The 87,157-nt window shown below is 68.8% G+C and carries 76 protein-coding genes and 2 tRNA genes; 50 read left to right on the top strand and 28 right to left on the bottom strand.

Translation table 11 applies throughout. The features are described from left to right. The 4 genes from FMQ63_RS16260 to FMQ63_RS16245 form a co-directional block, all read left to right on the top strand. On the top strand, positions 1 to 351 hold a 351-nt coding region (locus FMQ63_RS16260), incomplete at its 5' end, for a hypothetical protein (protein ID WP_228556434.1). Between the two features lie 12 nt (positions 352 to 363). Next, positions 364 to 1,674 carry an adenylosuccinate synthase gene (locus FMQ63_RS16255; protein WP_011552688.1) on the top strand — a complete coding sequence of 437 codons (1,311 nt, stop codon included), beginning with the start codon at positions 364 to 366 and terminating at the stop codon, positions 1,672 to 1,674. 92 nt (positions 1,675 to 1,766) lie between these two features. Next, positions 1,767 to 3,083 (top strand): tetratricopeptide repeat protein, encoded by a 1,317-nt coding sequence (locus tag FMQ63_RS16250; RefSeq protein WP_044277744.1) that lies wholly within the window; start codon positions 1,767 to 1,769, stop codon positions 3,081 to 3,083. A gap of 62 nt (positions 3,084 to 3,145) precedes the next feature. After that, positions 3,146 to 3,580, top strand: coding sequence for a hypothetical protein (locus tag FMQ63_RS16245; protein WP_011552690.1), 435 nt, complete (start codon positions 3,146 to 3,148; stop codon positions 3,578 to 3,580). An 8-nt stretch (positions 3,581 to 3,588) separates the two neighbouring features. Here FMQ63_RS16245 and FMQ63_RS16240 read toward each other — a convergent pair whose 3' ends face one another. The 3 genes from FMQ63_RS16240 to FMQ63_RS16230 form a co-directional block, all read right to left on the bottom strand. Further along, positions 3,589 to 4,449, bottom strand: coding sequence for an FHA domain-containing protein (locus tag FMQ63_RS16240; RefSeq protein WP_026113969.1), 861 nt, complete (start codon positions 4,447 to 4,449; stop codon positions 3,589 to 3,591). A 132-nt stretch (positions 4,450 to 4,581) separates the two neighbouring features. Continuing rightward, positions 4,582 to 5,352 carry a YqjF family protein gene (locus FMQ63_RS16235; protein WP_011552692.1) on the bottom strand — a complete coding sequence of 257 codons (771 nt, stop codon included), beginning with the start codon at positions 5,350 to 5,352 and terminating at the stop codon, positions 4,582 to 4,584. A 162-nt stretch (positions 5,353 to 5,514) separates the two neighbouring features. Further along, entirely contained in the window at positions 5,515 to 6,138 is a 624-nt protein-coding gene (locus FMQ63_RS16230) for a hypothetical protein (protein WP_225909932.1), read from the bottom strand. Between the two features lie 167 nt (positions 6,139 to 6,305). On the opposite strand from FMQ63_RS16230, the gene FMQ63_RS16225 reads away from it, so the two are divergent. Continuing rightward, positions 6,306 to 7,508 (top strand): carbohydrate-binding family 9-like protein, encoded by a 1,203-nt coding sequence (locus FMQ63_RS16225; protein ID WP_011552694.1) that lies wholly within the window; start codon positions 6,306 to 6,308, stop codon positions 7,506 to 7,508. 13 nt (positions 7,509 to 7,521) lie between these two features. On the opposite strand, the gene FMQ63_RS16220 is transcribed toward FMQ63_RS16225, so the two are convergent. Both FMQ63_RS16220 and FMQ63_RS16215 read right to left on the bottom strand, forming a co-directional pair. Beyond that, the gene (locus FMQ63_RS16220) at positions 7,522 to 7,776 is read right to left on the bottom strand and encodes a hypothetical protein (RefSeq protein ID WP_026113968.1); all 255 of its coding nucleotides are present in this window, start codon (positions 7,774 to 7,776) and stop codon (positions 7,522 to 7,524) included. Then, entirely contained in the window at positions 7,773 to 10,241 is a 2,469-nt protein-coding gene (locus FMQ63_RS16215; RefSeq protein WP_011552696.1) for a DNA internalization-related competence protein ComEC/Rec2, read from the bottom strand. The genes FMQ63_RS16220 and FMQ63_RS16215 overlap by 4 nt, the downstream gene beginning before the upstream one ends. A gap of 183 nt (positions 10,242 to 10,424) precedes the next feature. Between FMQ63_RS16215 and FMQ63_RS16210 the strand changes: the two genes are divergently transcribed. Continuing rightward, complete coding sequence (locus FMQ63_RS16210; RefSeq protein ID WP_011552697.1) at positions 10,425 to 10,919, top strand: CarD family transcriptional regulator; 495 nt, start codon at positions 10,425 to 10,427, stop codon at positions 10,917 to 10,919. Positions 10,920 to 11,010: 91 nt separating this feature from the next. After that, positions 11,011 to 11,658: a hypothetical protein gene (locus FMQ63_RS16205; protein ID WP_011552698.1), complete on the top strand. Its 648-nt coding sequence runs from the start codon at positions 11,011 to 11,013 to the stop codon at positions 11,656 to 11,658. On the opposite strand, the gene FMQ63_RS16200 is transcribed toward FMQ63_RS16205, so the two are convergent. Beyond that, a complete protein-coding gene (locus FMQ63_RS16200; protein ID WP_081436819.1) occupies positions 11,636 to 13,105 on the bottom strand; it encodes an FHA domain-containing protein in 1,470 nt (489 codons plus the stop codon). The genes FMQ63_RS16205 and FMQ63_RS16200 overlap by 23 nt on opposite strands. A 98-nt stretch (positions 13,106 to 13,203) precedes the next feature. Between FMQ63_RS16200 and cysS the strand changes: the two genes are divergently transcribed. From cysS to FMQ63_RS16170, 6 genes are all read left to right on the top strand, one after another. After that, positions 13,204 to 14,697, top strand: coding sequence for a cysteine--tRNA ligase (gene cysS, locus FMQ63_RS16195; RefSeq protein WP_044273592.1), 1,494 nt, complete (start codon positions 13,204 to 13,206; stop codon positions 14,695 to 14,697). Next, on the top strand, positions 14,697 to 16,424 hold the full coding sequence (locus tag FMQ63_RS16190; RefSeq protein WP_011552701.1) for a M28 family metallopeptidase: 1,728 nt from the start codon (positions 14,697 to 14,699) through the stop codon (positions 16,422 to 16,424). Before cysS ends, FMQ63_RS16190 begins: the two co-directional genes overlap by 1 nt. Positions 16,425 to 16,477: 53 nt before the next feature. Further along, positions 16,478 to 18,592, top strand: a complete 2,115-nt coding sequence (uvrB, locus tag FMQ63_RS16185; protein WP_011552702.1) for an excinuclease ABC subunit UvrB — start codon at positions 16,478 to 16,480, stop codon at positions 18,590 to 18,592. Positions 18,593 to 18,604: 12 nt separating this feature from the next. Then, positions 18,605 to 20,545: an excinuclease ABC subunit UvrC gene (uvrC, locus tag FMQ63_RS16180; protein ID WP_011552703.1), complete on the top strand. Its 1,941-nt coding sequence runs from the start codon at positions 18,605 to 18,607 to the stop codon at positions 20,543 to 20,545. A gap of 137 nt (positions 20,546 to 20,682) precedes the next feature. After that, positions 20,683 to 21,201, top strand: a complete 519-nt coding sequence (locus tag FMQ63_RS16175; RefSeq protein WP_011552704.1) for a DUF507 family protein — start codon at positions 20,683 to 20,685, stop codon at positions 21,199 to 21,201. 67 nt (positions 21,202 to 21,268) lie between these two features. Continuing rightward, positions 21,269 to 22,699 (top strand): hypothetical protein, encoded by a 1,431-nt coding sequence (locus tag FMQ63_RS16170; protein WP_011552705.1) that lies wholly within the window; start codon positions 21,269 to 21,271, stop codon positions 22,697 to 22,699. A 181-nt stretch (positions 22,700 to 22,880) separates the two neighbouring features. Here FMQ63_RS16170 and FMQ63_RS16165 read toward each other — a convergent pair whose 3' ends face one another. The 4 genes from FMQ63_RS16165 to FMQ63_RS16145 all read right to left on the bottom strand — a co-directional run bounded on the left by FMQ63_RS16165 (position 22,881) and on the right by FMQ63_RS16145 (position 26,912). Further along, positions 22,881 to 23,252, bottom strand: a complete 372-nt coding sequence (locus FMQ63_RS16165; RefSeq protein ID WP_171452246.1) for a hypothetical protein — start codon at positions 23,250 to 23,252, stop codon at positions 22,881 to 22,883. A gap of 230 nt (positions 23,253 to 23,482) precedes the next feature. Continuing rightward, positions 23,483 to 24,379, bottom strand: a complete 897-nt coding sequence (locus tag FMQ63_RS16155) for a DUF3108 domain-containing protein (RefSeq protein WP_011552707.1) — start codon at positions 24,377 to 24,379, stop codon at positions 23,483 to 23,485. Positions 24,380 to 24,396: 17 nt separating this feature from the next. Beyond that, positions 24,397 to 26,082 (bottom strand): DUF4091 domain-containing protein, encoded by a 1,686-nt coding sequence (locus tag FMQ63_RS16150; protein WP_011552708.1) that lies wholly within the window; start codon positions 26,080 to 26,082, stop codon positions 24,397 to 24,399. 26 nt (positions 26,083 to 26,108) lie between these two features. After that, positions 26,109 to 26,912, bottom strand: coding sequence for a DUF3108 domain-containing protein (locus tag FMQ63_RS16145; RefSeq protein ID WP_020477647.1), 804 nt, complete (start codon positions 26,910 to 26,912; stop codon positions 26,109 to 26,111). A gap of 306 nt (positions 26,913 to 27,218) precedes the next feature. Here FMQ63_RS16145 and FMQ63_RS16140 point away from each other — a divergent pair, with 306 nt between their 5' ends. Beyond that, entirely contained in the window at positions 27,219 to 27,440 is a 222-nt protein-coding gene (locus FMQ63_RS16140; protein WP_020477648.1) for a hypothetical protein, read from the top strand. Here FMQ63_RS16140 and FMQ63_RS16135 read toward each other — a convergent pair. After that, positions 27,427 to 28,110 (bottom strand): YggS family pyridoxal phosphate-dependent enzyme, encoded by a 684-nt coding sequence (locus tag FMQ63_RS16135; RefSeq protein WP_011552711.1) that lies wholly within the window; start codon positions 28,108 to 28,110, stop codon positions 27,427 to 27,429. The two genes, FMQ63_RS16140 and FMQ63_RS16135, sit on opposite strands and share 14 nt — an antisense overlap. Next, positions 28,107 to 28,703, bottom strand: coding sequence for a nucleoside triphosphate pyrophosphatase (locus FMQ63_RS16130; RefSeq protein WP_020477649.1), 597 nt, complete (start codon positions 28,701 to 28,703; stop codon positions 28,107 to 28,109). The genes FMQ63_RS16135 and FMQ63_RS16130 overlap by 4 nt, the downstream gene beginning before the upstream one ends. Before the next feature lie 53 nt (positions 28,704 to 28,756). Here FMQ63_RS16130 and FMQ63_RS16125 point away from each other — a divergent pair, with 53 nt between their 5' ends. After that, the gene (locus FMQ63_RS16125) at positions 28,757 to 29,851 is read left to right on the top strand and encodes a sensor domain-containing diguanylate cyclase (RefSeq protein WP_011552713.1); all 1,095 of its coding nucleotides are present in this window, start codon (positions 28,757 to 28,759) and stop codon (positions 29,849 to 29,851) included. Positions 29,852 to 29,956: 105 nt separating this feature from the next. Here FMQ63_RS16125 and FMQ63_RS16120 read toward each other — a convergent pair whose 3' ends face one another. Further along, positions 29,957 to 31,522, bottom strand: a complete 1,566-nt coding sequence (locus tag FMQ63_RS16120; RefSeq protein ID WP_026113966.1) for a peptidylprolyl isomerase — start codon at positions 31,520 to 31,522, stop codon at positions 29,957 to 29,959. A gap of 211 nt (positions 31,523 to 31,733) precedes the next feature. Between FMQ63_RS16120 and mreC the strand changes: the two genes are divergently transcribed. The 5 genes from mreC (at position 31,734) to FMQ63_RS16095 (ending at position 37,078) form a co-directional block, all read left to right on the top strand. Next, positions 31,734 to 32,594: a rod shape-determining protein MreC gene (gene mreC, locus FMQ63_RS16115; protein WP_011552715.1), complete on the top strand. Its 861-nt coding sequence runs from the start codon at positions 31,734 to 31,736 to the stop codon at positions 32,592 to 32,594. Next, complete coding sequence (locus tag FMQ63_RS16110) at positions 32,591 to 33,091, top strand: hypothetical protein (protein WP_011552716.1); 501 nt, start codon at positions 32,591 to 32,593, stop codon at positions 33,089 to 33,091. Before mreC ends, FMQ63_RS16110 begins: the two co-directional genes overlap by 4 nt. Further along, complete coding sequence (gene mrdA / locus FMQ63_RS16105; protein ID WP_011552717.1) at positions 33,088 to 35,127, top strand: penicillin-binding protein 2; 2,040 nt, start codon at positions 33,088 to 33,090, stop codon at positions 35,125 to 35,127. The genes FMQ63_RS16110 and mrdA overlap by 4 nt, the downstream gene beginning before the upstream one ends. A gap of 7 nt (positions 35,128 to 35,134) precedes the next feature. After that, positions 35,135 to 36,262 (top strand): rod shape-determining protein RodA, encoded by a 1,128-nt coding sequence (gene rodA, locus FMQ63_RS16100; protein WP_011552718.1) that lies wholly within the window; start codon positions 35,135 to 35,137, stop codon positions 36,260 to 36,262. Positions 36,263 to 36,388: 126 nt separating this feature from the next. Beyond that, on the top strand, positions 36,389 to 37,078 hold the full coding sequence (locus FMQ63_RS16095; protein ID WP_011552719.1) for a PilZ domain-containing protein: 690 nt from the start codon (positions 36,389 to 36,391) through the stop codon (positions 37,076 to 37,078). 55 nt (positions 37,079 to 37,133) lie between these two features. Here FMQ63_RS16095 and FMQ63_RS16090 read toward each other — a convergent pair whose 3' ends face one another. Continuing rightward, the gene (locus FMQ63_RS16090; RefSeq protein WP_011552720.1) at positions 37,134 to 37,469 is read right to left on the bottom strand and encodes a hypothetical protein; all 336 of its coding nucleotides are present in this window, start codon (positions 37,467 to 37,469) and stop codon (positions 37,134 to 37,136) included. A 177-nt stretch (positions 37,470 to 37,646) separates the two neighbouring features. Between FMQ63_RS16090 and FMQ63_RS16085 the strand changes: the two genes are divergently transcribed. Beyond that, positions 37,647 to 38,348: a polyphosphate kinase 2 family protein gene (locus FMQ63_RS16085; protein ID WP_225888805.1), complete on the top strand. Its 702-nt coding sequence runs from the start codon at positions 37,647 to 37,649 to the stop codon at positions 38,346 to 38,348. A gap of 79 nt (positions 38,349 to 38,427) precedes the next feature. Here the strand turns inward: FMQ63_RS16085 and trxA are convergent, their stop codons facing one another. Next, complete coding sequence (gene trxA / locus FMQ63_RS16080; protein WP_011552722.1) at positions 38,428 to 38,760, bottom strand: thioredoxin; 333 nt, start codon at positions 38,758 to 38,760, stop codon at positions 38,428 to 38,430. Between the two features lie 100 nt (positions 38,761 to 38,860). Between trxA and FMQ63_RS16075 the strand changes: the two genes are divergently transcribed. The 6 genes from FMQ63_RS16075 to FMQ63_RS16050 all read left to right on the top strand — a co-directional run bounded on the left by FMQ63_RS16075 (position 38,861) and on the right by FMQ63_RS16050 (position 45,252). Beyond that, positions 38,861 to 39,322, top strand: coding sequence for a hypothetical protein (locus FMQ63_RS16075; protein WP_011552723.1), 462 nt, complete (start codon positions 38,861 to 38,863; stop codon positions 39,320 to 39,322). A gap of 34 nt (positions 39,323 to 39,356) precedes the next feature. Beyond that, positions 39,357 to 40,172 (top strand): inner membrane protein YpjD, encoded by an 816-nt coding sequence (locus tag FMQ63_RS16070; protein WP_011552724.1) that lies wholly within the window; start codon positions 39,357 to 39,359, stop codon positions 40,170 to 40,172. Positions 40,173 to 40,174: 2 nt separating this feature from the next. Beyond that, a complete protein-coding gene (gene hemA, locus FMQ63_RS16065; protein ID WP_011552725.1) occupies positions 40,175 to 41,500 on the top strand; it encodes a glutamyl-tRNA reductase in 1,326 nt (441 codons plus the stop codon). Then, complete coding sequence (gene hemC / locus FMQ63_RS16060; RefSeq protein WP_011552726.1) at positions 41,497 to 42,441, top strand: hydroxymethylbilane synthase; 945 nt, start codon at positions 41,497 to 41,499, stop codon at positions 42,439 to 42,441. The genes hemA and hemC overlap by 4 nt, the downstream gene beginning before the upstream one ends. Before the next feature lie 12 nt (positions 42,442 to 42,453). After that, entirely contained in the window at positions 42,454 to 43,224 is a 771-nt protein-coding gene (locus FMQ63_RS16055) for a uroporphyrinogen-III synthase (RefSeq protein ID WP_011552727.1), read from the top strand. Between the two features lie 180 nt (positions 43,225 to 43,404). Beyond that, positions 43,405 to 45,252, top strand: a complete 1,848-nt coding sequence (locus FMQ63_RS16050; RefSeq protein WP_011552728.1) for a GspE/PulE family protein — start codon at positions 43,405 to 43,407, stop codon at positions 45,250 to 45,252. Between the two features lie 80 nt (positions 45,253 to 45,332). On the opposite strand, the gene FMQ63_RS16045 is transcribed toward FMQ63_RS16050, so the two are convergent. The 3 genes from FMQ63_RS16045 to FMQ63_RS16035 all read right to left on the bottom strand — a co-directional run bounded on the left by FMQ63_RS16045 (position 45,333) and on the right by FMQ63_RS16035 (position 51,301). Then, positions 45,333 to 46,868 carry a hypothetical protein gene (locus FMQ63_RS16045; RefSeq protein ID WP_011552729.1) on the bottom strand — a complete coding sequence of 512 codons (1,536 nt, stop codon included), beginning with the start codon at positions 46,866 to 46,868 and terminating at the stop codon, positions 45,333 to 45,335. 77 nt (positions 46,869 to 46,945) lie between these two features. After that, positions 46,946 to 48,916, bottom strand: a complete 1,971-nt coding sequence (locus tag FMQ63_RS16040; protein ID WP_011552730.1) for a hypothetical protein — start codon at positions 48,914 to 48,916, stop codon at positions 46,946 to 46,948. Continuing rightward, positions 48,917 to 51,301, bottom strand: a complete 2,385-nt coding sequence (locus FMQ63_RS16035; protein WP_011552731.1) for a bifunctional UDP-sugar hydrolase/5'-nucleotidase — start codon at positions 51,299 to 51,301, stop codon at positions 48,917 to 48,919. It abuts the gene before it with no gap. 143 nt (positions 51,302 to 51,444) lie between these two features. Between FMQ63_RS16035 and FMQ63_RS16030 the strand changes: the two genes are divergently transcribed. The 7 genes from FMQ63_RS16030 (at position 51,445) to FMQ63_RS16000 (ending at position 60,039) form a co-directional block, all read left to right on the top strand. After that, entirely contained in the window at positions 51,445 to 52,125 is a 681-nt protein-coding gene (locus FMQ63_RS16030) for an NUDIX hydrolase (RefSeq protein WP_011552732.1), read from the top strand. A 79-nt stretch (positions 52,126 to 52,204) separates the two neighbouring features. Next, a complete protein-coding gene (locus FMQ63_RS16025; protein ID WP_011552733.1) occupies positions 52,205 to 53,668 on the top strand; it encodes an MFS transporter in 1,464 nt (487 codons plus the stop codon). Positions 53,669 to 53,742: 74 nt separating this feature from the next. Next, positions 53,743 to 55,308: a hypothetical protein gene (locus FMQ63_RS16020; protein ID WP_011552734.1), complete on the top strand. Its 1,566-nt coding sequence runs from the start codon at positions 53,743 to 53,745 to the stop codon at positions 55,306 to 55,308. Between the two features lie 96 nt (positions 55,309 to 55,404). Then, entirely contained in the window at positions 55,405 to 56,151 is a 747-nt protein-coding gene (locus FMQ63_RS16015) for a hypothetical protein (protein ID WP_011552735.1), read from the top strand. Positions 56,152 to 56,287: 136 nt separating this feature from the next. Then, the gene (pdhA, locus tag FMQ63_RS16010; RefSeq protein WP_026113962.1) at positions 56,288 to 57,409 is read left to right on the top strand and encodes a pyruvate dehydrogenase (acetyl-transferring) E1 component subunit alpha; all 1,122 of its coding nucleotides are present in this window, start codon (positions 56,288 to 56,290) and stop codon (positions 57,407 to 57,409) included. A 53-nt stretch (positions 57,410 to 57,462) separates the two neighbouring features. After that, positions 57,463 to 58,449 carry a pyruvate dehydrogenase complex E1 component subunit beta gene (locus FMQ63_RS16005; protein ID WP_011552737.1) on the top strand — a complete coding sequence of 329 codons (987 nt, stop codon included), beginning with the start codon at positions 57,463 to 57,465 and terminating at the stop codon, positions 58,447 to 58,449. Positions 58,450 to 58,455: 6 nt separating this feature from the next. Beyond that, positions 58,456 to 60,039, top strand: a complete 1,584-nt coding sequence (locus tag FMQ63_RS16000; RefSeq protein WP_011552738.1) for a pyruvate dehydrogenase complex dihydrolipoamide acetyltransferase — start codon at positions 58,456 to 58,458, stop codon at positions 60,037 to 60,039. 74 nt (positions 60,040 to 60,113) lie between these two features. Here FMQ63_RS16000 and FMQ63_RS15995 read toward each other — a convergent pair whose 3' ends face one another. Next, positions 60,114 to 60,362, bottom strand: coding sequence for a hypothetical protein (locus FMQ63_RS15995; protein ID WP_020477650.1), 249 nt, complete (start codon positions 60,360 to 60,362; stop codon positions 60,114 to 60,116). 183 nt (positions 60,363 to 60,545) lie between these two features. Between FMQ63_RS15995 and FMQ63_RS15990 the strand changes: the two genes are divergently transcribed. Together FMQ63_RS15990 and FMQ63_RS15985 are read left to right on the top strand one after the other, a co-directional pair. Further along, positions 60,546 to 60,830, top strand: coding sequence for a DUF2795 domain-containing protein (locus tag FMQ63_RS15990; RefSeq protein ID WP_020477651.1), 285 nt, complete (start codon positions 60,546 to 60,548; stop codon positions 60,828 to 60,830). Between the two features lie 165 nt (positions 60,831 to 60,995). Then, positions 60,996 to 62,153, top strand: a complete 1,158-nt coding sequence (locus FMQ63_RS15985; protein ID WP_011552740.1) for a sensor histidine kinase — start codon at positions 60,996 to 60,998, stop codon at positions 62,151 to 62,153. Here FMQ63_RS15985 and FMQ63_RS15980 read toward each other — a convergent pair. Continuing rightward, positions 62,125 to 62,709, bottom strand: coding sequence for a hypothetical protein (locus tag FMQ63_RS15980; protein WP_020480715.1), 585 nt, complete (start codon positions 62,707 to 62,709; stop codon positions 62,125 to 62,127). The genes FMQ63_RS15985 and FMQ63_RS15980 overlap by 29 nt on opposite strands. A 69-nt stretch (positions 62,710 to 62,778) precedes the next feature. Between FMQ63_RS15980 and FMQ63_RS15975 the strand changes: the two genes are divergently transcribed. Further along, on the top strand, positions 62,779 to 63,750 hold the full coding sequence (locus tag FMQ63_RS15975) for a response regulator (RefSeq protein ID WP_216608785.1): 972 nt from the start codon (positions 62,779 to 62,781) through the stop codon (positions 63,748 to 63,750). 146 nt (positions 63,751 to 63,896) lie between these two features. Here the strand turns inward: FMQ63_RS15975 and FMQ63_RS15970 are convergent. The 4 genes from FMQ63_RS15970 to gltX all read right to left on the bottom strand — a co-directional run bounded on the left by FMQ63_RS15970 (position 63,897) and on the right by gltX (position 66,143). Beyond that, positions 63,897 to 63,968 (bottom strand) — tRNA-Glu (locus FMQ63_RS15970). A gap of 129 nt (positions 63,969 to 64,097) precedes the next feature. Next, positions 64,098 to 64,168 (bottom strand) — tRNA-Gln (locus tag FMQ63_RS15965). 69 nt (positions 64,169 to 64,237) lie between these two features. After that, on the bottom strand, positions 64,238 to 64,645 hold the full coding sequence (locus FMQ63_RS15960) for a hypothetical protein (RefSeq protein WP_011552742.1): 408 nt from the start codon (positions 64,643 to 64,645) through the stop codon (positions 64,238 to 64,240). A 58-nt stretch (positions 64,646 to 64,703) separates the two neighbouring features. Continuing rightward, on the bottom strand, positions 64,704 to 66,143 hold the full coding sequence (gltX, locus tag FMQ63_RS15955; RefSeq protein WP_011552743.1) for a glutamate--tRNA ligase: 1,440 nt from the start codon (positions 66,141 to 66,143) through the stop codon (positions 64,704 to 64,706). Between the two features lie 87 nt (positions 66,144 to 66,230). Here gltX and FMQ63_RS15950 point away from each other — a divergent pair, with 87 nt between their 5' ends. The 4 genes from FMQ63_RS15950 to FMQ63_RS15935 are packed head-to-tail and all read left to right on the top strand — an operon-like array spanning position 66,231 to position 69,340. Continuing rightward, a complete protein-coding gene (locus tag FMQ63_RS15950) occupies positions 66,231 to 66,785 on the top strand; it encodes a hypothetical protein (RefSeq protein ID WP_011552744.1) in 555 nt (184 codons plus the stop codon). Further along, entirely contained in the window at positions 66,782 to 67,669 is an 888-nt protein-coding gene (locus FMQ63_RS15945; protein ID WP_011552745.1) for a myxosortase-dependent metalloprotease, MXAN_2677/MXAN_2678 family, read from the top strand. Before FMQ63_RS15950 ends, FMQ63_RS15945 begins: the two co-directional genes overlap by 4 nt. Further along, on the top strand, positions 67,627 to 68,610 hold the full coding sequence (locus tag FMQ63_RS15940; RefSeq protein ID WP_011552746.1) for a myxosortase-dependent metalloprotease, MXAN_2677/MXAN_2678 family: 984 nt from the start codon (positions 67,627 to 67,629) through the stop codon (positions 68,608 to 68,610). The genes FMQ63_RS15945 and FMQ63_RS15940 overlap by 43 nt, the downstream gene beginning before the upstream one ends. A 10-nt stretch (positions 68,611 to 68,620) precedes the next feature. After that, positions 68,621 to 69,340 (top strand): HAD family phosphatase, encoded by a 720-nt coding sequence (locus FMQ63_RS15935; RefSeq protein ID WP_020477653.1) that lies wholly within the window; start codon positions 68,621 to 68,623, stop codon positions 69,338 to 69,340. A 39-nt stretch (positions 69,341 to 69,379) separates the two neighbouring features. Here the strand turns inward: FMQ63_RS15935 and FMQ63_RS15930 are convergent, their stop codons facing one another. Next, the gene (locus FMQ63_RS15930) at positions 69,380 to 71,437 is read right to left on the bottom strand and encodes a TonB family protein (RefSeq protein ID WP_011552748.1); all 2,058 of its coding nucleotides are present in this window, start codon (positions 71,435 to 71,437) and stop codon (positions 69,380 to 69,382) included. A 244-nt stretch (positions 71,438 to 71,681) separates the two neighbouring features. Between FMQ63_RS15930 and FMQ63_RS15925 the strand changes: the two genes are divergently transcribed. Genes FMQ63_RS15925 through FMQ63_RS15900 form a run of 6 tightly spaced genes read left to right on the top strand, consistent with a single transcriptional unit; the run spans position 71,682 to position 78,865 of the window. After that, positions 71,682 to 72,248: a chemotaxis protein CheW gene (locus FMQ63_RS15925; protein WP_011552749.1), complete on the top strand. Its 567-nt coding sequence runs from the start codon at positions 71,682 to 71,684 to the stop codon at positions 72,246 to 72,248. After that, the gene (locus tag FMQ63_RS15920) at positions 72,245 to 73,702 is read left to right on the top strand and encodes a protein-glutamate O-methyltransferase CheR (RefSeq protein ID WP_011552750.1); all 1,458 of its coding nucleotides are present in this window, start codon (positions 72,245 to 72,247) and stop codon (positions 73,700 to 73,702) included. Before FMQ63_RS15925 ends, FMQ63_RS15920 begins: the two co-directional genes overlap by 4 nt. 21 nt (positions 73,703 to 73,723) lie before the next feature. Further along, the gene (locus FMQ63_RS15915) at positions 73,724 to 75,340 is read left to right on the top strand and encodes a methyl-accepting chemotaxis protein (protein ID WP_011552751.1); all 1,617 of its coding nucleotides are present in this window, start codon (positions 73,724 to 73,726) and stop codon (positions 75,338 to 75,340) included. Next, on the top strand, positions 75,337 to 75,720 hold the full coding sequence (locus FMQ63_RS15910) for a PleD family two-component system response regulator (RefSeq protein ID WP_011552752.1): 384 nt from the start codon (positions 75,337 to 75,339) through the stop codon (positions 75,718 to 75,720). The genes FMQ63_RS15915 and FMQ63_RS15910 overlap by 4 nt, the downstream gene beginning before the upstream one ends. Positions 75,721 to 75,724: 4 nt before the next feature. Beyond that, positions 75,725 to 76,309, top strand: a complete 585-nt coding sequence (locus FMQ63_RS15905) for a chemotaxis protein CheW (protein WP_011552753.1) — start codon at positions 75,725 to 75,727, stop codon at positions 76,307 to 76,309. 9 nt (positions 76,310 to 76,318) lie between these two features. Continuing rightward, on the top strand, positions 76,319 to 78,865 hold the full coding sequence (locus tag FMQ63_RS15900) for a response regulator (RefSeq protein ID WP_011552754.1): 2,547 nt from the start codon (positions 76,319 to 76,321) through the stop codon (positions 78,863 to 78,865). Between the two features lie 12 nt (positions 78,866 to 78,877). On the opposite strand, the gene FMQ63_RS15895 is transcribed toward FMQ63_RS15900, so the two are convergent. After that, entirely contained in the window at positions 78,878 to 79,894 is a 1,017-nt protein-coding gene (locus FMQ63_RS15895) for a histidine kinase dimerization/phospho-acceptor domain-containing protein (RefSeq protein WP_228556432.1), read from the bottom strand. Between the two features lie 305 nt (positions 79,895 to 80,199). Here FMQ63_RS15895 and FMQ63_RS15890 point away from each other — a divergent pair, with 305 nt between their 5' ends. The 3 genes from FMQ63_RS15890 to FMQ63_RS15880 all read left to right on the top strand — a co-directional run bounded on the left by FMQ63_RS15890 (position 80,200) and on the right by FMQ63_RS15880 (position 85,433). Next, a complete protein-coding gene (locus FMQ63_RS15890) occupies positions 80,200 to 82,191 on the top strand; it encodes an alginate lyase family protein (RefSeq protein ID WP_020477655.1) in 1,992 nt (663 codons plus the stop codon). A gap of 67 nt (positions 82,192 to 82,258) precedes the next feature. Then, complete coding sequence (locus tag FMQ63_RS15885) at positions 82,259 to 83,578, top strand: nucleotide sugar dehydrogenase (RefSeq protein ID WP_011552757.1); 1,320 nt, start codon at positions 82,259 to 82,261, stop codon at positions 83,576 to 83,578. A gap of 79 nt (positions 83,579 to 83,657) precedes the next feature. Further along, positions 83,658 to 85,433: a TldD/PmbA family protein gene (locus FMQ63_RS15880; protein WP_011552758.1), complete on the top strand. Its 1,776-nt coding sequence runs from the start codon at positions 83,658 to 83,660 to the stop codon at positions 85,431 to 85,433. A 28-nt stretch (positions 85,434 to 85,461) separates the two neighbouring features. Here FMQ63_RS15880 and FMQ63_RS15875 read toward each other — a convergent pair whose 3' ends face one another. Continuing rightward, positions 85,462 to 86,367, bottom strand: a complete 906-nt coding sequence (locus FMQ63_RS15875; RefSeq protein ID WP_011552759.1) for a DUF6055 domain-containing protein — start codon at positions 86,365 to 86,367, stop codon at positions 85,462 to 85,464. Next, the coding region (locus tag FMQ63_RS15870; protein WP_141276657.1) for a metalloenzyme at positions 86,364 to 87,157 on the bottom strand (794 nt) is incomplete at its 5' end. The genes FMQ63_RS15870 and FMQ63_RS15875, both read right to left, overlap by 4 nt.

Below are 87,157 nucleotides of genomic sequence, written 5' to 3'. Positions count from 1 at the left end.
CCCCAAGGGGAGGCCGTGGTGGTGGCCTTCAAACACGGCGGGCGTCATCCGCTGGGAGCGGCCGCGTACACCTACGAGCTGGCGGCCCTGGGGCTGGTGGCCCGGCGGATGGTGCGAGAAGGGGTGCCGGTGCGGGTGGGAGTCGTCTTCCTGAAAGAGTCCCAGCCAGAGCCTGAGTGGCTGTCCGGGCCCAGGGGCCTGGAGGAGGCCGCCGGGCGGCTCGCGGGGGCAGCACGGGCAGTGGCACGCGGCGAAGCGAGGGGTGAATGGGATGGGAGGGAGAAGGCAGCCTGCCAAGCCCTGCATTGTGGCTTCGCGGAACACTGTCACCCGGCCCCCCGCGCGTGCTAAGCGGCGAGCACCATGCCGAACGTCGTCGTCATCGGAGCGCAGTGGGGAGATGAGGGGAAGGGCAAGGTCGTTGACCTGCTCACCGAGCACGCCCAGGTCGTCGTCCGCTTCCAGGGCGGCAACAACGCGGGCCACACGCTGGTGGTGGGTGGGCAGAAGACAGTCCTCCACCTGATTCCCTCGGGTATCCTCCACCCTGGGAAGACGTGTGTGATTGGCAACGGAGTGGTGGTGGATCCTGCCGTCCTCGTCGGGGAGATTGACGCGCTGAAGGTGCGCGGCTTCCTCAAGGACGACGCGCAGCTCCTCATCTCCGACAATGCCCACGTCATCTTCCCGTGGCACAAGCTGCTGGACAGCTTCCGCGAGAAGGCGCGCGGCGGCAGCGCCATTGGCACCACGGGCCGGGGCATTGGCCCCGCGTACGAGGACAAGGTGGCCCGTCGCGGCATCCGCGTGCGGGACCTGCTCAACGCGGACCGGCTGCGCACGCGCATCGAGGCCCGGCTGCCGGCGGCGCTGGACGAGCTGAAGGACCTGTGCGCGCAGGCGGGCGACCCGGTGCCGCAGCTCGAGGTGCCGCAGATACTGGCGGAGTTCACCGGCCTGGGCGAGCGGCTCAAGCCCTTCGTCCACGACGCCTCGCTCTATCTGTCCGGTCAGGTGCGCCGCGGCGCCCGCATCCTCTTCGAGGGCGCGCAGGGCACGCTGCTGGACGTGGACCACGGCACCTATCCCTTCGTGACGTCCTCCAACTGCGTGGCGGGCAACGCGGCGGTGGGCTCGGGCCTGGGGCCCACGGCCATCGACAAGGTGATGGGCATCAGCAAGGCCTACACCACGCGCGTGGGCGGCGGTCCGTTCCCCACGGAGCTGCACGACGCCATCGGCGACCAGTTGCGCAAGATGGGCGACGAGTTCGGCACGACCACGGGTCGGCCCCGTCGCTGCGGGTGGCTGGACGGCGTGGTGCTGCGCTACGCCTCGCGCGTCAATGGCCTGTGGGGCATGGCCCTCACCAAGCTGGACGTGCTCAGCGGCCTCAAGACGCTGCAGATCTGCACCGCGTACGAGCTGGACGGCCAGAAGGTGATGGAGCTGCCCGGCGACTACGAGGACCTGGCGCGCGTCAAGCCCATCTACGAGACGCTCCAGGGCTGGGACGAGCAGATCGCCGGCGTGCGGACCTTCGACGAGCTGCCGGAGAACGCCAAGCGCTACGTGCGCCGGGTGGAGGAGGTCAGCGGCGTCCCCGTGGTGTGCGTCTCCGTGGGCGCTGACCGCGGTGAGACGGTGCTGCTCCAGAACCCGTTCCGGAGCTGAGCGGAGGCGAAGGGCTGGCGTCGCTCGCGGGCGTGCTGACGCGGCCCTGGTTTTTCTGCTACGGCTTCCGGATCGATACCCCGGGAGCCGTCATGGTCGTCTTGCGCAGCTTCGTCATCGCGCTGTCCGCGGCAATGCTGCTGGGGGCTGCGGAGCCATCCGCCGCGGCCCGGGCCGCCTTCGTGCGCGGGGAGTCGGCGCTGGCACGTGGCCGCTGGGATGACGCGGCCACCGCCTACCGCGAGGCCCTGGCCGACACGCCCGGCTATCCCTCCGCCCTCAATGGCCTGGGCAGCGTGCTCTTCCGCAAGGGGCAGGTGCAGGAGGCGCTCACGCTCTTTCGTGACGCCGCGAAGGCCGACCCCGGCTTCAAGATGGCCTGGTTCAACCTGGGCTATGCCGCGCGGAAGACGGGGGATGCGGCCACCGCGGCACAGGCCTACGAGCGCTACACCGAGCTCGAGCCCGGCGACGCGGACGGGTTCTACGGGTTGGGGGAGAGTTACCGGCAGCTCGGCCAGAAGGACAAGGCGATTCCCGCGTACCAGGCGTACATCGCCCGTGAGCAGCGCAAGGGGGAGCAGGTCTGGGTCCGCAAGGCGACCGAGCACCTGAAGGCCATGGGTGCCGAGCCGCTCGCGGTGGCCACCGCGCCGGCCTCTGCGACGCCCTCGGCGGCGCCCGCCGCGGAATCCGTGACGTCCAATCCGGCGCTGGCGGCGTCGCGCATCCGTGACGGCGACGCCTTGATGAAGGAGCGCCGCTACCGCGAGGCGGCCTTCGCCTTCCTGGATGCGTCCCACGCGGATGGGGGCCATGTGGAGGCCTTGTTCAAGCTGGGCAACGCCTTGGCGGTGCTGGGCTATTACGGACAGGCGGTGGCGCAGTGGGAGCGGGCCACCGCGCTCACGAAGGACGCGGCCATCCAGCAGAGCGCGAAGGAGAACATCGACCGCGCGCGGGCGAAGATGGTGCAGGCGGGCGTTTCTCCCCAGGCCGCGGGACAGGCACCGGGCTCCGGCCCCGTGGCCGACACGACGCGCGCGTTGGCGCGCCGGGCGTATGAGCAGGGCGTACAGCGCATCGCCAGCAAGGACTTCAGTGGCGCGCTGACCAGCCTCACCCAGTCCATCCAACTCGAGCCCATGCTGACCGTGGCCTTCGTCGCGCGAGGCAGCGCCAACATCGGCCTGCGTCGCTACGCGGAAGCCGCGGCGGACTATCAGTACGCCTTGGAGCTGGAGCCCGGCTCGGCGTCTCCGCTTTACGGACTGGCCGAATCTTTCCGCGCCATGGGCCGCACGCTGGAGGCACGCGACCTCTACGAGCGCTATGCTGCCTCCTCCTCCGCGGACGTCCGCCCCCAGCTCCAGGAGGAATCCCGACAGAAGGCGGCGCGCCTGCGTTGACCGGCAGGCAGGAAGCCTGCGGGTCGGTGGACCGTGTCAGCCCCAAGCATTAGCTTCCATGAATGACCGGGCGCGACGCGGAACCGAACGGACGGCAGGTCTTCAGACCCCGACGGGTCCTCGCAGCGGCCATGGCCGCCGCGGGTCTCCTCTGGGTTGCCGTGCTGGTGTACCTCCTCCGATTCTTCGATGAGGTCCCGCTCAAGACCTTCCTCTCAGCGGGCTTTTTCGTCCTCTTCTTCGCCGTGTCGCTCATGTACTACGGGCGCACGCACATCGTCGTGGATGCCCGGGGCTTGACCTACCGAGGCATGGTGCGGACGCGGCGCTTCACCTTCGCGGACATCCGCAAGCTCGATGTCCTGCCCGGACCGGTGACTGTCTACGCCATCCGGGGCAAGGCGGGCCTCGTCCACTTCACCAGCTTCTTCATGCACCATCAGCAGCTCGCGCGGCTCCTCGTGGAGCGCGCGGGGCTGGGGCCCATTCCAGGCTGAGCCTCGCGTCAGCTTCCCGTCGCGAGCAGCCACGTGACGGCCACGCCCACGGAGGCCGCCACCGCGCCCAGTCCAATCAGCCACCATTCGCCGCGAGGCTTGGGCACGCTGGGAGGTGCCTCGGGCGTGGGCTCCAGCGTGACCTCGGTGGAAGCGGGGCTGACCGCGCCAGAGGGCGGTTCCTGCTCGCCAGCAGGCGAGGCGGGGGGCGGGGGCTCTTCCACGGCGGCCTGGAAGCGGAGCAGTGAACGGCCCATTTCAATGACGTCGCCATCCGCCAACGGAACCCGGGAGTCGACGCGCTGGCCGTTGAGGAAGACGCCGTTGGGGCTGCCCAGGTCCTCCAGGGAGAATCCTCCCTCGCCGTGGAGGACGCGCGCATGCGTCCTGGACACGGCCCGGTCTCTCAGCCGCATCGCCACGTCGCTGCCTCGGCCGATGTCCGTCTGTTCCTCGGCGAGCGCATGGACGCGCCCGACATCCAGTCCCGTGAGGCAGGTGAGGGTGGCCGCGCGCGATGGGGCCGGTTCATCCGTTCCCGTCAGCAATCCCTTGAGGAGCGCCACGGTGCCCAGCCCGCGCTCACTGACGGCCTCTTGAAGCACGCGCAGTCCCATGTCGTCGGGCAGGCCGAGCGCCTCTCCGGGAATCACCAGCCTCGGGACACCCGGAGGGACCAGCACGCCATTGACGGAGAAGGTGCGCGCGGCCTCGACCATGAGCCGCTGTGCCTCGATGCGCAGGCTGAGAAGGCTCGGGGGCAGGCCCTCCAGTCGGATGTGGTCATCCGGGCCGCCTCCCAGGAGGTGGATGCCATCGGAGAGCTCGAAGGGGGTGGTGGAGCCCAGGTGTTCGAATTCGAAGCGCATGAGACAGCCCGGAAGCAACGGGCCGGCCGTCCCAGGAGGCCAGGGTTCCGCGGACTTGCCGTCCATGTGCGTCCCGGTGGCGATGGGGCCGTCCGAAGCGCGAGACACCCGCGGAGGCAACGCGGAGCTTGCTCAGGCGGCGCGCGGCTTCTCGGAGGCTGGCGACTGGCTGGCACCGGAGCCCGTTCGCGTGCCGGGATACACGGCCACGGCCGAGCCGTCCGCGACGAAGGCGGAGCTGGGCTTGCCGCGCAGGAAGGGGACGAACCTCGCGCCGTACATGCCTTCCACGTCAATCTCGAGCGCGGTGGTGTCCACCTGCCACACGGACCAGCGGGGATGCTCCACGCGGTACTCCGCGCAGCCGCCGTCCCGTTGCGCGGTGTAGCCCCAGTAGTGCTCGGTGATGAACTCCGCCGCCGAGCCAGGCTCGCTGGCCTGCGGCGGACCGAGCGTCGTCGCCGCCAGGTGCTGCCACTTTCCCCCCGCCTTCCACGCATATTCGACGCGGCCAGGGGCGCCGGTGTGCGCGCCTTCCATCTCCACGACGTGCCGCATGGGCAGCGCGACATACGGCTCGTTGTAGAGCACGCGCGCCACGGTGGCGATGGCTTGTCGCGGGACGATTTCCTTCACGAACACCACGCCTCGCCGCCAGCCTTCAGGGCCGAGGTGGCGCACGTAGAAGCGCAGGTTCACCTCATCGAAGTTGCGGTGGAACGGCACGGGCAGTCCCCGCACGCGCGTGTCGAGGAATCGGAAGCCCACCATGCTGGCGAAGGTCCGGCCCTGCCAGGTGTCCAGCTCCGTGTCACGAGGGACGAGGGGGCGCAGTACCTCCGGGTCCACCTCGTAGTTGAGCATGACGAGATACCGCCACTCCGCCGTGAGGAAAGGGCGCATGCCTCGTCCTAATGCAGGGGCGTCTCCCGACGCTACTCCGTCTGACGGTGGGCGTGCGTCGCGCTCACCCCTCGCAGAAGCCGGTGTTCTGCGACGGGGGCGCGCTCGGTGGAGGCCAGGTGTCCGGGCTCGCTTCATGCTCAGGCACAGGTGGCCGCGTCGCTACCAGGTCGCGCCGATGTTGACGGTGCCCGCGTAGCTGCCGCCGCTGCTGAAGTTCCGGTCGCCAATCGTGACGTCGCCGGGCGGGGCGTTCGCCGCGAACTGCTGGTCCAGGAGGAAGCTGTACTGGAGCCGGGCATCGGCGGTGAAGTTGCCCATGTGGACGCGCAGGCCGCCGCCCAACGGGATGTTGCCCGCCGTGTCATCCGCGAAGGCGACCGTGGGTGCCCGCACGTTGTACCGGCTGATGCCCACGCCGCCCAGGACGTAGGGCTGCACGGGCGCGGCACCCAGGCCCAGCGTGGCCACCACGTGCGCGCCGTTTCGTACCAGGTCCGGGCCGCTTCGGGCGCCCGTCACCACGCGCTGGTCGAACTCGTTGAGGGCACCCGAGTAGCCCAGCTCGATGCCCAGCACCTTCGTGGGCTTGATGGCCACCGTCACGCCGTAGCCAAGGCCCGGGTTGATGTCGGAGCCCAGTGCGCTCGTGTAGCCCTCGACACCGCCGCCCACCAGGAACGTCAGTCCGCGCATGTCCGCGGAGGACTCCAGCCGCTCCTGTGCCATGGCGCTCCCTGCTCCCAGGACACCCACCACCGCACCCACCTTGAGTAGAGTTTTCATTCGCGCCTCCCTTGGGCCTGAACCGCTGGTTGAGGCGAGAAGATGGGAGCCACCGCTCGGCATGACAATTGCCGGGACTTCAAGGCGAGAGGAGCTCGATGGTTGCCTGCTCGCCCACCTCGTGGTGAACCCATTGGACGCGAAGCCCGCTAGGATGCGCGGCCCCGATGCGTCTCCCGTCCTCCGTCCTCGCTCCGCTGCTGGCCGTCACCTGTCTTGCCACCGCCTGTCGTGATGAGCATGCCGGGCCGCGTCAGCAGACGCCCCGCATTCCCGCGCCCACGCAGCTCCGCACCCTGGACGCGGCGCCCGCGGACCTCACGTTCCGCAGCGGCGCGACGTTCGCCGGTGGCGCGGTGGTGTACCTGGGCTCCAAGGTGTCACCGGAGAAGGCCGCGCCCGGAACGCAGGTGAGGTTGGCCCATTACTTCCGAGCGGTTCGTCCGCCGCCGCAGGGCTTCGCCTTCTTCGTCCACGTCGTGGACCCGGCCAGTGGCGGCATGCTCACGAACGCGGACCATGAGGTACAGGGGGGCGCCGCGCCGCTGGCGTCATGGCCGGTGGGCAAGGTCATCGAGGACGTCCACTCGGTGCCCATGCCGGGCACGCCCGCGCGCGTGATGCTCGGCTTCTGGCGGGGAGGCTCCCGGCTGCCCGTGGACGACGCCAATGCGCATGACGGCTCGCAGCGGATGTTGGGGCCTCAGTTGGGCGGGGCCGCGCAGGAGCTGCCCGAGTACTCCGTCCCACGCGTGAGCCAGCCGCCCACCATCGACGGCGTGCTCGATGACGCGGCGTGGAAGCAGTCCAAACCGGTGGTGCTGCGCCGGAGCTTCGACGGGAGCGCCGCGCGCCAGCGCACCGAGGCGCGGCTCGTCCATGACGGCAAGTTCCTCTACGTGGCCTTCGACCTGGATGACCCGGACGTGTGGGGCACGCTGCGCAAGCGCGATGACCCCATCTACGAGGAGGAGGTGGTGGAAATCTTCCTCGACGCGAACGCGGATGGCCGCACATACAACGAACTCCAGGTGTCTCCGCACAACGTCATCTTCGACGCGTACTTCCCCGCCCGTCGGCAGGGCATGGACCGCTCCTGGGATTCAGGGATGACGTCCGCCGTGAAGGTGCGGGGCACGTTGGATGATGACTCGGACCGTGACGAGGGCTGGTCGGTGGAGATGCAGATTCCCTTCGACCGGCTGGCCGAAGTCCCGCACATTCCGCCCCAGCCGGGTGACCGCTGGCGCTTCAACCTCTACCGGTTGGAGCACCATGACCGCCGCACGGTGGAGGGGCAGTCCTTCTCGCCCCTCTTCGTCGGCGATTTCCATGCGCTGCCGCGCTTCGGTTGGCTCGTGTTCGAATAGGGGGCGCCCGTGCTCACGCGTGGGGGCTGATGTCCCAGTGCGCTTCCGCGACGGACCGCTCGGTGGGGTCCCCCAGGAAGCGGAGGAAGCCGCGAGTCTCCATCGTGTCGATGAGCTCCTCCGCCTCCAACTGCGAGAAGCCGCGCATGTCCACGAGCAGGTTGCGCATCACGGACTTGCCACGGAGGTACCCGATGGGTTCTCCCGGGCCGAGCGCGTTCTTCAGGTCGGCGGTGAGCTGCTGGAGGTCGATATCCTCTGGAATCATCGGCCCCAATCTGGTGATGGGTCCCCAGCCCGCGCAACCGGTGTGGCCCGGGGAGAGGGCTCGTGGGGCAGGAAGGTGAGCAGGCGGACGTCCTGGCCGTCGCTTTCCACGGTGATGGCGCCATGCTGGTCAGTTCTCCAGCACTCGCTTCCCAGCGCCCGGTATCGCGCCTCCACGTCGTCGTGGGGGAACCCGTACCGGTTGCGCCGGCCCACGCAGAAGACGACGTGCCGTGGGCGTGTGCGTGCCAGCAGGGCTTCCGTGGAGGACGTCCGTGAGCCGTGGTGAGGGGCCTTCATCACCGTCACCGGACCCAACAGTTCCGCCAGGGACTCCTCGCCATCCGCCTCCACGTCGCCCGTGAGCAGCACGGTGACGTCGCCGTGGCGCACAAGGAGCACCACGCTTCGGTCGTTCGCGCCTTCCAGCAGGTCGCGTGTCTCCAACGCTGGTGGCCCGAGCACTTCGATGGTCGCCTCGCCCAGGCGCAGGGGTGGATGGCCCACCTCGACTTCCTCCACGAGCGCCGTCCCCGCCGCAGCCACCACCTGCCGCGAGAGCGGGCCGTCTCCGTCGCCCGCGGGCATCCACAGTCGCTGGGTGGGAATCTGTTTCAACGCGGATGCCAGCCCGAGCGCATGGTCCGGATGCGGATGTGACAGCACGGCGAGGTCCAACTGGGAGATGCCCGCGTGCTTCAGGTACGGGAGGATGAAGCGTTCCGCGGTGTCCATGCCGCCTGGAACGCCGCCGCCATCCACGAGCATGTGCTCACCACCGGAGCTGACGACCACGCCGTCGCCCTGACCCACGTAGAGAAAGGTGACGCGGAGCCCGGGCTGCGGCGTGAGCACCGGTGCCAGGATGGCGGCGACGACGGCCGCGGGAGCCAACAAACCACCCAGCCGCCAGCGCCCCGTGCCGAGCGCCCACGTCAGCAGTCCCGCCGCGTAGAGCGCCGACAGGAAGCCCAGTGACGGCACCTCGACCGAGGCCAGCGGCGCCGCCGCGAAGAGCCGGGTGATGACCAGCAGCAGCTCGGACGCCCAAGCGCCGGCCCACAGCACCGGTGTCGCCAGCACGGGGGCGACGACGAAGAGCGCGGCGCCACCCGCGGCCAGGCCCGTGAGCAGCCCGCACAAGGGCAGGGCGACCACGTTCGAGATGAGCCCCGCGATACTCACCCGTCCGAAGGTCGCCGCGACGATGGGGAGTCCCGACAGCGTCGCGGCCGCGCTCGCGCACAGCGTCTGAGCCACCGTCTCCTGCGCCTGTCCCCACCAGCGCCGGACGCGGTGGGGTTCGGACGGGTCGGGCTCGGCCAGGGGCAGCGCCTGCCGCAGCGGCGGTGACAGCAGCACCAGTCCCAGTACGGCGAGGAACGACAGCCGCAGCGACAGGTCGGCCACGCTGGAGGGCGCCCAGGCCACCAGCACCACGGCCGCGGCGGCCAGTCCGTTGAGCCCGTCCGCGCGCCGCCACAGCGCGAGCCCCAGCAGCACCACCGTGGCCATCACCGCGGAGCGCACCGCGGGCGGCTGGTTGTCAGTGAACACGACGTAGGCCCAGACGAAGGGCACCGCCGCGGGGGCCGCCACCTGCCGAGCATCCAGCATCCGCCACCGCTCGCCGGTGCGCACCACCAGCCGCCGCAGCACCGCGAGCGTCATCAGCGCCAACGCCGCCACGTGCAGCCCGCTGACACTCAACACGTGGGCCAGTCCTGCGCGAGAGAAGGCCTCTTCCCACGAGTCATCCAGCGCCGCGCGTTGCCCCGCCGCCAGGGTGAGGAAGAGCGCCGCCGCATCCGTCGAAGGCGACACCGCATGGACCGCCGCCGCCAGCCGCGTGCGCGTGTCCTCCAATGACACCCGCCACGCCGGGGCAGGGGAGAGCACCATCAGGCGCCGCGCGTCCATGCCACCGGTGAAGGCCACGCCCTGTCGCCGTCGCGCTGCTCCGAAATCCTTCTCGCCTGGGTTTGATGGGGGCGCGTCTGGCTGCAGCTTCGTCTCTGCCCGGACACGTTGCCCGGGCAGGAGCGGCGGTGGATCGCCGCGCAGCGACAGGTTCATCCGGAACCGTACGGGCGCGAGCGGCCCGGGAGAGACGCCCGCCCGCGCGACGGCCAATCGGACACGCGTCGTCCCGTCGAAGCGGTCCACCCGCTCCGTTTCCCCCTCGATGACGATGGTGTTGCCTTGGGTCAACTCCGCCGGCACATCCACCTGGGATTCCCAGCGCGCCAGCCCCGCGCCCGCCGCCCAGAGCGACGCCAGCACGGCGAGATGCGCACTAGGCAGCCGGGCAAGCGTCAGCCCGAGCGCTCCCAGTAAAAGCCCACAAACGAGAAATGGCTCGGCGTACGCGCTTGTTACCGGGGCGCAGAGGGCTCCGAGTGACAGGCTCAGGGCGGGAAAGAAGAGAGGACGCGCGCCCAGGTCGCGCCAAGCATGACGTTCCACCTTCCGACCCCCACCCGCCGCCCGTCACGCTGGTGCACACATCTGCCGACACCGCGTGTAGAAACCGACAACGTAGTCGGGAGCGTCCTGGGTGGTCAAGGCGTTATCGTTGCCCGTGGATGTGGTTTGTGGTAGTAGTGCCCGGCTGAAAGGCCGGGAACGAGTCTTTCAAGGAGGCAGTGAGTGCAGACCAGCTTCAAGACTGGTGACAAGGCGGTCTACCCGGGCCAGGGCGTCGGTGAAGTGATGGGTATCGAACACACCGAGGTGGCCGGGCAGCGCCAGTCCTTCTACGTGCTGCGCATCCTGGAGAACGGAATGCGGATCATGATCCCGATCAACAAGGTCGGGTCGGTCGGTCTCCGGGAGATCATCAGCGAGGAGGACGTCAAGCAGGTCTACTCCATCCTCAAGGAGAAGGACATCTCCGTTGACTCCACGACGTGGAACCGTCGTTACCGGGAGTACATGGAGAAGATCAAGACGGGCTCGGTGTTCGAAATCGCCGAAGTGCTCCGCGACCTGTACCTCCTGAAGGGCGACAAGGACCTCTCCTTCGGCGAGCGGAAGATGCTGGATACCGCGCGCTCGCTGCTCATCAAGGAGCTGTCGCTGGCCAAGGACTGCTCCGAGGACGAAATCGAGTCGGACCTGAAGAAGATCTTCAATCTGGCCTGAGCCGTCCAGCTGCCGTCCAAGACTCGTCGCCCCGGGTTCCCCAGTCAGGGAGCTCGGGGTTTCGTCTTTCCACGCCACATCATGTCCGCCCATGAGTGAGCAGCTGCCGCAGTCCCCCTCGGAAGAGGCGCGAGCGCGCCGCATCGCGGAGCTCGAGTTCCGGTTGTCACGCCGCCGCGTGGGCGTACGTCCCATGGCCGCGGTCATGGCCATCGCCGTGGGCCTGGTGCTGCTCGGCATGCAGTGGAAGGACTTGTCGTATTTCCTGTCCCCAAGCGTGCCGCTGACGTTGGGGGCGGAAGGGGCGTACCGCTTCGAGGCGCTCGTTTCCAACCGATACGCCCAGGTGCATGGCGTGCCCACGGTCCGGGGCGCCTATGAGCGCGCGGACGGCGCGCTGTATGTCCTCGTGGGGCTGCGGGACTCGCCCTTCGTGGTGCGCCGGCCAGCGCTCCCGGGGGAGCAGTGGACGGATGGCCGTCCGCCGCCGCAGCCCGACCAGCGTCCCTTCGCCGTGCGAGGACGGCTGCTGGCGCAAGCGGATGCCCGTCGCTACCGCGATGCGCTGGCCCTGATGGAGCGCATGGGCGAGCTCCAACCGCGGGACGGCCGGTTGTGGCTGCTCATCGAAGGCGAGCGGCCCGGCACGGACAGGGGGTTGCTGCTCGTGTGCCTGGCGCTGGTCACCTTCGTGGTGCTCAACGCGATGCTGCTGGTCAGGGGGCTGAAGCGCCGGTGAGCCGGCCGAGTTGCTCGCGGGCCTCGCGGTTGCCAGTGTCGTGCTTCAGGGCCTGTTCGAAGGCGGCGCGCGCCTCGCTCACCCGGCCCGCGGCGGCATGCTCCGTGCCGACCTGGACATGGAGTCGCGACAACTGCTTGCGCAGGGGCGGTCCGTGTTTGCTCCAGCCATGTGCCAGGGCATCGTCCACGGAAATGGCGAGCGTCAGTTGGGCAATGGCCTCCGGGAAGTCCCGCTGCGCCAGGGCCTTCTTCGCCTGCGCCTCGGCGGTCTCGAAACGGATGAGCTGCCCGTGCAGCGCGGTGAGCTTCTCCGCCTGGGCCAGGTCCCGGGCCGCCGCCAAATCTCCCGCTTCGTAGCGGCGCAGGACCTCGGCCTCCTTCGCGGAGGTGGCGTCGGATGGCGCCGCCGCCGAATCGCGCGCCCCAGCCGCCCGCTTGTTCGAGGGGGCCACGGCCACGGGACGCACCTGCTTCGTGGTGCCCCGAGCCACGTTCAGGGCGCTGATGCCCGTGGCCTTGGGCGTCAGGGGCGCGTTCTCCGCTTCGGGAGGTGGATTCTCCGTGGTGGCCGTCGCGGCTCCAACCGCCGTGTCGCCTGTTTTCTCGGCGCTGCCGGCCGCGGGCACTTCCATGTCGAGCCGCGTCGGCGCACCCGACGCGACCACGGTCGGCGAAGCGGCGGCCGCATGCTGGGGGGCCGCCGGTGGCGGGACGGGAGAGGTGTGCTCCGCGCCGCCGGCCATCCGCATGGAAAGCAGCGCGATGAGCGCGGCCACACCCGAACCCAGCGCCGCGGCGCCCAGGGCCACACCCACCGTGCTCAAGGCCCCGCGCGAAGGCGGCTTTTCGTCGTGGGAGACGGCGGGCACACCCAGGGCAGGGGTTCCACCGGGGCCGCGCAGGCGCAGCAGGGCGTTGCCGAGGGACACCTCGTCCCCCGGCATCAGCTCGACCTCCGAGGTGATGCGATGGCGGTTGAGGAAGGTGCCGTTCTGGCTGCTGAGGTCCTTCAGGAAGAAGCGCTCGCCGCGGCGGGTCAGGTGCGCATGCCGGCGGCTGATGGACGGGTGCTGCAGGCGGAGGTCGGACGAGGAGGACCGCCCGATGACCAGCGCCCCTTGTTTGACGGGCACCAACTGCCCGGCGCCGGGGCCTCGCTCGACGTACAGGAAGGCAGGCGCGTACCCGGGGTCCGAGTACTCATTCGCGGTGTCGAAGCGGGAGGCGAGCTCGCGGTCGCTGTTGGCGCGCCCTCCAGGGCCCTGGCGCCGGCTGCGGCGGGAGCCGGCGGGAAACTGGGGGACCCGCTGGGGACGTGGGTCGTCAGCCTGGAGCGGATCCACCTCGTCGTCATCGAAGGGCAGCTCCACGTCTGAATCCTGGGGCGCCTGCGTACCGGGCGGGCGGGGCGGCCGAGGGGGCCGCTTTGGGTTCGGTGGAGCCATGATGCCCATTCTCCCAGATTGGGGGCGGCGACGAACCCCTTGCGAATACTGGCCTGTCCGCGACCCAAGACTCTAGAGTGCGGGACACACCCACGCCTATGGACCCGAGAGGATTGCCGCACGTGACCCCGCCCGCCATTCGGCTCTTCAACACGATGACCATGCAGAAGGAGCTGCTGCAGCCCGCCATTCCTGGCGAGGTGGGGGTCTACGTCTGTGGTCCTACCGTCTACAGCTACATCCATATCGGGAATGCCCGCACCTTCACCTCCTTCGACGTGGTGGTCCGCTACCTCCGTCACCGGGGCCTGAAGGTCCGGTACGTCCGCAACTTCACGGACGTGGACGACAAGATCATCAAGGCGGCCGCGGAGACGGGGGAGGCCCCCGTGGAGCTGGCGGCGCGCTACGTGGAGATTTTCCGGGAGGACACCCGGGCGCTCCACCTGCTGGAGCCGGACTTCTCGCCGCGGGTGAGCGACCACCTCCCCGAAATCATCGCCATCATCCAGAAGCTCGTGGACAAGGGCCACGCGTACGCCTCCCAGGGCGACGTGTACTTCTCCGTGAGCAGCGACGAGGACTACGCGAAGCTGTCCAAGCGCAACCTGGACGAGCTGTGCGTGGGCGAGCGCGTGCAGCCGGGTGAGCAGAAGCGCGAGCCGCTCGACTTCGCCCTGTGGAAGGCGGCCAAGCCGGGAGAGCCCGCATGGGAGAGCCCCTGGGGCCCCGGCCGTCCGGGCTGGCACATCGAGTGCTCCGCCATGAGCGCGAAGTACCTGGGTGAGACGTTCGACATCCACGGCGGCGCGCTGGACCTCATCTTCCCCCACCACGAGAACGAAATCGCTCAGAGCGAGTCCGCCAACGGGGTGACGTTCGCCCGGTATTGGATGCACTGCGGCTTCCTGGACCTGGAAGGCGCGAAGATGTCCAAGTCGCTGGGCAACGTGGTGCGCCTGCGCGACGCGCTGACCAAGGTGGACCCGGAAGCGCTGCGCTTCTTCTTCCTCGCCACGCACTACCGTCACCCGCTGTCGTTCTCCGACAAGGCGCTGGCGGATGCGGAGACGCGCATGGAGTACTTCTACGAGACGCTCCGCAAGGTGGACGAGCGAATCTCGGGGAAGGACTTCGGCAAGGGGCCCCTGCATGGCGACCCGCAGCGCTTCTTCACCGAGTTCGAGTCCGCCATGGACGACGACTTCAATACCGCGGGCGGTCTGGGCTCGCTGTCGGGGCTCTTCGGGATGATGAACGAGCTGACCGACAAGCCGCCCGTGAAGGACAAGGCCCTGGTGGGCCGCACACTGCACGCGCTGCGTGAGGATGTGCGCAGGGTGTCCAGCGTCCTGGGCCTCTTCGAGGACGCGCCCGATGCGTGGCTGCTGCGCCGCCGCGAGCGCGCTGTGCGCGAGCGGGGCATCGACGTGGCGGAGGTGGAGCGCCTGCTGGGCGAGCGCACCGCTGCCCGCGCGGCGAAAGACTTCGCCGCCGCAGACCGGGTGCGAAGCGAGCTGAAGGAGAAGGGCGTGGAAATCATGGACACGCCCGCTGGCACGACGTGGAAGGTGGCGCCGCTCCAGGGCTGATGCAGTGCTTCGGGTGTCCCGGGCTTCATGTTAGGGCTCGGGACACCATGATGCGCTCGCTGCCCCTGCTTCTCGCCCTCTGCTCCGCTCCGGCGCTCGCGCAGCGCGTGCAGTTGACGACGCCCGCGGAGAAGTCCGCGTCCGGTGTCATCGCTCCGGAGGTGCTGCGTGCGCACGTGCGCTTCCTCGCGAATGACCTGCTGGAGGGCCGTGGTCCCGGCACACGAGGGGACGCGCTCGCGCAGGCGTACATCGCTTCGCAGTTCGAGGCGCTCGGGTTGCAGCCGTTGGGCACGGACGGCTCGTACCTGCAGCCTTTTGACCTGGTGGGCGTCACCAGCAGCCCCAAGGAATTGTCGTTCCAGGCGCCCCAGGGCGCGGTGCACCTGGACTTCCACACGGACTTCATCGCCGTGTCCGGCGTGCAGTCCCCCGAGTCGAAGCTGGCGGCGTCCGAGCTCGTCTTCGTGGGCTACGGCATCCAGGCCCCCGAGTACAAGTGGGACGATTTCAAGGGGATGGACCTGCGCGGCAAGACGCTGCTCATCCTCAACAGCGACCCGGAGGATGACCCGCAGCTCTTCGCGGGGAAGACGCGGCTCTGGTACGGCCGCTGGGATTACAAGTACGAGCAGGCCGCGAAGATGGGCGCGGCGGGCGCCATCATCATCCACACCACGCCGAGCGCGGGCTACCCGTGGCAGGTGGTGCAGACGTCGTGGACGGGTGAGCAGTTCGAGTTGCCCGCGGCGGAGGGGCCCCGCCTCCAGGTGAAGGCCTGGACGACCGAGCAGGCCACGCGCCGGGTGTTGCAACTGGCGGGCAAGGACCTGGGCGCGCTGTGGGCCGCCGCGCAGAAGCGCGACTTCCAGCCCGTGCCACTCGGGGTGACGGTGTCGTCGCGCCTCACCAACACGGTGCGCCGCAGTCCCACCGCCAACGTGTTGGCGCTGCTGCCCGGAAGTGACCCGAAGCTGTCCCAGGAGGTGGTGCTCTACACCGCGCACCATGACCACCTGGGCCGCAAGGAAGGCGGCAAGCCGGGCGAGGACACCATCTACAACGGCGCGCTCGACAACGCGTCCGGTGTGTCGGCGATGCTCAACATCGCCAAGGCGTTCAAGGCCCTTCCCAAGGCGCCGCGCCGCTCCATCCTCTTCGCCGCCGTGGCCGCCGAGGAGCAGGGGCTGCTGGGCTCGCAGTACCTGGCCGAGCACCCGCCCGTGCCCCACGGCCGGGTCGCCGCCAACATCAACATCGACGGCGCCAACATCCATGGCCGCACCCGCGACCTCACCGTCATTGGCCTGGGCAAATCCAACCTGGACGCCACACTGGTCGCCCTGGCGAAGACGCAGGGCCGGGTGGTGAAGGCGGACCAGCTGTCGGACCGCGGCTTCTTCTACCGGTCGGACCAGTTCAACTTCGCCAAGCGGGGCATTCCCGCCGCGTACTTCGGCAGTGGGATGGACTTCATCGGCAAGCCGGAGGGCTGGGGCAAGCAGCAGCGGGAAGTCTGGGAGTCGAAGCACTACCACCAGCCGTCGGACGAGCTGCGTCCGGATTGGGACTTTTCCGGCGCGGTGGAGGACATCCGCCTGTTCTTCCTGCTGGGGGCCCACGTTGCCCGGCAACCGGAGCTGCCGCGCTGGAACAAGGGGGATGAGTTCGAGGCTGCCCGGCTGCAATCCCTGGAAGCGCTGAAGCGACAGGACACTTCGAAGTAGCGCGGTGACGAACATCCGGCCTTCCCTCCCGCGCGGTGTTAAGTCTCGCGGCTATGTCGGACTTCCAGCTCGTCAGCGAACACAGTCCCGGAGGCGACCAGCCGAGGGCCATTGGCGAACTCACGCAGGGCCTTCTGCGGGGTGACCGCTACCAAACCCTCCTGGGCGTCACCGGGTCAGGCAAGACGTTCACGATGGCGAACATCATCGCCAACGTGCAGCGGCCCACGCTGGTGATGGCCCATAACAAGACGCTGGCCGCGCAGCTCTACGGCGAATTCAAGGCGCTCTTTCCGCACAACGCCGTCGAGTACTTCGTCTCGTACTACGACTACTACCAGCCCGAGGCCTACGTTCCGTCGACGGACACCTTCATCGAGAAGGACTCGTCCATCAACGACAACATCGAACGGATGCGCCACTCGGCCACCCATTCGCTGCGCACGCGGGACGACGTCATCATCGTCGCCAGCGTGTCCTGCATCTACGGCCTGGGCGCGGCCCGCAGCTACGTGGAGTTGGCGGTGCGCGCGGCGGTGGGCGAGGAGATGGGGCGCGACACCTTCATGCGCAAGCTGGTGGAGGCCCAGTACAAGCGCAACGACCTGGACTTCCACCGCGGCACCTTCCGCGCGCGCGGAGACACCGTCGAGGTGTTTCCCGCGTACGAGGAGGAGCGGGCCGTGCGCGTCAGCTTCTTTGGCGACGAGGTGGAGCGCGTCACCGAGTTCGACCCGCTGCGCGGCGTGACGTTGGGCGCGCTGGAGAAAATCGTCATCTTCCCCGCCAGCCACTACGTGGCCGAGGAGGACGTGCGTCGGCGCGCGATCCAGACCATTCGCGACGAGCTGTCCGAACAACTGCAGACATTCAAGCGCGAGGGCAAGCTGCTCGAGGCTCAGCGGCTGGAGCAGCGCGCCATGTTCGACCTGGAGATGATTGAGCAGGTCGGCTACTGCAGTGGCATCGAGAACTACTCCCGGCACTTCTCCGGCCGCGCGGCGGGAGAGCCGCCGCCGTGCCTCATCGACTACTTCCCACGCAACCTGCTGGTGATGCTCGATGAGAGCCACCAGACGGTGCCGCAGATTGGCGCCATGTACCGCGGCGACCGCGCGCGCAAGGAGACGCTGGTGGGCTTCGGCTTCCGCCTGCCCAGCGCGCTGGACAACCGCCCGCTCAAGTTCGGTGAGTTCGAGGAGCTGGTGCCCCAGGCCATCTTCGTCTCCGCGACGCCGGCGGAGTACGAGCTGCAGAAGTCGCAGGGTGTGGTGGTGGAGCAGATCATCCGCCCCACGGGCCTGACCGACCCGGAGGTGGAGATTCGCCCCGTGGGCAATCAGGTGGACGACCTGCTGGAGGAGGTGCGTCAGCGCGTGTCCCGCAGCGAGCGCGTCCTGGTGACGACGCTCACCAAGCGCATGGCGGAAGACCTCACGGAGTACTTCTCCGACGTAGGCGTGCGCGTGCGCTACCTGCACTCGGACATCGACGCGATTGAGCGCATGGCCATCATCCGTGACTTGCGCAAGGGCGAGTTCGACGTCCTGGTGGGCATCAACCTGCTGCGCGAGGGCCTGGACATCCCCGAGGTGTCCCTGGTGGCCATCCTGGACGCGGACAAGGAAGGCTTCCTGCGCAGCCACGTCTCCCTCATCCAGACGATTGGCCGCGCGGCCCGTAACGTGAGCGGCCGCGTCATCATGTACGCGGACAACGTCACCGACTCCATGAAGAAGGCCCTGGAGGAGACGACGCGCCGCCGCGACATCCAGCGCGCGTACAACCAGGAGCACGGCATCACCCCGCGTTCGGTGAAGAGCAACATCACCGACTTGTCCGAGCACGCGGCCTACGATGCGGGTGACGTGGGCGCCCTGCCGATGGCGGCCGAAGGCGAGGACGACGTCCTCCAGCCGAAGGAAATCAAGCGGCTCATCGAGGAATTCACCAAGGACATGCTCGCCGCCGCGGACGAGATGCAGTTCGAGAAGGCGGCCGAGTACCGGGACCGCGTGCAGCTCTTGAAGGACATGGACCTGGGGCTCAAGCCGGCGTCGCGCTCGCTGCTGCGGGCCCCGGCGAAGGCGGCGGAAGCGGAAGCCCCGAAGAAGGGCAAGGGGCGCGGGGGCGGAGGACGCTCCGCGCGGGCCCGGAGCCGCAAGTAGGCGGGGGCTGGCATGGACGCGAAGCTCCTGGAGAAGCTGGACGCACTGCCCACCGAGCCCGGCGTGTACCTGATGAAGGACCGCCGGGGTCAGGTCATCTACGTGGGCAAGGCCATCAACCTGCGCAGCAGGGTGCGCTCGTACTTCAACCGCACCGGCGACACGCGCGTCTTCGTGTCCTTGTTGGACCAGTTGCTGGGTGACCTGGAGACGGTGCTCGTCAGCAACGAGAAGGAAGCGCTGCTGCTCGAAAACGAGCTCATCAAGAAGCACCGGCCGCGCTTCAACGTCCTGCTCAAGGACGACAAGCAGTTCATCTCCCTGCGCCTGGACCGCACCCAGCCCTATCCGCGCCTGGAAGTGGTGCGCAAATACGAGCGCGACGGCGCGCGCTACTTCGGGCCGTACTCCAGCGCGGGGGCCATCCGCGAGACGCTGCGGGTGGTCAACCGCTTCTTCCGCCTGCGCACGTGCACCGACCACGTGCTGGCCAACCGCAAGCGGCCCTGCTTGTTGCACCAGATTGGCCGTTGCCCGGCCCCGTGCGTGTACCCGGTGCCCCAGGAGGACTACCACCGCAGCGTGGACGAGGTGGTGATGTTCCTGGAGGGCAAGGCGGGGGAGCTGGTGGAGGGCCTGCGCCTGCGCATGAAGCGCGCCGCGCAGGAGCTGAAGTTCGAGGAGGCCGCGCGGATACGGGACCAGCTCAACGCCATCGAGCGGAGCCTGGAGCGGCAGAAGGTCGCCACCACCGACTTCAAGGACCAGGATGTCTTCGCCTTCCACCGGGAAGGGGACCGCATCCTGTTCTACGTCCTGTGGGTGCGGCAGGGCCGGCTCAACGGCGGGCAGGCCTTCCCCTTCGGCAGCCAGGAGTTTCCCGACGAGGAGCTGATCGCCTCGTTCGTCAACCTCTACTACGACCAGGGCAGCTTCGTGCCGGAGGAGGTGCTGCTGCCGCTGGAGCTGGAGGACGGCACCGGGGGGCTCGAGGCACTCCTCACGGAGCGCAAGGGCGAGCGCGTGCGCGTCCTGGTGCCCAAGCGCGGGGAGAAGCTGGACCTGGTGAAGATGGCGGCGAAGAACGCCGAACAGGCCTTCGTGGAGCGCCGACGCACGAAGGACGAAACGGACACCGTGCTGTCCCGGCTCCAACAGCGGCTGGGGCTGCGCAACTTCCCGTGCCGGATGGAGTGCTTCGACATCTCGCACTTCCAGGGGTCGGCCATCGTCGCGTCGCAGGTGGCGGTGACGGACGGGGACGCGGACAAGTCGCGCTACCGGAAGTACAAAATCAAGACGCTGGAGAAGCAGGACGACTTCGCCAGCATGTACGAGGTCATCTCCCGCCGCCTGAAGAAGGGCCTGGAGGACAATGACCTGCCGGACCTGCTCGTCATCGACGGAGGCAAGGGGCAACTGGCCAGCGCGCACGCGGCGATGAAGGACGTGGGCGTGGAGTCGGTGGACGTGGTGGGTCTGGCCAAGAGCCGCGACCTGGAGGTGTTCGACCGCGACGCGGAGAGCGCCCGGAGCCCCGAGCGCATCTTCGTGGTGGGGCGCAAGGACCCCATCGTCCTGTCCCAGAACTCGGCGGAGATGTTCATGCTCACGCGAATGCGGGACGAGGCCCACCGCTTCGCCATCACCTTCCAGAAGCAGGTGCTGCGCAAGAGCCGGGTGCGTTCGGCGCTGGAGGACATCCCGGGCGTGGGGGAGACGCGGCGCAAGCAACTGCTTCGGCACTTCGGCTCGCTCAAGCGGGTGGGGGACGCCTCCATCGAGGAGCTCGCGGAGGTCGTCGGACCGGCCATGGCGGAACGCGTCCATGCGGGCCTTCACGGACATCCAGAAGAGGATGCGGAAGATCCCGTACGGGAGGCTTCCCTTGACGACGCGCACGAACCCGTTGACGAAAAAACGCAGGGAGGGTCGCCACCCGGGGCAGCGTGATTAATTTCCGCTGCAGACCTGATGGGAAGTGCGCTGGAAGCGCGACGTTCCTGGGGTTTTTCATTGCGACTGGGCTCGGCGCTGAACTATAGCGGTTGACGATTCCGAGCACGTTTCACAGAGGGCGAGGGACCGACATGAGGCTGTATCCGAAGGTGATCCCGATCATCTCGCGCGAGGCCGTTCAGCAGCTCATGCAGGACGGGGACATCGAGGTGGAGCCGATGCGCGTGGCCGACGCCGAGATGGACCTGTCAGCCATCATGCGTGAGTACCTTGCGAACGAGGAGCGTGTGAACCAGGCGACGCGTGAAGCGCTGGAGCGTCGCGGCTACGACTATTCCAAGTTCAACCAGGTGAAGCGCGAGATGGCGGACGTCCGCGGCTTCAAGATGGGCGACGAGGGCATCGAGTACGTCATCAACCAGATGATTGAATTCCTGCTCATCAGCCGGAACGTCGAAGAGGTGTACTCGGCGGATAACGGGCTGCGTCAGAAGATCTTCGCCGTCATGAAGCGTCACCTCGACGTGGACGACGAAATCGACAAGGAGGCTCGCTCCCGCCTGAAGCACCTGCAGGAGGGCACCAGCGCCTTCGACATCGAGTACAACAAGACGGTCGAGCAGATCCGCAGGGCGCGCGGCCTCATCTAGTTCGCAGGGGTGGGGCATGCCGTTCCCCGCTCCGCTGCCTACCTTGTAAACCAAGGAGGCAGCGTCGATGGCGGGACCCTTCACCACGTTCGTTCTGTCCGGTTTGCTGGCTGCGGCGCCAGGTGGGTTCACGTTCGAGGGCCGCGAGGCCAGCGCGAGGACCGAGCAGCCAGACGGCTTCTTCATCCAAGGCTCACTTCCCTTCACGGACCTCGCTGAAAGCGGCACGGGGAGCGCGTCGCTGACGGTGGAGGACCGCGTGTCCCTTCCGGGCGCTACCTTTGGGGATAAGGGGACGCTGGAAGCGTCCTTCCGCCTGGGGGCCACGGAGTACCGGGTCGAGCTGATGCGGCCTGGTTTCCCGCCGGAGCAGGGGAAGGGGGGCTCGGGCCCGCCTCCTCGCCCGCCTCAACATGCCATTGGCGGCGGCGTGTTGCTGGACGTCCCGCTCTATGGGGACAGTGGCCTGGGCTGGACGGCGATGACGCGTACCCACGCCGCGGTGGCTGTCTGGGGCGTGGGTAGCGTCTGGCGCAACGGACAGCTTCTGACGGACACGGCCTTCGTGCACGCGGCGGCGCTGGCCGCAGGCGCGTACGCGGATGACGACACCCACCGGCTGCTGCGTCAGGCTCGCTACGACGACACGGAGCTCGTGGTGCTGGTGTGGAACCTCCCGCCGCAGCTCGAGCCGCGCGGCTTCATCCAGTTCGTGTTTGAGGACGTAGCCATCGACGTGGGCGGCACGGCGGTGCGTTCACGGCCCTTCGTGGAGAACACGGGCAATCCGCCGCTGAGCTGGCGCTCACTGACGCCGGTACCGCCCTCCGCCGTGGTAGGGGCGCCTGTTACCGCGTCGCCTCCGCCCGCGCCTTCGGCCATCGGAGGCGGTGGGACGGCTGGGGCGCTTCAGGATACGGGGGCCGTGACGCGGGTGACGGTGCCGGCGACGGCTCCAGGGCGCCTGGCGACTGCGCCCGTGCAGACCACGACGGTGCCAGGGGTGCCGGTGACGCCTGAGATCATCAGTGGGGGCCTGCCCGTGCCGATGGTGACGAACACGCCCGTGACATACTCGGGACAGCTTCCGGTGACGCCGTTGGATGGGACCACCGTGGTGGCGGGGACGCCCGGGAGAGGCACGACGACGGGGGCGTTCGCGACGCCGCCCACCATGTCCACCTTCGGTTCGTTCACGGTGCAGCCGCTGGCGCCGGGCTCGTTCGGTGCGTTTATCGGCACGGGGCAGTCCAGCGCGGGAATCATCGCCACCGAGCCTCCGCTCAACTCGAATCCTGCCACGCCGCCGCCGGCGTTGCTGAGCACGCCGGCGCCGCTGAATGCCGGGACTCCGACGCCGTTGTTGGGGACGCCCGCGCCGCTCAACGCCGCGCCAGCGCTCCCGCTGCCCGCGACGCCTTCTCCCGTGTTGGGGCCCGCGACGACCGCTCCCGCTCCCGCTCCCGCTCCCGCCGCGCCTGCCGCGGCGGGTCCTTGAGTGGAGGTTCGTAACGACAAGGCCGCCGGGATGACGGGGAGCGGTAGCGCATTGGCGCGGGCCGTCGCCTGCTCTCGGCCCGAAACGGGCATTGTCGAGGCAGTGCATCGGCGTTCGCGGCCGTGCGCTGGCACTGCCTGCGGCTGGGGCAGGCGTTAGAACGAGGCTTCACAGCAGCGTGTCAGCGGCTGCGCACCGGCGCATGTGCCAGCCGATTCATGCTCGCGGCCTGGGACAGGCGCTTGCGCAGCCGCACGACGGCGTCGTGGAGTGAATCCAACTGTTGAAGGACGCGCAGGTCATCACCCGATTCCACCAGCGCGGCCGGTGTCACCGCTTCCGTGCGAAGCGTGTCGAGCAGGTCCGTGAAATGGGCCTCCACCTCGCCAAGCGCATCCAATCCCTCACGGAGGTCATCCTCCAGCAGGTCCAGGAGCACAGCCGCGTCAGTGCGCGCAGGCAGTGAGCGGGCGAGCTGTTCCACCGCCACCCGGACCGGGTCCGCACGGCGCGACGGCGTAGGGGCGACGAGGGTCAGGGCCGGAGGGGGCATGGCCTCGACGCTACAGGCAGGTAGCACTCCGTCAATTTTCCAGTCAGGGCCGAAGCCCGGCGCGCCGACGCGCCCCGGCCCTCAGCGCGAACCCGGGAACCTTCGCCGCTGTGCCAGAGGAGGGCTTCCTCCAGGGGCCGGGCCCGCCCGTCACGTTTCTGGCAAATGAGAAGGCCCGCGGCGCAGGGCCACGGGCCTTGAGTGCAGCAACGAAGTGGTGCGTCAGCCGCTCACCACTTCATCGTTTCTTGGCCCTCACTCTTTTGCGGTTTCTCACCCGGACGCGACACGGAGGTGAGGGTGGCGCGCACGGCGCCCAGGTCGATGGTGCCCACGGCGGCCAGCGGCAGGCGTCGCGCGTCGTCTGAAATCCAGACGTGGACTTCGCGCTTCTGCTTGGGCCGGTCCAGTCGCACGGCGGTGCCCGTCACGTGCCAGGCATTGAATTGGCCCAGCGGCGTCGTCACCTGTTCGCGCTTCACCACTGCGCCCTGCATGCGCCACATGCGGCGCACGCCGTAGACGTCGAAGCACACCTGGAGGTCGTCCTTGAGCGGCAGTTGGCGCAGCAGGTAGATGGCCCCGGCCACATCCAGGCCGTCCTTGTCGAAGGTGTAGTTGAACTGCCCCTTGGGGCGCTGGCCGAACTGGTAGTCGACCTTGACGGTGCGCTCCTTCTGGCCGAACGCGACCTCCACCTTGCGGCGCTGTTCGTTCTCCATGGTGTCTTCGACGTAGCGATTGGGGCGCAGCGTGCGAGGGTGGAGGTACGCGGTGGCACTGCCGCGCACGCGCCGCACCTTGGAGAAGAAGGTGTTGGTCTGCGCCTCCACCTGGATGGGGAGATGCCCATCCTTCTGCTTGTGGACGCGCATCGTCATGGTGCCCGCCTGAGCGCCCATGGCGTCGAGGTCGAACTCGAGCACCTCACCCGGCATGAACGCCAGGGGCGTGCGCAGCGCCGGCAGCGCGGCGTTGCACGGTGCCACGGTGAGGGGCGCCTCGGGCTCCTCGGCCTTGGCGCTCTCAGCCTCCGGCGCGTCCGCCTCCGCGTCCGGCAGCTGGGCCCAGGCGCTGACGCTGGACAGTGACAACAGGGCCGCGAAGAGGGTGCGCAGGGGGCTCATCCTTTTCCTTCCAGAGACTACGGGGTGCTCTGCGGCGTCTGACGGTCCGTGCGCTTCGCATATTCGGACTCCGCCCAGCGCTTCCGGAGCCGGGTGGTGACTTCCTCGCGGACCGCCTCCCATTCTCCCGCATCCGCGTTGATGTCCCAACCGGTGCGCGCCAACTTGCGCGCGGCCGTCCGGGCGAAGGTGGCGTCCCCCAGCTCAGCGAGCAACCGGAGGTACTCGTAGTCCTCCAGTCCGTCCCGGATGTGCTTCAGCCGCAGCGTGAGGATGGGCTGGTGGCCAGAAGGACCCACCCTGGCGGGTGTCCCCGGATAGAAGAGGGTGCCGTCGCCGTTGCCGCCGAACTCGAAGACGTCCTTCCAGGGGTCCTTCTTCGTGTTGTAGGCGAAGACGGTGTCGAAATAGAGCTCGCCGTCCACGCCGGAGGAGAAGGCGAGCACGCCCATGGCCCGGTTGAGCGGGGCGGGGTGGTCCACCATGTACGAAGCCCAGCCGCTGTAGGCCGCGTCCACCGCCTTGTCCGCCGGGGGGCCGCCGTTGCAGCCGTGCGAATTGCAGCTCTGGTACCACCACACCCGGGTGTCACCTGCCAGCCGTTTGCGCAGCGCGCGCGCCTCCACCACGCTGCGGCACGTCTGCGGCCCGGGGCGCGGGTAGAAGCAGTTGAGCGTGGGCGTGAGGATGTCCGCCGAGCCATTCAGCGCGTCATCCAGCGGGCTGGTGACGAGCACGGGAATCTTGCCCGCCGCGCGCACCCGCGTGGACTGGGCCTTCACCAGCGGCACGTCCTCGGGCTTGGGTTCGTCCTTGGCGTAGAAGAAGAGCTGCGCGGGCCAGCCCTTCTCGCGGAAGTGCTCGGCGAAGGCGCGGTAGTACGCCGTCTTCTCCGCGTCCGTCTTCGCCTGCTTGCTGTCACGCACGTCGGTGCTGGTGAAGCGGGCGCCGGAGGGCAGCAGGCTGCCGTCCAGGAAGGGCGCCATCTCCGCGTCGTACTCGCGCCAGTCCAGTACCGCGCGGCCCTTCTCGAAGCGCACGGGAGGTGGCGTCATGCTCATGCCGTGGGCACTCACCCGGTGCTCCAGGAGCGCGCGTCCGTAGTCACGCAACAGCTTGCGTGACTCCGCCGACTCCGGCGCCACGCCGTGGCCCCGGGCGATGCTGTACATCGACACCCCGAAGCTGTTGGGCAGCGAGGACGTGGCGGGCAGGGCGAAGGGCTGCACCTCGGCGGTGAACGGCACTGGCCGGAACTTCGCGCCACCCGCCTTCACCAGCAGCTGTCCCCGGTACGTCCCCGGCTCCTGCTTCTCCGGGGCGCACACCTCCACGTAGAAGACGGTGGGCAGCTTCGAGTCATGTCCCGGCGCATCCACCGGAACCAGCGCGTCGGGCCACGGGCCCTTGTGGCCCTGGCCGTTGGACGGCGTCTTCACGTCGATGAAGGCCTCGCGCCAGACGCTGGCCTTCAGCGCCGCGCCCGGGCCCTTCAACGTCAGCGACTCCACGGCGGGGCGCTCCACCCGGCCGGGAAGCACCACCTGCACGGCCTCACACTCACCGCGCGCGAGGCTGAGGCGCGCCTCCTTGCGTCCCTTCACTGCTTCGCCCGGCCGGACCTTGACCAGGGGCGACACCACCTGAGGCTCCTGCGTGGCGGACATCGCCGCCACCACCGCCCACGCCCATCCTGCCCCCATCCGCCCCCTTCACTCTCCGGCGGGTGCTACCCGCCATTCTCGGCGCGGGCCACCGTCATGCTCCGGCCCGGCTTGTAGTCGGTTATCTCCGCGACGATAGTGCCCAGCGCGAACTCCGCCTCCACCCGCACCGGCACGTGGCTGGAGTCCGTGGTGAAGTAGACGAACATGTCCCGCTTCGAGGCGAGGTTGCCGCCAAACTCCGTCTTCACGCTGAGCTTGAAGACCTCTTTGTCGCCCATCGCCGTGCCCAGGACTTCACGCCCTTCCACCTTCGCCCGAAGGGTGAACTGCTTGCTGCCGGTGAAGACGGGATAGGCATACTCCTGCCCCACGACCAGCTCCCGGTTGCGCAATGCGAACGTCGCACCGGTGACATCCAGCGTGCCCTCCATCACCTCGCGGGTGGACTCGCGCGGGGACTCGCCTTCCTTCTGCTTCACCACGAAGGCCGTCTTGCCGTCCGGCTCCATCTTGATGCGCTGCCGGCGGCGTGAGCCGTTCTCATCCGCGTGCAAGTCACTGCCCACCACACGCTGGCTCTCCGGCTGCCAGTAGGACACGAACTTGTCCTTGATAGGCCACACGCCCAGCATGTCGTTGGAGCGTGCCACCGCGACGATGGGCCACACGTCCTGGCCCCACTGCTTCATGTGGGCACCCACCGTCACCTGCGCGGTTCCCGCGGTGATGCCCAGGTACCTGACGCGGTAGGAGCTCTGCTCCCCAGGGCCGAACGCCGGGTTCACGGACTCCTGGGCCATGGCCGTCGCCGACCAGACCAGCCCTGCGAGCGCCGCCGCGAACCCCCACTTGGACTGCGTTTGCATCGGGTGAGCTCCCTCGCTTGGAAATTAGGTAGCCGGGCCGCACCGCGCCAGACCCGGCTTGGAACCATTCCCGCCACCGCCCATTTCCACTGACGCGGTTGTTGACCAGCCATTCAAATGCTGGCCGCTCACTTCACGGGGAGGCACACTTTCCCACGTCACGCTCCCGCACGCCTCTTCCCGGCCGGGGCCTGTTCGCCCGGCAGGCGGCAGTGCCGCGCAGTGGCGTGTCCACTCGACGACACCGCTGGTAGCCTCCGCGCGGGGCAGCCCGCGGTGTCGGGCGCCATCCCGCAGGAGGGGCACATGTCTGGTGGTGGCGGTTCGTTCGACTTCGACGATGACGAGAAGGAGTCCACGCGCGGAGGTGGCAAGGCGCACAAGGACTTCGACTGTCCTTCGTGCAACGCCAACAACCCCGTGGATGAAGCGCTCGCCCAGGGGGACGAGGTGCGCTGCAACTACTGCGGCTCCGAGTTCAAGGTCAGCGTGAACTCGGAGGGGCGGGTGAAGTTCAAGGAGATTTGAGCGCGCGCTCACCGAAGATGGCGGTGCCCACCCGGACGACGGTGGCGCCTTCTTCAATGGCCCACTCGAAGTCATGGGTGGTGCCCATGGACAGGCCCGGCAGCCCGTGCACACGGGCCAGCTCGCGCAGGGCCTGGAAGTCCGCACGGGCCCGGGCCTCGTCCTCCGTGGGGGGCGGCAGCGCCATCAGCCCCACCGCCTGGAGGCCAGGCAGGGCGCGGACCTCATCCAGGAAGGCGCCGAGCGCGTCGGGCGCCAGGCCGCTCTTGGTGGCCTCGCCGCCCACGTTGACCTCGACGTAGACGGGCAGGGGCGGGGCGCCCTCGCGGCGCTTCGACAGCTCGCGAGCGACCTCCAGCCGGTCCAGGGCGTGGAAGGCCCCAGCCGCCCGCGCCACGTACTTCACCTTGTTCGTCTGGAGCGCCCCAATGGAATGCCAGCGCAGGCCCTCCAGGTCCGCCAGCTCCGCGGCCTTGTCCCGCAGTTCCTGCGCGTAGTTCTCCCCGAAGTCGCGCTGACCGGCGGCATAGGCCTCGCGGATGAGGTCCGCGGGCTTCAGCTTGGACACCGCCACCAGCGTCACCGACTCCACCGGCCGCCCCGCCCGGGCACAGGCCGCCACCACCCGCTCCCGCACCGACGCCAGCCGCTCCGCGACGCTTCCGCTCATGAGGCCCTCCAGGGCAAGGGGAGGCCGGCCCGCTCCAGCAGGGCCACTGTCTCGCCCAGCGGCAGGCCCACGACGTTGGACGTGCTGCCTTCCACGCCCGCCACCAGGAAACCGCCCTTGCCCTGGATGGCGTAGGCACCGGCCTTGTCCAGGGGCTCGCCGCTGTTCGCGTACCAGGACATCTCCCCGGAGCTCAGTGCGCGGAAGGTGACGCGGGTGCGGACCACCAGCGTCTCCTCATGCCGGCCGGCCAGGGCCACGCCCGTGTAGACGTCATGCGTCCGCCCGGACAGGCGCGTGAGCATGGCCTGGGCTTCCTCGGCGTCCCGGGGCTTGCCCAGCAGCTCGGCGCCCAGGGCGACGGTGGTGTCGGCGGCCAGCACCCAGGCGCCCGGGTGGCGGGAGGCCACCACGTGGGCCTTCTCCCGGGCGAGCCGCCCGACATAGGCCTCCGCTGCCTCGCCGGCGTGGGGCGTTTCGTCGATGTCCGCCGCGGAAACGGTGAAACGGATGTCCAGCTGTGCCAGAAGTTCCCTGCGTCGCGGCGACGCCGAGGCCAGGACGAGCAACGTTTGATCTGCGTTCATGTGCATGTTACGGCTCGGCCCGGCCTTACCAGACTTGTGCCCCGGAGTGGACTCTACGGATGAATCCCGCGGACCTCCTGTCGGCCATGAAGCGGACAGTGGAGCAGTTGGCCGCCTTCAATGAGATGGCGAAGGCCCTGACGTCCACGCTCGAGCTCCGCGAGGTGCTGGCGCTGGTGATGCAGAAGGTCAGCAGCCTGCTGCTGCCTCGCAACTGGTCGCTCATCCTCCAGGACGAGCGCACCGGAAAGCTCTACTTCGAAATCGCGGTGGGTGACGGCGCGGACGTGCTCAAGGGCCTCCAGCTCAACCCGGGCGAGGGCATTGCCGGCGCCGTCTTCACGTCCGGCGCGGCGCGGCTCGTCCATGACGTGGGTGGGGACCCCAGCTTCTCGCCACGCTTCGATGAAGCCTCCGCCTTCCACACCCGCTCCATCCTCGCGGTGCCGCTGCTGGCCCGGGGCCGGGTCCTGGGCATCATCGAACTGGTGAACGGGCCCATGGACCCCCCCTTCACCAACGAGGACCTCACCATTCTCACCGCCATCGCGGACTACGCGGCCATCGCGATTGAGAACGCGCGCAACTTCCGGCGGGTGCAGGAGTTGACGATTACGGACGAGCACACCGGCTGCTACAACGCCCGGCACCTGCGCGCCTTGCTGGACCAGGAGGTGAAGCGCTCGGAGCGCTTCAGCCACCCGCTGTCGCTCGTCTTCCTGGACCTGGACCACTTCAAGAGCATCAACGACACCCATGGGCACCTGGTGGGTAGCGCCACCTTGAAGGAAGTGGGGGACCTGCTGATGACCCTGGGCCGGCAGAACCTGGACGCCGTCTTCCGCTACGGCGGCGACGAGTTCGCCATGTTGCTGGTGGAGACGGACCCGGAGGGCGCGGCCGTCATCGGCCAGCGCGTCTGCGAGGCCTTTCGGGGGCGGGGCTTCCTCCTGGAGCAGGGCCTGGACGTGCGCCTCACCGCCAGCGTGGGCGTGGCCACCTACCCGGACCATGCCTCGTCCGCGCTGGACCTCATCCGCGCGGCGGACTTCGCCATGTACGCGGCCAAGGCCCGGGGCCGGGACGCGCTCTGCATCGCCGAGCCCATTGCTCCGAACGGCGGCACAGGCTCCCACGAGTTCCCGGAGCGGTAGCTGGCGCTTCGGCGCTGTTGGCCGCGAAGCCCGCAATGAGAGAGGGCCGGGGAGGGGAGTACCCTCGGCCCGGCCCTCGGGGGCGTCACGGTTGGACGCCGGGACTCACCCGGTGCCCACCACGGAGTCGATGGCGGCGGTGTTCGTTACCACCGAGCCCTGCTCACGCAGCGCCTTGAGGAAGGACTCCGTCAGCTCAATCTGCTTGGCCTGACGGGCCTGGGCGCGCAGTTCCTCCTTGCGCTTGTCAAAGCCCTCGGCGTCCGGCTTCTGGCGCTCCACCACCTGCGCCACCACGAAGCCCTCACCCAGGGGGAACACGCTGTCGAGCGGCTGCGGGGCGCTGACGGCGAAGGCCGCCTTCACCAGTTCGGGCGCGGGGCCCAGGTGAGGCACCGCCTCACCCTCGGCGGTGAAGCTGTCCGTCTCCACGGCCTCCGGGCGCGTCTCCGTCTCGAAGCGCAGCAGCGCGGGCTGCTCCTTCTCCGGCGGGAAGAGCGTCTTCAGGTCCTGGCCCGCCTTGGCGGAGGCCAACGCCTTCTCCGCCTCGGCGCGGGCCTGCTGCTTGGCGCGGTCCTGCTTGTAGAGCGTGGTGGCAATCTCGTCCTGGACGTCCTCGAGCTTCTTGTCCTGGGCGGCCTGCTTCTCATCCACCTTCACCAGGTGCACGCCGAACTTCGTCTCCACCGGCTGCGTCACCTCGCCCTGCTTCAGCGCGAAGGCCGCGTCCGCCAGCGCCGGTTCCCAGCTGCCGCGCTCCACCCAGCCCAGGTCGCCACCGCGCGCCTTGCTGCCCGGGTCCTCGCTGCTGTCACGCGCCACCTGGGCGAAGTCCTTGCCGCCCTCGATTTCCTTGCGCAGCGCCTGCGCCTTCTCCAGGGCCGCCTTCTTCTGGTCGGCGGTGGCCTCCGGGGGCAGCTTCACCAGCACCTGCCGCGCACGGATGCGCTCCGGCTGCTGGTACACGAAGCGGTTGGCCTCGAAGTACTCCTTGATGTCCTTCTCGTGCGCCTTCTTCCACTCGGCCAGCTGCGCCGCGGTGGGGCTGGGGACCTTGTCGGCGTACATGGCCGGCAGGAAGCGCGCGAAGACGACCTTCGCCTGGTTGCCTTCCTTCTCGAAGCGGGCGCGGACCTCGTCGTCCGACACCACCGCGTTGCCGCGCACCACGTCCATCATCTTCTGGGCCGCCAATTGCCGGCGCAGCTCCGCCTCGAAGTCCTGCGGGGACTTCCGGTAGAAGTCGCGCAGCACCTGCTGGTAGCGCTCGAAGTCGAACTGGCCATCCTTCTGGAAGTCCGTGTTCTGGTGGATGAGCTTGCGCAGCTCATCGTCGGACGCGGCGATGCCGTGGCGCTCGGCCGCCTGGGCCAGCAGCTCCGTGTTCACCAACCGGTCGAGCACCTGGTTATGCATGCCGAACTGGCGGGCGAGCGACTCGGGCACCGGGCTGCCCTGCGAGCGCAGGAAGCTCATCTGCTGGGCCCAGGCCGCGGCGAAGTCACGCAGCGGGATTTCCTTGCCGTTCACCGAGGCCACCGAACCGGGCGCCGTCGCCCCACCCGTGGCGCCGAAGCCAGAACTGCCCGGGCCGAACTGGAGCGTGAACACCACCGCGATGCCGATGATGAACAGGAGCGAGGCAACCTTCCGGGGATTCAGACCGTCCATTGTCGTCACTTCTGGGGCAAACGCGCCGAGAAAAGCCGTGCGGAAGGACTCGCGACGCGGTGTTGTTGGTAGCCCGGCCGGTGGGTGGTGGACCAGGAACCGCCCCCCATGCAGGCCTTGACTGCCTAGGATAACGCACCGGAAAATGCAAGCGATTTAGAGCCCTTAGCCAGCCCCTGCTCCCCCATTACACCCCCGGAAACTCCTGCCTGTGTGGTCGCTCCTGAAGCGGTATTACCGCCCCCTCATCGTGGGCTTTCTGCTCCTTTCGCCGCTGGTGGCCTTCCTGCTCGGTGGCCGGAAGGGCAGGGAACCCAACTTCGTCGACCGGGCGATCATCGCCGTCGCGTCCCCCGTGCAACAGGGGCTGACGTCCGTCATTGAGGGTGGGGTGGCTGGGGTCCAGAACTACCTGGACCTCCGAGGCGTGCGGCAGGAGAATGACGCATTGCGCTTGGAGAACCTCCAACTGCGCGCGGCGGTGCAGTCCCTGGGGGAGTCGCGGATGGAGAACGAGCGGCTGCGCAAGCTGCTCAACTACGCGGAGGCCGAGCCCGGGCCGGAAATCCCCGCGCGGGTGGTGGGCGTCAATCCGGTGGCGAAGCTGCTGTCGGTCCGCATCAGCAGTGGTGAGCAGCAGGGTGTGTTTCGCGGCATGTCCGTGGTGACGCCGGATGGAATCGTGGGACAGGTCATCCGGGCGACGGGCGGGTATGCGGATGTGGCGCTGGTGACGGACCCGCAGAGCCGGGTGGCGGTGCGTGTGCAGCGCTCGCGGGCCCGGGGCACGGCGGCGGGAACGGGAGGCGGGCCCCTGAAGTTGGAGAACATGCTGCGCACCGAGGATGTGGAGGACGGTGACCTCATCATCACCGCGGGCACGGACGGCATCTATCCGCCCGGCGTGGTGGTGGGACGCGTGACGAACCTGGAGAAGAAGGAGCACGGCATGTTCCAGGGCGCGGACATCGTCCCGGCGGTGGATACGAGCAAGCTGGAAGAGGTGTTGGTGGTGGGCAGCCCCTACAGCGCCATGGCGCCGGGCAGCGCCGCGGAGGGCGCGTCGAAATGAAGTTCCTGGTGTCCGTCGCACTGGCGCTGGCGTTGCTCACGCTGGAATCGGTCCTGGTGAAGCAGGCGGGCCTGGAGCTCGGCCGGATTGACGTCACCGTGGTGTTGGTGGCGTTCCTGGCCCTGCGGGCTTCGCTGCTCGAAGGGACCTTCTCCGCCTTCTCCGTGGGGTATCTGCTCGACCTGATGAGCGGGCAGCCCACCTGGCTCTACACCTTCCTGGCCGTGTTCATCTTCCTGGTGGGAAGGCTGGTGCCGACCTTCGTGGAGGTCCGGGGTCCGCTGGCCTTCGCCTTGTTCGCCATGGGCGCGGACGTGGGCCATTCGCTGCTGGCCACCTTCTTCACCTGGCTGACGGTGAAGGAGGACGGTCCGGGCTCACAGTTGGCGGAGATGCCGCTGCAGGTGGCGCTCACGGGCATCGCGGCGCTGGCGCTCTACCCGTTGCTGCGGCGCTTCGAGGCGTCTCAGGAGCGGCCCACGGGGTTGCTGCGGTGACCCCACCCACCTTGGGCAACACGACGCCGGGGCGCGAGCTCAAGCGGCGCTTCCTGTGGCTGGGCCTGGCCATGATGGCGGGCCTGGGGCTGATTTCCATCCAGCTCTACCGCCTGCAAATCACCCGGGGCGAGGAGTACGCCGCCAAGAGCGTGGCCAACTTCGTCAAGGAAGTGCGGCTGCGCGCCGACCGCGGCGTCATCAAGGACGCGCGCGGCACCATCCTGGTGGACAGCCGCCCGTCCTTCGACGCCTTCATCACCCCGGCCTTCTGCACGGACTGCTACGAGCAGGTCATCCCCCGCCTGGCGGAGCTGCTCCAGTGGGACCCGGACCAGCGCAAGAAGGTGGAGGACATGGTGCGCATGGGGCGGCGCAACGCCCCCTTCCAGCCGGTGCCGGTGCGCGTGGACCTGTCGCGCGACGAGTACGACCGGCTGGCTGCGCGCCGCGACATCCTGGACGGCGTGGAGGTGGCGCCCGTGCCGCACCGGCACTACCGCACCAACTCCGTGCTGTCGCACGTGCTGGGCTACATGAATGAAATCACCCAGGAGGAGCTGGAGCGCCTCAATGGCGACGGCGCCCGCTACGCCCTGGGGGACTACATTGGCCGGCGCGGGCTGGAGCGCTACTTCGAGCAGCGGCTGCGCGGCACCGACGGCGTGCGCAAGGAAGTGGTGAACGCGCGCGGGCAGACCATTGAAGAGCTGAACGACAAGCTGGGCGACAACGCTGTGGTGTCGCCGCGTCCGGGCAACAACCTGGTGCTGTCCATCGACATGCGGTTGCAGGAGGAGGCGGAGCGGGCCTTCCCCGGCGTGACGGGCGCGGTGGTCGCCATCGACGCCAACACGGGCTTCATCCGCGCGCTGGTGTCGCGACCGGGCTTCGACCCCAACCTGCTCACTGGCCGCGTGACGCCCGCGCAGATGGCGCTCCTGTCGAGAGATCCGCTGGACCCGATGATCAACCGCGTGGCCGCCGAGCACTACAGCCCAGGCTCCACCTTCAAGGTCGTCACCGCGCTGGCCGCGTTCAAGTCCGGCGCCTTCCGCCCGGAGACGGTGGTGAACTGCCCCGGAGGCTACCGCCTGGGCGCGCGCACCTGGCGTTGCCACAGGGACGCCGGACACGGGCTCGTGGATGGCTTCACGGCGATGAAGTCGTCCTGCGACACCTGGTACTACAAGGTGGCGGACACCATCGGCCTGGACCCCATTGGAGAGATGGGCAAGGCCCTGGGCCTGGGCAGCCCCACGGGCGTCAACGTGGTGGCCGAGGTCCCAGGCATCATGCCGACCAGCGCCTATCACGACAAGGCGTCGCCCGGCGGCTACACCAAGGGCATGGCGCTCAACAGTTCCATTGGCCAGGGCGACAACAACGTCACGCCCCTCCAGTTGGCGCTGGTGTACGCGGCCATCGCCAACGGCGGCACGCTCTACAAGCCGCAGATGGTGAACCGTCTGGAGAACCTGGACGGGCAGACCATCGAGTCGTTCCAGCCGGAGGTGGTGCGGAAGGTGGACCTGCCGCCCGCGCACCTCAAGGCGGTGGTGGATAGCCTGGTGATGGTGGCGCACGAGCCGGGCGGTACCGCCTATCGCGCGCGCATGAATCACATGCGGGACAAGGACATCCTGGTGGCGTCCAAGACGGGGACCGCGCAGGTGGCCCGCCTGGGGGCAATCCGGCTGCGGACGCACCAGATGAGCTACTTCGAGCGCGACCACGCCTGGTACGCGGGGTTCGCGCCGGCGGACAAGCCGGAGCTGGTCATCGTCGTGCTCAACGAGCACGGCGGCCACGGCGGTTCGGACGCGGCGCCCACCGCGATGGCGGTGTTCCAGAAGTACTTCGATTTGAAGAAGCTGGACGCCACGGCTCCGCCGCCGCGTCCCAACCAGCCCTACACGCCGTCCTCCGTGACGCGCGCGCCCTCGGCCGACGAGGCGGCGCTGACGCGAAGGGTACGGCCACCGGCCCGGCTTCCGGGCGATGAAGAGGACCGCACGCGTGCAACTGCGGATTGAGCGCCGGATGGTGCCCCACATCCCCTGGGGCCTCATCTTCTCCGTGCTGGCGGTGTGCGGGCTGGGCATCTGGAACCTCGCCTCGGCGTCACGGCCGCCGCACTCACCCGTCTGGGGCTCGCAGATGGGCTACCTGGGCATCAGCATGGTCGCCGTGCTGGTGGTGTGCCTGGTGGACTACCGGTGGATTCAGCGCATGGCGCTGCCCATCTACGTGGGCAACATCTTGCTGCTCATCGCGCTGCGCTTCTTCGGCCACACGGCCAAGGGCGCGGAGAGCTGGTTCGTCATCGGCCCGTTCCGCATGCAGCCCGCGGAGTTCATGAAGATTGGCGTCGTGCTGATGTTGGCCAAGGTCTATCACGACGACTTCCAGCCCAACGCGCCCTCGTACAACCTGACGCGGCTGTGGAAGCCGGTGCTCGTCGTCTTCGTGCCCTTCGCGCTGGTGCTGGTGCAGCCGGACCTGGGCACCGCGCTGATGATTGGCCTGTCATCGCTCACCATCGTCCTCTTCGGGAAGGTGCGCTGGTATCTGGTGGCCACGCTGGTGGCGGGCGTGTTCGCCGCGGGCATCGTCATCTGGAACGACTACATCCGTGACGTGCCGGAGCCTCGGCCCACCATCGTCCGGCACCACCTGAAGAAGCACCAGAGCCAGCGCATCTCCGGTTGGCTGGACCCCGAGGCGGACCTGCGCGGCAGCGGCTATCACGCGGCGCAGTCGAAAATCGCGGTGGGCAGCGGCGGCGTGTCCGGCAAGGGCTGGCGTGAGGGCACCCAGACGGGCCTGCGCTTCCTGCCCGAGCAGCACACCGACTTCATCTTCTCCGTGTGGGCGGAGGAGCATGGCTTCGTCATGTGCATCGTCCTGCTGGTGCTCTACGGCGCCATCTTCATCTTCGGCCTGGGCGTGGGTTTCAACGCGCGTGACAGGTTCGGCGCCTTCGTCGCGGTGGGCGTCGTGGCGATGCTCTTCTGGCAGGTGTTCGAGAACATCGGCATGGTGATTGGCCTGCTGCCGGTGACGGGAATCACCCTGCCGTTGATGAGTTATGGCGGCTCATCCCTGCTTTCCGTGATGCTCAGCATCGGCTTGCTGGTGAACATCAGCATGCGCCGTCACATGTTCTGAGAAATTCCGGATTTATCCTCGCGAGACGGGCGCAAGCGTTTCTCGGCGCGCGGCATGGGGTGGTGTATGAATCACCCCACCAACGCACGTGGAGGGCGAGTCCTCCCGGGCAGATGAGGACGCGTCATGCAGAGGAAGGGTGGCCAGAAGGCAGTCGGGAGCACGCGGGTGGAGGCGCCGGTGCGCGCGCCCGCGCGAGCGCCAGTGCAGGCCGCGGCGCTGGCGAAGGAGGTCCGCCCCGCGGTGGTTCCGGCGCGTCCTGGCGGCAACGTGGCGGCGGTGAGCCCCGAGCCGAGGCCGACCTTCACGCCGTTGATTGAGATGAACCAGGGCGAGGCGGAGCACCGTCACTTTCCCCGCGCCCAGCTCGCCACGCGCTTCGAGGTGTGGGTGGATGACGAGGCGGGCGAGCGTCGCTTCGAGGCGAGCCTCGTGTCCGTCAACGTCAGCGTCAGCGGGGCGTTCCTGGAGAGCACCTTCTACTTGCCGCTGGGCACCGTGCTGGGCGTGCGCTTCGCGCTGGAGCCGGGCGCCGCGCCCGTGCAGGCGCGCGCGGAAATCGTGCGGGAGGAGCGGGGGGACGGGCCGGAGGGCCGCAGCGGCTTTGGCGTGCGCTTCCTCGACTTCAGCGGTCAGACGGAGGTGGCACTGGCGCGGCTCTTCGTGGGGATGCGGCTGAGGGCCTTCGCGGAGGACTATCTCAAGTCCCAGCGGGCTCGCTCCCTGCCCAACGAGGTGGAACGCGTGGTGGACGTGCTGGCGGCCTGGGAGCTGCTCAAGGCGACGTCGTCCGTTTCCGACCCTTGGCAGGGCTGATGCGTTGGACCGGTCATCGCCCAGGGCCGTGGGCGGGTGTCCGGTGTGCAGGCACTCAGGCCGACTTGCTGCCCGAAATCTGGCGGCGGCGTTCGGCCTGGTAGTGCGCGGAGCACAGACCCTTCGAGCGCTGCTCGCGACTACAGCCCTCCATGGTGCAACGGCGATCCAGTGACACCAGGCTGGCGCCCGCCATCACCTTCGGCGGACGGCCGCGGCGTCGGCCCGCGGTGAGCGCGGTAGAGCTGGGCGAGGTGCTGCCCAGCCTGGGCATCCCGTCGTTGAGCGCGCGCAGCATGCCGCGGCCAATGGCGTCTCCCAAGGCTTCGGCCCAGTTCACCATGGCCGGCGTCAGCGGGACGGTGGACAATTCTTTGCGTGGACGTGCCATGAATACTCCAAGTGAAAACAGTCAGCCAACACAGACACTGCTATGTGCCTATTTGGCGGTTGAAGTCATCGCTGTCAATACAACCTTGGAGGGTCTGTCTTGACTCGTAAACGATCTCAAAAAATTGATGACAAGACTGCAAATGGATACGTGTTTCCCGTATGTCCTCACGGCACTGTGACACTCGCAGCGGTCGACCCGTCTGTCTCGGCGGGTGAACACGCGAAATATGAGAAGACGCTCAAAACGCTCCAGGAGCGCGTCTTCGAACTGCAGATCCAGAACTACCTGGCGGGGCGGAAGGCCGTCATCGTCTTCGAGGGCTGGGACGCCTCCGGCAAGGGCGGCGCCATTCGCAGGCTCACCACGCTGATGGACCCGCGTGGTTACAAAGTCTGGCCCATCTCCTCGCCGTCAGAGGAAGAGCGCAGACACCATTACCTGTGGCGCTTCTGGCGCAAGACGCCGGGCGCGGGCGAGGTCTGCATGTTCGACCGGAGCTGGTACGGCCGGGTGCTGGTGGAGCGGGTAGAGGGCTTCGCGAAGCCGGCGGAATGGCGGCGCGCCTACGATGAAATCAATGCTTTTGAACACATGCTCACCGCGGACGGTGTGCGGATGGTGAAGTTCTTCATCCACATCGACAAGAAGACGCAGTTGCTGCGGTTTCGCGAGCGCGAGGCGGACCCGGCCAAGCGCTACAAGCTGGGGCCCGAGGACTGGCGGAACCGGGCGAAGTGGAAGAAGTACGAAGCGGCCATCCAGGAGATGCTGGACCGCACGCACCGCCCCGACGCGCCGTGGCACGTGGTGCCTGGGAACGACAAGCGCTACTCGCGGTTGGAGGTGCTCCGCCGCTGCGTGGAGTTGCTGGGCTGAGACAGGAGGAGGCCGCGGGGAGGGGCGCGGAAGAGCAGCAGGGGCTCTCTCGCGCGTCCGACCCCGCAGCGCGGCGCGTCTACGTCAGGGCCTTCTTCACCGCCTCTTCGATGCGGGCCTTGGGCACCGCGCCGACAATCTGCTCCACCACGCGGCCGCCCTTGAACAGGAGCAGGGTGGGGATGGAACGGATGCCGTACTCCTGCGGCGTGTCCTGGTTCTCATCGATGTTGAGCTTGGCGAACTTCACCTGCCCCTTGTACTGCGAGGCCAGCGCTTCGATGGAGGGCGCGATGGCGCGGCACGGCGCGCACCACGTCGCCCAGAAATCCACCAGCACGGGCTCCTGGGAGTCCAGGACCTGCTGCTTGAAATCGCCATCCCCGATGTTCGTCACGTCCGCGCCTGCCATGGTGTCTCCTCGTGCCCTGTCCGGGCACCTCCGCCGCGTGTAGTACGCGTCCGGTGGGCCTGCAAGGATCGGCCGGCCATCAGCCAATCTGGCGGCTCAGATGCGGATGGATGGCGCCTGTTTCAACCATTTCCCCCAAGCGTTCCCCCTGGGGAGGGGTGGCTGGTGTAAGCTGGAAGGCGTGACGAAGCTCTTCCTGCCCCAGACCCAGCTCGAGGAGTGGGCGCTGGCGGACAAAGCAGACCTGCGCGAAGGCCGGCTGGTGGTGATGGCGGAAGGCGGCGTGGCCTTCCCCCTCATGCCCGCGGTCCACTTCGTCCAACTCGTGTCGGGCGAAGACACCCAGGGGTTGGTGGCCCGGGTGAAGACCGAGGAGCAACTTGCCCGACTGGGTGCCGAGCAGATGGCCGACTCGGTGCTGGTGGGGGACAACGCCTATGAGGTTGTTCCAGGGTATGTAGCGGAGGTCGCCGCCGGCGCGCCCAGGCCAGAGGGCGCGGACAAGAAACCGGACTCTGAAGCAGACCTTCTGGCTGCCTTCATCCTCAACAAGATGGGCTGATTCGCCCGTCTTCCGTGGTTATGAGCCTGCCCCTATGAGCCACACGCTCGTCTCGCTCGCCTGCCACGCGTATGGCATCGCCGCTGTCGTCTACCTGGCCTACCTGGTCCGCCAGTCCGAGGCCCTGGCCACGGCCGGGCGCGTGCTGGTGGGCGGTGGATTGGCGCTGCATGGCGTGGCGCTCTTCGAGTTGCTCGGGGTGCAGAGCGGGCGGCCGGTGGGCCTGGCGCAAGGCTTCTCCGCGCTGGCCTTCCTGCTGCTGGCCATCTTCCTGTTCCTGGACGTGCGCTACCGCCGGCCCGTCATCGGCGCCTTCCTCACGCCGCTGGCGCTGGCCGCGTTGCTGCCCGGTCTGCTGTTGCAGGGCGGGCAGGCGCCGCTGCCTCCCGGGGTGCGTCAGCCGCTGTTGCCGCTGCACATCACCCTGGCGCTGATGGGGCTGGCCGCGTTCGCGGTCGCCGCGGGAGTGGGCGTCATGTACGTGCTCATGGAGCGGCAGGTGAAGGCGAAGCGCTTCGGTTTGCTGTTCTCCCGCCTGCCCTCCCTGGAGTTCCTGGACACGCTGAACCGGCGCCTGGTGGTGTGGGGCTTCCTGGCGCTGTCCATCACGCTCGCCACGGGGGCCTTCTTCGTGGGCACCGCGCCGGGCCCCTGGACCGTGGATGGGAAGACGCTGGCCACCCTCGTTGCGTGGGCGGTCTTCGCCGCGCTGCTGGTGGCGCGTTCCGTCGCGGGCTGGCGGGGGCGGCGGGTGGCCTTCCTCACCATGGCGGGGTTCTGCCTGGTCATGGTGTCCTTCCTGTCCTCGTATGACGTGTCGTCGCCCTCGGCGGCCATGAGGATGCCCTGAGTATGGAGCTCATTTGCATTGGCCTGTCCCACCGGACGGCGCCCCTCACCGTCCGCGAGCGACTGGCCTTGCCGGAGTCGCGTCAGGTGGACGTGCTCCAGCGGCTGGCCCAGGCGCCCGTGGAGGCCCTCTGGGTGTCCACCTGCAACCGCGTGGAGGTGTACCTGTTCGCGCCGGACGCGGCGATGGCGCGGCAGCGCGCCTTGATGGAGCTGCAGGTGCTGGGCGGGGTGGAAGCCCTGGAGCACCTCTACGAGCACCAGGGCGAGGCGGCGCTGGTGCACCTGTTCCGCGTGGCGTGCAGCCTGGACTCCATGGTGCTGGGCGAGGCTCAGATTCTGGGCCAGGTGAAGGAAGCCTTCGAGCGGGGCCAGGGCGCGGGCGCGGTGCGTGGTGAGTTGATGCGCGCGTGCGCGGCGGCCTTCAGCTGCGCCAAGCGCGTGCGCACGGAGACGGCCATTGGCCGCGCGGCCACGTCCATGGCGGCGGCGGCGGTGCAACTGGCCAGCAAGGTGTTCGATGGGCTCGCGGGCAAGACGGTGCTGGTGGTGGGCGCGGGGGAGATGGGCGAGCTGGCGGCGCGCCACTTGAAGCAGGCTGGTGCGTCGAAGCTCTACGTCACCAACCGCACCCTGTCGCGAGCGGAGGCGCTGGCGGCGGAGGTGGGCGGACAGGCGAGGCCCTTCGAGGAGCTGCTCGGTCTGGTGGCCGCGGCGGACGTGGTGGTGTGCAGCACGGCGTCGCAGGCGCCGCTCTTCACGCGGGACAACGTGGGCGCCCTGGGGCGCGGACGCCGGGGGCGGCCGCTGTTCATGGTGGACCTGGCGGTGCCTCGCGACATCGATCCGGCGGTGGGCACGCTGGACTGGGTACATGCATACGACGTGGACGACATCCAGAAGTTCGTCGCGGACAACGCCGCGGCGCGCGCGGAAGAGGCGCAGAAGGCGGGCGTGCTCGTCGCGCAGGAAGTAGCGCGTTTCGTCAAGGAGCGTGCGCTGCGTGAGGGCACGCCGGTGCTGGCGCGACTGCGTCAGCGCGCGGAAGCCATTGCCCGCTCCGAGGTGGAGCGCACGCTGGGCGCCCTGGGCGACGGACTCAACGAAAAGCAACGCAAGAGCATCGAGGCCATGGGCCGAGCCATCGTCAACAAGCTGCTGCATGAGCCCACCGCGCGGCTGCGCGCCGTGGGGCCGGAAGGGGAGGGCAACCGCCTGGCGGGTGCCGCCGCCGAGCTGTTCGGTCTCCTGGAGGAGGAGGTCGGCACCGCCGCCGCCGCGCCCTCCGTCATGGCCGCGCCAGTCCAGGTCGCCACGGGGGGCAAGTGATGACGCACGTGCGTATCGCCACCCGGCAGAGTCCCCTGGCGCTCTGGCAGGCGCGTCACGTGGGCGCGCTGCTGACCTCGCGGCATCCCGGTTTGGAAGTGACCCTGGTGGAGATGACCACCGAGGGAGACCGCTTCCTGTCCGCGCCGTTGTCCGCGGTGGGCGGCAAGGGCTTGTTCGTGAAGGAAATCGAACAGGCGCTGCTCGACGGCCGTGCGGACATCGCCGTGCATAGCCTCAAGGACATGACGTCCGTGTTCCCGGAAGGGCTGATACTCGCGGCGGTGCCGGAGCGGGAGGATCCGCGCGACGTCTTCTGTGGCCTGGGCGGGCTGACGTTGGACACGCTTCCGCAGGGCGCGCGCGTGGGCACGTCGTCGCTGCGCCGGAGCTGCATCTTGCGCTCGCGCCGGCCGGACGTGGACATCGTCAGCGTGCGCGGCAACGTGCAGACGCGCCTGGCGAGGACGCGGGAGCAGGGGCTCGCGGGTGCGCTGCTGGCCTACGCCGGACTCAAGCGCCTGGGCCTGGAGGACGTCATCACCCAGGTGCTGCCGCCCGAGGTGAGCCTGCCCGCGGTGGGGCAGGGCGTGTTGGCCATCCAGTGCCGCACGGACGATGCGCGCGTGCGCGCGCTGCTGGTGCCGCTGGAGCACGCCACCACTCGCATCGCCGTCACCGCCGAGCGCGCGCTGCTGGCGAAGCTGGAGGGGGGCTGCACCGTGCCCCTGGCCGGGTATGCCACCGTGTCGGGCGACACCGTCTTCCTGCGCGGACTCGTGGGCCGTCCGGATGGCACACACGTGGTGCGGGGCGAGGTGCGCGGCCCCGTGTCGCAGGCCCATGCACTGGGTGAATCCCTGGCGGATGACCTGCTTTCGCGTGGGGCGGCGGACATCTTGCGTGATTTCGCGCGCCGCTTCGAGGCGCGGGAGTCCTAGACTGCTGCTCGCGTGGAACGGCGACTTGAAGGCAAGAGAGTCTTGGTGACGCGCCCGCGTGAGCGGGCCGAGGAGTTGTGCTTCCTCCTGGAGGATGAGGGCGCCGAAGTGCTGAGCGTGCCCCTTCTGGAACTGCATCCTCCGGAGGACCCACGTCCGCTGGCGTCTGCGGCCGAGCACATCCAGCGCTACACCTGGGTGGTGTTCGCGAGCCCGACCGGCGTGGATGCGCTGATGGAGGCCCTGCGCGAGGCGGGCACCCAGGACCGGATACAGCGGGTGAAGGTGGCCACCGTGGGGCCGCGCACGACGCGCGCCGCGGAGGGCTACGGCCTGGTCGTGGTGGCCGAACCTTCCGAGGGCACGGGCGCGGCCCTGCTCAACCTCATCAAGGATGCGCTGCAACCGGGTGACGAAGTCCTGCTTCCCGCCGCCGAGGAAGGCCGGCGTGAGCTGGAAGACGGGCTGAGAGAGTACGGCCTCCTGGTGACGCGGGTGACGGCGTATCGCGCCACGCCCGCGCCCCTGCCACCGGAGTCGCTGGCCTTACTGGATGCCTCACCGCCGGACGTCGTGCTCTTCGCTTCGCCGCGCACGGCCGAGGCCTTCGTGGAAGAGGCCGGACGCGAGCGCCTGGCCACCGCTCGGGTGGTGGCAATCGGTCCGACGACGGCGTCCGCCCTGGAGCGGCTGGGCGTGCCCGCGGCGGCCGTCGCGGAGCGGCCGACGCCAGAGTCCCTGGTGGATGCCGCCGTGCTCGCGGTGACGAGCACCGTGCACTGACGGTGGCGCGGCGCCGTGCCCGCACGGCCGCACGACGTGCCTGACAGCGGCTCCATGCCTGGCTGGTGGAGCGGGGGGCGCAGGGGTGTTTTCCGCTCGGTGCACCACCGTGTGCCGGAGTCCGTCTGGTACGCTTCGGGGTCGCACTCCGGCGGGTGGCCGGGGTGAAAGGAGACGCGCTTGGTACAGCCAGTGAGCGGCGTGGGTGGCACTGCTCCGAAGAGCCGGGATGACTTCACCACGCTGTTCGTGCTGGAGGCGCTCGTTGCCCAGGGGCTGCTGCAACCCCAGCAGGCCCAGGAGGTGCTGGCCCGCGAGGGCGCCGCGCGCGCCCGGGTGCTCAAGGCCCACCAGGGGGCCACGGGGGGCAGCAAGGAGGCCGCGCGGTACGACGTATCTCCGGTGGAAATCGTGGCGGCGTTCCAGGTGCCGCTGTCCAACGGCCGAGGCGTGCTGGACGAGGACCGCGTCACGGAGGCTGCCGCGCGCGCCGCCGGCATGACCTACCGGAAGATTGACCCGCTCAAGCTCGACATGGCGCTGGCCACGCGCACCGTGTCCAGGCCCTACGCGCAGAAGCACGTGCTGCTTCCCCTGGAGCGCACCCCGCAGGGCCGGCTGCTGGTGGCGGTGGCCAACCCTTTCGACCGGGAACTCTTCGAAAGCTTCCACCGCCTGACGGGGCTGCCGGTGGAGCCCGTCCTCAGCGCGAAGGCGGACATCCTCAAGTCCATCAGCGACATCTACGGCTTCAAGAAGACGCTGGCGCGCGCCGCCGACGACTTCAGCGCCGCCGCCGGAGCCCAGGTCGCCAACTTCGAGCAGCTCGTCTCGCTCAGCGGCACCCAGGAGTTGGAGGCGTCGGACCGGCCCGTGGTGCAGGCGGTGGACTACCTGCTGCGCTACGCGTTCGACAATCGCGCCTCGGACATCCACATTGAACCCAAGCGCACCACCAGCGTGGTGCGTCTGCGCATCGACGGCGTGCTGCACCCGGTGCACACGCTGCCGGCGCCGGTGCATCCGCCCATCGTCTCGCGCGTGAAGATGCTGGCGCGCATCGACATCTCCGAGCGCCGCAAGCCGCAGGACGGCCGCATCAAGACGGAGCGCGACGGCCGCGAGGTCGAACTCCGCGTGTCCACGCTGCCCACCGCGTTCGGCGAGAAGGTGGTCATCCGCATCTTCGACCCGGAGACGCTGGTGCAGGACATCGCCCAGCTCGGCTTCGAGCCCGACGAGAAGAGCGCCTTCGAGTCCTGGATTGACCAGCCACACGGCCTCATCCTCGTCACGGGCCCCACGGGCAGCGGGAAGACGACGACGCTCTACTCCGCGCTCAAGGCGCTGGCGGGCCCGGACGTCAACGTCACCACCATCGAAGACCCCATCGAAATGGTGTGGGACGCCTTCAACCAGGTGCAGGTGCAGCCCAAGGTGGGGCTCGACTTCGCCGGAGCGCTGCGCCACATCCTCCGCCAGGACCCGGACGTCATCATGGTGGGCGAGATTCGCGACCCGGAGACGGCGGAGAACGCGATTCAATCCGCGCTCACCGGCCACCTGGTGCTGTCCACGCTGCACACCAACGACGCGCTGGGCGCGGTGGCGCGCATGCGGGATTTGGGCGTGCCGTCCTTCCTCCTGGCGCAGAGCCTCCTGGGCGTCATGGCGCAGCGGCTGCTGCGCCGGGTGTGCAGTCATTGCGCGCAGGAGACGACGCTGACACCGGATGAGCTGCTCGCGCTCCAGGCGCCCCTGCCGCTGCTGCCCGGTGGTGTGCGCCTGCTCAAGGGGGCAGGGTGCGTGCGTTGCCGTGGCACCGGCTTCGTGGGCCGCACGGGCGTCTTCGAAATCGTCACCAGCGCGGGCGAGCTGAGAGACCTCATCGCCCGCGAGGCCCCCTATTCGCAGATGGTGGACGCGGCCCGGCGCTCCGGCATGCGGACGCTGCGCGAGGCCGCCGTGCGCAAGCTGGCCCAGGGCTTCACCGCCTTCGACGAGGTGGTGCGGATGACGACCGTCTGACGCACGACGGCCCGGCCTCCCACGAGGAGAGGCCGGGCCGCGGAGTCCTTCTGGCTGCCCCGGTGGGGCAGGGCGGTGGACTAGAAGCGCGCCTGGAGCATCGTGTTGAAGCCCAGCGCGTGCGGGCGCTCGAAGCTCGGCTGCGCCACACCCGTCACGTCGTCCCGGAACGTGGTCCGGTTGGTGTCGTACGTGTAGTAGACCTCGCCGACGGCGGCGACGGAGTCGGACAGGTCCCAGCGGAACGTGGCCTTCGCGGAGTAGATGGGCTCCGCCTTGCACGCCGCGCCGCCGCGGCCGCACGTCTCCGGAAGGATGCTGAGCTGGTTCACGTCACGCACCACGACGGTGCGCGTGCCGATGAGGTTCTCCGGCGGGTTGTTGCCGCCCAGCACCGGCGTGGGGCTGCGGAACGAGGCCGGCTGCTGCACACCGATGATGAAGCCCGGCGTGAAGTGCAGCTTCGGCAGGTGGTAGTCCGCGCCCACCGCGAGGAACATCTCCGGCTTCAGCTCCGTGCCCTCCGGGAAGTCCTGGAACGGCGGGAAGCCCGGCACCTCGAACTGGATGAAGGACAGGCTGCGGTACAGGCCGAGGAGGCTGACGCGGAGCAGGTCGTACTTCGCGCGCGCCTGGAGGGCCACGGCGGTGGCGCCCTGCGGCTTGGTGGCGCCGAAGTCGTTGGGCTTCTCCAGCGTCTGCGACAGGTAGCTACCTTCCAGCGACACGGTGTACGACAGGCCGCCCGGGTACTGCTCCGGCGCGAAGAAGCGCTGATAGATGTCCGGGTCGTTCTTGTAGAGCCGGAAGTCCACGCTGGTGCCGACGGGCACACCCACGTGGTAGACGATTTGTCCGGACACGCCCGCGGCGTTCACCGGCGCTTCCACGCCGAGCGTCGCCAGGCCGGGCACCAGGCCCTTCTGGAAGTAGCCGCCGCCGGCCTCGACGCGCAGCGTCTCCAGGATGTCCCAGCCCGCGCCGGCCATGAGGCCGTACTTGGTCTCTTCCTCGCGGATGAGCTCGTTCTGCATGAGCGCAGTCTTGCCGCCGACGTACGCGTACCAGTTGTCGCGGGTGATCTGCAGCTTGCCACCGGGCACGCCGTTGGTGGCGGCGCGGGTGGTGAACACGCCGCTGCCACCCCAGGAGATGCGGTACGCATAGCCCAGACGGAAACGGTCCGCGGACACCGGGAAGCCGACGAGCGAGATGCCTTCCTTCTCGCTCCAGCCCGGCGGCTGGTAGTTGAGGCGGATGTAGCTGGAGTTGTCCCGGATGTCGACGCCGCCCGACGGCCGCTCGAGCACCAGCAGCGTCAGCGCCGCTTCGGTCGTCAAACCCTCGAAGAACGCCGGTGCCCGCTTGTAGAGCACCACGTTCGACAGGGACTCGAAGCCGGAGAACCGGGTGTTGAAGTTGTCGTAGAACTGCGTGTTCTGGTTGCCGGCGCCGAACCGTGCATCGGGGCTGTTCGGCGTCGTCTCACCAGAGCCCGCGAGCACGTTGTCGTCCGCGAAGACGAACGACAGACGGGTGTCCACGAAGTCACTGGCCCACGCGGGCGCACTCAGGGAAATCAGGCCGGTCAGGGCCAGCTTCTGCAGCGTTTTCAATGTCCCTCTCCACGGAGCGGCCCAATGGACCGCTCCTCCCTGCTTCCCGTCACCGGGTCGCGAGAATCATCAGAAGACTACGGATTGACGCAAGGTCGGATCGGTCGCGGGCACTCCATGCCCGGGCCGGGGTAGCAGCAGATGTCGTCCACGTCGCGAGGCAGCACGTTCCACCGAGGGCGGGCGGCGCTCACCTGCCGCAGGTGGCCCACGACGTCGAAGGTGGCCGCATGCAGATTGCGGCACTGCTGGGCCGCCTCCGCGTTCGGGTCATCCTCGCGGCAGTCGGGAACCAGGTCCGGCACCGCGTCCTTGGTGACCAGGTTGATGCGCGTGCGCGCGTCCGCCGCCACCTTGCAGGTGAGGGTGCCATCCTCGCGGTTCTGGACGGAGGCGTACACGACGCCCTCACCCGCGGCCATGGTGTGCTGCAGCGGAGTCTGGGCCGTCAGCGCCACCGGCGTGCCGTTGGCGCCGAAGCGCACGTTGGCCGCCTTGTCGCAGGACACGTTGACGCGCTGATCCCTGCTGAACGTGTCCGACTGGGCCCAGTTGACGATGGTGGGGTCCGCGTTGACGGAGGCGGTGAAGGTCTGGATGCGCCCGGGGACGGATTCGTCCAGGCCCGCCGAGGCGGCGCCGGTGGGGTTCATCTCCACGACGAACTGGCCGAAGCCGTTGTACGTGTTGCGCTCGGCGCAGTGGACCCCCGCGAACTGGCCAATGCCCATGGTGCAGTCGATGTTGCACTGCCGCTCGGCGATGTCCGGATCGTTCGGGTTGTCCGTGCCGCAGCTTCCCCACGTCCCCGCGCGGGTATTGGGACAGAAGAAGGGGACGTTGCCGTTGCCGTTGGCGTCACAGTTGTGGAAGACGCGCGGGAACTTCACCCGGCTGAGCTTCACCAGTGACGACTCCAGGCTCTCCATCTTGTAGTTGCCGTAGCTGTAACCGCACAGCGGGTCCGTCATGTAGAGCGAACCGCTGTAGCCGCACAGCCGGCCGTTGATCTCCACCGGCGGGTTCAGCTTCAGGTACTTGTCCCACTCCGACTGGGGCAGCAGCCGGACGCGCTCGCGCGTCGTCCAGGCGGGGAAGGTGAGCTGCGTGGTGGCGGTGAACTCCTGCACGGAGCCGGACACCGACCACAGCAGGTCGCCCGGGTCGAGCCCTTCGGGGAAGGAGTAGTTGTAGACGTAGAGCGAGTTGAAGCGGCCGGGATAGTAGCCGTCCGGCTCACCCGTCTGGATGTTGGCGCCCGGGACGCTGTTCTCGCCCACGCGGCAGGCCGTCATGTCCGTGACGAAGAAGCCGCCCGGGTCCGTGCCCGTCACCAGCAGCGTCACCGGCTGCTTGTCGTTCGGGTCGCCCTCGGCGCAGTTCTGCAGCAGCGGTGGGCCGGCCTCCGGGTTGCGCCCGATGCGCATGTACGTCCCGGCATAAGCGGTGAGCTGATCGCTGTTCTGCGGAACCTGGACCGTGGAGATGGTCGGCTCCTCGAACTTCATCATCCGCGACAGGCCGGTGGCGTTCGTGCGCGTCGCCGGCTCCTGGGGCAGCTCGCCGGGGATGACCTGCCCGTCGGCGTAATCCACCTGGGGCGGCTCGTCCTGCACCCAGACGTGGGCGTCGCCGTAGAGCTGGCCGGAGCGCACCGTGCCGGTGCCCCGGCCGTTAGTGAGCTGGGTCCAGCGGTAGCGGTACTCGCCCATCAGGTTGCCCGGCACCGTGCGGAAGGACACCGGCCCGTTGAACGACTCCATGGGCTGGCCCTTCGCGTCCAGGGCGAGGATCTCCACGTCGAAGTCCACCGGCGTCCGGGGCATGGTCAGCCGGCAGTCCGCCGTGCCGCGAACCTCCAGCGGCACCTTGTCCTGGCCGCCGTGCGCGGTGGCGCACTCATTCACCACCGGCAGCGGGGTACGCGTGCCGCCGGTGTAGATGCCCGTGAGGTTGACCCGGAACGAGGCGACGCCATCAGGCTGCGGCGTTTCTTGGGTGTAACAGCCGGCCGCCGCCAGGGCCGACAGGAAGAGCAGGCGCTTCATTTACTTCACCCTCCGGCCGATACGGGAATCCTCAACCGCGTCCGCGATGGACACGGAGGTGGGGTTCTCACAGAAGTTCCGCAGCTGGTTCGTCACTGTGCCGCAGATGGGGTTGTTGCCCGCCAGCACATCCCGGCAGCTGCAGCGGCCTGTGTACGGACCCTCCGGCACGTCGCACTGGCTCTGGATATCCTCGGCCGTCAGGCCCGGCACGCCGCAGCGCTCCGCGGCGTCCGAGGGGAGCGACAGCAGATCCTTGCAGTCACAGCTGCCCACCTGCTTGTCCAGCGCGGCCTTGAAGTCGGCAGCGGCGCGGCAGGAGCCCACCACCTGTTCGTTCACCGTCCAGCGGCCGTTGACGAGGTTGCCGCAGTAGTGGCCCGATTTGGACGTCTCGCGGCCCGCGAGGATGTCCTCGCAGGTGCAGAAGCCCTGCATGTAGCCGATGAGCGAGTCGCGCAGCGAGATGCCCGTCTCGATGCGGGTGGTGTTGCGCTTGAGGACGTTGAAGCCCGAGCCACCCTTGGCGATGTAGTCGTTGACGGCGATCTTGTAGGTGCCGGTGATGTCCAGCGGCTTGCCGTTGATCTGGATGTTGGTGCCCGGGTGCGCGTAGCAGCGGCCCACGCTGGAGTCGCTGCTCTGGTCCACCAGGCACTGCCACGGCGCGTGACCCTGACGGTCCTGGTTGGGGCAGTCCGTGCCGTTGAGCTCCGGGTTGCAGGGGGTCTGCAGGTCGTTCACCTGCACCTGGGCGCAGTCCATGGTGAAGCGGGCGCCGGAGATCTGCGCCTGGCTGACGCAGCCGCGCTCCGCGGAGCGCTCGGTGACGAAGTCGAACATCTCCTGCATCTCCTTGCCGGAGAGGTACATGATGTTGATGGTGTTCTCGAACGGGAACACGTTGAACATCGACTCCTGGCTCACCACGCCCGCGTAGAGGTTGTCGCGGATGCCCAGCGAGTTGGTGAGCGCCATCTCCGCCTCGACGCGGCGGCGCTTGCGCATGGAGTCCGCGGCGATGTTGCCCAGCGGCGAGTCACCACCCGTGGAGTTGTTGCGGCGCTGCACGTCGCGCGGCGCGTAGGAGAAGATGGACGTCAGCTGGAAGTTGAAGTCCATGCCCAGGATGTACGGCTGGAGCAGATGCGTGGTCATCCGGTCCTCCTGGTTCTTGCACGCCTGGATGGCCTGACGGACTCGCTCGTCGCGGAGGAACTGGCCCTCCTCCCAGAACACGCTGTTGTCGTGGCGGAAGCGGCGCATGGCGTCGTCGCACCACAGGGCGTCCATGGGGAACACGCGGTAGTCCTGGCTGATGATTTCGCCGCCCTCACCGGTGCCGAGCACCTCGGGCATCTTCACCACCAGCTCCAGCCGGCCCACGTACTTGGCGAAGGCGCCAGAGTGCGCGAGCACCACCTTGCGGCCCGCGGGGTCGGTGAGCAGCTGCGGCGGGTTGAGCACGACGTGCAGGTGGCCACCCATCACCGCGTCCACGCCCACCACGCCGGGGATGCGCACGCGCACCACGGACTTGTCGTCCCCTTCGGGGCCGAACCACTCCAGCACCTGCCAGGGGGCCTTCTGGCGCTGCACGTAGGCCTTGGCGCGGGAGTACTCGTAATAGGCCTCGTAGCCCTGGATGACGTCCTGGTCCTCATGGAGCCCCAGGTGGCTGACCAGCACGATGAGGTCGGTGACGGGGCGCAGCAGGTCCACGTAGGCGCGCGCCACCTCGTTCTGCTCCAGTGGCGTCACCTGGAGGCTGTTGCCACCTTCGACGATGGAGTTGAGCGAGGAGATGTTGGCCATGCCGATGATGGCCACCCGGAGGCCCTTCACGTTGCGGATGGTGTACGGCTCCACTTCCAGGGCCGTCTGGTGGTTGCCGTTCGCCCGCCAGTCGTCCCAGAAGTAGTTGGCCGCCAGCAGCGGGAACATCGCGTGCTGCTGCGCCATCTGGGTGAAGTTGAGGAGGCCCGCGTCGAACTCGTGGTTGCCCACGACGGCCGCGTCGAGCCGCGCTTCGGAGAGGAACTTGAACTCCACCTCGCCGGTGTTGAGGTTGAAGATGGGCGCGCCCTGGAAGCAGTCGCCCGAGTCCACGTGCAGCACACGCTCGCCCTGGGAGCGCTCGCGCTTGAGCAACGCCCCCATGCGCGTGGCGCCGCCGAAGGGACCCGCTTCCGGGATGGTCCCCAGGTCCACGTCCGTCTTCAACGGCGTGAAGTCATAGGGGATGAGGCGCGAATGGATGTCCGAGGTATGAAGGAGCGTCAGACGCACCTCCTGCCCCTCGAGGTTGTAGTCCTGGCCTTCCAGCACCGGCATGCACGAAGCAGATGCCAGGGCGCAGCAGAGGCCGAGCAGGAGGCGACGCATCAAGAGAATTCCGTGTTTCGGGAGGGAGACAGCGGTAAAGCGGGCGCAAGGTACGGGATCAAGCTTTGTCGGGCAAGCAACGCCACCATGGCGGGCCAGGTTCCTGCCATCGGCGTTCCTACCCCACAGGAGAGCAGGCGGACATGCGGCAGCGTCATTCCAGTGTGACTGACATCGAGATCATCGAGGATTTCTCGTCTACCGCGAGATGCGACGAGGGCTTTCTCAGGGTTCGGCGGCTGCGCTGCCGCAACCGGCGCGCGGACGGTTCTTCCTCTCCCGTATACCGCGTGGACGTGGTGGACCGGCCCCGGTTGGACGCGGTGGCGGTGCTCGTCTATCGCCGCGGCGCGTCAGGTCTGGAGGTCCTGACGCGGATGAACCTCCGGCCCGCGGCGTATTTCCGGAAGGACAGCCGTGACGCGATGACCGTTCCAGACCCTGCGTCTGGCTACTTGCGCGTGGAAGAAATTGTCGCGGGACTGCTGGAGCCGGAGGACAAGGGCGAGGACGGCCTGCGTCGCCGCGCCGCGGCAGAGGTGCATGAGGAGGCCGGGTTCAACGTGAAGCCGGAGGACATCCGGCTGTTGGGCGGCGCCTTCTTCCTGGCGCCGGGCATCCTGTCCGAAAAGGTGTTTCCCGCCGCGGTGGACGTCACCGACCTGTCACCCGAGGAGCCCGAAGGGGATGGTTCGCCTCTGGAGGAGGGCACGCAGTTGCACTGGCGTCCCATCCAGGACGTGTTGGACGCGTGCCGGCGCGGTGACATCCCGGATGCGAAGACGGAAGTCGCGTTGACGCGGCTGCTCGCCCTGCAGCCCTGAAGGGCGTGCATTGTTTTCGCACGGCCGCGTGCCGGGGTAGGGTGCGCGGCGTTCCGCAATCCACCGCAGAGGTCGCTGCATGTCGTCGCTGCCCCCCTGGCTGGCCCAGTTCCTGCCCATCCTCATCCTCCTGGGGGCCATCGGCCTCGTCCTCACGCGCCTGCCCAAGGTGGAGCTGGGACACTCGGAGGCATTCAAGCGCCGCCGGTTCTTCAACTGGTTCCCGTTGGGCATGACGTACGCGTTCCTCTACATGGGGCGCTACAACCTCAACGTGGCCACCAGCGCCATGGGGGACCGCACCTCCAACGCGGACTTCGGCACCATCTTCGCGTGGGGCACCGCCGTCTACGGCGTGGCCTTCCTCCTCAACGGCCCGCTGACGGACAAGCTGGGCGGCCGGAAGACCATCCTGATGGCGGCCGCGGGTTCGGCGGTGGCGAACGTGGCCATGGGCGGCGTGGTGTACGCGGTGCTGACGCACAACTGGGCGCCGCCGGGCGGCCTGGTGGCGACGCTGTCGTTCCTCTACGCCGTCAACATGTACTTCCAGAGCTTCGGCGCGGTCTCCATCGTCAAGGTGAACGCGGCCTGGTTCCACGTGCGCGAGCGCGGCCTGCTGGGCGGCGTGTTCGGCATCCTCATCTCGCTGGGCATCTACTTCGCCTACGACTGGAGCCGGCTCATCGTGAAGGCGGCGCCCACGTACTGGGCGTTCTTCGTGCCCGCGGCCATCCTCGCCGTGTTCCTGGTGGTGGACTACTTCGTCATCCGCGACACGCCCAGCCACGCGGGCCATCCGGACTTCGACACCGCGGACGCGTCCTCCGGAGAGACGGGGCCGCAGTTGGGGGTGGCGGGCGTGCTGAAGCGCATGCTGACCAACCGCGCCATCATCATCATCCTCTGCATCGAGTTCTGCAGCGGCTTCATGCGCAACGCCATCATGCAGTGGTACCCCAAGTTCGCGAAGGCGACGGGCCTTGGCGAAACGTTCGTCGCGGCCAACTGGGGCATGCTGCTGTGCGTGGCGGGCATCACCGGCGGCATGTTCGCCGGCGTCATCAGCGACCGCGTCTTCGACTCACGCCGCGGCCCCGTGTCCGCCGTGCTCTACGCCGGCATGTCGGTGGGCGCCGTCATCTCCGTGTTCGTCCTGGAGAGCGTGGCCCTGGGCTGGACGGTCATCTTCATGTCCCTGTGTGTCATCGGCGTGCACGGCATGCTGTCCGGCACGGCCAGCATGGACTTCGGCGGGAAGAAGAACGCCGGCCTCGCTGTTGGCATCATCGACGGCGCCGTGTACGCGGGCACCGCGCTGCAGTCCATCCTGCTGGGTTCCATCCTGCCGATGGGTGACGAGGCGAAGACCGCCGCCAACTGGGGCAACTGGCCCTACGCCATGCTGCCGCTGTCCTTCCTCGGGCTGCTGCTGGCCACCCAGGTGTGGAACGCCCGGCCCCAGCCGAAGTCCACGCCTGTGCCGGCCACCCTGCCGGTGCCCTCGGAGGCGCCAGCGAATCGGACCGGTACTGGCGGGTGATATCCATGTGGCCCCAACGATGTGTGACGTTGGGGTCACTCCCGCGTGACAGGGATGTAGCGTAGACTCCAGGTGTGTCCCAGTCACCCGCACCCCTGCAGAGCCGCTTCGAGGTCCACGACCGGAAGCAGTTTGAGATCAAGCTCGAGTATCAGCCCTCCGGGGCGGATGAGACGCGCTACCTCGTCGAGGCGTATCTCTTCCTGCCGGGGAGCCTGAACATCGACGCGGAGACGTACCCGCGGGCGGACTTCTACGCGGACATCCACAACTACGTGCGCTTCAAGACGCCGGTGATGGCGGTGAACGAGCTGCTGAACTCGGACACCTCGCCGCTGGTGCGCTTGGAGGCGTGGCTGCGCACGGGGATGGGGTCCGAGAAGGACGTCGTGTACCAGGCCAAGCTCCTCTCCTGCGTGCTGCGCGGTGCGCTGCGCCGCTTCGCCACCGGGGTGGAGTCGCGGTGCGAGGGCCCCGCGGCGCTGACCACGGACGCGTGCGCGGTGCTGGAGTCCGAGATCCTGGCCATGCAGGCGGGTGTGACGCAGGTGCTGGCGCGCTTCCGCGTGTGGCTGCGCGCGGTGGGGGAGCTGCACCTGCAGGAGCGCTCGCGGGCGTCGCTGCGGCTGGTGGACGAATACGTCAGCCTGCTGGTGGAGGGCGGCTTTCGGCGCTCGGTGGCGGACATGAAGTCGCTGCCCCGCGGCGAGCCGTGGCATGGGCTGCGCAAGGGGCTGATGGAGGCGGTGCTGCGGGAGGAGGCGTACCGCAAGGAGCACCGGCTGCGCAGCGTGCTCAGTCCCACGGGGGACAACGAGGAGTACATCCTTCGGCTGGGCTTCCTGAAGAAGTTCTGCATGAACGTGCTGTTCCTGTCGTCGAAGCGGCGGCAGAAGCGGCAGGGCTGGGAGGAGATGCTCTTCGCGCTGGCCGCGGGCATCGCGATGACGGTCGCCACCGCGGTGGCCTTCTGGGCGCAAGAGCGCTACGCGCAGGCCAGCCTCAACTTCTTCCTCATCCTCGTGGTGGGGTACATGGTGAAGGACCGCATCAAGGAGGGCCTGCGCCGGATGCTCAGCCGGGTAGCGGCCATGCACCTGGCGGACCGGACCACGGACCTGGTGGACCCCGTCACCGGGCGCGTCATTGGCGCGTGTGAGGAGCGGGTGGACTACGGGCCCTCGCTGAAGGTTCCAGACACGGTGGCGGCGCTGCGCCAGCGCGATGACTTCCTCACCGCGACGCAGGGCGAGCTGTCGGAGACGGTCATTCGCTACCAGAAGCAGATTGTCCTGGATGCCCGGCACCTGCCGCGCACGCAGCGCGGCCTGACAGGCGTGACGGACATCCTCCGCCTCAACGTCGAGCGCTTCCTGCGCGACATGGACGAGCCGGAGCTGGCGCTGGAGTACGTGGACCTGGCGGACCTGTCCGTGGGCCACATCCGCGGCACCAAGCGCTACCCGGTGGACATGGTGTTCCGCTTCACGGTGGTGGAGGAGGAGACGGACCGCAGCCAGGACTCCGTCCAGTTCGTGCGGCTGGTGCTGGACCGCAACGGCATCCAGCGCATGCAGCGCTTCACGGACCCCGGCCCCGGAATGCCGCCCAGCCGTTCGGGGTGGAAGGCCGCGGCCTGAAGCGGGCCCGACGCTCCAGGCAGGGGGGCGCATGTCAGCCCTGGTGGAGGTTTCGGCGGCGCCCTGGCGCGCGCGGGGGTAATCTCCCCGGCGCACATGGCTTACGACGACTTCAAGAAGCGTATTCGCGACGACTGGCGTGACACCCTGCGTTCCATCCTGGAGCGCGCCCGCTCCCAGGGCTCCTCCGCCGTGCTGGCGTTCGACCTGGACTCCACCCTGTTCGACAACCGGCCCCGGCAGGCCCGCATCCTCCGTGAGTATGGTGCCGCCCGCTCGCTGGCCGTGCTGGCCGCCTGCGAGCCGCACCACTGGGTGACGGGCTGGGACATGAAGGAGGCCATGCGCGCCTGCGGCCTGGAGGACGCCCTGGTGGAGTCCCACTTCGCCGAAGCCCGCCGCTTCTGGGCCGAGCGCTTCTTCACCAGCGACTACTGCGTGGACGACGAGGCCATCGACGGCGCGGCCAGCTTCACCCACGAGGTGGTGGCCACCGGCGCGAGGCTCGTCTACGTCACGGGCCGCCATGAGGCCATGCGGGAAGGCTCCGTCTCCTGCATGCGCCGTCACGGCCTGGTGCTGCCGGATGACGACCGGGTGCTCCTCGTGATGAAGCCCACGCTGGCCGAGGACGACGACGCCTTCAAGCGGGAGGCGCACGCGCGGCTGGGCCGCCTGGGGAGCGTGGTGGCTGCGTTTGACAATGAGCCCACGCACGCGAACGACTACCGGCGGAAGTTTCCAGAGGCCACCGTCATTCACCTGGCCACGGACCATTCGGGCCGGCCGGTGGAGTTGCTGGATGGCGTCATTTCCGTCCCGCACTTCGCGCTGGGTTCCTGACGCACCGCGCCTGAAACAGACGTGGCGTGGACGGGGCTTGAAAGGCTTTGAAGTCCCACTGCCGCGCGGCTATTGAGTCGCTCGGCGTTTGCCGCCCCGGGAGTTCCGTGGGCGGCCAGCATGGAGGCATTCCGCAGTGGCCAGCCCGTACTCAAAAGAACTGCTGTTGGACATGTACCGGAAGATGTACCTCATCCGTCGCTTCGAGGAGCGCGCGGGTCAGCAGTACACGCTGGGGAAGATTGCCGGTTTCTGCCACCTCTACATCGGCCAGGAGGCCGTGGCGGTGGGACCGGTGGAGGCCCTGCGACCGGATGACTACATGCTCAGTGCGTATCGTGACCACGGCCAGCCGCTGGCCCGTGGCAGCGACGCGGGCATGGTCATGGCCGAGCTGATGGGCCGGGACACCGGCTACAGCAAGGGCAAGGGCGGCTCGATGCACATCTTCGACATCGAGCATCACTTCTACGGCGGCTACGGCATCGTCGGCGGCCAGATTCCCCTGGCGGCGGGCATGGCCTTCGCGAGCCGTTATCGCAACGAGGACCGCGTCACCGTCTGCTACTTCGGCGACGCGGCGGCCAGCCAGGGCGCCCTCCACGAGACGTTCAACATGGCGTCCAAGTGGAAGCTCCCTGTCATCTACATCTGCGAGAACAACCGTTACGGGATGGGCACGGCCATTTCCCGCATCGCGGCGGTGCCGGAGATCTACAAGCGCGCCAGCGCCTACGACATGCGCGGCGAGCCGGTGGATGGCATGGACGTGCTGGCCATGTACGAGGCCGTCAAGGACGCCGCCGAGTACTGCCGCGCCGGCAAGGGCCCCGTGCTGCTGGAGGCCAACACGTACCGCTTCCGCGGCCACTCGATGGCCGACCCCGCCACCTATCGCACCAAGCAGGAGGTGGAGGATGAGCGCAAGGGCGACCCGATTCCGAAGCTGCGCGCCTACATCCTGAAGCAGGGGCTGGCCCAGGACGACGTCTTCGAGTCCATCGAAGCGGAGGTCAATGCGCAGGTGGACCAGGCAGTGAAGTTCGCCGACGAGTCGCCCGAGCCCAGCCTGGACGAACTGTGGCGCGACACCATCGTGGAGGAGGGCGAGGAGGACGTGCGCCCCCGCGAGCGCGTGCTGGGGCAGAAGGTGAACTGGCCGACGTACCCCAGTGGCCAGGAGCTGAAGGTGACGTGGGACCTGGAGCCGCGCGAGCAGGCCGAGGCGGCCGACAAGAAGGCGGGCCTCATCCGCTAGGCGCGCGCTGACCTGTCTACCAACCCTTTTTCGAGTTCGAGTCGGAGCCGACGATGCCCGAGTTGATGTACCGCGAGGCGCTGAACCAAGCGCTCGCCGAGGAAATGGAACGCGACGCCAACGTCTATCTGATTGGCGAGGAAGTGGGCCGTTACAACGGCGCCTTCAAGGTGTCGCAGGGACTGCTGGACAAGTTCGGGAGCGCGCGCATCATCGACGCGCCCATCGCCGAGCTGGGCTTCACCGGCCTGAGCGTGGGCGCGGCCATGGTGGGCTTGCGCCCCGTGGTGGAGATGATGACCTGGAACTTCGCGATTCTCGCGATGGACCAGATCGTCAACAACGCGGCCAAGCTGCGGCACATGTCCGGTGGCCAGCTGCGCTGCCCCATCGTGTTCCGCGGTCCGGGCGGCGCTGGCGGCCGGTTGTCCAGCCAGCACAGCCAGGCGCTGGAGGCCAACTACGCGCACTTCCCGGGCTTGAAGGTGATTGCGCCCGCCACGCCCGCGGATGCCAAGGGCATGCTCAAGGCTGCCATCCGGGACGAGAACCCGGTGCTCATGTTCGAGGGCGAGCGGCTCTACGCCATCAAGGGTGAGGTGCCGGAGGGCGAGCACGTCGTGCCGCTCGGCAAGGCGGACGTGAAGCGCGAGGGCTCCGACGTCACCATCATCACCTGGAGCCGCATGTATTACTTCTGCATGCAGGCGGCTGAGGAGTTGGCGAAGGAGGGCATCAGCGTGGAGGTCCTGGACCTGCGCACGCTGCGGCCCCTGGATGAGGAGGCCATCCTGGCGAGCGTGCGCAAGACGAACCGCGCCGTCATCGTGGAGGAGGGCTGGGCGCTCGCCGGCGTGGGCGCGTCCGTGGTGGATATCATCCAGTCCAAGGCGTTCGACGACCTGGACGCGCCGGTGGAGCGCGTCACGGGCCTGGACGTCAACATGTCCTATGCAGCGAACCTGGAGAACGCGACCCAGCCGGACGCACCGAAGATCATCGCCGCGGTGAAGAAGGTGCTGTACCGCGAGGGAGCTTGAACGCGTATGGCCATTCCCATCCAGATGCCGAGCCTGTCCCCGACGATGACGGAGGGGAAGATCGTCAAGTGGCTCAAGAAGCAAGGGGACAAGGTGTCCTCCGGCGATGCCGTGGCCGAGGTGGAGACGGACAAGTCCAACCTCGAAATCGAGGCCTACGACGACGGGTACCTGCTGCAGGTGCTCGTCGGCGAGGGCGAGATGGCCAAGGTGGGCGCGCCCATCGCCTATATCGGTGCGAAGGGTGAGAAGGTGGGGGCCGGCAAGCAGGTCGCGCCCGCCGCCGCGCCTCCTGAGCAGAAGCCCCAGCCGGCACCCGCGGCCCCCGCGCCGCAGGCCGCCGCGAAGCCCGCATCGTCGGGCGGCGGCGACAACCGCATCGCCATCCAGATGCCGAGCCTGTCCCCGACGATGACGGAGGGGAAGATCGTCAAGTGGCTCAAGAAGCAGGGGGACAAGGTGTCCTCCGGCGATGCCGTGGCCGAGGTGGAGACAGACAAGTCCAACCTCGAAATCGAGGCCTACGACAACGGCACCCTGGCGGAGATCGTCGTCGGAGAGAACCAGATGGCGAAGGTAGGGGCACCCATCGCGTACCTCACCGCGAAGGGCGCCAAGGCGGCCCCGGCCGCTCCGGCGGCGCAGCCCAAGCCGCCTGCTCCGGCTCCCGAGAAGCCGGCGGCAGCGAAGCCCGCGGCGGCTCCGGCCCAGGCGGGTGGCCGGCGTCTCCGCGCCAGCCCCGTGGCGAAGAGAATCGCGCGCGAGAAGGGTCTGGACCTCACCCAGGTGAGTGGCTCCGGTCCGTCTGGCCGCGTGGTGAAGCGCGACATCGAGGAGGCGCTCGCGCGTGGACCGGCGGCGGTTCCTGCCGCGAAGAAGGCCCCGGCCGCGCAGCCCGCTCCGGGCGTGCGTCCCGAGCCGACCGTGCTCCCCCTCTCGTCCATGCGCAAGGTCATCGCGCAGCGGATGACGGAGGTGAAGCCCGGCGTGCCTCACTTCTACCTCACCATCGAGGTGGACATGGAGGCGGCGTCGAAGGTGCGCGAAGAGGCGAAGGCGATGGACCTCAAGGTCTCCGTCAACGACCTCATCGTGAAGGCCGTGGCCATGGCGGTGCGCCGTTACCCGAAGATCAACGTCTCGCTGCAGGGCGACAAGGTCGTCCAGTTCCACAGTGTGGATGTGGGCATCGCGGTGGCGCTGGAGGAAGGCCTCATCACGCCCATCCTCCGGGATGCGGACCAGAAGGGCCTGCAGGCCATCGCGTCGGGCGTGCGTGAGCTGGCGGAGCGCGCTCGCAAGCGTGCCCTCAAGCCGGAGGAGTACACCGGCGGCTCCATCACCGTCAGCAACCTGGGCATGTACGGCATCGACCAGTTCGTCGCCGTCATCAACCCGCCGCAGGCCTCCATCCTCGCGGTGGGTGCCGTCTCCGAGAAGGCGGTGGTGCGCGATGGTCAGCTGGCGGTCCGGAAGATGATGACGGCGACGCTGTCGTGCGATCACCGCGTCATCGACGGTGCCATTGGCGCCGAGTTCCTGCGCGAGCTGCGCGGGCTGCTTGAGCACCCCACGCGGCTGCTGTTCTAGGCCGTCCGGTTGCCCCGCTCCGTGTGCCCGTCCTGGGGCGCGCGCGGGCGGGGCAGCGCCCGGATGGACCCTTGTTACTTGCGCGTCGGCTCTTTGCGGCCGTGCGCCTCCTGCTCCAGCTTGCGTTGAGTCTGCGTCACGCTTGCCTGGCGCTCGCGAGACGTTCCGGTCGGCAGCTCGTTCTCCTCATCGTCCGAGCGACCGCGGATGCCGGGCCAGGGCTCTGGGTGCGTGCCCTCCACATGCTCGATGCGCTCCGCATAACCGTTGTCTCCAACTGCGTTGTGCTTCGTCTCCTCGGATTTACCCTTGCTGTCCACCATGGTGTGTCCTCCCAAGCAGGTGCCATCCGGCACACTTCGTGGCGGTAACGGTGGGACGTGTGCCGCGTGCTGACCACCCACAAGCGGGTTGCACGGCTTGTCCCCCTGCCTGCTCCACGAGCGCGAAAAAAGGTCGGCGGCCGTGGGCGTTCGCTGCTTAACTTGCTTCCAATGAACGACGACATGACACGCGAACGGCTTGCCCAGGGTGTGTCGGAGTTGGAGTCGCGCGTAGGCCCGCCGCTGCCGCTGGCGGAATCGCTGCACAAGGCGCTCGACGGCGCCGTCTTTCCGCTGTCCGCGCGGCAGTTGACCTGGGTGGCCCGTGAGAACGAGGCCCCGGCCCTGGTGCTCTCGCTCCTGGGTTCGCTTCCCCGGGCCAGCTTCGGCTCCGTGGATGCGGTGGCCCGGGCGCTGGAAGGCGACCTGGAGGCCACGGTTCCGCAACAGTCGGCTTCTTCGCGCTGACACGACCCTGGACGGAGAGGGGCTCTCCGGAAGGCGCGACGCGTCAGGCGTTTGCCCTATCCTGGTGGTGCGTGCGGTACCCAGCAGATCGCCAAGGGGGTGAGGCGCTATCCTAGGCCCTACCAGCCTGGCCCCCTTCATGGGACGCTGGCCTGGAGGAGCGTCATGAACCCGTCTGAACTCCCCGCGGTCCTCTACGTCGACGATGACGCGCTGAACCTCCGGGTCTTCGACGCGAACTTCGGGCAGCGCTTCCGCATCTTTCGCAGCTCCTCGCCCAGCGAGGCGTTGGCGCTCCTGGAGCAGCGCAGGGGCGAGATTGGCGTCATCCTCTCCGACCAGCGGATGCCGGGCATGACGGGCGTGGAACTGCTGGAGCGGGCGCGCACGATTGCTCCGGACGCCAAGCGCATGCTCGTCACGGCCTACGCGGACATGCAGGCCGTCATCGACGCCGTCAACCGCGGCCAGGTGACGCGCTACTTCGTCAAGCCGTGGGACCGGACGGAGCTCCAGGCCGCGCTCGATGACGCGCTCAAGATTGCCCGACTGGAGCTGCGCATCCGCGAGGTGGAAGGGCGCATGCTGAAGTCCGAGCGCCTGGCCACCCTGGGACAGGTGACGGCGGGCATCGCCCACGAGCTGATGGGGCCGGTGGGCTACCTGTCGCAGAACGTGGCGTCGTTGCAGCGCGACCTGGGCAGCGTCATCCAGTACGTGTCGCGGCACCTGCAGACGGACCCCGAGCCCGCCGTGGCGGAGACGGTGGAGGACCTGCCCGCCCTCATCAAGGACCTGGCGGACGGCGCCGAGCACCTGCGGCAGGTGGCGCTGGGGCTGCGAGCCCAGGCCCGCGGTGAGGACCTGGAGGCCACGGCGGACGTCGCGGAAGTGGTGTCCTTCGCGGTGAAGCTGGCGCGCGCCGAGGTGCGGGAGCGGGCGCGGCTGACGAGCAACGGCGAGCCCGTGCGCGTCACCTTCGGCCCGGTGAAGCTGTGCCAGGTGCTGCTCAACCTCATCGTCAACGCGGCGCAGGCCATGGGCACCACGGGACGTCCCGGGCGCATCGAGGTCCGGTGGACAACGACTCCCGACGACGTGGTGCTCACGGTGGCGGACAACGGCTGCGGCATTCCCATGGAGCAGCAGGAGCGCGTCTTCCAGCCCATGTTCACCACCAAGCCCGTGGGCGTGGGAACCGGACTGGGCCTGTCCATCTGCCGGGAGCTCGTCACGCAGTTCGGCGGCAGCCTCCGGTTGTCCTCCACGCAAGGGGAGGGCACGGAAATCGAAATCACCCTCCGGCGAGCCCCGCCCCCCTGAGTCCGAAGGCGTTGCTGAGCATGCGCCACACGCGGTGCAGCGTCTGCGTCTCGGAGGCGCGGATGTCCTCCACCAGCACCGCGCGGCGCAGCGGGCCTTCCGCATTCTCTGGCGCGTACTCCACCACCAGCGCGTAACGGGGACCGGGGCGCTCCACCATATGGACGGCCCGCACCGCGTCGAAGGGCACCACCGCCGCGCGGGTAGCGCCCGGTGACCAGGCCAGTTGCTCCAACCGCAAGGACTCGGTGCGGAAGTGCAGGACGAAGCGCCGGCGGCCCAGTCGGGACTCCAACTTGAGGGACAGACCCACCAGGGCCGCCGCGAGCAGGCCCAGGGCGAAGGCCGCCGTCGTGCCTTCCCGGACGCCCACCAGGACGGCGGCGCCCACCGCGCACCCCAGTCCTACGCCGACGAGCAGTCCTGGCAGGGCACGCCGCTCCCAGGGCGGCGATAGGGATTCGCCCACCAGCCGGCCGCCGTCATAACGCAGCCGCACGTCGCCCAGCCGCCCGGGTACCCGGTTGTCCTGCAATGCGTCTTGAAAGCTCGCCACAGCTTCAGCATAGCGGGCCTCAAATGCGGGCTTCGTAGTTGGAAGTGAGCTGTGCGAATCTCCGCGGCCATGGAGTTCCCGTTCGAAACCGGTGAGGGTGAAGGAGGGGAAGGGGGGACGCTCGCCTCGACGGTGCTGGTGGTGGATGACGAGCCCGTCGTGCTGGACATCTGTGCCCGCCTTCTGGAGCGAGATGCCGACCTGGTGGTGACGCTGGCCGCAAGCGCGGAGGATGCCCTCCCGCTGCTGGCCGAGCAGCGCTTCGACGTCCTCGTGACGGACAAGAACCTGCCCGGCATGGGCGGCGTGGAGCTCATCGCCGAGGCGCGCCGTCTCCAGCCGTCCCTGGAAGCGGTGATGATTACCGGCTACGCCAGCTCCGAAAGCGTCGTCGCCGCCTTCGCCGCGGGCGCCAGTGACTACATCCTCAAGCCTTTTGACGACCTGCGGGTGCTGCGCGCCAAGGTGCGCGCCGCCCTGGAGCGCCGGACGGCGGGCCTGCTCGTGCGGGAGCAGGCCCGGGAGGTGGCCCGCGAGGCCGCGGCTCTCCTGGCCTCCGGTCAGGACGCGCCGGAGCGCGCCTACGAAGCCCTGGAGGCGGAGCTGCGCGCCTACGAGGAAGCGGTGCGCCTGGGCCTCAATGGCCGCGTGGCCGTCGTGGGCAGCGCGAGTACCGTCACCGTTCTTCAGGACGCTGGCTTCGAGGCGGTGGAGCTGCCGCCCTATGCCCCCGAACTGGAGCGCGTGGACGTCGTCATCGTGGAGACGGGCGACCCCCAGTGGCGCACGCTGGCCGAGCGCCTTCAGCGCAGACCGCCCGACGTGCTGCTGCTCGCCAGTCCCCAGGCAGACCTGGGTGATTTGCTGGAGGCGATTACGCTGCGAATGGACCTGGTGGGCTTCGGCACCAGCCAGGGCGCCGTCGCGCTGCCGGAGAAGGTGCGCATGTTGTTGCTGCGCCGGGGCGTGCAGCGGGCGCAAGATCGGCTCGCCGCGGCGCTCGCCGCCTTCCGGCAGAGCATCGCCGCGCCGTTGCCCTGAAGTACCCCGTCGAAGCGTGAGCAGGAACGCGCGGGCCCCGCCTCGAGAGAGGCGCCGGGCCCCGCCGGAGGGCCGTCTCGCGCCACCAACACCTGGCCCGCAAAGCGAAACGCCCACCTTCTTTTCAGAAGGTGGGCGTCTCAGTGTGACCCTGCCGGGATTCGAACCCGAGTTTGAGCCGTGAGAGGGCTCCGTCCTAACCGCTAGACGACAGGGCCGATACTTGTTTCAACCGCCGCTAACTGCCCGCGATTTCTACCTTTTTTCGTCTGCCCTCGTCAACCCTTTTGTTTCGTCCTGCTCAGGTTGCTTCGGACCAACGAGCACTGCAACTGCGGGACTACAAGCTGGGGAACTAGGATTCGAACCTAGATAAGCAGAGTCAGAGTCTGCTGTCCTGCCGTTAGACGATTCCCCAAGGACCTGCTCGACCGCGGCGCTTCTCTACCAATACCACTTCGGGACTGCAACAACTTCGGTGCGACGTTTACTTCTTCCTGCTCTTCGTCGTCTCCGGCTTCTTGGCGGGCTTGGCTGCCTGCTGGGTCGGGACGATGTAGATGCGAACTTCGTCGTTCGCCTCGTAAATGTTCAGCCCCGCGAAGTTCTTCCCCGAGGGGTTGCTGATGTGAACCGCCTTGACGCCCGGCTGGTTCACGATCTGCCGGCGAGGGTAACCGCTCGTCGAGTAGACCGCGCGGTAGTACTCCAGCGTGCCATCGAAATCCCTGGGTGACCGGTAGCGATTCTCACCGACCCGCTTGGACCCATCCGGCAACTGCGCGCCATTGATGACTTCGGCGCCCGCTGAAACCGCCCAGAGCGCCACCAGCGCCGCTCCGAGCGGGCGCGCCTTATAGAAACCACGTTTCAGGCTGTCAAGGGCACGCATCATGGGTCCGAAAGATAGGGGCCTGCGCTGCTGACGTCCACCGCTACCTGCGCCTGATGGCTCAACCGCGCGTCAGCGCCGCGTCGATGCGCAGCAGGGATTCGTCGCGGCCTACCAGCACCAGCGTCTCGCCGATGCCCGGGCTGGTGGTGTTGCCAGTGAGTGCCACGCGGATGGGCTGCGCCACCTTGCCCATGCCGACGCTGGAGGCCTCGCTCACCTGCTTCACCACGCCGTCCAGCGCCTCCACCGACCACTCCGGCAGCGCGGTGAGCGTCTCGCGCACCTTGCGCAGCAGGTTGAGGGACTCTCCGGAGAGGTGCTTGGTGGCGGCCTTCTCGTCCAGGGTGATGCCGGAGCGGAAGTAGACGTTGGCCGCGGTGGTGGCGATGTCTTCCAGGGTGTTGGAGCGCTCGCGCAGCGTGCGCACCAGCGTCTCCAGCCGCGGGTCGCCCTTCGCCTGGATGCCCTTCGCCTCCAGGAAGGGGAGCAGCCGCTCCACCACGGTCTCCACCGGCAACTGCTTCATCCACTGCTGGTTGAGCCACAGCAGCTTCTCCGGGTTCCACACGCCGGAGGTGGTGCCCACGTCGCTGAAGTCGAACCACTCGAGCATCTGTTCGCGGCTGATGACCTCGTCGTTGCCGTGGCTCCAGCCCAGGCGGATGACGAAGTTGAGCAGCGCCTCCGGCATGACGCCGTTGCGCTTGTGCACCATCACGTCCGCTTCCGGGTGCTTGCGCTTGGACAGCTTCTCGCGGTCCGGGCCCAGGATGAGCGGCAGGTGGGCGAAGTCGGGAGGCGTCCACCCCAGCGCCTGGTACAGCATGAGCTGCGGGAAGGTGGAGTTGACGTGCTCCTGGCCGCGCGCGACCAGGGTGATGTCCATCAGGTGGTCATCAATGACACACCCGAAGTTGTACACGGGGATGCCGTCCGCCCGCATCATGACCCAGTCATCCAGGTCGCTGTGCGTCTTGGTGATGGTGCCCAGCGCCTTGTCGGTGAAGGACACGGAACCGTCACCCGCGGGCATCTTGAAGCGGATGACGGCGTCCGCGGCGTTGCGGCCGGCGGGGGGCTCGGTCCGCTCGCGGCAGGTGCCCGGGTACTTGAACGCGCCGCCCGCCTTCTCCGCCACCTGCCGCTGCGCGTCGAGGTCCTCCTTCGTGCAGTAGCACCGGTAGGCCTTGCCCTCGGCGATGAGCTGGTCGGCGTGCTTGCGATAGGTGTCCAGCCGCTGCATCTGGAAGTAGGGGGCGTAGGGGCCTTCCTTACCGGGGCCCTCATCCCAGTCGATGCCCAGCCAGTTCAGCCCGTCCAGGATGGCCTGCACCGACTCCGGGGTGGAGCGGCCCTGGTCCGTGTCCTCCATGCGAAGGACGAAGGTGCCGCCCTGGCGCCGCGCCTGGAGAAAGTTCATCAGCGCCGTACGGGCACCGCCAATGTGAAGGTAGCCGGTAGGCGAGGGAGCGAAGCGGACGCGAAGGGCAGGAGGCATACGGGCGCGCGGATTAGCAGGGCGAGGATGGAGGGTCAACGCGGAGGGGCATTCCTGGAGTAAGTTGGATGGCCAGGGAGAACTCGTATGTCGATTCGTCAGGTAGTTCGCACGTTGCTCCTGGCTGTCCTCCTGGTGGGCGTGCCCGCGACCGCCACCACCCAGCTCCGCGTGGACCTGTCCGGGCTCGCGGTAGGCGCGGACACCGTGGTCCACGGTGTCGTCCGGCGCGTGGAGAGCCGCTGGAGCGGCGACAAGATGCGCATCCTCACCGACGTCGAAATCCAGGTGACGGAGTCGCTCAAGGGCCAGCCTGGGAGCACGGTGCTCGTCACCCAGCCCGGGGGCCGCATGGGGGACATTGGCCAGGTGGTGCACGGCCTGGCGTCCTTCACGCCGGGCGAGGAGGTGGTGGTCTTCCTGCAGAAGCGCGGCCCCCGTGCCTTCCGCGTCTCCGACATGGCGCAGGGGAAGTTCCAGGTGAAGCGTGAGGGAAAGACGGCGCTGGCCGTCCCGGAGCCCACCGAGTCGCAACTGTTGGACCCCGTCACCCGAAAGCCGGCCGCGTCCGCGCTCCAGTCCATGACGCTGGTGGAGCTGAAGGCCGCCATCCGTGAAGCCCTTGGGGAGCAGACGCCGTGATGCCGCTCGCGCCCCTGATGCTGGCCCTGACCCTGGGCCAGGTGGACCCCTACGTCCGCAGCCGTGTCGATGCGGGTGACACGCGCACGCAGTGCCTCTACTGGACGTCCAATCGCGTCGTCTGGAACCAGAGCACCTACGGCAACCCGGACACGGCGGGCGACTCCGAGTTCGACGCGATTCGCGCCTCCTTCCAGAGCTGGCAGGACATTTTCGCCGAGTGCGGCAACCTCACGTTGGTGGAAGGCCCGCGCGTGGACGAACGCGAGGTGGGCTACCGGCGCCAGGGAACCAATACCAACCTGGTGCTGTTCCGGACCCGGGACTGCAACTCCGTAGTGCCCGCGACCGATGCGTGCTGGGCCGACGACACGTGTGCCAACACACATGACTGCTGGGATGACGACGACAACACCATCGCCATCACCCTCACCACGTACGACGAGCGCTCGGGCATCATCTACGACTCGGACATCTCCTTCAACGCGGCGCGCTTCTCCTTCACGACGGCGAACGGCGGCACATGCTTCCCGCCGGTGACGACCCACTGCGTGGCCACCGACGTGCAGAACACCGCCACGCACGAGGTCGGCCACCTCATCGGTCTGGACCACACGCGCGCCACCGGCTCCACCATGAACCCCAGCGCGCCGCCGGGAGAGGTGTCCAAGCGCGTGGTGGACTCGGGCTCGCGCGGCTTTGTCTGTGACGCCTACCCCCAGGGGCAGGCCAGCCAGTCGTGCCTCCACCCGGTGACGTCCATCGAACTGGGGCCCAAGGCTGGAGGCTGCTCCGCGGCGGGGCCGGGTGGAGCGCTGTCGCTGGTGGCCGTCTGGTCGCTGTGGCTGGCGCGCCGCCGCCGTCGCGAGGAGGCGGTCCGGTGAGGAAGGCGCTGGCGCTCGCGGCCGCGTGCCTGGCCACCTCCGCTCACGCGCAGATGGAGGAGGAGCCGTCCTACCGCCGCACCGTGGTGCCCAGGCACCCGCTGTGCCTGGTGTGGCCGGTGCGTGAGTATGTCTACCACCTAGATGCGGCGGGCAGCGCGCGCACGCCTGGAGACTCCGAGGTGGCGGCCATCGAGGCGTCCTTCGACTCGTGGCGGAACATCTCCGACGGGTGCAGCGACTACCGGTTCACCCGGGGCGAGGACTGGCGAGCGCCCATCGCCGTGGGCTACGACGAGACGCGTCCCCGGGACAACTACAACATCATCACGTTCCGGGAGACGTCGTGCCACGAGGTTGCCCCGGCGGATGATGCGTGCTGGACCGAAGAGACGTGCGGCAACGTCTACCAGTGCTGGGAGCATCCGCCTGGGACCATCGGCCTCACCACGTCCACGTTCTCCTATCGGGACGGGCGGGTGTTGGACTCGGACATCGAGCTGAACGCGTCCCAGCCGGCACGGGGCTACGGCTTCCTCTTCACCACGGTGGACTCACCGGTGTGTGAAGGCGAGCCCTCGGTGGACTGCGTGGCCACGGACATCCAGAACACCATGACGCATGAGATTGGCCACGTGGTGGGCCTGGACCATGTCTTCGTCCCGGGCGCCACGATGGAGGCCACCGCGCCGCCGGGGGAGACGCGCAAGCGTGTCATCGACCCGGGGTCGGCCGCCGGGTTCTGTGACATCTACCCGCGTCACCTGCCGCCCACCCAGTGCTTCGTGCGGGAGGGGGCGGGGTTTGCGTTGAAGGCGGACGGCCGGGGCAGCGGCTGCGCGGCGGCGCCGGGACCGGTGGCGTTGGGGCTGGCCGCGCTCGTCCTGACGCGTGTGCGGCGGCGTGCGGTCCGTGCTGCGGCATCCCTCCGGCGGGATTAGAGGTCCTGGCGTGGCCGTCGCATTCTTTGACCTGGACAAGACGCTCATCGCCGCCAACTCGGGCTCGCTGTGGATTCGCCGCGAGCTCGAGCTGGGGCACATCTCCCGCTTCCAGGCGCTGCGCGCCAGCCTCTGGATTGCGCGCTACCACCTGGGCTTCGTGTCCATGCAGGACGCCGTCGCGCGCGCGATTGCCCAGCTCGCCGGTACGCCCGCGAGGCCGCTCCAGGAGCGCACCGCCGTGTTCTACGAGGAACAGGTGCGGCCGCTCTATCGGCCCGGGGCCTGGGCCGTGCTGGACGCGCACCGGCGTGCCGGGGAGCGGCTCGTCCTGCTGACGTCGTCCACGGGCTACCTGTCGGAGCTGGTGGCGCGGGAGCTGGGACTGGACGCGGTGCTGTGCAACCGCTTCGAGGTCGATGGCGCGGGCCTCCACACCGGACGCGCCCTGGGCACCATCTGCTTCGGCGAGGGCAAGCGCGTCTGTGCCGAGGCCTATGTGCGCGAGGCGGGCGTGGCACTTTCGGCATGCGCCTTCTACACCGATTCGTATTCGGACCTGTCGGTGATGGAGGTGGTGGGGCGGCCCGTGGCCGTCCACCCGGACCACCGGCTGCGGCGCCACGCCCGGAAGCGGGGCTGGCCGGTGGTGGACTGGGGCGTGCCGCCCGGCGGCGATGTGCCGGCCGTTCCTCCCGCGCCTCCCGTGGTGCCCTCTACCGGACCCTGATGTGCGCTGGGTCCGGCGGGGGCCGTCAGCAATGCATCCTCAGCGGCGCGGTGCCACCAGGCGCATGCTGAAGGTGTAGTCCACGTTCACCGGGTAGCCCTTGTAGACGATGGGCTTGTAGGTCCGGGACGTGAGGGCATCGAGCACCGCGCGCTCCATGTGGGCCACGGACTTGATGATCCGGCACTTCTCCACGCGGCCCTGCTGGGTGATGGTGCAGCGGACAATCATCACGCCGCTCGACTTCGCGGCCATCGCTTCGCGCGTGTAGATGATGTCCTTGCCCTGGTCGACCATCTCCGGGCGAGGCATGTCCTCGTTGTAGGGGAGCACGTCGCCACGCGCGGAGGCCACCGCCGCGGTGGGAAGGACCGGCAGCGCGAGCCCGGTCGCCGAGCCCTTGGCCGGAGCCGCGTCGGCTGCCGCGGCCGTGGCGCCACCGACGGCCGCCGCGACAGGGAGCTCCGTGGCGGGCGAGGCCGTGGGGGCGAGCATCACCGGCGCGGACATGCCGCCCGGCGTGGCCACCGGCTCGACTTCCTCCGCCGTCTCATCCGCGCTCACGGAGGCCACCTCGACGTGCCGGCTGCCGCCGGCGCCGCCCCGGCGCTTCTGCAGCTTCTGCGACAGCACCACCTCGCCGGTACCGCCCGTGACGACGGTCTCCATCTGGTAGCCCTCCAGCGCGAAGGTCAGCTCCACCGTGACGGAGCCATCCTGTCCCGACGGAATCTCCAGGGTGAAGGGGGTGACGCCTCGCTCCTTGCCCCGGTAGAAGACGCGGGCGCCGGAGGGCTGGCTCATGAGCTTGAAGCGGACCTTGCCCGCGTTCGCGGCGGCAGCGGGTTCGGCGGCCGGCTCCGCGGCGGGTGCGGCGGCGACAGGCGCCGGGGCCTCCGCCTGGGGCGCGGGGGCCGGTGGTGCCGCTTCCTTGTTCGACATGAAGAATACCGCGCCGCCCGCGATGAGGCCCGCCACCACGAGGCCTCCCAGGCCACCCGTGAGCAGCGTGCGCTGCCGGGCGCGCTTGACGTCCCGGGGCACCTCCACGCTGATGTCCACCGCCAGCGTGTCACCGGATTCGGTGTTGTTGCCCACGTTGGAGAACAGCGTGGGGGACGGGTAGGGGCCCGTCGTCGTCGCGCCGCCGGGCCGCTTGAAGATGCCGCTGTTGCCGCCCGCGGACATGCTCGCTTCGCGCAGGCCCTCCAGCAGCTCGTCCATTGTCTGGTAGCGCCGCGCCGGATCCTTCTCCAGGCAGCGGCGGACCACCGCCTCGATTTCCGGCGGGATGTGGAGGTCCGGCCGCACCTGCTGGAAGGTGGGTGGGGCTTCCTTGTAGTGGGCGAAGATGAGCTCGATGTGGTCGCGCGCGATGAACGGCGGACGCCCCATCAGCATCTGGAAGAGCACGATGCCCAGCGAGTACACGTCGCTGCGCGCGTCGGTGGCATTGCGCGCCTGCTCAGGCGCCATGTACTGCGGCGAGCCCAGGAACGTGCCGTTCTGGGTGATTTCAGGAGAGAGTTGCCCCTCCTGGGGCGCCGCCACCGACTTCACCAGGCCGAAGTCCAGCACCTTGACCAGGTCCTGATCCTGCTCGTTGAGGAGCATGATGTTGGCCGGCTTCAGGTCGCGGTGGACGATGCCCTGGCTGTGCGCCTCGCGCAGCGAGCGGCAGATCTGCTGGGTGATGGCGATGGCGCGAGACCACGCCAGCGGGCCGACCTGCCCCAGCACCTGGGCCAGCGTCCGGCCGTCCAGGTACTCCATGGCGATGTAGAAGATGCCGTCGTCCGTCTGCCCGTAGTCGATGACGGTGACGGTGTTGGGATGGCGCAGCTTGGACGTCAGCGACGCCTCACGCAGGAAGCGCTTCTGGAAGCCAGGGTCCCGGCTGCTGGGGAAGCTGGGGTTGAGTACCTTGAGCGCCACCACGCGCTCGAGCGGCGCCTGTAGGGCCCGGTAGACCTTGCCCATGCCCCCGATGCCCAACGGTTCCAGGATGCTGAAGCGGCCGTTCAGATTCCGCCCGATGAGAGGATCCGCGCCCGTTCCAGTGGGTGCCTCGGGATTCGGCGAGTCGCCCTTGATCATTCGTAGCCCCAGACTGCAAGCAACATCGGTTCTCCAGAAGTGTCGCCGCACTTCATCAAACCATACCTGCCGAGCGCTCCGCACCAGTGGGCTGTCCGATCCAGCACGTCTGATGCCTTCCGTTGCCGCCATCACTCGCCGATCGTGTGAGAGTGAATGCCGGTTAGCCCGCATTGACGCTTCTTCGTCGGACAGACTAGCGTGCTCCAATCCCGCGCTTCAGTGACAGGCGGGAGTTCCCCTGATGGCAGACACACCAGACAATTCCATGGTCGCGCAGTCGCGCCGTCTCTCTGTCGAGGAGCGGCTGAGCCAGCTCGAGGAGGAGCAGGCCCAGCTGCGGCAGGAGCTGGCGTCGCTGGCGGGTGAGCTGCGACTTCCAGGGATGTACCTGGCGGTGGACGCGGCGGGGACCAGCGCGCTGATGGACGCGGAGACGGTGCAGGAGGTGGTGCGGCTGGTGGAGCTGGAGCCGCTGCCCGGGGCGCCCGCGCACGTGGCGGGGACCTTCGTCTACCGGGGCAGCCCGGCCATCGTCGTGGACCTGGCGGCGCTCCTGGGGGTGAAGCGAGAGGCCTCCCTGGATGCGCACCTGGTCGTCTGCGGCGGCGGTGCGCGGACGGTGGCCGTGCTGGTGGACCGCGTGCGCGACTTGGTGGAGTCCCCGGTGCTGGTGGACGGGACGCCGGATGGGACGTCGCCGCTGCCGTGGGATGCCAGCGGGCTGATGGCGGGGCTGTGCCGGACGCCCGAAGGCGTGCGCCCGTTGCTTCGGACGGCCGCGGTGCTCGTGGGGCCGGAGGCGCCGTGAGCGAGGGTGTGCTCGACGACGCGACGCTGGCCCGGGTCGAGGACGTCCTCCAGTCGGCCTGTGGGGTGACGTTGGCGCGCAGCCTGCGCCGCTCGCTGGAGACGGCGCTGGGCCGGGCCGCGCGTTCGCGAGGCCTGGAGCCCGACGCCTTCCTGCGCAAGCTGCTGGTGCGCGAGGCCGCGGCGGTGGAGTGCTTCATCGAGCACGCCGTCATTGGCGAGACGTACTTCTTCCGTCACCCGGAGCACCTTCGCACCCTGGCGCGTCTGGCGCAGACGCACCCGGCCCCGTGCTTCCAGGTGTGGAGCGCGGGCTGCGCCAGCGGCGAGGAGCCCTACAGCATCGCCATGGCCTTGATGGCGGAGGGGCTGCCCGAAGGCCGCTTCCGCATACTGGCGACGGACGTGTCGGGCCGGGCGCTCCAGCGCGCGAGGGAGGGCGTGTACGGCCCGTGGTCCCTGCGCCGCATCGAGCCGGAGCAGGAGAAGCGCTTCCTGGTCGCCAACGGCGACGACTACTCCGTCATCCCCCAGGTCCGGCACGCCGTGGAGTTCCGGCGCCACAACCTGGCCGTGGACCCGCCGCCCTTCATGGGCCTGGGCGCCATCTTCTGCCGAAACGTGCTCATCTACTTCCCGACGGAGCTCGCGCAGGAGGTGCTGAAGCGCTTCATCTCCGCGCTGGCCCCCGGCGGGCTGCTCTTCGTCTCTCCGGCGGAGGTTCCGCTGACCAACGGTCTGGGGCTGGAGACTGTGGACGCCGAGGGCAGCGTGGTGCTTCGGGTCCCCGTGCCGGGCGCGCCTCGCGCGGTGACGCCGGAGTCGCGGCTTCCTCGCCTGGGGATGGGCCGCAATCAGGTGGCCTCGCCGGTGCCTCCAACCGGGTGGCCTCAGGCGCTGGACGATTCAAGGGCGCGCCGCGCGCGCGTGCCGGAGGGGCGTCTATCTCTGAACGAGCCCGGGACGTCGCGCCCTGCGTGGGCCGCGTCAACGCCAGACGCCGCCACTCCGGCCGTGCCGCGGTCGGTGGCCGTGGATGCGCTCGCTGCCGAGGAGGTTCCTCCCCTGGAGCGCGCCATCATCGCGGCGCGCGCGGGACACTTCGAGGAGGCGGAGGCGCTGGCGCGCGAGGCCGCGAAGGCGCTCGTCCCCGAGGCGTACCTGCTGCTCTCCATGGTGGCCGAGGTTCGTGGCGACCTGAACGGGGCCGTGGAAGCGGTTCGCAAGGCGCTGTACCTGGAGCCCCGGTTGGCGCTGGGGCACGCCACGCTGGTGGCCCTCTATGGGCGCATGGATCGGCCCGAGGACGCGGAGCGTGCGCGGCAGAACGCCCTGCGCGCGCTGGATGGACTGGATGATGAACACCCGCTGCGTGGGGTGGAGACGATGACGGCCGGCGGCCTGAGGCAGGCCCTGGCGCCAGTCGAGCAGGCTGGCTGGCTTGGAGTGCGCTGAGAGGCGCGCGCTCCTCACGAGGTGGGAGGCAACGTGGACGTCAAAGGGACGCACCTGACACCGCCGGGCCGCGCGCTGGGGACCAGGCTCAGTCTGCGGATGAAAATCCTCGCGCTCACCGGGGCGACGGGGGGGCTGGTGGCCGTCATCCTCATCACCACGACGTGGATGCAGATGGGCGACGCGCTTCGCAACGACCTGTCCCGCCGCGCCAACTCGGTGAGTGTGGAGCTGGCGAAGACGCTGGCGCCCATGCTGAGCGTGAAGCGCGACCCGGAGCGGCTGCAGGAGTTGGTGCAGGGCGCGCTGAGCCTGGGGCCCGAGGTCGCCTATGTCCGCGTCCATGACGCGGACGGCGTCCTCCTGGGCGAGGCCGCCGCGGAGCGCTACGTCGGCGAGGCGCAGGCTCCGGCCTCCGTCGAAGGCGATGCCTCGGTGCTCCGCCGCAGGTCCGTGAAGGGCACGGGCCTGGTGGAGACGACGACGCCCGTGCTCGCGGCCGGCTCCACCGCGCAGCTGGGTACCCTCCAACTGGCGCTCCACGAGGAGGGGCTGAGTCAGACGCTGCGGGAGGCCACGCGCTTCACGGCCATCATCAGCCTGCTCGTGCTGGTGGCCTGCATGGTGGCGGCATGGCTGGTGTCCGGGATGCTCGTGGTGCCGCTGGAGCGGCTGGCGCGCGCGGCGGCGGGCATCGCGGCGGGGGACCTGCGGCAGCAGGTGGACCTCCAGGGCTCGGACGAGATTGGCGACGTGGCGCGCAGCTTCGCGGTGATGACGGACGCGCTCTCCCACCTGCTGCAGGATCTGCGCAGCGCGGCGGCGGAGATGGAGCGCGAGGCGGCGGGCGTGCTGGCCACCTCCACGCAGCAGTCGGCCATGGCCCACCAGCAGGCCTCCGCCATCAATGAGACGAGCACCACGGTGGCGGAGATTGCCCAGACGTCCAAGCAGGCCACGGCCTACGCGGACTCGGTCATCTCCCAGACGCAGAAGTCCGAAGCCCTCAGCGCGGAGGGGCAGCAGGTCGTCAGCGAGAGCGTCTCCGGCATGGAGAAGCTGGGCGAACAGGTGAAGGCCATTGCCCTGTCCATCACCGACCTCAGCGAGCGCACGATGCAGATTGGCGACATCATCGGCACGGTGAAGGACGTGGCCGAGCAGTCCAACCTGCTGGCGCTCAATGCCTCCATTGAAGCGGCCAAGGCCGGGGAGCATGGCCGGGGCTTCGCGGTGGTGGCCACGGAGATGCGCACGCTGGCGGAGCAGTCCCGCATCGCCGCGGAGCAGGTGCGCGGCCTGCTCAACGAAGTGCAGAAGGGGACGAGGCAGGCCGTCAGCGCCACGGAGGAAGGCAGCCGCCGGGCGCAGGCGGCCATGGAACTGGCTCGCGAAGCGGGGACGACCATCCTGGGCCTGTCGGAGGTCATCCGCGAGTCGTCGGGCGCGGCGCGGCAGATTGCCGGCAACACGCGTCAGCAGACCATTGGCGTGGAGCAGATTTCCACGGCGATGAGCGAGCTGACATCCGCCATGGGAGACTCGGTGGAGAGCACCCGGCGCATCGAACAGGTGTCAGGCAATCTGACCAATCTCTCGAAACGGTTCTCGGACCTGGTGGGTAGGTACCAGTTATGAACGCAAAGGTGCTCATCGTCGAAGACACGAAGACCATCACCAACCTTCTTCAGGTGTACCTGATGGGGTGGGGGTTGGAGTTCTTCGACGCTCCGAATGGAGCGATTGGATTGACCAAGGCGCGGGAGCTCAAGCCGGACCTCATCATCTCCGATGTGCAGATGCCGGAGATGGATGGCTTCGCGCTGTGCGCGGCGATCCGTGCGGACCGGCAACTTCACGACACCCCTTTCATGATGCTCACGTCGCTGAAGGACGACGCGAGCCGGCAGAAGGGCAAGCTGGTGGGTGCCAGCGCCTTCCTCAACAAGCCGGTGTCCGTGGACGACCTTCGTTCGAAGGTGCGCGATATCCTGAAGCTCCCTGCGACCCGGTACTGAGCGCATGTCGAAAGACGACGCCAAGATTGATTACACCGGGCTGCGACGCCAGCTCACCGAGGCGCACTCGCTGCTGGACGGCAAGCAGGGTGTGAGCCCCGAGAAGCGTCGCGAGGTGCTCAGCGCCCGTGCCCGGGCCCTGGCTGAATCCCGCCACGAGGAGCGCCAGGAGGTGCTCTCCGTGCTGGCCTTCCAGGTGGGCGGCGAACGCTATGCGGTGCGAATCGAGCACGTGGACCACGTGATCGAAGCGCGCGGCATCGCCTCGCTGCCCGGTGCTCCCCGGCACGTGCTGGGTGCGCTGGTGAGCCGCTCGCGCGTGGTGCCGGTGTTGGACCTGCGCCAGCTCCTGGGGCTGGAGGGGGGCGGCATGTCGGACCTCAGCAAGGTGGTGGTGGTCGAGGCGGATGACAGTGAAGAGGGGTTCGGGCTGGCGGCGGAGTCCGTCGAAGGACGCAAGGAACTGCCGAAGGCGGAGCTGTCTCAGCCTCCGCCCGGGCCCTTCTTGTTCCTCACGCCGGACCGGCTGACGGTGTTGGACCTGGAGCAGCTCGGGGGCCCGTCCGCCACGCGGCCCGAAGGGGAGTAGGCACGCGCCATGGATCCTCAGCTCTTGCGCAGCATCTGGCCGGTGTTCTCCGCGGAGACGCGCGAGCAGATTCAAGCCATCGGGTCGAAGGTGTTGGGGCTGGAGGGCCCGGCGCAGGGGCGTGAGCCGGACCTGCTCCCGTCGCTCAAGCGGCTGGTCCACAGCCTCAAGGGCTCCGCGGCCAGCCTGGGCCTGGACGACATCGAGCAGGTGGTGCACGCCATCGAGGACGGGCTGGCCACCTTCAATCAGGAGGAGCGGCTGCCCCGCGACACGGTGGAGGCCATGCTGCGCGGCCTCTCCGCCATCGAAGGCGCCATGGCCCGTGGCGACGCCGGACAGTCGCCCGTGGTGGAAGGACTGTCCTCGCTGCTGGCGGCCCTGGGCCACGAGTCCGCGGAGGCCGTCCCCCAGACGGCGGCCTCGGGCGCGGCCGCGCAGGCGTTGGAGGTGCTGGACCTCCTCGAAGCGGGGTTGAGCGCGCTGTGCTCGCCGGATGTGCCGGACCGGGCGGCCGTGGTGCGCACGGCGGTGGAGCGGGCCCGCACGTTGAAGGCGTCCGCCGAGTCCGCCGGGGCGCAGAAGGTGGCCACGCTGGCGGAAGCCGCGGCGCTGGGCTTCACGCGCATGGAGCCGGGCGGTGACTCCGCGGGGCTGGCCGCATCGGACGTGGCTGGCACGCTGGTGGACCTGCGGACGGCGTTGGAGGCCGAGGGTGGCGCAGGGGCGGTGGCCCGCGCCGTCCATTCGCTGCGCGCGTCGCCGTCTCCCGCGCCCGTGGAAGGCGCGGCGGCACAGGGGCCCGCGGGAGCTGCGGCCACGACGGAGTCCCGCGGACCGGCGGACCAGACGGTGCGCGTGTCGGTGAAGACGCTGGAGTCCATCGCGCTCCAGGTGGAGCTGCTCCTGGCCGGACGCGCGCAGCAGACGCGGCGTGGCGCGGCGCACCGCGTGTTGATGGACGGCATGCGCGAGGTGCTCATGCACCTGGAGCGCGCGTCGTCGCAGCTCGCGATGGCGGGCGGCGGTCCTGCGCTGGAGCCACTCCGCGCGGGCGTGACGCAGATGCGCGGACTGCAGAAGCAGCTCCTGGAGCTGACGAAGGAGTCGCACCGCGACGGTGAGCAGCTCACGCTGGTGGCCCAGGTGGCGCGCGATGATTTGCGCGACCTGCGCATGGTGCCGGCCTCGCAGGTGCTGGAGCCCCTGCGGCGCACCGTGCGCGAGACGTCCGCGCGGCTGAACAAGCAGGTGACGCTGGAGCTGTCGGGCGGCGAGGTCCGGTTGGACCGGCGCATCCTCGACGCGCTGAAGGACCCGCTGCTGCACCTGGTGCGCAACGCCATCGACCACGGCCTGGAGTCCACCGAGGAGCGGCGGGTCGCGGGCAAGTCCGAAGCGGGGCGGCTGACGGTGCGGGTGGAGCCTCGGGGCTCGCGCATCGCGGTGGTGGTGGAGGATGACGGCTCCGGCTTGTCACCCAGCCGGGTGCGCGCCACGGCGGTGCGGCGGGGGCTGCTGCCGGCCGATGAGGCGGAGAAGCTGTCGGACGCGCAGGCGGCGCGGCTCATCTTCCAGCCAGGCTTCTCCACACGGGAGCAGGTGTCCGCGACGTCCGGGCGGGGCGTGGGTCTGGATGTGGTGCAGGCGACGGCGCAACGGCTCCAGGGCTCGGTGGACGTGGCCTTCACGGCGGGCCGGGGCACGCGCTTCACCGTGGACCTGCCGCTGACGCTGGCCGCGGCGTTGGGGTTGCTCGTGCGCACGGGCACCACGGTGTCCGCCATTCCCTCCGACAGCGTGAATCGCATCCTCCGGTTGAACCCGGACGACGTGGGCACCGTCGCGGGCCGCGTGGTGGCGCGGCTGGATGGGGAGCAGCTCACGTTCCTGCCGCTGGCGGAGGCCATTGGCCTGCCCCGGCTGCCGCTGGCGCTGGACTCCGGGAACGTGCAGGCCGCCGCGCTGCTGACGGTGGGCGAGGACAAAGTACTGTTCGCCATCGACGAGGTGGTGGGGCAGCAGGAGATTGTCGTCCGCTCGCTGGGGCGCCACCTCAAGGGCGTGCGGCACCTGGCGGGCGCGGCGGTGCTGGACGACGGCCGCGTGGTGCCGGTGCTCAACGCCGCGGAGTTGGTGCGCGCGGCGCGGCCGGAGACGCGCTCGGTGGCTCGCGAGACGGCGCGGCCTCGCATCCTCGTGTGTGACGACGCGCTCACCACGCGCTTCGCCATGAAGTCGCTGCTGGAGATTGCCGGCTACCCGGTGGTGACCGCGGCGGACGGTGAAGAGGCGTGGGGCATCCTGGAGCGCACGCCCTGCCAACTGGTGGTCAGCGACTGGCAGATGCCCCGGCTGGACGGCGTGGGGCTGGCGCGGCGAATCAAGTCGCACCCGCAGCTGCACCGCACGCCCATCATCCTGGTGACGTCGCTCGACAGTCCCGAGGACCGCGCCGCTGGTCTGGAGGCGGGCGCGGACGGGTACCTCGTCAAGCGCGAGGTGGAGCGAGGCCGCCTGCTGGAGCTGGTGCGCCAACTGCTGCCCGTGTCCTGACGGCGCCGCGCCTCACGCGTCGCGAGGCGCCACGGGCACGGTGTCATCCACCGGCAGGTGGACCACCCAGCCGTTGCCGGTCTCCTCCGGCAACGAGAGGCCACCCCGCAGCCGCTGCGTCAGGTGCCGCAGCAGCGTGACCGTTTTCTCCGGCAGCGGCTTGCCGCCGCGGATGTTGATGCGCAGCTGCCACACGCTCGCGTCCCCCGCAGCTTCCACGCGCACCGCCGTGGGCGCGCCCGACGCCGCCACCGTGCGGGCCAGCACGCGCACCAGCAGCTCCACGTCATCGCGGGGGCCCGGAATGGCCACGGGCCGGTCCGGGAGCGTCATCGTCGTGTCCATGATGCGCTGGCCGCGCGCGGCGGGGATGAAGGCCGTGCGCAGCAGAGGGCGCAGGTCCTCCACGCCCTCGTCCTGCACCTTCGCCAGCCGGCGCTCGATGATGGCGCTCTGGTCGTCCGCCGAGCGGCGCAGGCGCTCCAGGTAGCGCTGGATGGGGGCCGTCAGCCCGCCCGCCGTTCCCTTCAGCATCATGTCCACGTATCCCTTGATGACCATCAATGGTGTCCTGAGGTCGTGTGACGCCCGGGAGCGCCGGTGCTCCTGGTTCACCACCCGCCGTTCCAATCGCCGCTGCGTCTTCAGCAGATGCACGTGCCGCGCCGCCGCGTCCGACTCCCGGGCATGCGCCGCGAGCAGTACGGCGCCGAACGCCGACATTCGCGCGAGCACCCGCGCATCCCGGCCGGTGGGCCGTTCGGGCCACACCACCAGGGCCGGCCGACGACGCCTCCTTCCCCGGGCGCGCGTGGCCGTGACGACCCCTGTCGCCGCGACACAGACGCGTCCGTCATAGAAAGCCGCTCCGGAAGCGCCCGTCATCCGCTGGGCCTCGCGTACCAAGGACTCCAATCCCGCACGAGCACCACAGCGGAAGGCACGCTCGGCAACCTCCGCGAGCGCCTGTTCCACCCCTGCATCGGACTCGTTGCCGATGCGCCACCCCGTCCGAGCACCTGCCAGCACGCGGGAAGGTATGGGCACGCTATGCACGCGCCGCAACGCTGCCCAGGGAGGGCGCCGGACGCCCGCGAATCGGAAATCCTTTTCCCTTCAGGGCGTGTGAGCCCCCCACTTTTTACCGTCAGGGGGTACGGGGGCACCGCGCAACCCCGCCCAACTCCTAAGAAACAGCTCCTGGCCAGGCACTTGCTAACGGCATCCGACACGGGTGGCGGAAGGGGCGAATGGGGACTCTCGATTACTACGCGGCGATCGCTCGACTTGCACCAGGCGGACTGGCGCGCAGCGCTGTGCGGCGTGTCCAAGGTGTGGCGCGGCAGGCACTCTATCGTCGGCGCGAGCGCGCGGACGAGGTGCAGCTCCTCGAGTGCTACGGCGCGACGGATGGCGTGGAGCTGGTGGAGCTGGCGCTGGGCCAGCGCAGCTCACGCATCTGGTGTGAAGTCTCTCAGCGCGCGTCGGTGCTGGAGGCGCTCGCCTCGGTGCCTGGCGGCCTGGAGCGCGCGCGGGCCCGTGCCCAGGCCGCGCTTCGCCAGGAGTGGGACATCTTCGGCACCCCGGTGGTTTTCGGCGAGGGCCGTCCCGTGGACTGGTTCCTGGATCCGGTGAGTGGTCACCGCTATCCGGTGGAGCCCGTGGAGCGCCTGTCGCTCGCCGTGGCGGGGAGCGACCCGAAGTACCCGTGGGTGATGGGCCGGCTCGACAGCGTCGTGGCGCTGGGCCAGGGGTACTGGGTGGAGACGGCCGCTGACGTACGCGCGCGGCTGGCGGATGCCTTCGTGGCGCAGGTGTTGGACTTCCTCCAGGCGAACCCCGTGGGGCAGGGCGTGCACTGGACATGCGCCATGGAGGTGGCGCTGCGCGCCGCGAACCTGGCGCAGGCGCTGGCCATGTTCTCCGCCGCGCCCGCTGTGGCCCGGCCGGACTTCCTGGTGCCGGTGCTGAGCGCGCTGGCCGAGCACACCGCCTGGGTGGAGGCCCACCTGGAGGACCGCGGCGCGGTGCCCAACAACCACCTGGTCTCCAATTACGTGGGCCTGTTGGTGGTGGGCCTGCTCTTCCCGGAGCTGCCGGGCGCGCCGCAGCAGGTGTCGCTGGCGGTGGGTGGGCTGCGCGAACAGATGGAGAAGCAGGTGCATCTCGAGGGTACGTCCTTCGAGGGCTCCATTCCCTATCATCGCCTGTCGGTGGAGCTGTTCACGCTGGGGTACCTCGCCGCGCGCGGTGCGGGTGTGCCACTGGGGCCCAGGTACGAGTCCCGGCTGCGTCGCATGTTCCACGCCGTGCGCGCGTGGTGTTCCGAGCAGGGCCTGGCGCCACAGATTGGCGACAACGACTCCGGCCGCGTCTTCCCGCTGCGTGATCGCGAGGACAACGCGCACGGCTATCTGGTGGGCCTGGGCGCGGCGCTCTTCGGCGATGCGGGCCTGGGCGGCGGCGAGTTCGTGGACGAGGCCGCGTGGCTGCTGGGCCGCGCCGGGCAGGCGCGTTTCGCCGCGCTCGCGCCCGCGCCGGAGCCCGTGTCGGTGAGCTTTCCGGAGGGTGGTTTTCACATCTTGCGCGGCGCGGGTGTCGTTATCACTGTCAGCGCCGGCAAGCAGGGACAAGGCGGTGTCGGGGGACACAGCCACAACGACAAACTCTCTTTCGAACTCCACGTCGACGGGCGTCCCGTCATCGTGGATCCGGGCACCGGCACCTATACGCGAGAGCCCGCGTTGCGGAACTGGTTCCGCGGAACGGCCGCGCACAACACGGTGCAGGTGGATGGCGCGGAGCAGGCGCCCCTGGATGAGGCGCGGTTGTTCGCGCTGCCGGAGGAGGCTCGGGCGCGGGTGGTGGCCTTCCTGCCGGGGAAGTCGGTGGACAGGCTGTTGGTGCGGCATGACGGCTACCGCCGGCTGCCCGCGCCCGTGGGAATCGAGCGCACGTTCCGGCTGGACCGGGGCGAGCGCGCTCTGGCCGGACGTGACCGCTTCGTGGGCACGGGCCGGCATGACGTGGTGGGCAGATTCCATCTGCCAGATGAACAGGCGCGAGTGGTGTCGCCTCAAGTGCAGGTCCTGTCACGCGCGGGTCGTGTGATGGAAGAGCCGGTGTCGTTCGAGCCGCTCGTGGTGGAACTGGGGCCGGAAGGGGCCCCGCTCGCCTGGGTGGTGCTGGAGAAGGGACTGACGGCGCGGTTGGTGCCGTCGAAGTATTCGCCAGGGTACGGGCGGGTGGTGCCGTCGCTGGCGGTGGAGATCCGGGGGCAGGTGACGCCTCCGGCGTGGTTGAGGTGGGGGGTCGTTTTCCGCTGAGTGTCGGGTCGGGGCGTGACCGTCTTAACGGCACGTCGCATCAGGAGAGGTGAGGACGATGAGGGTGATGGTGAGCAGCCCGCTTCTGGATCGCATCAAGAAGCGGGACGCGAGGGTGGGTGTGGTCGGGCTTGGCTATGTCGGTCTTCCGCTAGGGATGGCGTTCGCGGAGGCGGGCTTCCCCGTCATGGGGCTCGACGTCGACAAGCGGAAGATCGACAAAATCGAGAAGGGGGAGAGCTACATCAAGCACATCCCCGGCGCTCCGCTGGCGGAGCTGAGCAAGTCGGGCAAGCTGAAGGCCACCACGGACTTCGCCAAGGCGAAGGATATGGACTGCGTCATCATCTGCGTGCCCACGCCGCTCACGGCGTCGCGTGAGCCGGACATGAGCTACATCATCCAGACGGGTGAGGCGCTCGCGCCGCACGTGCGTCCTGGACAGCTCTTCATCCTGGAGTCCACCACGTACCCGGGGACGACAGAGGAGGTGCTCAAACCGCTGCTGGAGAAGAACGGCCTCAAGGCCGGCAAGGACTTCTACCTGGCCTTCAGCCCCGAGCGCGAGGACCCGGGCAACAAGAGCTTCAACACCAAGACGATTCCGAAGATTGTCGGTGGCTACTCACCCGAATGCTCCGAGATGGCCGCGGCCCTCTACGGCAGCGCGCTGAAGGAAGTGGTGCCGGTGTCCTCCACCCGCGTGGCGGAGCTGACCAAGCTGCTGGAGAACATCTTCCGCTGCGTCAACATCGCCATGGTCAACGAGATGAAGATGCTCTGCGACCGCATGGGCGTGGACGTGTGGGAGGCCATCCAGGCCGCGAGCACCAAGCCCTTCGGCTACATGCCCTTCTACCCAGGCCCGGGCCTCGGTGGGCATTGCATCCCCATCGACCCGTTCTACCTGACGTGGAAGGCGCGCGAGTACGAGTTCCACACCAAGTTCATCGAGCTGGCCGGCGAGGTGAACTGGCAGATGCCGTACTACGTGGTGCAGCGCACGATGGAGGCGCTGAACAAGAACAAGCAGACGCTCAACGGCGCGAAGGTCCTCTGCCTGGGGGCGGCGTACAAAAAGGACATCGACGACATGCGTGAGAGTCCATCGCTGCGCGTCATGACGCTGCTGGCGGAGAAGGGCGCCGAGCTGTCGTACCACGACCCGTACGTCCCCGAGCTGCACAAGGGCCACGGCTTCAACTTGGAGATGAAGTCCGTGCCGCTGAAGCCGGAGACGCTGGGCCAGTACGACGCGGTCCTCATCCTCACGGACCACTCGGACATCGACTACGCCATGTTGGTGGACCGCGCGAAGGTCGTCGTCGACACGCGCAACGCCACCAAGGGTGTCAGCAAGGGTCGTGAGAAAGTGACGAAGGCCTGACAGTCATTCGCCGCCCGCCCGGAAACCGACCCTCCGAGCGGGGGGCCCCTCGTTCACGGATTCCGCCTTCGCGGCATCCGTGAGCGTGGAGCTGCTCGTATCGTGGAAGGGATGGGCTAGTGTCGGGGCCGTGCAATCCCTCCTTCGAACCGTGTTTCCCCTGCTGGCACTCTCGGCGCTGCTGACGGCGGCGGCGCCCGTGCCGGATGCGCGCGTGAAGCTGCTCGAGGCGATGTCCGCTGAGCTGGCGCGCAATCACCAGCAGCTGAAGATGCAGAACCACGAACCCCCGTATTTCATGAGCTACCAGCTCAAGGACTACGAGCAGCACGCGATCTCCGCGCGCTACGGGGCGCTGTTCATGGACGACGGCTACCGTGAGCGGAAGCTGTACGTCGACGTGCGCGTCGGTGACTACGACTTCGACAGCTCGGTGGCGGAGGGGTTGGAGTTCAGCTTCTCGACCAAGGGCACCAGCTATGTGTCACGCAAGGAAGGCCCGCTGGACGACTCGCCGTTGGCGCTGCGCACCTCGCTGTGGCTCATCACCGATGAGAAGTACAAGTCCGCGCTGTTCCAGTACCTGAAGAAGAAGGGCGAGGACGTCTACGCGGTGGAGGACCCGAAGCGTCCGCCGTCCTTCACGCGCGAGAAGCCGGTGAAGCACGTGGAACCGCCGGTGGAGGCTCCGTTCGACCGCGAGCGCTGGGTGAAGGTCGCCCGCGACGTGTCGGCGCGCTTCAACGCGCACCCGGAGCTGTTCGACTCGGAGGTGCGCGTCACCAAGGACAAGGTGACGCGGCTGTTCGTGTCCTCGGAAGGCAGCCGCATCATCACCGAGGAGACGCTGTACGGCCTGCATGTCTCCGCCGTCACCCGGGCGCCGGACGGGCAACTGCTGGACAACTCGCGCAACTTCTATGTGCCCGCCGAAGCGGAGCTGCCGGACGTGGCGCGCCTGAACAAGGCGGCGGATGACGTCATCCAGGAGCTGCTGGCCCTGCGCGCCGCGCCCGCCATCGACCCGTACACGGGGCCCGCCATCCTTGCGCCAGAAGCGGCCGGGGTGCTCTTCCACGAAGCGGTGGGGCACCGGCTGGAGGGAGACCGGCAGGAAGGTGACAACGAGGGCAAGACGTTCAAGGGCCAGGTGGGCAAGCAGGTGCTGCCGTCGTTCATCTCCATCCACGACGACCCGACGCGGCGCGTGCTCCAGAACGAGCCGCTCAACGGCTACTACCTCTTCGACGAGGAGGGCGTGCGCGGCCAGCGGGTGACGCTGGTGGAGAAGGGCGTGCTGCGCAACTACCTTCAGGGGCGCCGACCGGTGGAGGGCTTCCTCCAGTCGAACGGCCACGGCCGCAGCCAGGGCAACCTGAAGCCGGTGGCGCGCATGGCGAACCTGATGGTGGAGAGCACGAACGGCGTGAGCGACGCGGAGTTGAAGAAGCGTCTGATTGCCGAGGCGAAGCGCCAGGGCAAGCCGTTTGGCCTCATCATCCGCGACATCACCGGGGGCAACACCAACACGTCCGGCTACGGTTACCAGGCCTTCAAGGGCGTGCCGCGCATGGTGTACCGGGTGGATGTGAAGACGGGGAAGGAGACGCTGGTGCGCGGCGTGGAAATCGTGGGCACGCCGCTGTCGGCGGTGAACCGCATCCTCGCCTCGGGGCAGAAGCCCGGCGTCTTCAACGGCTTCTGCGGCGCGGAGAGCGGCAACGTCCCGGTGTCCACCGTGGCGCCGGCCATGCTGCTGCAGGAGTTGGAGCTCCAGCGCACCATGGAGGGGAAGGACCGCCCGCCGATTCTCACCAGCCCGGCGGCGCTGGAGTCCCCGGCGGCGAAGCCGTAGCCGCGCGCCTCCGTGCCCCAGCCGCGCCTTACTGAGGGGCAGGTGAGGGTGCGAGAGGCATGGGGTTCGCAGGCCGGGGGCGCGCCGGGTGGAGCTGCCTGGCGCCCTTGAAGCCGCGCAGCCGCACGTACCGGCGGAAGTCCTGGAGGAAGCTCTCCTGGGTGACGCCCACGGCGCGCTGGAAGGCGCTGTCGAAGTCCGGGCCCTGGCTCATGCCGCGCAGCACCTTCCGGATGGTGTCCTCGCCATAGCGGCGCGCCAGGAAGGTGAAGGCGTGGTGGGCGGCGCCATACACGATGCCGCTCTCGGACTGGTAGAGCGCGTCGGCTTGCGACAAGGGGTCGGCGTTGGGGTGCTGGCGCCAGTAGTGCTCCAGGTCGTCCAGGCTGGAGACGCGGTAGCCCTGTTCGGCGGTGTAGGAGGCCATGCCTTCGCGAAACCAGAGGGGAATCCGCTTGCGTGTCCAGCCGAGCCGGTCCGAGGCCACCTGGTACATGAGGCTGTGGGTGAGCTCGTGCAGCAGCAGTTCGTCCACCTGGCTCTGGCTGGCGCCTCGGGCCGTCCAGGTCCGAGGGCTCTGCAGCTCGATTTGCTCGTAGCGCGCCCAGGCGCGGAGGAAGTCATGCCCCGGGCGGTTGGCGGCGCGCTCCAGCGCCGCGTGGTTGGGGTGAACGACGATGGTGACGGTGTCGTCGAAGGTGCCCCAGCGCTGGAGACGGGGAATGGCGCGTTCGACGGCGAGCTTCACCTGCACGGCCGCTTCGGTGTCGCGCGGTTGGTATTCGACGTCGATGCCAGCGCCGGTGCCCTTGCTGACGAGCACGCGGGCGCTCTGGGAGGCGTAGCAGCCGGTGAGCAGACTCAGGCCGAGCAGCACCCCTGCCCAGCCGGGACTGCCGCGACGGCACCTTGTTGCTGGTGACTCCTGACTCACTCCGCACCCAACCAGCGAACCACCGCGCGTCCGACATCGGCCACGGTGGAGAAGGACTCCACCTCAGGCGCGGGTGGGCCGAAGTAGAGCACGGGCACGGGGTGAAGCGTGTGTCCCCGAGTGGAGAGGTCTTCCACGTTGCCGTGGTCGCTACAGACGAGCACCCGGGCCTCGACGGGGCGCGTGGCCACCAACGCGCGGGTGAAGGCGTCGAACGCGTCCAGCGCGGCCAGGGCGGCCGTCCAGTCCTGGGCGTGGCCGGCCTCGTCCGCCAGGTAGTGCTCGAAGAAGGTGAAGTCCGCGCCTGACGCAATGTCCCAGAACACAGCGGCGGCTTCCTCGGGCGTGCGCGCTGGCGCGGGCAGTCCGTAGGCTCGGGCGCTGGCGCCGGTGATGTCGTGGGTGAGCCCGTCCCCGGCGCGGGCGTCATCGAGCGTCCGCAGGGGGATGCCCCCCGCGGCGAAGGCCAGCTTGGACGCGGAGGGCTTCACCTTGCGGCGCGACTCCGGGGTCAGGACGAACTCCGGCGGGGAGGTGCTGGGCCGGCGGGGGACCTCCAGCGCGTCCAGATAGGGGGCGGGATAGGCGTTGGCGAAGGTGGAGGTGCGGCCCGCCGCGCCCAGCCGCCGGATGATGGAGCGGTCCGCCATCAACCCCCGCAGCGGCGCGTTGGGGTAGCCGAGGACGTGGCGGCCCAGCAGCGCGGGGGCCGGGTCTCCCGTCAGGATGGCCGTCTGATTGGACGCGGACTGGGGGCGGCCGGGGACGCCGAAGGTGGTGGCCGTGGGGC

This window comes from Myxococcus sp. CA005 (genome assembly GCF_006518205.1).
GTDB lineage: Bacteria > Myxococcota > Myxococcia > Myxococcales > Myxococcaceae > Myxococcus > Myxococcus xanthus.
This window is presented reverse-complemented; position numbering and strand designations above follow the sequence as displayed.

Excerpts from the sequence above, each read along its gene's own strand:
- FMQ63_RS16005 (WP_011552737.1), top strand. The coding sequence starts at position 57,463 with ATGCCCGAGTTGATGTACCGCGAGGCGCTGAACCAAGCGCTCGCCGAG.
- FMQ63_RS16240 (WP_026113969.1), bottom strand. The coding sequence starts at position 4,449 with ATGCGCTTCGAATTCGAACACCTGGGCTCCACCACCCCCTTCGAGCTC.
- FMQ63_RS16170 (WP_011552705.1), top strand. The coding sequence starts at position 21,269 with ATGGCGGGACCCTTCACCACGTTCGTTCTGTCCGGTTTGCTGGCTGCG.
- FMQ63_RS16040 (WP_011552730.1), bottom strand. The coding sequence starts at position 48,916 with ATGAAGCGCCTGCTCTTCCTGTCGGCCCTGGCGGCGGCCGGCTGTTAC.
- FMQ63_RS15925 (WP_011552749.1), top strand. The coding sequence starts at position 71,682 with ATGGCAGACACACCAGACAATTCCATGGTCGCGCAGTCGCGCCGTCTC.
- FMQ63_RS16250 (WP_044277744.1), top strand. The coding sequence starts at position 1,767 with ATGGTCGTCTTGCGCAGCTTCGTCATCGCGCTGTCCGCGGCAATGCTG.
- FMQ63_RS15975 (WP_216608785.1), top strand. The coding sequence starts at position 62,779 with ATGGAGTTCCCGTTCGAAACCGGTGAGGGTGAAGGAGGGGAAGGGGGG.
- rodA (WP_011552718.1), top strand. The coding sequence starts at position 35,135 with ATGGTGCCCCACATCCCCTGGGGCCTCATCTTCTCCGTGCTGGCGGTG.
- FMQ63_RS16140 (WP_020477648.1), top strand. The coding sequence starts at position 27,219 with ATGTCTGGTGGTGGCGGTTCGTTCGACTTCGACGATGACGAGAAGGAG.
- FMQ63_RS15985 (WP_011552740.1), top strand. The coding sequence starts at position 60,996 with ATGAACCCGTCTGAACTCCCCGCGGTCCTCTACGTCGACGATGACGCG.
- FMQ63_RS16245 (WP_011552690.1), top strand. The coding sequence starts at position 3,146 with ATGACCGGGCGCGACGCGGAACCGAACGGACGGCAGGTCTTCAGACCC.
- FMQ63_RS16220 (WP_026113968.1), bottom strand. The coding sequence starts at position 7,776 with ATGATTCCAGAGGATATCGACCTCCAGCAGCTCACCGCCGACCTGAAG.
- FMQ63_RS15930 (WP_011552748.1), bottom strand. The coding sequence starts at position 71,437 with ATGATCAAGGGCGACTCGCCGAATCCCGAGGCACCCACTGGAACGGGC.
- FMQ63_RS16030 (WP_011552732.1), top strand. The coding sequence starts at position 51,445 with ATGCGGCAGCGTCATTCCAGTGTGACTGACATCGAGATCATCGAGGAT.
- FMQ63_RS16090 (WP_011552720.1), bottom strand. The coding sequence starts at position 37,469 with ATGGCACGTCCACGCAAAGAATTGTCCACCGTCCCGCTGACGCCGGCC.
- FMQ63_RS16225 (WP_011552694.1), top strand. The coding sequence starts at position 6,306 with ATGCGTCTCCCGTCCTCCGTCCTCGCTCCGCTGCTGGCCGTCACCTGT.
- FMQ63_RS16110 (WP_011552716.1), top strand. The coding sequence starts at position 32,591 with ATGAAGTTCCTGGTGTCCGTCGCACTGGCGCTGGCGTTGCTCACGCTG.
- uvrC (WP_011552703.1), top strand. The coding sequence starts at position 18,605 with ATGGACGCGAAGCTCCTGGAGAAGCTGGACGCACTGCCCACCGAGCCC.
- FMQ63_RS15900 (WP_011552754.1), top strand. The coding sequence starts at position 76,319 with ATGGATCCTCAGCTCTTGCGCAGCATCTGGCCGGTGTTCTCCGCGGAG.
- FMQ63_RS16190 (WP_011552701.1), top strand. The coding sequence starts at position 14,697 with ATGCAGTGCTTCGGGTGTCCCGGGCTTCATGTTAGGGCTCGGGACACC.
- uvrB (WP_011552702.1), top strand. The coding sequence starts at position 16,478 with ATGTCGGACTTCCAGCTCGTCAGCGAACACAGTCCCGGAGGCGACCAG.
- FMQ63_RS15905 (WP_011552753.1), top strand. The coding sequence starts at position 75,725 with ATGTCGAAAGACGACGCCAAGATTGATTACACCGGGCTGCGACGCCAG.
- FMQ63_RS16155 (WP_011552707.1), bottom strand. The coding sequence starts at position 24,379 with ATGAGCCCCCTGCGCACCCTCTTCGCGGCCCTGTTGTCACTGTCCAGC.
- FMQ63_RS16000 (WP_011552738.1), top strand. The coding sequence starts at position 58,456 with ATGGCCATTCCCATCCAGATGCCGAGCCTGTCCCCGACGATGACGGAG.
- FMQ63_RS16075 (WP_011552723.1), top strand. The coding sequence starts at position 38,861 with ATGCGGATGGATGGCGCCTGTTTCAACCATTTCCCCCAAGCGTTCCCC.
- FMQ63_RS15950 (WP_011552744.1), top strand. The coding sequence starts at position 66,231 with ATGTCGATTCGTCAGGTAGTTCGCACGTTGCTCCTGGCTGTCCTCCTG.
- FMQ63_RS15990 (WP_020477651.1), top strand. The coding sequence starts at position 60,546 with ATGACACGCGAACGGCTTGCCCAGGGTGTGTCGGAGTTGGAGTCGCGC.
- FMQ63_RS16095 (WP_011552719.1), top strand. The coding sequence starts at position 36,389 with ATGCAGAGGAAGGGTGGCCAGAAGGCAGTCGGGAGCACGCGGGTGGAG.
- FMQ63_RS16125 (WP_011552713.1), top strand. The coding sequence starts at position 28,757 with ATGAATCCCGCGGACCTCCTGTCGGCCATGAAGCGGACAGTGGAGCAG.
- FMQ63_RS15960 (WP_011552742.1), bottom strand. The coding sequence starts at position 64,645 with ATGATGCGTGCCCTTGACAGCCTGAAACGTGGTTTCTATAAGGCGCGC.
- FMQ63_RS15910 (WP_011552752.1), top strand. The coding sequence starts at position 75,337 with ATGAACGCAAAGGTGCTCATCGTCGAAGACACGAAGACCATCACCAAC.
- trxA (WP_011552722.1), bottom strand. The coding sequence starts at position 38,760 with ATGGCAGGCGCGGACGTGACGAACATCGGGGATGGCGATTTCAAGCAG.
- FMQ63_RS16015 (WP_011552735.1), top strand. The coding sequence starts at position 55,405 with ATGGCTTACGACGACTTCAAGAAGCGTATTCGCGACGACTGGCGTGAC.
- FMQ63_RS16200 (WP_081436819.1), bottom strand. The coding sequence starts at position 13,105 with ATGGCTCCACCGAACCCAAAGCGGCCCCCTCGGCCGCCCCGCCCGCCC.
- FMQ63_RS16120 (WP_026113966.1), bottom strand. The coding sequence starts at position 31,522 with ATGGACGGTCTGAATCCCCGGAAGGTTGCCTCGCTCCTGTTCATCATC.
- FMQ63_RS16150 (WP_011552708.1), bottom strand. The coding sequence starts at position 26,082 with ATGGGGGCAGGATGGGCGTGGGCGGTGGTGGCGGCGATGTCCGCCACG.
- FMQ63_RS16145 (WP_020477647.1), bottom strand. The coding sequence starts at position 26,912 with ATGCAAACGCAGTCCAAGTGGGGGTTCGCGGCGGCGCTCGCAGGGCTG.
- hemA (WP_011552725.1), top strand. The coding sequence starts at position 40,175 with ATGGAGCTCATTTGCATTGGCCTGTCCCACCGGACGGCGCCCCTCACC.
- FMQ63_RS16130 (WP_020477649.1), bottom strand. The coding sequence starts at position 28,703 with ATGCACATGAACGCAGATCAAACGTTGCTCGTCCTGGCCTCGGCGTCG.
- cysS (WP_044273592.1), top strand. The coding sequence starts at position 13,204 with ATGGACCCGAGAGGATTGCCGCACGTGACCCCGCCCGCCATTCGGCTC.
- gltX (WP_011552743.1), bottom strand. The coding sequence starts at position 66,143 with ATGCCTCCTGCCCTTCGCGTCCGCTTCGCTCCCTCGCCTACCGGCTAC.
- FMQ63_RS16230 (WP_225909932.1), bottom strand. The coding sequence starts at position 6,138 with ATGAAAACTCTACTCAAGGTGGGTGCGGTGGTGGGTGTCCTGGGAGCA.
- FMQ63_RS16205 (WP_011552698.1), top strand. The coding sequence starts at position 11,011 with ATGAGTGAGCAGCTGCCGCAGTCCCCCTCGGAAGAGGCGCGAGCGCGC.
- FMQ63_RS16175 (WP_011552704.1), top strand. The coding sequence starts at position 20,683 with ATGAGGCTGTATCCGAAGGTGATCCCGATCATCTCGCGCGAGGCCGTT.
- FMQ63_RS15995 (WP_020477650.1), bottom strand. The coding sequence starts at position 60,362 with ATGGTGGACAGCAAGGGTAAATCCGAGGAGACGAAGCACAACGCAGTT.
- FMQ63_RS16235 (WP_011552692.1), bottom strand. The coding sequence starts at position 5,352 with ATGCGCCCTTTCCTCACGGCGGAGTGGCGGTATCTCGTCATGCTCAAC.
- FMQ63_RS16035 (WP_011552731.1), bottom strand. The coding sequence starts at position 51,301 with ATGCGTCGCCTCCTGCTCGGCCTCTGCTGCGCCCTGGCATCTGCTTCG.
- FMQ63_RS16135 (WP_011552711.1), bottom strand. The coding sequence starts at position 28,110 with ATGAGCGGAAGCGTCGCGGAGCGGCTGGCGTCGGTGCGGGAGCGGGTG.
- FMQ63_RS16025 (WP_011552733.1), top strand. The coding sequence starts at position 52,205 with ATGTCGTCGCTGCCCCCCTGGCTGGCCCAGTTCCTGCCCATCCTCATC.
- FMQ63_RS15885 (WP_011552757.1), top strand. The coding sequence starts at position 82,259 with ATGGTGAGCAGCCCGCTTCTGGATCGCATCAAGAAGCGGGACGCGAGG.
- FMQ63_RS16165 (WP_171452246.1), bottom strand. The coding sequence starts at position 23,252 with ATGCCCCCTCCGGCCCTGACCCTCGTCGCCCCTACGCCGTCGCGCCGT.
- FMQ63_RS16255 (WP_011552688.1), top strand. The coding sequence starts at position 364 with ATGCCGAACGTCGTCGTCATCGGAGCGCAGTGGGGAGATGAGGGGAAG.
- FMQ63_RS16070 (WP_011552724.1), top strand. The coding sequence starts at position 39,357 with ATGAGCCACACGCTCGTCTCGCTCGCCTGCCACGCGTATGGCATCGCC.